At 68.7% G+C, this 110007-nt stretch carries 107 protein-coding genes, 2 tRNA genes and 1 pseudogene (1 of these 110 running past the window's edge); 62 read left to right on the forward strand and 48 right to left on the reverse strand.

Annotated features, from left to right (window positions below; genetic code table 11):
- Positions 1-567: the 5' portion of a class I SAM-dependent methyltransferase gene (locus tag AC1ROC_RS12490; protein ID WP_493000492.1), read on the reverse strand. The gene continues 264 nt to the left of window position 1, outside the view; 567 of the gene's 831 nt are visible here — the first part of the coding sequence; the start codon lies at positions 565-567; its stop codon lies off the left edge, out of view.
- 40 nt (positions 568-607) lie between these two features.
- Here AC1ROC_RS12490 and AC1ROC_RS12495 point away from each other — a divergent pair, with 40 nt between their 5' ends.
- The gene (locus AC1ROC_RS12495; RefSeq protein ID WP_085371105.1) at positions 608-1357 is read left to right on the forward strand and encodes a phosphoglyceromutase; all 750 of its coding nucleotides are present in this window, start codon (positions 608-610) and stop codon (positions 1355-1357) included.
- A 90-nt stretch (positions 1358-1447) separates the two neighbouring features.
- On the opposite strand, the gene phoU is transcribed toward AC1ROC_RS12495, so the two are convergent.
- Positions 1448-2104 carry a phosphate signaling complex protein PhoU gene (gene phoU / locus AC1ROC_RS12500; protein ID WP_085371104.1) on the reverse strand — a complete coding sequence of 219 codons (657 nt, stop codon included), beginning with the start codon at positions 2102-2104 and terminating at the stop codon, positions 1448-1450.
- 190 nt (positions 2105-2294) lie between these two features.
- On the opposite strand from phoU, the gene AC1ROC_RS12505 reads away from it, so the two are divergent.
- Complete coding sequence (locus tag AC1ROC_RS12505) at positions 2295-3446, forward strand: sensor histidine kinase (RefSeq protein WP_085371103.1); 1152 nt, start codon at positions 2295-2297, stop codon at positions 3444-3446.
- A complete protein-coding gene (locus AC1ROC_RS12510) occupies positions 3443-4126 on the forward strand; it encodes a response regulator (RefSeq protein WP_085371102.1) in 684 nt (227 codons plus the stop codon). Before AC1ROC_RS12505 ends, AC1ROC_RS12510 begins: the two co-directional genes overlap by 4 nt.
- An 81-nt stretch (positions 4127-4207) precedes the next feature.
- Here AC1ROC_RS12510 and AC1ROC_RS12515 read toward each other — a convergent pair whose 3' ends face one another.
- A complete protein-coding gene (locus AC1ROC_RS12515) occupies positions 4208-4714 on the reverse strand; it encodes a hypothetical protein (RefSeq protein ID WP_085371101.1) in 507 nt (168 codons plus the stop codon).
- A gap of 165 nt (positions 4715-4879) precedes the next feature.
- On the opposite strand from AC1ROC_RS12515, the gene AC1ROC_RS12520 reads away from it, so the two are divergent.
- From AC1ROC_RS12520 to rlmB, 4 genes are all read left to right on the forward strand, one after another.
- Entirely contained in the window at positions 4880-5362 is a 483-nt protein-coding gene (locus AC1ROC_RS12520; RefSeq protein ID WP_021763858.1) for a CarD family transcriptional regulator, read from the forward strand.
- On the forward strand, positions 5363-6535 hold the full coding sequence (ispD, locus tag AC1ROC_RS12525; RefSeq protein ID WP_493000497.1) for a 2-C-methyl-D-erythritol 4-phosphate cytidylyltransferase: 1173 nt from the start codon (positions 5363-5365) through the stop codon (positions 6533-6535).
- A gap of 65 nt (positions 6536-6600) precedes the next feature.
- The gene (cysS, locus tag AC1ROC_RS12530; protein ID WP_493000499.1) at positions 6601-8034 is read left to right on the forward strand and encodes a cysteine--tRNA ligase; all 1434 of its coding nucleotides are present in this window, start codon (positions 6601-6603) and stop codon (positions 8032-8034) included.
- Complete coding sequence (gene rlmB / locus AC1ROC_RS12535) at positions 8031-9086, forward strand: 23S rRNA (guanosine(2251)-2'-O)-methyltransferase RlmB (protein WP_085371098.1); 1056 nt, start codon at positions 8031-8033, stop codon at positions 9084-9086. The genes cysS and rlmB overlap by 4 nt, the downstream gene beginning before the upstream one ends.
- A gap of 96 nt (positions 9087-9182) precedes the next feature.
- Here rlmB and AC1ROC_RS12540 read toward each other — a convergent pair whose 3' ends face one another.
- Together AC1ROC_RS12540 and AC1ROC_RS12545 are read right to left on the reverse strand one after the other, a co-directional pair.
- The gene (locus AC1ROC_RS12540; RefSeq protein ID WP_168689949.1) at positions 9183-10490 is read right to left on the reverse strand and encodes a DUF4032 domain-containing protein; all 1308 of its coding nucleotides are present in this window, start codon (positions 10488-10490) and stop codon (positions 9183-9185) included.
- Positions 10491-10603: 113 nt separating this feature from the next.
- Positions 10604-11698, reverse strand: a complete 1095-nt coding sequence (locus AC1ROC_RS12545) for an ABC transporter ATP-binding protein (protein ID WP_085371096.1) — start codon at positions 11696-11698, stop codon at positions 10604-10606.
- 280 nt (positions 11699-11978) lie between these two features.
- Between AC1ROC_RS12545 and AC1ROC_RS12550 the strand changes: the two genes are divergently transcribed.
- Both AC1ROC_RS12550 and AC1ROC_RS12555 read left to right on the forward strand, forming a co-directional pair.
- Positions 11979-12884 (forward strand): DsbA family protein, encoded by a 906-nt coding sequence (locus tag AC1ROC_RS12550; RefSeq protein ID WP_168689948.1) that lies wholly within the window; start codon positions 11979-11981, stop codon positions 12882-12884.
- Between the two features lie 57 nt (positions 12885-12941).
- Positions 12942-13014, forward strand: a tRNA-Thr gene (locus AC1ROC_RS12555).
- Positions 13015-13017: 3 nt separating this feature from the next.
- Here AC1ROC_RS12555 and AC1ROC_RS12560 read toward each other — a convergent pair.
- Positions 13018-13326: a DUF5652 family protein gene (locus AC1ROC_RS12560; RefSeq protein ID WP_493000502.1), complete on the reverse strand. Its 309-nt coding sequence runs from the start codon at positions 13324-13326 to the stop codon at positions 13018-13020.
- A 102-nt stretch (positions 13327-13428) separates the two neighbouring features.
- On the opposite strand from AC1ROC_RS12560, the gene AC1ROC_RS12565 reads away from it, so the two are divergent.
- Both AC1ROC_RS12565 and AC1ROC_RS12570 read left to right on the forward strand, forming a co-directional pair.
- A complete protein-coding gene (locus AC1ROC_RS12565) occupies positions 13429-14364 on the forward strand; it encodes a universal stress protein (protein ID WP_493000505.1) in 936 nt (311 codons plus the stop codon).
- Complete coding sequence (locus AC1ROC_RS12570; RefSeq protein ID WP_168689946.1) at positions 14361-15218, forward strand: universal stress protein; 858 nt, start codon at positions 14361-14363, stop codon at positions 15216-15218. The genes AC1ROC_RS12565 and AC1ROC_RS12570 overlap by 4 nt, the downstream gene beginning before the upstream one ends.
- Positions 15219-15240: 22 nt before the next feature.
- Here the strand turns inward: AC1ROC_RS12570 and AC1ROC_RS12575 are convergent, their stop codons facing one another.
- Genes AC1ROC_RS12575 through AC1ROC_RS12590 form a run of 4 tightly spaced genes read right to left on the reverse strand, consistent with a single transcriptional unit; the run spans position 15241 to position 19516 of the window.
- Complete coding sequence (locus tag AC1ROC_RS12575) at positions 15241-15891, reverse strand: response regulator (RefSeq protein ID WP_168689945.1); 651 nt, start codon at positions 15889-15891, stop codon at positions 15241-15243.
- Positions 15888-17576: a sensor histidine kinase gene (locus AC1ROC_RS12580; RefSeq protein WP_493000509.1), complete on the reverse strand. Its 1689-nt coding sequence runs from the start codon at positions 17574-17576 to the stop codon at positions 15888-15890. The genes AC1ROC_RS12575 and AC1ROC_RS12580 overlap by 4 nt, the downstream gene beginning before the upstream one ends.
- A gap of 52 nt (positions 17577-17628) precedes the next feature.
- Positions 17629-18504: a universal stress protein gene (locus tag AC1ROC_RS12585; RefSeq protein WP_493000511.1), complete on the reverse strand. Its 876-nt coding sequence runs from the start codon at positions 18502-18504 to the stop codon at positions 17629-17631.
- The gene (locus AC1ROC_RS12590; protein ID WP_493000513.1) at positions 18497-19516 is read right to left on the reverse strand and encodes a zinc-dependent alcohol dehydrogenase family protein; all 1020 of its coding nucleotides are present in this window, start codon (positions 19514-19516) and stop codon (positions 18497-18499) included. Before AC1ROC_RS12590 ends, AC1ROC_RS12585 begins: the two co-directional genes overlap by 8 nt.
- Before the next feature lie 127 nt (positions 19517-19643).
- Here AC1ROC_RS12590 and AC1ROC_RS12595 point away from each other — a divergent pair, with 127 nt between their 5' ends.
- From AC1ROC_RS12595 to AC1ROC_RS12605, 3 genes are read left to right on the forward strand one after another with little or no spacing between them, the layout of a single operon-like run.
- Positions 19644-20555, forward strand: a complete 912-nt coding sequence (locus AC1ROC_RS12595; protein ID WP_168690911.1) for a universal stress protein — start codon at positions 19644-19646, stop codon at positions 20553-20555.
- Positions 20542-20961, forward strand: coding sequence for a pyridoxamine 5'-phosphate oxidase family protein (locus tag AC1ROC_RS12600; RefSeq protein ID WP_168689942.1), 420 nt, complete (start codon positions 20542-20544; stop codon positions 20959-20961). The genes AC1ROC_RS12595 and AC1ROC_RS12600 overlap by 14 nt, the downstream gene beginning before the upstream one ends.
- A 41-nt stretch (positions 20962-21002) precedes the next feature.
- Positions 21003-21494, forward strand: coding sequence for a universal stress protein (locus tag AC1ROC_RS12605; RefSeq protein WP_168689941.1), 492 nt, complete (start codon positions 21003-21005; stop codon positions 21492-21494).
- A gap of 15 nt (positions 21495-21509) precedes the next feature.
- On the opposite strand, the gene AC1ROC_RS12610 is transcribed toward AC1ROC_RS12605, so the two are convergent.
- Positions 21510-22070: a flavodoxin family protein gene (locus tag AC1ROC_RS12610; RefSeq protein ID WP_493000516.1), complete on the reverse strand. Its 561-nt coding sequence runs from the start codon at positions 22068-22070 to the stop codon at positions 21510-21512.
- A 130-nt stretch (positions 22071-22200) separates the two neighbouring features.
- Between AC1ROC_RS12610 and AC1ROC_RS12615 the strand changes: the two genes are divergently transcribed.
- The 3 genes from AC1ROC_RS12615 to mgtA are packed head-to-tail and all read left to right on the forward strand — an operon-like array spanning position 22201 to position 25963.
- Entirely contained in the window at positions 22201-23061 is an 861-nt protein-coding gene (locus AC1ROC_RS12615; RefSeq protein ID WP_493000518.1) for a universal stress protein, read from the forward strand.
- Positions 23058-23333 (forward strand): hypothetical protein, encoded by a 276-nt coding sequence (locus AC1ROC_RS12620; protein WP_493000521.1) that lies wholly within the window; start codon positions 23058-23060, stop codon positions 23331-23333. Before AC1ROC_RS12615 ends, AC1ROC_RS12620 begins: the two co-directional genes overlap by 4 nt.
- Positions 23330-25963: a magnesium-translocating P-type ATPase gene (gene mgtA, locus AC1ROC_RS12625; protein ID WP_493000523.1), complete on the forward strand. Its 2634-nt coding sequence runs from the start codon at positions 23330-23332 to the stop codon at positions 25961-25963. The genes AC1ROC_RS12620 and mgtA overlap by 4 nt, the downstream gene beginning before the upstream one ends.
- Here the strand turns inward: mgtA and AC1ROC_RS12630 are convergent.
- Complete coding sequence (locus tag AC1ROC_RS12630; RefSeq protein WP_493000525.1) at positions 25935-27311, reverse strand: MBL fold metallo-hydrolase RNA specificity domain-containing protein; 1377 nt, start codon at positions 27309-27311, stop codon at positions 25935-25937. The genes mgtA and AC1ROC_RS12630 overlap by 29 nt on opposite strands.
- Entirely contained in the window at positions 27308-27751 is a 444-nt protein-coding gene (locus tag AC1ROC_RS12635; protein WP_247597117.1) for a hypothetical protein, read from the reverse strand. The genes AC1ROC_RS12630 and AC1ROC_RS12635 overlap by 4 nt, the downstream gene beginning before the upstream one ends.
- A 138-nt stretch (positions 27752-27889) precedes the next feature.
- Between AC1ROC_RS12635 and AC1ROC_RS12640 the strand changes: the two genes are divergently transcribed.
- Both AC1ROC_RS12640 and AC1ROC_RS12645 read left to right on the forward strand, forming a co-directional pair.
- Entirely contained in the window at positions 27890-28960 is a 1071-nt protein-coding gene (locus AC1ROC_RS12640; protein WP_493000528.1) for a zinc-dependent alcohol dehydrogenase, read from the forward strand.
- A 67-nt stretch (positions 28961-29027) separates the two neighbouring features.
- Positions 29028-29192, forward strand: a complete 165-nt coding sequence (locus tag AC1ROC_RS12645; protein WP_168689935.1) for a hypothetical protein — start codon at positions 29028-29030, stop codon at positions 29190-29192.
- A gap of 47 nt (positions 29193-29239) precedes the next feature.
- On the opposite strand, the gene nhaA is transcribed toward AC1ROC_RS12645, so the two are convergent.
- Entirely contained in the window at positions 29240-31114 is a 1875-nt protein-coding gene (gene nhaA, locus AC1ROC_RS12650) for a Na+/H+ antiporter NhaA (protein ID WP_493000530.1), read from the reverse strand.
- A 155-nt stretch (positions 31115-31269) separates the two neighbouring features.
- Here nhaA and AC1ROC_RS12655 point away from each other — a divergent pair, with 155 nt between their 5' ends.
- A complete protein-coding gene (locus AC1ROC_RS12655) occupies positions 31270-32121 on the forward strand; it encodes a siderophore-interacting protein (protein ID WP_493000532.1) in 852 nt (283 codons plus the stop codon).
- Positions 32122-32211: 90 nt separating this feature from the next.
- Entirely contained in the window at positions 32212-33492 is a 1281-nt protein-coding gene (locus AC1ROC_RS12660; RefSeq protein ID WP_493000534.1) for an O-acetylhomoserine aminocarboxypropyltransferase/cysteine synthase family protein, read from the forward strand.
- Positions 33493-33499: 7 nt separating this feature from the next.
- Here AC1ROC_RS12660 and AC1ROC_RS12665 read toward each other — a convergent pair whose 3' ends face one another.
- The 3 genes from AC1ROC_RS12665 to AC1ROC_RS12675 form a co-directional block, all read right to left on the reverse strand.
- Positions 33500-34702, reverse strand: coding sequence for a MalY/PatB family protein (locus AC1ROC_RS12665; RefSeq protein ID WP_493000536.1), 1203 nt, complete (start codon positions 34700-34702; stop codon positions 33500-33502).
- An 87-nt stretch (positions 34703-34789) separates the two neighbouring features.
- A complete protein-coding gene (locus AC1ROC_RS12670) occupies positions 34790-35179 on the reverse strand; it encodes a PLD nuclease N-terminal domain-containing protein (protein ID WP_085371392.1) in 390 nt (129 codons plus the stop codon).
- An 86-nt stretch (positions 35180-35265) separates the two neighbouring features.
- A complete protein-coding gene (locus AC1ROC_RS12675) occupies positions 35266-36708 on the reverse strand; it encodes a CitMHS family transporter (RefSeq protein ID WP_493000840.1) in 1443 nt (480 codons plus the stop codon).
- Between the two features lie 201 nt (positions 36709-36909).
- Between AC1ROC_RS12675 and AC1ROC_RS12680 the strand changes: the two genes are divergently transcribed.
- A complete protein-coding gene (locus tag AC1ROC_RS12680; RefSeq protein ID WP_493000539.1) occupies positions 36910-38583 on the forward strand; it encodes a sensor histidine kinase in 1674 nt (557 codons plus the stop codon).
- Positions 38580-39233 carry a response regulator gene (locus AC1ROC_RS12685; RefSeq protein WP_085371391.1) on the forward strand — a complete coding sequence of 218 codons (654 nt, stop codon included), beginning with the start codon at positions 38580-38582 and terminating at the stop codon, positions 39231-39233. Before AC1ROC_RS12680 ends, AC1ROC_RS12685 begins: the two co-directional genes overlap by 4 nt.
- 24 nt (positions 39234-39257) lie before the next feature.
- Here the strand turns inward: AC1ROC_RS12685 and AC1ROC_RS12690 are convergent, their stop codons facing one another.
- A complete protein-coding gene (locus AC1ROC_RS12690) occupies positions 39258-39587 on the reverse strand; it encodes a YciI family protein (RefSeq protein WP_085371390.1) in 330 nt (109 codons plus the stop codon).
- Positions 39588-39688: 101 nt separating this feature from the next.
- Positions 39689-40726 (reverse strand): LacI family DNA-binding transcriptional regulator, encoded by a 1038-nt coding sequence (locus AC1ROC_RS12695; protein WP_493000542.1) that lies wholly within the window; start codon positions 40724-40726, stop codon positions 39689-39691.
- Between the two features lie 150 nt (positions 40727-40876).
- Here AC1ROC_RS12695 and AC1ROC_RS12700 point away from each other — a divergent pair, with 150 nt between their 5' ends.
- The 4 genes from AC1ROC_RS12700 to AC1ROC_RS12715 all read left to right on the forward strand — a co-directional run bounded on the left by AC1ROC_RS12700 (position 40877) and on the right by AC1ROC_RS12715 (position 46141).
- Entirely contained in the window at positions 40877-41794 is a 918-nt protein-coding gene (locus AC1ROC_RS12700) for a carbohydrate ABC transporter permease (protein ID WP_493000544.1), read from the forward strand.
- Positions 41794-42729, forward strand: coding sequence for a carbohydrate ABC transporter permease (locus AC1ROC_RS12705; protein ID WP_085371387.1), 936 nt, complete (start codon positions 41794-41796; stop codon positions 42727-42729). The genes AC1ROC_RS12700 and AC1ROC_RS12705 overlap by 1 nt, the downstream gene beginning before the upstream one ends.
- A gap of 98 nt (positions 42730-42827) precedes the next feature.
- Positions 42828-44174 (forward strand): ABC transporter substrate-binding protein, encoded by a 1347-nt coding sequence (locus tag AC1ROC_RS12710; RefSeq protein ID WP_493000546.1) that lies wholly within the window; start codon positions 42828-42830, stop codon positions 44172-44174.
- Positions 44175-44296: 122 nt separating this feature from the next.
- Positions 44297-46141 (forward strand): glycoside hydrolase family 35 protein, encoded by a 1845-nt coding sequence (locus AC1ROC_RS12715; RefSeq protein WP_493000548.1) that lies wholly within the window; start codon positions 44297-44299, stop codon positions 46139-46141.
- A gap of 91 nt (positions 46142-46232) precedes the next feature.
- Here the strand turns inward: AC1ROC_RS12715 and araA are convergent, their stop codons facing one another.
- From araA to AC1ROC_RS12735, 4 genes are all read right to left on the reverse strand, one after another.
- Positions 46233-47750 carry an L-arabinose isomerase gene (araA, locus tag AC1ROC_RS12720; RefSeq protein WP_493000550.1) on the reverse strand — a complete coding sequence of 506 codons (1518 nt, stop codon included), beginning with the start codon at positions 47748-47750 and terminating at the stop codon, positions 46233-46235.
- A complete protein-coding gene (locus AC1ROC_RS12725; RefSeq protein WP_493000552.1) occupies positions 47750-48463 on the reverse strand; it encodes an L-ribulose-5-phosphate 4-epimerase in 714 nt (237 codons plus the stop codon). Before AC1ROC_RS12725 ends, araA begins: the two co-directional genes overlap by 1 nt.
- Positions 48460-50136, reverse strand: a complete 1677-nt coding sequence (locus AC1ROC_RS12730; RefSeq protein ID WP_493000554.1) for a xylulokinase — start codon at positions 50134-50136, stop codon at positions 48460-48462. Before AC1ROC_RS12730 ends, AC1ROC_RS12725 begins: the two co-directional genes overlap by 4 nt.
- Positions 50137-50289: 153 nt before the next feature.
- Positions 50290-51318, reverse strand: a complete 1029-nt coding sequence (locus AC1ROC_RS12735) for a LacI family DNA-binding transcriptional regulator (protein ID WP_493000556.1) — start codon at positions 51316-51318, stop codon at positions 50290-50292.
- A gap of 105 nt (positions 51319-51423) precedes the next feature.
- Between AC1ROC_RS12735 and AC1ROC_RS12740 the strand changes: the two genes are divergently transcribed.
- Positions 51424-52365 carry a siderophore-interacting protein gene (locus AC1ROC_RS12740; protein ID WP_493000558.1) on the forward strand — a complete coding sequence of 314 codons (942 nt, stop codon included), beginning with the start codon at positions 51424-51426 and terminating at the stop codon, positions 52363-52365.
- Between the two features lie 22 nt (positions 52366-52387).
- Positions 52388-52780, forward strand: a complete 393-nt coding sequence (locus AC1ROC_RS12745; protein ID WP_085371442.1) for an immunity protein CdiI family protein — start codon at positions 52388-52390, stop codon at positions 52778-52780.
- Between the two features lie 16 nt (positions 52781-52796).
- Here AC1ROC_RS12745 and AC1ROC_RS12750 read toward each other — a convergent pair whose 3' ends face one another.
- A complete protein-coding gene (locus AC1ROC_RS12750) occupies positions 52797-53480 on the reverse strand; it encodes a hypothetical protein (protein WP_085371441.1) in 684 nt (227 codons plus the stop codon).
- Between the two features lie 104 nt (positions 53481-53584).
- Positions 53585-54319, reverse strand: a complete 735-nt coding sequence (gene lepB / locus AC1ROC_RS12755) for a signal peptidase I (RefSeq protein WP_085371440.1) — start codon at positions 54317-54319, stop codon at positions 53585-53587.
- Positions 54320-54536: 217 nt separating this feature from the next.
- On the opposite strand from lepB, the gene AC1ROC_RS12760 reads away from it, so the two are divergent.
- From AC1ROC_RS12760 to AC1ROC_RS12775, 4 genes are all read left to right on the forward strand, one after another.
- The gene (locus tag AC1ROC_RS12760; RefSeq protein ID WP_493000560.1) at positions 54537-55934 is read left to right on the forward strand and encodes a M23 family metallopeptidase; all 1398 of its coding nucleotides are present in this window, start codon (positions 54537-54539) and stop codon (positions 55932-55934) included.
- 66 nt (positions 55935-56000) lie between these two features.
- Positions 56001-57341, forward strand: coding sequence for a maltokinase N-terminal cap-like domain-containing protein (locus AC1ROC_RS12765; protein WP_493000562.1), 1341 nt, complete (start codon positions 56001-56003; stop codon positions 57339-57341).
- Positions 57342-57403: 62 nt separating this feature from the next.
- Entirely contained in the window at positions 57404-58063 is a 660-nt protein-coding gene (locus AC1ROC_RS12770) for a GntR family transcriptional regulator (RefSeq protein WP_493000564.1), read from the forward strand.
- A complete protein-coding gene (locus tag AC1ROC_RS12775) occupies positions 58060-59295 on the forward strand; it encodes an MFS transporter (RefSeq protein ID WP_493000566.1) in 1236 nt (411 codons plus the stop codon). The genes AC1ROC_RS12770 and AC1ROC_RS12775 overlap by 4 nt, the downstream gene beginning before the upstream one ends.
- Before the next feature lie 188 nt (positions 59296-59483).
- Here the strand turns inward: AC1ROC_RS12775 and AC1ROC_RS12780 are convergent, their stop codons facing one another.
- The 7 genes from AC1ROC_RS12780 to paaA form a co-directional block, all read right to left on the reverse strand.
- Positions 59484-60872 carry an LLM class flavin-dependent oxidoreductase gene (locus tag AC1ROC_RS12780; protein ID WP_085371270.1) on the reverse strand — a complete coding sequence of 463 codons (1389 nt, stop codon included), beginning with the start codon at positions 60870-60872 and terminating at the stop codon, positions 59484-59486.
- A 97-nt stretch (positions 60873-60969) separates the two neighbouring features.
- The gene (locus tag AC1ROC_RS12785) at positions 60970-61740 is read right to left on the reverse strand and encodes an enoyl-CoA hydratase/isomerase family protein (RefSeq protein ID WP_085371271.1); all 771 of its coding nucleotides are present in this window, start codon (positions 61738-61740) and stop codon (positions 60970-60972) included.
- A 21-nt stretch (positions 61741-61761) separates the two neighbouring features.
- Positions 61762-62850: a 1,2-phenylacetyl-CoA epoxidase subunit PaaE gene (gene paaE, locus AC1ROC_RS12790; protein WP_493000570.1), complete on the reverse strand. Its 1089-nt coding sequence runs from the start codon at positions 62848-62850 to the stop codon at positions 61762-61764.
- On the reverse strand, positions 62850-63347 hold the full coding sequence (paaD, locus tag AC1ROC_RS12795; RefSeq protein WP_434949186.1) for a 1,2-phenylacetyl-CoA epoxidase subunit PaaD: 498 nt from the start codon (positions 63345-63347) through the stop codon (positions 62850-62852). The genes paaE and paaD overlap by 1 nt, the downstream gene beginning before the upstream one ends.
- Complete coding sequence (gene paaC, locus AC1ROC_RS12800) at positions 63344-64192, reverse strand: 1,2-phenylacetyl-CoA epoxidase subunit PaaC (protein ID WP_493000572.1); 849 nt, start codon at positions 64190-64192, stop codon at positions 63344-63346. The genes paaD and paaC overlap by 4 nt, the downstream gene beginning before the upstream one ends.
- Entirely contained in the window at positions 64189-64506 is a 318-nt protein-coding gene (gene paaB, locus AC1ROC_RS12805) for a 1,2-phenylacetyl-CoA epoxidase subunit PaaB (protein WP_179150881.1), read from the reverse strand. The genes paaC and paaB overlap by 4 nt, the downstream gene beginning before the upstream one ends.
- Complete coding sequence (gene paaA / locus AC1ROC_RS12810) at positions 64503-65465, reverse strand: 1,2-phenylacetyl-CoA epoxidase subunit PaaA (RefSeq protein WP_085371274.1); 963 nt, start codon at positions 65463-65465, stop codon at positions 64503-64505. The genes paaB and paaA overlap by 4 nt, the downstream gene beginning before the upstream one ends.
- Positions 65466-65562: 97 nt before the next feature.
- Here paaA and paaI point away from each other — a divergent pair, with 97 nt between their 5' ends.
- From paaI to AC1ROC_RS12825, 3 genes are all read left to right on the forward strand, one after another.
- Complete coding sequence (gene paaI, locus AC1ROC_RS12815) at positions 65563-65982, forward strand: hydroxyphenylacetyl-CoA thioesterase PaaI (protein ID WP_085371275.1); 420 nt, start codon at positions 65563-65565, stop codon at positions 65980-65982.
- Between the two features lie 58 nt (positions 65983-66040).
- Positions 66041-67366 (forward strand): phenylacetate--CoA ligase PaaK, encoded by a 1326-nt coding sequence (gene paaK / locus AC1ROC_RS12820; protein WP_493000576.1) that lies wholly within the window; start codon positions 66041-66043, stop codon positions 67364-67366.
- Positions 67367-67431: 65 nt separating this feature from the next.
- The gene (locus AC1ROC_RS12825; RefSeq protein WP_085371277.1) at positions 67432-68028 is read left to right on the forward strand and encodes a TetR/AcrR family transcriptional regulator; all 597 of its coding nucleotides are present in this window, start codon (positions 67432-67434) and stop codon (positions 68026-68028) included.
- A gap of 9 nt (positions 68029-68037) precedes the next feature.
- Here AC1ROC_RS12825 and paaZ read toward each other — a convergent pair whose 3' ends face one another.
- The 4 genes from paaZ to AC1ROC_RS12845 are packed head-to-tail and all read right to left on the reverse strand — an operon-like array spanning position 68038 to position 73002.
- The gene (gene paaZ, locus AC1ROC_RS12830; protein ID WP_085371278.1) at positions 68038-70107 is read right to left on the reverse strand and encodes a phenylacetic acid degradation bifunctional protein PaaZ; all 2070 of its coding nucleotides are present in this window, start codon (positions 70105-70107) and stop codon (positions 68038-68040) included.
- On the reverse strand, positions 70104-71078 hold the full coding sequence (locus tag AC1ROC_RS12835) for a 3-hydroxyacyl-CoA dehydrogenase family protein (protein WP_085371279.1): 975 nt from the start codon (positions 71076-71078) through the stop codon (positions 70104-70106). The genes paaZ and AC1ROC_RS12835 overlap by 4 nt, the downstream gene beginning before the upstream one ends.
- Positions 71075-71821, reverse strand: a complete 747-nt coding sequence (locus AC1ROC_RS12840; protein ID WP_085371280.1) for an enoyl-CoA hydratase/isomerase family protein — start codon at positions 71819-71821, stop codon at positions 71075-71077. The genes AC1ROC_RS12835 and AC1ROC_RS12840 overlap by 4 nt, the downstream gene beginning before the upstream one ends.
- Complete coding sequence (locus AC1ROC_RS12845) at positions 71818-73002, reverse strand: thiolase family protein (RefSeq protein WP_085371281.1); 1185 nt, start codon at positions 73000-73002, stop codon at positions 71818-71820. The genes AC1ROC_RS12840 and AC1ROC_RS12845 overlap by 4 nt, the downstream gene beginning before the upstream one ends.
- Before the next feature lie 126 nt (positions 73003-73128).
- Between AC1ROC_RS12845 and AC1ROC_RS12850 the strand changes: the two genes are divergently transcribed.
- Positions 73129-73527 carry a PaaI family thioesterase gene (locus AC1ROC_RS12850; protein ID WP_085371282.1) on the forward strand — a complete coding sequence of 133 codons (399 nt, stop codon included), beginning with the start codon at positions 73129-73131 and terminating at the stop codon, positions 73525-73527.
- Between the two features lie 12 nt (positions 73528-73539).
- Here AC1ROC_RS12850 and AC1ROC_RS12855 read toward each other — a convergent pair whose 3' ends face one another.
- Complete coding sequence (locus tag AC1ROC_RS12855; protein ID WP_085371283.1) at positions 73540-73968, reverse strand: Lrp/AsnC family transcriptional regulator; 429 nt, start codon at positions 73966-73968, stop codon at positions 73540-73542.
- Positions 73969-74096: 128 nt separating this feature from the next.
- On the opposite strand from AC1ROC_RS12855, the gene pdhA reads away from it, so the two are divergent.
- From pdhA to AC1ROC_RS12880, 5 genes are all read left to right on the forward strand, one after another.
- Complete coding sequence (gene pdhA, locus AC1ROC_RS12860) at positions 74097-75209, forward strand: pyruvate dehydrogenase (acetyl-transferring) E1 component subunit alpha (RefSeq protein ID WP_085371284.1); 1113 nt, start codon at positions 74097-74099, stop codon at positions 75207-75209.
- A complete protein-coding gene (locus tag AC1ROC_RS12865; protein WP_493000581.1) occupies positions 75206-76234 on the forward strand; it encodes an alpha-ketoacid dehydrogenase subunit beta in 1029 nt (342 codons plus the stop codon). The genes pdhA and AC1ROC_RS12865 overlap by 4 nt, the downstream gene beginning before the upstream one ends.
- Complete coding sequence (locus AC1ROC_RS12870) at positions 76231-77571, forward strand: dihydrolipoamide acetyltransferase family protein (protein ID WP_493000583.1); 1341 nt, start codon at positions 76231-76233, stop codon at positions 77569-77571. The genes AC1ROC_RS12865 and AC1ROC_RS12870 overlap by 4 nt, the downstream gene beginning before the upstream one ends.
- Positions 77572-77654: 83 nt before the next feature.
- A complete protein-coding gene (locus tag AC1ROC_RS12875) occupies positions 77655-77780 on the forward strand; it encodes a hypothetical protein (protein ID WP_281727766.1) in 126 nt (41 codons plus the stop codon).
- Positions 77781-77840: 60 nt separating this feature from the next.
- Entirely contained in the window at positions 77841-78818 is a 978-nt protein-coding gene (locus AC1ROC_RS12880) for a DMT family transporter (protein ID WP_493000585.1), read from the forward strand.
- On the opposite strand, the gene AC1ROC_RS12885 is transcribed toward AC1ROC_RS12880, so the two are convergent.
- Both AC1ROC_RS12885 and msrB read right to left on the reverse strand, forming a co-directional pair.
- A complete protein-coding gene (locus AC1ROC_RS12885; RefSeq protein ID WP_493000587.1) occupies positions 78802-79353 on the reverse strand; it encodes a nitroreductase family protein in 552 nt (183 codons plus the stop codon). The genes AC1ROC_RS12880 and AC1ROC_RS12885 overlap by 17 nt on opposite strands.
- Complete coding sequence (gene msrB, locus AC1ROC_RS12890; RefSeq protein WP_168689901.1) at positions 79350-79757, reverse strand: peptide-methionine (R)-S-oxide reductase MsrB; 408 nt, start codon at positions 79755-79757, stop codon at positions 79350-79352. Before msrB ends, AC1ROC_RS12885 begins: the two co-directional genes overlap by 4 nt.
- Before the next feature lie 168 nt (positions 79758-79925).
- On the opposite strand from msrB, the gene AC1ROC_RS12895 reads away from it, so the two are divergent.
- The 4 genes from AC1ROC_RS12895 to groL all read left to right on the forward strand — a co-directional run bounded on the left by AC1ROC_RS12895 (position 79926) and on the right by groL (position 82982).
- Positions 79926-80222: a DUF3263 domain-containing protein gene (locus AC1ROC_RS12895; protein ID WP_143466008.1), complete on the forward strand. Its 297-nt coding sequence runs from the start codon at positions 79926-79928 to the stop codon at positions 80220-80222.
- 14 nt (positions 80223-80236) lie between these two features.
- A complete protein-coding gene (locus AC1ROC_RS12900; RefSeq protein ID WP_493000589.1) occupies positions 80237-80785 on the forward strand; it encodes a LytR C-terminal domain-containing protein in 549 nt (182 codons plus the stop codon).
- A 174-nt stretch (positions 80786-80959) separates the two neighbouring features.
- On the forward strand, positions 80960-81163 hold the full coding sequence (locus AC1ROC_RS12905; protein WP_055895205.1) for a cold-shock protein: 204 nt from the start codon (positions 80960-80962) through the stop codon (positions 81161-81163).
- Between the two features lie 199 nt (positions 81164-81362).
- Positions 81363-82982 carry a chaperonin GroEL gene (gene groL, locus AC1ROC_RS12910; RefSeq protein ID WP_168689899.1) on the forward strand — a complete coding sequence of 540 codons (1620 nt, stop codon included), beginning with the start codon at positions 81363-81365 and terminating at the stop codon, positions 82980-82982.
- Positions 82983-83148: 166 nt separating this feature from the next.
- On the opposite strand, the gene AC1ROC_RS12915 is transcribed toward groL, so the two are convergent.
- The gene (locus AC1ROC_RS12915; protein WP_493000592.1) at positions 83149-84837 is read right to left on the reverse strand and encodes a sensor histidine kinase; all 1689 of its coding nucleotides are present in this window, start codon (positions 84835-84837) and stop codon (positions 83149-83151) included.
- Between the two features lie 53 nt (positions 84838-84890).
- Positions 84891-85583 (reverse strand): response regulator transcription factor, encoded by a 693-nt coding sequence (locus tag AC1ROC_RS12920; RefSeq protein ID WP_055895214.1) that lies wholly within the window; start codon positions 85581-85583, stop codon positions 84891-84893.
- Between the two features lie 126 nt (positions 85584-85709).
- Between AC1ROC_RS12920 and AC1ROC_RS12925 the strand changes: the two genes are divergently transcribed.
- The 4 genes from AC1ROC_RS12925 to AC1ROC_RS12940 are packed head-to-tail and all read left to right on the forward strand — an operon-like array spanning position 85710 to position 89444.
- Positions 85710-86936, forward strand: coding sequence for an NAD(P)/FAD-dependent oxidoreductase (locus AC1ROC_RS12925; RefSeq protein WP_493000594.1), 1227 nt, complete (start codon positions 85710-85712; stop codon positions 86934-86936).
- 1 nt (position 86937) lies between these two features.
- On the forward strand, positions 86938-87834 hold the full coding sequence (folP, locus tag AC1ROC_RS12930; protein WP_493000596.1) for a dihydropteroate synthase: 897 nt from the start codon (positions 86938-86940) through the stop codon (positions 87832-87834).
- Complete coding sequence (locus AC1ROC_RS12935) at positions 87827-88582, forward strand: pyrimidine reductase family protein (RefSeq protein ID WP_085370739.1); 756 nt, start codon at positions 87827-87829, stop codon at positions 88580-88582. Before folP ends, AC1ROC_RS12935 begins: the two co-directional genes overlap by 8 nt.
- A complete protein-coding gene (locus AC1ROC_RS12940; protein ID WP_493000599.1) occupies positions 88569-89444 on the forward strand; it encodes an aminoglycoside phosphotransferase family protein in 876 nt (291 codons plus the stop codon). The genes AC1ROC_RS12935 and AC1ROC_RS12940 overlap by 14 nt, the downstream gene beginning before the upstream one ends.
- A 35-nt stretch (positions 89445-89479) precedes the next feature.
- On the opposite strand, the gene AC1ROC_RS12945 is transcribed toward AC1ROC_RS12940, so the two are convergent.
- From AC1ROC_RS12945 to AC1ROC_RS12955, 3 genes are read right to left on the reverse strand one after another with little or no spacing between them, the layout of a single operon-like run.
- Positions 89480-91120: a DNA repair helicase XPB gene (locus AC1ROC_RS12945; RefSeq protein ID WP_085370737.1), complete on the reverse strand. Its 1641-nt coding sequence runs from the start codon at positions 91118-91120 to the stop codon at positions 89480-89482.
- 46 nt (positions 91121-91166) lie between these two features.
- Positions 91167-93029, reverse strand: a complete 1863-nt coding sequence (locus AC1ROC_RS12950) for a helicase-associated domain-containing protein (RefSeq protein WP_493000601.1) — start codon at positions 93027-93029, stop codon at positions 91167-91169.
- A gap of 31 nt (positions 93030-93060) precedes the next feature.
- Positions 93061-93348: a hypothetical protein gene (locus AC1ROC_RS12955; RefSeq protein WP_085370735.1), complete on the reverse strand. Its 288-nt coding sequence runs from the start codon at positions 93346-93348 to the stop codon at positions 93061-93063.
- A 56-nt stretch (positions 93349-93404) separates the two neighbouring features.
- On the opposite strand from AC1ROC_RS12955, the gene AC1ROC_RS12960 reads away from it, so the two are divergent.
- Together AC1ROC_RS12960 and AC1ROC_RS12965 are read left to right on the forward strand one after the other, a co-directional pair.
- Positions 93405-93785, forward strand: coding sequence for a cold-shock protein (locus tag AC1ROC_RS12960; RefSeq protein ID WP_085370734.1), 381 nt, complete (start codon positions 93405-93407; stop codon positions 93783-93785).
- Positions 93778-94251: pseudogene (locus AC1ROC_RS12965) on the forward strand (DUF3027 domain-containing protein); the annotation flags it as partial. The gene AC1ROC_RS12960 and the pseudogene AC1ROC_RS12965, both read left to right, overlap by 8 nt.
- Positions 94252-94410: 159 nt before the next feature.
- On the opposite strand, the gene AC1ROC_RS12970 reads toward AC1ROC_RS12965, so the two are convergent.
- Both AC1ROC_RS12970 and serC read right to left on the reverse strand, forming a co-directional pair.
- Positions 94411-94644, reverse strand: coding sequence for a DUF2530 domain-containing protein (locus tag AC1ROC_RS12970; RefSeq protein ID WP_493000604.1), 234 nt, complete (start codon positions 94642-94644; stop codon positions 94411-94413).
- A 12-nt stretch (positions 94645-94656) separates the two neighbouring features.
- On the reverse strand, positions 94657-95772 hold the full coding sequence (gene serC / locus AC1ROC_RS12975; RefSeq protein ID WP_493000606.1) for a phosphoserine transaminase: 1116 nt from the start codon (positions 95770-95772) through the stop codon (positions 94657-94659).
- A gap of 120 nt (positions 95773-95892) precedes the next feature.
- Here serC and AC1ROC_RS12980 point away from each other — a divergent pair, with 120 nt between their 5' ends.
- From AC1ROC_RS12980 to AC1ROC_RS12995, 4 genes are all read left to right on the forward strand, one after another.
- Positions 95893-96582 carry an iron-dependent transcriptional repressor DtxR gene (locus AC1ROC_RS12980; protein WP_085370731.1) on the forward strand — a complete coding sequence of 230 codons (690 nt, stop codon included), beginning with the start codon at positions 95893-95895 and terminating at the stop codon, positions 96580-96582.
- A 310-nt stretch (positions 96583-96892) separates the two neighbouring features.
- Entirely contained in the window at positions 96893-97681 is a 789-nt protein-coding gene (locus AC1ROC_RS12985; protein WP_493000608.1) for a C40 family peptidase, read from the forward strand.
- Between the two features lie 448 nt (positions 97682-98129).
- Complete coding sequence (locus AC1ROC_RS12990; protein WP_085370730.1) at positions 98130-98627, forward strand: HNH endonuclease; 498 nt, start codon at positions 98130-98132, stop codon at positions 98625-98627.
- 56 nt (positions 98628-98683) lie between these two features.
- A tRNA-Arg gene (locus tag AC1ROC_RS12995) sits at positions 98684-98755 on the forward strand.
- Between the two features lie 142 nt (positions 98756-98897).
- Here AC1ROC_RS12995 and AC1ROC_RS13000 read toward each other — a convergent pair.
- Both AC1ROC_RS13000 and AC1ROC_RS13005 read right to left on the reverse strand, forming a co-directional pair.
- Entirely contained in the window at positions 98898-99371 is a 474-nt protein-coding gene (locus AC1ROC_RS13000; protein ID WP_493000610.1) for a DUF6650 family protein, read from the reverse strand.
- A 102-nt stretch (positions 99372-99473) separates the two neighbouring features.
- Positions 99474-99797, reverse strand: a complete 324-nt coding sequence (locus AC1ROC_RS13005) for a DUF4352 domain-containing protein (protein ID WP_493000842.1) — start codon at positions 99795-99797, stop codon at positions 99474-99476.
- A 359-nt stretch (positions 99798-100156) separates the two neighbouring features.
- Between AC1ROC_RS13005 and AC1ROC_RS13010 the strand changes: the two genes are divergently transcribed.
- The 6 genes from AC1ROC_RS13010 (at position 100157) to AC1ROC_RS13035 (ending at position 109971) form a co-directional block, all read left to right on the forward strand.
- Entirely contained in the window at positions 100157-101671 is a 1515-nt protein-coding gene (locus AC1ROC_RS13010; RefSeq protein WP_493000612.1) for a type I restriction-modification system subunit M, read from the forward strand.
- A gap of 25 nt (positions 101672-101696) precedes the next feature.
- Positions 101697-102863, forward strand: a complete 1167-nt coding sequence (locus AC1ROC_RS13015) for a restriction endonuclease subunit S (RefSeq protein ID WP_493000615.1) — start codon at positions 101697-101699, stop codon at positions 102861-102863.
- Between the two features lies 1 nt (position 102864).
- Positions 102865-105939, forward strand: coding sequence for a type I restriction endonuclease subunit R (locus tag AC1ROC_RS13020; RefSeq protein WP_493000617.1), 3075 nt, complete (start codon positions 102865-102867; stop codon positions 105937-105939).
- A gap of 373 nt (positions 105940-106312) precedes the next feature.
- Positions 106313-106999, forward strand: a complete 687-nt coding sequence (locus AC1ROC_RS13025; RefSeq protein ID WP_493000619.1) for a HamA C-terminal domain-containing protein — start codon at positions 106313-106315, stop codon at positions 106997-106999.
- 12 nt (positions 107000-107011) lie between these two features.
- Positions 107012-107311: a hypothetical protein gene (locus tag AC1ROC_RS13030; protein WP_493000622.1), complete on the forward strand. Its 300-nt coding sequence runs from the start codon at positions 107012-107014 to the stop codon at positions 107309-107311.
- Complete coding sequence (locus AC1ROC_RS13035) at positions 107308-109971, forward strand: DEAD/DEAH box helicase (RefSeq protein WP_493000625.1); 2664 nt, start codon at positions 107308-107310, stop codon at positions 109969-109971. Before AC1ROC_RS13030 ends, AC1ROC_RS13035 begins: the two co-directional genes overlap by 4 nt.
- Positions 109972-110007 lie beyond the last annotated feature (36 nt).

A 110007-nucleotide genomic window follows, 5' to 3' on the forward strand; every position in this document is an offset into this window, starting at 1 on the left:
GGGGGCGTCGAGCCCGGCGAGGCGCAGCGAGATGCTGAGATGCTGCGGGCCGTCCGCGGTGACGTCGACCCACGACGAGATACGGCCGATCTCGTCGCAGGTGCCGTCGATCAGCGCCCCGCCGCGCTGCAGTCGGGCGACCAGGCGCCGCCAGGCCGGCACCACCTCCGACTCGTCGTACTGCCGGAGCACGTTGGAGGCGCGGATCACCGCGGCCAGACGGCCGTCCGGCAGCGGCACCTCGAAGCCGCCGAGCGCGAAGCCGATCCGCGCATCCGGTGCGAAGCCGGTCGCGCCGGAGCGGACGACGGCCAACTGCTCCCGTGCGGTCGCGACCCGGCCGGGCTCGATCTCGAGTCCGAGCACCTCCACATCCGGCCGGACCTTGGCCAGCCGCTGGTGCAGTTCGAGGGCCGTGACGCCGCTCGCGCCGTAGCCCAGGTCGACCACGAGCGGGTCTGCGGTGCTGCGCAGGACGGGGAGCGTCGCGATCCAGCGGTCGACGCGACGCAACCTGTTCGTGTTGGTCGTGCCACGGGTGACCGTGCCGATCGCGCCGGATGCCATGCGTCCAGTCTGCCAAACCCGAGGCGATAGATTAGGAGGCATGTCCGCGCCTCACACTTTGATCCTCCTCCGCCACGGCAACAGCGAGTGGAACCAGAAGAACCTGTTCACCGGCTGGGTGGACGTCCGCCTCAGCGAGCAGGGCGTCGCAGAAGCCAAGCGTGCCGGAGAGCTGCTCTCCGAATCCGGGCTGCACCCCGACGTGCTCTACACCTCCGTGCTCACCCGCGCGATCCAGACCGCGAACCTCGCCCTCGAGGTCGCGGACAGGCTCTGGATCGACGTCAAGCGGTCGTGGCGCCTCAACGAGCGCCACTACGGCGCGCTGCAGGGCCTCGACAAGGCGGAGACGCTGGAGAAGTACGGCCCTGAGCAGTTCCAGCTGTGGCGCCGCTCCTTCGACGTCCCGCCGCCGCCGCTCGACGACGACAGCGAGTGGTCGCAGGCGCACGACCCGCGCTACGCCGGCCTCGGAGACGACCTGCCGCGCACCGAGTGCCTGAAGGACGTCATCGCCAGGATGCTCCCGTACTGGGAGTCCGACATCACGAATGACCTCGCCGAGGGAAAGACGGTCCTGGTCACGGCGCACGGCAACTCGCTGCGCGCCCTGGTCAAGCACCTCGACGGCATCTCGGACGACGACATCGCCGAGCTGAACATCCCGACCGGCATCCCGCTGGTCTACCAGCTCGACGAGGACTTCCGTCCGATCGCCCCCGCCGCATACCTCGACCCGGAGGCCGCCGCCGCCGGCGCTGCCGCCGTGGCCGCCCAGGGCAAGAAGTAGAAAGAATCGAGTCCGAACTTATTCACGCTTCGCTCGGCGCGTCGCGTGAATAAGTCCGGACTCGATCTTTTGGGTGGGTGAGTCTCGGGGCTAGGAGGCCAGCTCGGGGGCCCAGTCGCCGGTGGCCAGGTACTGGACCTTCTTGGCGATGGAGACCGCGTGGTCTGCGAAACGCTCGTGGTAGCGGGACGCAAGGGTCGCGTCGACGGTGTCGACCGCCTGGCCCTTCCAGGTCTCGCCGAGCACCTTGTCGAAGACGCTGACGTGCAGCTCGTCGATCTGGTCGTCCTCGTTGCGGATCTCGTCGGCCAGATCGAGGTCCTGCGTGCGGAGCAGCTGCGCGAGCTTCTGCGCGATCAGCACGTCGAGACGGCCCATCTCCGCGAAGGTCGAACGCAGGCTCTTCGGGACGACCTTGTCCGGGAAGCGGTAGCGCGCCAGCTGCGCGATGTGCTCGGACATGTCGCCCATCCGTTCCAGCGACGCGCTGATGCGCAGCGCGCTGACCACGATGCGCAGGTCGCGGGCGACCGGCTGCTGGCGGGCGAGGATCTGGATGGACAGCTCGTCGAGGAGCACGGTGAGCTCGTCGATCTTGTTGTCGTTGGCGATGACGTCCTCGGCGAGGCTGACATCGGAGTTGTTGAACGCCTGCGTCGCATTCTGGATGGAGAGGACGACGAGTTCCGCGATCTCGACGAGACGGTCCTGAACTTCGGCCAGCTCCTGCTGGAATACTTCGCGCATGGGGTGTGGTCCTTCCTGGCGTGCGCACGCACGCGGGATGCGGGGTCTTCTGACCCCGTGAGCATGTTCCCTTCGCCAGGTTAACGGTTGGTGCCGTGCGCCTGAACACTGTCTAAAGTACCCGCGAAAACACGCGCCAGGCTGCGGGATGCGTGCATTCGGCTGTTTACGCATCCCATACGCTTGCCTCATGGACTCCGCCTGGTTGGTGCTGCTGTCTCTGGCACTCGGCCTCGTGGTCGGCGCCGGATTCGTGTGGATCCTGCACATCGCCGCGAGACGGGGCGATCACGCCGTGCAGGTGGTCAGCCCGAGCGTTCCCGACGGCGTCGATCAGGTGCTGGATGCGCTCGAATCGGCCGGTGTCGTGCTCGACCCGTCGAACAACGTCATCAAGGCATCGCCCGGCGCCCACGCGATCGGTCTCGTCTGGAACGGCGCCCTCGTGCATCCGCACCTCGTCGACCTGGTGGACAGCGTCCGGCGCACCGGCGAGCCGGTGACGGAGGAGTGCGAACTCGCGCGCGGCCCGTTCGGCGATGCGAACATCCACTTGAGTGTGCGGGTCGCCAGGCTCGGCAGCCGCTACGTGCTGCTGCTCGCGGAGGACAGGACCGAGTCGTACCGGCTGGAGATCGTGCGGCGCGACTTCGTCGCCAACATCAGCCACGAGCTGAAGACGCCGATCGGGGCGGTCAGCCTGCTGGCCGAAGCACTGGACGGCGCGTCGGACGACCCGGACCAGGTGCGCCGGTTCGCGCACAGGCTCACACAGGAGGCGCACAGGCTCGCCCGCATCACGCAGGACATCATCGAGCTGAGCAGGCTGCAGGCGACGGATGCCATCGGCGGCGCCGAGCGTCTGCGGGCGAACGCCGTCGTCACCGCTGCCCTCGACCAGAACAGGGTCGCCGCGGAGACCAGGGGCATCGAGCTCGCGGTCCGCGGCGACAAGGCGGCGGAGATCCTCGGCAACGAGGCCCTGCTCGTCACCGCCGTGCACAACCTCATCTCCAACGCGATCCAGTACTCGCCGGACGACTCGCGCATCGGCGTCGGCGTCCGCGTGGTCGACGGCGTGGTCGAGATCGCGGTGACCGACCAGGGCGAGGGCATCCCGGAAGACGACCTCGACCGCGTCTTCGAACGCTTCTTCCGCGTCGACCAGGCCCGCTCCCGCAACACGGGAGGCACGGGACTGGGGCTCGCCATCGTGAAGCACGCCGTGCAGAACCACGGCGGCGAGGTGCGCGTCTGGTCGCAGCCCGGTCGCGGCTCGACCTTCACCATCCGGCTGCCAGAAGCATCCACTGTTCGTCCCCCGATAGGAGAACCAACGTGACATCCATCCTGCTCGTCGAGGATGAGGCCGCTCTGAGCGAGCCGCTCGCCTACCTGTTGAAGCGCGAAGGCTACGACGTGACGGTCGCGGAGGACGGGCCGACGGCGCTCGCCGAGTTCGACAAGGACGGCGCAGACCTCATCCTGCTCGACCTCATGCTGCCCGGCATCCCCGGCACGGAGGTGTGCAGGGAGATCCGCACCCGGTCGAGTGTTCCGATCATCATGCTGACCGCCAAGGACTCCGAGGTCGACATCGTGGTGGGCCTGGAGCTCGGCGCCGACGACTACGTGACCAAGCCGTACTCGTCCCGCGAACTGCTCGCGCGCATCCGGGCCGTGCTGCGGCGCCGGGTGGAGGCGGAGGAGGCCATCGACGACGCGATCCTCGAAGCCGGTTCGGTGCGGATGGATGTGGACAGGCACACGGTGCAGGTCAACGGCACCGAGATCTCCATGCCGCTGAAGGAATTCGAGCTGCTGGAGCTGCTGCTGCGCAACGCGGGGAGGGTGCTGACGCGCGGCCAGCTGATCGACCGGGTGTGGGGGAGCGACTACTTCGGCGACACCAAGACCCTGGATGTGCACATCAAGCGCATCCGGTCGCGGATCGAGGAGAGCCCGTCGGAGCCGGCGATGCTGGTCACCGTGCGCGGGCTCGGCTACCGCTTCAACGCCTAGAGGACTTCACGCGCCGACAACGCGAACGGCTCCGAACTTCACGAAGAAGTTCGGAGCCGTTTCGTTTGCGCGTGCGACCGACTACTTGGTGGCCGGCAGGATGGTGGGCGGCACGAGGTCGCGGTACTCGGGCAGGGCGCCGTCGAGGACAGGGACCTGCAGCTTCAGGCCGGTCTCGTCTCCGTACTGGAAGAAGACGGAGTAGAGGGCGCCCGGCTTGCCGTCGAAGTTGGCGAAGAAGACGTTGTTGCTGGAGCTGGACTGCGGGTCGCTGCCGAGCTGCTTGACCTGGCCGGGCTTGACGGTGACCTCTGCCGTGGAGGCGCTCTGGTCTCCGCCCTGGATGGAGACCTCGATGCTCTTCGAGTCGTTGTTGACGAGCGTCACGACGAGGTTGCCGACGGTGCCGTCTTTCGCGTCGGTGATGATGATGGCGTTGCGCACGTCGATCTGGCCGACGTTGCCGCTCACCCCGTCGCTCGCGTCGTAGTGCTTCGTGGTGGCCTGCGGGGCGATGAAGCCGCAACCGGCCGTTCCGAACGCGACCGCCAGAGCAAGGGCGATGGACGCTGCGACACGAGCTTTCACTGAATGACCCTCCAGATCGTTCCGCTCGGCCTGCGAATGCGCCGTGTGAGAAAGCGGAATGCTGTTTGAGTTTAGCGCATGCCCACGGACGCTCGGGCGCGCGAAGGCGAACCTTAGCATGTGCCTCATGTGGTATCCTAGTAGTTGCTGAAGGGACATCAATCTATGCTTTTCGAGGTTGGCGAAACCGTCGTTTACCCCCACCACGGTGCTGCGACTATCACCGAAGTCAAGAAGAGAATCATCAAGGGTGAAGAGAAGCTGTACCTCAAGCTCAACGTGACCCAGGGCGACCTCACCATCGAGGTTCCCGCTGAGAATGTCGACCTCGTCGGCGTCAGGGACGTTATCGGCAAAGAGGGTCTCGACCGCGTCTTCGAGGTTCTGCGCGCTCCGTTCACCGAGGAGCCCACCAACTGGTCCCGCCGCTACAAGGCGAACCTTGAGAAGCTCGCCTCCGGCGACGTCATCAAGGTCTCCGAGGTCGTTCGCGACCTGTGGCGCCGCGACCAGGACCGCGGCCTGTCCGCCGGTGAGAAGCGGATGCTCGCGAAGGCTCGTCAGATCCTGATCTCCGAGCTCGCGCTCGCCGAGAAGACCGACGACGAGAAGGCATCGAGCCTGCTCGACGAGGTCCTGGCCTCCTGAGTGTCGCCGCGCCTCGCGGTGGTGATCGTCGCCGCCGGTAGTGGCACGCGTCTGGGTGCAGAGCTCCCGAAAGCCTTCGTGGCTCTCGGGGGCTCTACTCTTCTCGAGCGTTCGGTGCATGCCGTCGCGGGAATGAGCGAAGAGGCGCAGGTCGTGGTCGTCGCCCCCGCTGAGCTCGTCGGGGACGCGACGGACCTCGCATCCCGAGCTTTCGGCGCGCCCGTCTCCGTCGTGGCTGGCGGGGTGACCAGGCAGCAGTCCGTTGCGGCAGGCATCGCCGTGCTCGCGGACTCCGTCGAGGTCGTGCTGGTGCATGACGCCGCTCGGGCGCTCACGCCGTCGTCGCTGTTCGACGACGTCGTCTCGGGCGTGGATGCGCGGGGTCACGGTGTCGTGCCCGGCCTGCCGGTGAGCGACACGATCAAGCGCGTCGGCGCCGACGGGGAGATCCACGAGACCGTCGACCGGTCCGTGCTGTCCGCCGTGCAGACGCCACAGGGCTTCCCGCTGGCCGACCTCGCCGCCGCGTACGCAGCAGCGGCGTCGGAGGAGACGGACGACGCCGGGCTGGTCGCCGCATCCGGTCGGGCGGTCTCGGTCATCCCGGGCGACGCGCGCGCGTTCAAGATCACCACGCCGTGGGACCTGCGCCGGGCGGAGGAACTGATCGCCGGGTCTGCCGCTGCCGCCCATGCTGCGCCGCGCGTCGGGTTCGGAACGGACACGCACGCGTTCGACCCGTCGGCGGAGCTGTGGCTCGCCGGACTGCACTGGCCGGGGGAGGCCGGGCTCGCCGGGCATAGCGACGGGGATGCCGTCGCGCACGCGATCACGGATGCGCTGCTCGCCGCCGCGGGCCTCGGCGACATCGGCGGCGTGTTCGGCACGAGCGATCCGCGATTCGTCGGTGCTCACGGATCCGTGTTCCTGACGGAGACCCGACGTTTGGTCGAGCAGGCGGGATTCCGGATCGGGAACGTGTCCGTGCAGCTGGTCGGCAACCGGCCGAAGTTCGCGCCGCGACGTGCGGAGGCCGAGGCGCTGCTCGGCGGCATCCTCGGCGCCCCGGTGTCGGTGTCCGCGACCACGACGGACGGCCTCGGGTTCACCGGCCGCGGCGAGGGCATCGCCGCGTTCGCCACCGCCCTCGTTATCCACAGCCGACAGGTCTGACGAGTTACTGACATGTTCGAACGCTCGCGCGGCACCCGCGCGGCCCGGCCCGTAGGCTGTATGCCGTGACTGTGAGACTCTACGACACGAAGGCCGGTGTCCTTCGCGACTTCATCCCGCTCCGCGACGGCGAGGTGGGCATCTACGTGTGCGGTCCGACCGTGCAGTCGTCTCCGCACATCGGCCACCTGCGCTCCGCGCTGGTCTACGACCAGCTGCGGCGCTGGCTGAGCTATCGCGGATACCGGGTCACCCTGGTGCGCAACGTCACAGACATCGACGACAAGATCCTGGTCAACGCCGAGGCTGCTCGCGAGTCCGGCAGCGCGGAGGAGTGGTGGGCGCTCGCCTACCGCTTCGAGCTCGAATTCACCGCGGGGTATACGGCGCTGGGTGTGCAGGCGCCCACCTACGAGCCGCGGGCCACGGCGAGCATCCCGCAGATGCAGGAGATCATCGCCCGGCTGATCGAGCGCGGGCACGCGTATGCCGCGGCGGACGGCTCCGGCGACGTGTACTTCGACGTGAAGAGCTGGCCGTCGTACGGCGAGCTGACCAGGCAGAGCATCGACAACATGGAGGCCGCGGCCGACGCAGACCCCCGTGACAAGCGAGACCCGCGCGACTTCGCGCTCTGGAAGGGGCGCAAGGCCGACGAGCCGGCGTCCGCATCCTTCCCCTCACCGTGGGGAGACGGGCGGCCGGGATGGCACATCGAGTGCTCCGCCATGTCGCGGCGGTACCTCGGGCCGCAGTTCGACATCCACGGCGGCGGTCTCGACCTGCGCTTCCCGCACCACGAGAACGAGATCGCCCAGTCGACGGCGGCGGGGGATGCGTTCGCCAATTACTGGGTCCACAACGGCCTGGTCAACGTCAACGGACAGAAGATGAGCAAGTCGCTCGGCAACTCGGTCTACGCGGCCGACCTGCTGGGCGCCGCGCGTCCTCTGGTGGTGCGGTACTACCTCGGGTCTGCGCACTACCGGTCGACCATCGACTTCCACGACGGGTCGCTGGAGGAGGCGGAGGCGGCACTCGAGCGCATCTCCGGGTTCTTCGAGCGCGTCGACCGCCGGCTGGCCGGAACGCGCTTCGCCGGAAGCGGCGTCGAGAGCGTTCCAGACGCCTTCGCGGAGGCGATGGACGACGACCTCGCCGTTCCGCAGGCCATCGCCGTGCTGCACGACACCGTGCGTTCAGGAAACGCGGCACTGGATGCGGAAGACTTGGAAGCCGCCGCCGCCGCACGCGGGCACGCGCTCGCGATGGCGGAGGTGCTGGGCATCAACCCGCTGTCCCCGCACTGGAACACCGCAGGATCGCCGGCGGCGGAGGCCGCCCTCGGCCAGCTGGTCGAGCGGCTGCTCGCCGACAGGCAGGCGGCACGGCAGGCGAAAGACTTTGCGGCAGCAGACCGCATCCGCGACGAACTGACGAGCGCGGGAATCACCATCGAAGACACCCAGACGGGGTCGCATTGGAGCATCGAATCATGAAGAACTCGGGTGGAAAGCCCCGCGCCGGGGCCGTGAGGAAGAGCCGCAAGGGTCCCCAGGTGGGCTCGGGCGGACAGGGCAGGCAGGCACTCGAAGGCAAGAAGCCGACGCCGAAGGCCGAGGACCGGCCGTACCACCCCGCCGGCAAGGCGAAGGCGGCGCGCGAGCGCTACGCCGCAGCGGGCGGGCGTGGCAAGCCGGGCGAGGGCCGTGGTCAGGGCTCCGGCCAGGGCCGCGGGAGGGGCGACACCGCCCCGCGTGGCGCATCCGGTGCTGCACGCCGCGCCAAGTCGGGCGACGAGAGCGAGATCGTCACCGGTCGCAACTCCGTGGTCGAGGCGCTGCGCGCACACATCCCGGCCAGCACGCTCTACATCGCCGCGCGCGTCGAGATGGACGAGCGGGTGAAGGAGATCCTGTCGATCGCCACCGGTCGCGGTCTCCCGATCCTCGAGGTGATGCGTCCGGAGCTCGACCGCCTGGCCGGCCGAGACGCCGTCCACCAGGGTGTCGCGCTGAAGGTGCCGCCGTACGAGTACGCGCACCCGGCCGACCTGCTCGACCTGACCATCCGCAAGGGGGAGACGCCGCTGTTCGTCGCCCTCGACGGCATCACAGACCCCCGCAACCTCGGCGCGATCATCCGCTCGACGGCCGCGTTCGGCGGGCAGGGCGTCATCGTCCCGCAGCGCCGCTCGGTCGGCATGACCGCCTCGGCGTGGAAGACCTCGGCGGGAGCCGCAGCGCGCACACCCGTCGCGATGGCGGCCAATCTCACCCAGACGCTCAAGGCGTTCAAGGAGGCCGGCGTCTTCGTGCTCGGGCTCGACGGCGGGGGCGACGTGTCGCTTCCCGGACTGTCCTTCGCCGATCGGCCGGTCGTGATCGTGGTCGGCAGCGAGGGCAAGGGACTGTCGCGTCTGGTCACCGAGACCTGCGACGCGATCGTGTCCATCCCGATCACCGCCACCACCGAGTCGCTCAACGCGGGAATCGCCACGAGCGTCACGCTCTACGAGATCGCCAAGCTGCGCGCGGAGGCCAAGAAGTAGCCAGGCGGTCGCCGCCCGGCTCGTGAGATGCCAGTAACTGCGCCGGATTCCACGGAAATCGGCGCAGTTACTGGCATCTCGCGGTTGTAGGTGGGGTCAGACCTTGCTGCGCCAGTCGTCGGCGTCGTCGTCCTCGTCGCCTGTTCCCGTCTCCGACGCCAGGATCGGGATGCTGATGGTCTCGGTGGGCGGGGCGATCACGGTCGCCTCGTCGCGGCGGTGGCGGAGGATGTCGTTGATGTACGAGGTCAGGGCCTCGGCGAGCGGAACATCCCGACCCTCGGCCTGCGACATGAACCAGCGGTGCTCCAGCAGCTGGTGGAAGACCTCCGCGGGCTCCAGCTTGCCCTTGAGGTCAGCGGGGATCGCGCGCACGACAGGCTCGAAGACGCGCATCAGCCACTCGTGCGCCATCGCCTCCTCGTCCAGGCCCTGCTTGCCGAGCGTCGCGGCGTAGGAGTCCAGGTCGTTGAGCAGTCGCCTGGCCTGGTTCTCTCCGGTGTCGAGGCCGGTGAGGCGCAGCAGCCTGCGCTGGTGGTGGCCGGCATCCACCACCTTCGGCTGGATGCGCACCGTCGTGCCCTCGTCGGAGGTCTTGATCGCGAGCTCCTCGATGTCGAAGCCGAGATCGTTGAGGCGGTCGACCCGCTGGTTGATGCGCCAGCGCTCCGACGACTTGAACGACTCGCTGCCGGTCAGCTCCTTCCAGAGCGACCGGTATGCGGCCACGATGCCGTTGGAGACCTTGATCGGGTCGAGCTCCTCGTCCACTCGGCCGCCGGCCTCGAGATCCATCAGCTCGCCCGCGATGTTGACCCTGGCGATCTCCAGGTCGTTCTCACGCTGGCCGTTGGAGAGGCCGCCGTCGTAGAGCTGGCCGGTCTCCGCATCCACGAGGTACGCGGCGAACGCGCCTGCGTCGCGACGGAACAGGGTGTTGGAGAGGGACACGTCGCCCCAGAAGAACCCGACGATGTGCAGGCGCACGAGCAGCACGGCCAGCGCATCCACCAGTCGGGTTGCGGTGTCGGGCCGCAGGGTCTGCGAGAACAACGCCCGGTATGGCAGCGAGAACTTGAGGTGGCGCGTGACCAGGACGGCTTTCAGCGGGTCGCCCTCGTCGTCCGTGCGGTTCTTGATGACCGCGACGGGGTCGACGCACGGCACGTCCACCCGCTGCAGGGTGCGCAGCATCTCGTACTCGCGCGTGGCCATCTCCGCGGTCGTCTCCTTGATGGCGATGACGTAGCCGGACAGGTTCGCGAAGCGCACCAGGTGGCGGGAGATCCCCTTGGGCAGAACGGCGATGTGCTCGCTCGACCACTCGTCGAGCGGAAGGTTCCACGGGAGGTCGAGGAGTGCGGGATCGACCGTCGCCGCGGTGATGTTGAGGGAGCCAGCCATGATGAAAACCTATCGGATGCGGGTGGGAGCGCTGAGGGCGGGGGAGCGGATGGGGAAAACGACAGTGCCGCAGTCCGGGAAGGACTGCGGCACTGTCAGGATGCGTTGCGACCTCAGTCGACGACGGCACCGCCGAGGCGCTCGCCGCTCTCCGCGTGGAACGCGTGGACGTGGCCCGGCTTCGGGGTGATGTAGACGGTGTCGCCCGCGTTCGGGTGCATGCGTCCGTCGACACGACCGACGATGTCGGTGCGCTTGCCGTCGATCTCCGAGTGGCCGTAGAGGTAGCCGTCTGCGCCGAGCTCCTCGACCAGGTCGACCGTGACCTTGAGGCCGGTGTTCTCGGTGGTGGAGACGACGACGTCCTCCGGGCGGACACCGATGGTGACGGCCGAACCGGCGTTCGCGAGGACCTCGCGCTCGATCGGGACGACCGAGGTGCCGAACTTGACACCGCCGTCGGTGACGTCGGCCGAGAACAGGTTCATGGCCGGGCTGCCGATGAAGCCGGCGACGAACACGTTGTTCGGCTGCGCGTACAGGTCGCGCGGGGTGCCGACCTGCTGCAGGACGCCGTCCTTGAGGACCGCGATGCGGTCGCCCATGGTCAGAGCCTCGGTCTGGTCGTGCGTGACGTAGACCGTGGTGACGCCGAGGCGGCGGGTGAGCGACGCGATCTGCGTACGGGTCTGGACGCGGAGCTTGGCGTCGAGGTTCGACAGCGGCTCGTCCATGAGGAACACCTGGGGGCTGCGGACGATCGCGCGGCCCATCGCGACGCGCTGACGCTGACCACCGGAGAGCGCCTTCGGCTTGCGGCCGAGGTAGGGCTCCAGGTCGAGCAGCTTGGCGGCCTCGAGGACGCGGGAGGCGCGCTCGTCCTTGTTGACGCCGGCGATCTTGAGCGCGAAGCCCATGTTCTCTGCGACGGTCATGTGCGGGTAGAGAGCGTAGTTCTGGAAGACCATCGCGATGTCGCGGTCCTTCGGCGGAACGTCGGTGACGTTGCGCTCGCCGATGAAGATGTTGCCGTCATTGACCTCTTCGAGGCCGGCGAGCATACGAAGCGAGGTGGACTTACCACAACCGGACGGACCGACCAGGACGAGGAACTCGCCATCGGCGATCTCGAGGTCGAGTGCATCCACTGCAGGGCGGTTGGAACCCGGGTACAGACGGGTTGCCTTGTCATAGGTGACTGACGCCATTGTTTTCTTACTCCTTCACCGGCAGGTACGTGCCGGACGATCCGTTGTGAATGGGTAGGTGGAACTGTCGTCCTGGGGCGACGGTGCCACGACCCCATAGTATGACATCGGCGACGGCGTCGTGACCACACGGGCACCCAGGGGTCCACGGCGCATTCAGCCGGCGTCTGGACGATTCCCAGACTGCCGAATTACGATCGACCGGTTGCGTGCTGAGCGCGCGATCCGAACCACACTGCCCCGAAGCAGTGCCCCAGCGATTCCCCCGAAAGTGATATTCATGACCGACGGCCCCGACGACAGCCGCCCTGCCAACGAACGGCGTGAGGCAGCCAGGGAGAAGGCCCGCCAGCTGCGCACGTCCCAGCAGCGGAAAGATCGAAGGAACAAGGCGCTGCTGACCGGCGGCATCGTGATCGGAGTGCTCGCCGTCGTCACGGTCGTGGCCCTGATCATCGTCAGCGCGATCCGCCCGACCGTCCCCGGTCCGAAGAACATGGCGAGCGACGGTGTGCTGATCGGCTCCGGCCTCACCGTCAAGCCGACGCCCGCCCTCGCGGCGGACGCCAAGCCCATCCCCTCGACGCCGGACCCCAGCGGCAGCGTCGTCGACATCCGGGTGTACGCGGACTACCTCTGCGCGCTCTGCGGCGACTTCCAGCGCACCAACCTCAAGCAGCTCGAACCGCTCGTCAAGGACGGCGCTGTGACGATGGAAGTGCATCCGGTCGCCATCTACACGAGCCACTCGGCGGGGACGAAGTACTCGCTGCGTGCGGCCAACGCCGCGGCGTGCGTCGCGAACTACTCGCCGAACGCGTTCTGGAAGTTCAACGCGACGATGTTCACCAAGCAGCCCAAGGAGGGCGGCCCCGGCCTCACCGACGCGCAGATCAAGTCGCGTGTCAGCGACGCGGGAGCGACCAAGACGAGCGAGATCTCCTCCTGCATCGACGACGGCCGGTTCAAGACCTGGGTGACGACCGCGAGCGACAGGGCGCTGAGCGGCCCCATCCCGAACTCGACGGTCAAGAAGATGACGAACGCGCTGCTGGTGCTGGTCAACGGCAAGCAGTACACCGGCTCCCTGACCAGCGCGGCCGACTTCAAAGCGTTCGTGCTGCAGGCGCAGGGCGACCAGTATTCGTCGACCGCGACACCGTCCCCGAGCCCCAGCGCAGGCTGACCGAACCGCAGGACCCCATCCCGTAGGATGGGTGCCGACGACGGGCGACCGTCGACTGCCGGCCTGGCGCAATTGGTAGCGCACCGCTCTTGTAAAGCGGGGGTTACGGGTTCGAGTCCCGTGGCCGGCTCTGTTAGGTCTCCTGCCGATGGGCACCCTGCTCGGGCTCTCCCGTCGCGGCCAGCACCGCCAGCTCCTCACGGTGCTCTGAGCGGTGGCGGCGGTCGACGCCGAACAGGTAGACGGCGTCCAGTACACCCAGGGTGTTGGAGACGAGCAGGGTCGCGAACCAGGGTTTGCTGCCATTTCGTGCCGCCCGCCACAGGGAGACACCTTTCCACGCGAGGGTCCAGGCGATTGCTCCGCCGAGGAGCACCCTGACTCCCGGTTGCACGTCGCGGAACTGCAGCGAAGAACCGTGGCTGCTGTTGTGCTTTCTCATGGCATCACTCAACCGGCAGACGTCGCGTGCAGCAAGGCCGAAAGTCCTAACGGAGGGGCGGCGCGGTGCGGGATGCTGACCGGTGACGATGGGAGGAGCCCGATGGAGGCTCAGGACGGTGGTGGACGGGAGCGCGTGCCAAGCGGCGGCAGGATCGTCGTGGGATTCGACGGTACGAGCTCCGCGTGGCGGGCCCTTGACTGGGCTGCCGCGCGAGCGGTCGAGCGCGGGGCGGCCTTGGATGTCGTCCACGCCGTCGACACACGATTGGGGGCGGCCGTGTTCGGACCGCGCTTCGACATCATCACCACCGCCGAGGAGGAGCTGGCCGAAGCTCGAGGGCACGTCCACGCCCTCGCCCCGACCGTCCCCGCGGCGTTCCGCTCTCTGGAGGGTCCGCCGTCCGCGGCGCTTCTCGCAGCATCCACGGGGGCCAGGCTCCTGGTCGCCGGGACGGACAAACGGGCAGGGGACGACGGCTCCCGCATCGGCTCGCTGCCGGGAAGACTGGCGTCGAGAGCGGAGTGCACGGTCGCTGTGATCCCCGACCGGGCACCGGTGGAGCGGAACGTGGTCGTGGTCGGGCTGGACGGCTCCGTCGAGTCGCTGTCCGCCGTGGCGTTCGCCGTCGAAGAGGCCGGCTGGCTGCACGCGCGAATCGACGCCGTCCACGCCTGGGACGTGCCCGAAGTGTTTCAGCGGGCGCTCGACGCCGGACGGCCGGTCGATCCTGAGTATCTGGCCCGCGTCGAGCGAGTGATCCCCGACGCGTTGGCGCAGGTCACCGGTGCGCGCGGAGCCGCCATCACACCGGTCGTGGTCCGTGACAACCCGGCGAAGGCACTGATCGAACGCGCGACGGGAGCGGCTGCGCTCGTCGTAGGAACCAGGGGACGAGGACGACTCCTCGCCGGAATGCTCGGGTCGGTCAGCCACGATGTGCAGCAGAAGCTGCCATGCCCCGTCTTCGTCTGCCCGCAGCCGTACGACATCGGCCGGTCCCCGACGACTGATGACGAGAGAGAGGGCGAAGGATGAACGACAGGACGATCGTCGGATGGGATGGCAGCCTGGAGGCGGATCTCGCCCTCGAATGGGCGGCAGAAAGAGCCGTGTACGAGGGCGACGGGATCATCCTGGTCGATGTCGAGGACACGGACGCGCTCACCCCTGGCCAGGTCGTGACGGAGCAGATGGTCGCCCGGCGTCATCTCGCTGCCGACGCTATGGCCCAGCGTGTCGCAGACGAGTATCCCGGCCTCCGGGTCAACACGCACATCATGGCGGGCGCACGATTGGAGGAGCTGCGTCGGCGGACGCGGCCGGACACGCTCGTCGTCGTCGGCACGGGTGAGCGGAAAGGACCGCGCGGTCGCTACCACTGGTCGCTCGGCGCGCGCCTGGCGGCCTCGGCGCACGGCGCGGTCGCCGTCATCCCGGGGCTGCCGGAGGCGTCCCGTTCCGTAGTCGCGGTGGGGGTGGACGGTTCGGAGGTCTCGTTCAAAGCCGCTCGGTTCGCCGCGCGCGAGGCGCGACGGCTGCACCAGGAGCTCGTGGTGGTGCACGCGTGGCTGGACCCCGTGGTCAGCGTTCCGGACATCCGGCTGGACGGTCCCTTCCTCGGCGAGCTCGAAGAGGAGCACCAGCTCGTACTCGACGCGGTCGTTCAGAGCCTCCGCAGCAGCAATAGGGATCTGACGATCACGCCGGTGCTGACGAGGAGTGAGGCCCACGTCGCGCTGAAGCAGGTCGCGGAGTCTGCGTCCATGCTCGTCGTCGGCACCGAGAGGCTGCACGGTGTCGACCGTGTGCTGCTCGGCTCGGTGAGCCACGCCATGATCCTCGATATCGCTGCACCGACGGTGGTCGTCGGTCCCGACAGTACGGTCTGACCGCTCCGTCGACGGCGGGTGGCTACCCGGATGTGCCTGCGCGGTGCTCGAGCTGAAAGACCGCGGCTTGGGTGCGCCGCTCCAACCCGAGCTTGGCCAGCAGCGAACTGACGTAGTTCTTCACGGTCTTCTCGGCGAGGCCGAGCCTGTCGCCGATCTGGCGGTTGGTGAAGCCGTCCGCGATCAGCGCGAGCACTTGACGCTCCCGCAGCACGAGCGAGCCGAACCGCGGGTCGTCCTCCGGCTGCTTCAGCTGCGTGGCAATCCGCGACGCGATACCGGGGTCGATCAAGCGTTTCCCTGCCGCCACCGCGCGGATGTCGGCGAGCAGCGAGCTACCCTGGATGTCTTTGATGACGTAACCGTCCGCGCCGGCGATGATCGCAGCACGGAGCGCGTCGTCGTCGTCGTACGCCGTGAGCATCAAGCAGCGGATCTCGGGAGCCTCCTGCTTGACCTTCCTGCACACGTCGATGCCGCTGCCGTCGGGAAGTCGCACGTCCACGATGGCCACGTCCGGCTGAACGGCGAGGATGCGCCCTCGCGCCTGGGCAGCGGTCGCTGCCTCACCGACGACCTCCATGTCCGGTTGCGCGTCGATGATGGCGGCGATGCCGCGCCGGACGATCTCGTGGTCGTCGGTGAGAAAGACCCGGATCGTTCCGACGGTCATCGTGTCGCCTCCGGTATCGGCAGTCGGAGACACAGGCGCGTGCCGTCCGCTCCCGTGTCGATGGTCAGCACGCCGCCGAGACGCCGTGCCCGTGCGTCGAGGTTCGCGATCCCGCTCCGCCGCGTCGCGTCGCCGATGCCGTGCCCGTCGTCGGTGACCGTCACGGAGATGTCGGCGGCCGTGGCCGTCGTGGTCACGGATGCGGTGCGCGCTCCCGCGTGACGGACGACGTTGGTCAGGCCTTCACGCACGAATGCCGCGATGTCGTCGGTGAGCTCCTGGCCCGCCACGATATCGACCGGGCCGGTGAAGGACAGCGTCGCCGGTTCGGGGAGTGCCGACCCGACGTCGTGCACGATGTCGAGGAGCCGGTGCCGAAGGCCAGCGCCGGACTCGTGGTGGTGGGAGAGCGCGAAAATGATGGTCCTGATCTGCGCGATCGCCTCGTCGAGCGACTTCACCGTCCCCTCGATGCGTTCGGCGACCATCCCGGGTCCGGTCATGGCTTCGATGCTCTGCAGCGCCATCCCGGCGCCGAAGAGCTGCTGGATGACGTGATCGTGCAGGTCGCGCGCGATCCGTGCTCGCTCCTCGAGGAGCTGGACGCGCTGCCGATCGGCGCGGGTGGCGGCGAGCTCGATCGCGATGGCCGCCTGGCTGCTGAGCGAAGCGGTTCGTTCGAGCTCGAACGCGGTGAAGGGCAGGGCGCCCGATGACCGGTGGGCGAGGAGAACCGGAGTCAGACGTTGCGCTGCACCGTCGAACGGGACGATCAGCGCGGGACCGGTCTCCCATCCGCTCAGCGGGGGAAGGAGGCCGATGTCCTCCGCGCGCGTGGTCTGGGCGGATTCGGCAGCCGATCGCAACTGGCCGTTCGTCAGCGGGAATGAGCCGACCGGCGCCTCCCCGGTGCTCAGCGCACGCACGCTGAGGGTGTGCTCGTCGGGATCGATCAGCACCACGCAGACGTCGTCGGCGTGGACGAGCGGGGCGACACGTGTGCAGAGCTCGTCGAAGGCGGAGTTCTGCTCGGCACCGAGGATCGCGGCCGTCATCTCGGCCGCTGACGCGCTCCATGACTGCCGGGCCGCGGTCTCGGCGAAGAGGCGGGCATTGTCGATGGCGAAGCCGGCATTGTCGGCGAGTGCCCGCACCAGCTGCTCGTCGTCGTCCGAGAAGCTACCGGAGTCCGGCTCGGTCAGATAGAGGTTCCCGTAGACGGAGTCGCGCACGACGATCGGGACCCCGAGGAACGCAGACATGGGCGGATGCCCGTCGGGGAAGCCGGCGGAGCGGGGGTCCGCGGCGATGGCGTCCAGCCGGATCGGCCGGGGATCGTCGATGAGTGCGCCGAGGAGCCCGTGGCCCTCCGGGAGATGGCCGATGCGTTCGACATCCGACTCGTCCATCCCGACGTGGATGAACTGCTCGAGACCGCCGCCTTCGGCGATGACTCCCAGGGCCCCGTACTTCGCCCCGACCAGGGAGACCGCGGCGTCGACGATACTGCGCAGCACCGTGGGGAGTTCGAGATGCGAGACGACCGCCCTGTTCGCCCTGACCAGCGCACGGAGCCGCCCCTGGGTCTCCATGACCTTTGCCGCCTGCTCGACCAACTGGCCCAGCGTGCGGTCGAGTTCCCCTCGCGGCGCATCCGGGAACGTGATCGGCTCATCACCCTGCATGTCACATCCCTCGAAGGACTGTCATCGTCAATGTCGAGTGTAGTTCCACCGGTTACGGGCGTGCAGCAGTCTCCGGACCGACGATGACAGTCGGGGCAGGGATTCCGAGCGCCAGCCCGTGCGACACGGACCCGAGCCAGGCGCGCTTCCAGCCGGTGAGCCGGCGACTGCCGACCACCACCATGAATGCACCAGCGGATGCTCCGGTCAGACCCGCGATCGGGTCGCGGCGGAGCAGGGACGAGGCGATGGCCAGCCTCGGGTGGCGCTCGCGCGTGAACCGGACGTGTTCGTCGAGAAGTTCGCGGTGCGCCGTCTCCTGCGATCCGACGAATTCGTCGTCGGGGACCACCAGCGGTTCGCCGGCGAGCGGCGCCTGCCAGCAGTGCACGATAGTCAGCGGCACCTCGAGCGAGGCTGCCTCGTCGGCGGCGAAGGCGAGAGCGAGTCTGCTGATCTCGGACCCGTCGACGCCGGCCACCACGCCCGTCCCAGCATCGCGGTTCTCGGCGGCGGTGTCGGCCGGCACTATCGCGACCGGGCCCGAGGCCGAGGTCGCCAAGCGGGCACCGATCGACCAGCCGTAGCGGATCAACGGTCCGGTGCGCCTCCTCGTTCCGACGACGACGAGCGTGTCGGGCACCGTCTGCAGGCTGAGCATCTCCAGCGGGTCTCCGACGATGAGCTCGTGGCGGGCGAGAGCTGCCGGATGCGTCTGCTCGAGAAGCTCCACACGCGCCATGAGTCTGTCCTGCTCTTCTTCGATCGCGCGCTCCAGCGCCACGTGGTCGCCGACGAAGAGCGTGGCGTCGACCACGTCGACGAGTTCCAGCCGCGATCCGGCATCCCGCGAGCGCCGCAGTGCCCAGCCGAGCGCAGCCTCGGCCGCATCCGTCCCGTTCCAGCAGACGAGCGTTCGGTCAGTCATGGTGTTCGCCATCCCTTCTGACCCGCAGGACGAGCGACCCACTCGCCCGCCCGTCGCGCAGGTCGTCGATCGCGTCCGCCAGACCGGCGAACGGTATCTCTGTCACTCGCGGTCGCAGACCGAGGTTCGCGGCCAGAGCCAGGAAGCGCATCCCGTCGGCGCGGGTGTTGGCCGTGACCGTGCGCAGGTCGCGCTCGCGGAAGAGCGTGTCCCCGTACGACATCGACGGCAGATCGGACATCTCGATTCCCGCGAGGACGACGGTTCCCCCGCTGGTGACGGCGCGGAGGGCGACCGGAACGAGCGGGCCGGCCGGCGCGAACACGATCGCTGCGTCGAGCGGTTCCGGCGGCTCGTCCGCCTCGTCGCCGACGAACCGTGCGCCCAGGTGCCTGGCCAGCTCTCTGTTCTGCTCGCCGCGGGTCATCGCGAAGACCGTCGCGCCCGCCGCGAGCGCGAGCTGGGCGGTGACGTGTGCGCTGGAGCCGAAACCGTAGATGCCCAACGTGCCGCCCTGGGGCAGGTTCGCGCGCATCAGCGCCCGGAAGCCGATGATGCCGGCGCAGAGAAGAGGGGCCGTCCGAAGGGGGTCGGCGTCGGCGGGGAGCCGGTACACGTAGGCCGCTGGTGCGACCAGATACTCGGCGAAGCCCCCGTCGGCATCCCAGCCGGTGTACTGCGACCGGGGACACAGATTCTCCGCGCCTTCCCGGCAGAATGCGCACTCGCCGCAGGTGCGCCGCAGCCACGCGACGCCGACCAGGTCGCCCGGCCGGAGATGAACGACCGCGGTCCCGACGGCCTCCACGGTGCCGACGGCCTGATGGCCGGGCGTCACGGTCGGGGAGTGGACCGCGATCTCGTGATCGACGACATGGAGGTCGGTTCGGCAGATGCCGCACGTCTCGACTCTGACCAGCACCTCGTCGTCGCCTGGTTCAGGCACAGGTAGCGTCCTCATCTCCAGCCCGCCCGGCTGTCCCGTGGTCCGCCACGCGATCATGTCGCCCATGAGCCGTCTCCTCTCCGCTCAGAGTCAACCTCGGCACCGGGTGACGGGGGAGGCCGTTGGTCCCGCGGGACCAACGGCCTACGGCGCGAGAGCCGATCCGCTGAGACTGTCGTCGGAGGTGCCCAGAATGAGGATCCGCAGGTACGTGGTCGGCGTCGACGGTTCAGTGCCGGCACGAGCGGCTGTCCGCTGGACCATCGCGATGGCCCGACGGCTCCCGGCGCCTGTGACGCTGGTGCACATCGCCGACGACGAGTGGGGTGCGGTCGGCTCGCAGCTGATCGATGAGGTCGATGAGAACGCGAAGCAGCTGCTGGCGGACGACTTCGAATACGCGCGCACACTCGGTGACGGCGTCACTCTCCGCGCCGAGTTGCGCCGGGGCAGTCCGATGGCCGAACTCGCCGGGTGCAGCGACGAGGAGACTTTGCTCGTGGTCGGAACGCACAAGACCGGGTTCCACTACGGACGCGCCTATGGATCGCGCAGCCTGCAGCTCGCAAATCTCGCCCTCGGTCCCGTGGCGATCATTCCGGAGGTCGCGTCCAGAATGCGAAGAGGCGTGATCGTGGGCGTCGACGACACACCCGCTGGCCGTTCAGCCGTGGATTTCGCCGCCGACCTGGCCGGGCTCCGGAAGTGCGAGCTGATGCTGGTCCGGTCGTCGGAGTCCCGTGTGCGGTTCACCGTCGACACGGACGACGACATGAGCGATTGGCTGCTGCGCCGAGACGACGATGCACGGGCTGCGCTCGTGACGGCTGTGACCAGGGCGCGGGAACGGCAGCCGGACATCACCATCAGAAGCCGGGTGGTGCGACGTCCGGCCGGCTCAGCACTGACCGAACTGGCTCGAAGCGCCGAGTTGCTGGTGATCGGCGATTCACGGAGGGCCGAGGCGGAACTCGGAAGTCTGGGAGCGGTCGCGTACGACGTGCTCCTGAACTTATCGTCGCCGACCGTCGTGGTGCACGCGCCGATTCCGGTCGCGCACGGCGGACACACGGACGTGAAAGGAGAGAGCGATGTCATCGGATGAACCGGTCCGCGAATTGGACCGAGACGAATGCAGAGAACTGCTCAAGCAAGGAACACTGGGTCGCCTGGCCACCGCTGCGGGAGGAGAGGTCGACATCTTCCCCGTGAACTACTTCTCGGACGGTGCCAGCATCCTGATCAGGACGGCACCGGGCACGAAGCTGCTCGAACTCACCGTGCACGCGGCCGTCGCGTTCGAGACGGACGGCTACACAGAGGACGAGGCGTGGAGCGTCGTCGCCCACGGCCGGGCACGACAGCTGGAGAGCCAGACCGAGATCGACGAGGCGGAACGCGCCCCGTTGCAGCCGTGGATCCCCACCCTCAAGTACCGCTACGTCCACATCGATATCGAGCGGATCACCGGGCGGCGATTCGAGCGGTCCCCCGAGCCCGAGCGCTGGTGAGCGCGAACGGAAGACGAAGATGAAGCGAAGGAGAAGGTCAGATGAGCGACACCCCAGTGACTGATTACCCTGCTGTCGAGAGCGAGGACCGCATCCACCCCGGTGGGCGGATCGTGGTCGGCGTCGACGGATCGGCGGCATCGTTCTCCGCGCTGCGGCGCGGTGCGCGGATCGCCGAGAGCTTGGGCTGTTCCCTGGTGGGCCTGACTGTCTGGGAGTATCCGCAGGCATGGCCGGGCTACATGATCGACGGCTGGTCGCCCGAGGCGGATGCCGAGGCCATCGCAGAGAACGCCGCCGAGGAAGTTTTCGGCTCTGCCGTGCCGTCGTGGTACTCGACCGTCGTCAGGAGCGGGTCCCCGGCGCGACAGTTGATCGCCGAGTCGGAGGGTGCGGAGATGCTGATTGTCGGCAGCAGGGGGCTCGGTGGGTTCACCGGGCTCCTTCTGGGCTCCGTCTCCCGTTCGTGCGCCGAGCACGCGGACTGCCCCGTGCTGGTCATCCACGGAAAAGAAGCCGTGCTGAAGCACTGAAAGTGTCGACCGCGCTCACTGCTGGACGGACGGGACCTTCGACTCGACCCCCAGCGTCCTCCCCCAGGAGCGGGCGCGGTCGACTTCGCCGTCTTCGAGCACGGACTGCTTGTCGACGAGGAAGCTGTTTTTCGCCGCGAACCGCCGGGACCCGAGCTTCCTCAGCCGCTTCTCGATGGCGTTCGCGGCCGAGCCGCTGAAGATCTCCGTCATGTCCGCACGGGTGTCGAACGCGGCGAACCGGTCAGGGAGGTCTCCACAGGTGTCCAGCCACTCGCGGACACCGACTCCCTCCGCATCCGGCTCGAGGGTGAGGTGACGCTCCTGTTCGTCGCCCCAGCGCCCGGCTTCTGCGCGCGTGGACGGTCTACTCAACCCGTGGACGTGGGTGGGCGCCCCGACGAGGAGGAGATCGACCGCTCCGAACGTCTCCGGAGCGTCCTTGACGCGGACGACGGTCACGGCGACGCCGGTTTCTCGGAGCCCATCCGCGATGGCCTCTGCCACCCGGCGGGTGTTCCCGAACATGGATTCGTAGACGATCGCCACAGCGACGTCCGTGTGTGGTGTGTGCATGACGCCACCGTGACAGGTCGGCCGCGACGGCGCTGGGTCGAAAGTCATGTGGTGAACGCGGGACTTTCGGCACTCCGTCGGGTGCGCTGGAATGCGATTCTCGAAGCACCCCAGCTCACCGGAGGACACGATGACCCACACGATCACGGTCGGCGTCGATGGAGAAGCCGCACACCGAGGCGCCGTCGACTGGTCGGCAGCACGCGTAGCCGAGTCCGGTGCGCAGTTGGTCCTCGTCACCGTGATCGAGCGGCCGTGGGGAGACGGCGAACATCCTGCGCGCCAACTCGTCTCGGCCGCCGAAGCGCTGCTCGCGGCCGAGCGAGTCAACGCGGAACGCACGACCGACACCGTCACGACCAGAATCGCGCACGGCGGGGTGGCACAAGAACTCGTCCGCGCATCCGGTGACGCCGAGCTGCTGGTCGTCGGCTCGCGCACGGGAGTCGAGAGAGGCCGCGCCTTCGCCGGATCGCTCGGCGTTCGCGTCGCTGCTGCTGCGCCGTGTCCCGTCGCCGTCATCCCGCATGATTGGCGCCCCGCGGGCTCCGGTGTCGTGGTCGGGGTGGACGGGGAGCTGCCCTCCGAGGTCGCCGTCGCCTTCGCCGCCGACGAAGCGGCGAGGCTGCGCGAGCGGCTGCACATCGTGTGCGTCGGATACACCGCCAATCCCTTGCTGGCGGGATTCGTCCCCGAACGGTCGCTCGGCGACCATCGGCAGCGGATCGTCGATGCCGCAGCGCGAAGGGCGCGCGATCAGCATTCCGACGTCGACGTGACGACGGAGGTCATCGAGGCCGCCCCTGCGCGCGGGCTGGTGGATGCCGCGCGCGGAGCCAGGATGCTCGTGCTCGGAACCCACGGCCGTCACGGGGTGCGACGGCTCATGCTCGGTTCGGTGAGCCACGACGTCCTGCTGAACCTGCAGACCCCGATCGTGATCGCCAAGCGCCGGCCGGAGGGCCGCGAGAGTGAGGAGCGGTCGCGATGATCGCCACGGATACACAGCGCAAGGAGCCGATCACTCTCGTCTTGGAGGAGGCGGTCCCGGTGCGGATCGATTGGGGCGGAGAGCGCTTCTACGTGGATGCCCCTCCCGAGCCGCGTGGGATGCTCGTTCCCCCGGCTCTCACGGGCGCGCCCGATCCCCGCATGGTGACCGGTTGGCGGATCGCCGCATCATCGGCGGACGGCCGCCGTCACGTGTTCGATGTCACGAGCTGCGGCGGCGCGCGCTGGTGGCTGACCGGCCTGGACACGTGACCGGCGGACGCAGCGCCGTCGTCTCGCCCGACACGAGTCCCGTCCGCACGGCAGCAGGGGAGACCGTCGACGTCGTCCTCTCCGTCGTCGGCGGGTCACGGGACGGGCTGACCTTTGCCGACGCCTCATCGCGTCTCGCGACGACGGGTCCGAACGCCGTCCGCGAGCATCGCGCCCGCCCGGGCCGCGTGTTGCTGCGCCAGGTGCGCAGCCCCCTGCTGTTGCTGCTGTTCGCCACCGCTGTCGTGTCCGCCTTCCTGGGGCAGGGGGTGGAATCGATCATCATCGCCGTCATCCTGCTGATCAGCGTCGGACTGGGCTTCGCCGGCGAGTTCCGCGCCGAACGCGCAGCCGACCTCCTCCACGACCGGCTGAGACACACGGCCGTGGTGCTCAGGGACGGTACGCGGCACGCGGTCGATGTGACAGACCTGGTGGTCGGAGATGTCGTGGTGCTGACCGTCGGCACGGTGGTGCCCGCCGACCTGCGCCTGATCGGCTGCACCGCACTGGAGTGCGACGAGAGCATCGTGACGGGGGAGGCGACCGCTGTGCCGAAGACGACAGAGCCGGTGCCGGTCGGCGCGGGCGTCGGCGACCTCTCCTGTTGCGCGTTGATGGGCACCATCGTGCACGCGGGAAGCGGGATCGGTGTCGTCGTCGCGACGGGCGCGCGCGCGGAATTCGGGCGGATCGCGGTCGGTCTCGGCGTTCAGGAGCCGCAGACCGAGTTTCAGCGGGGCCTCGGCCGGTTCTCGGTCTTCCTGCTCGGCGTTGCACTGGTGCTCACCTCCGTGATCCTCATTGCGGCGCTTCTTCTCGGCCGTCCCCTGATCGAGAGCCTGCTGTTCGCTCTCGCCATCGCCGTCGGCATCACGCCGCAGCTTCTGCCCGCCGTCGTCAGCACCAGCCTTGCAACAGGATCGCGGGCGCTCGCCAGACGCAAAGTTCTCGTCAAACGGATGGTCTGCATCGAAGATCTCGGCGATCTCGACCTTCTCGTCACGGACAAAACGGGAACGCTCACCACCGGTGCCATCGTGTTCGACCGTCCCGTCGCCCTGGATGGTGTCTCGGATGGCGAGCTGATGCTGCTCGGTCTTCTGGCCACCGACGCGGATCCTGGAGCGCGGGAGGCGGTCGGCCTCAATCCGCTGGATGCCGCGCTCCAGGAGGCGCCGGCGGCGAGCGCGTCACCCGTCGCCGCATACCGCCGGCTCGATGTCCGGCCGTTCGATCACGAGCGCCGGATGACGAGCGCGCTGGTCGTCGCGGCCGGATCGGAGCCGATCGTGGTGGTGAAGGGAGCACCCGAGTCTGTGCTTCCGCGCTGCACCGAACCGGATGCGGACGCGGCAGCGGTGCTCACGAGTCTCTATCAGGCGGGGGCCCGCGTCGTCGCCGTGGCGACGAAACCGGCACCGGGCGGGCAGCGGCTCGCCGGGGCCGACGAGAACGGCATGACTCTGCGCGGCTATCTGGCTTTCGTGGACGGGGTGAAGCCTGGCGCGCAACGCTCGCTGCAGAGGCTCTCCGCGCTGGGCGTCGATGTGAAGATCTCCACCGGCGACAGCGCCGTGGTTGCTGAGCGGGTCTGCGAGCAGCTCGGTATGTCGTCGCTCGGCACGCTCACCGGCGACGACGTGGACGCTCTGAGCGACGTCGAGCTGGAGGAGCGCGCTCGATCCTCGACGATCTTCGCCCGGGTATCGCCTGAGCAGAAGGCGCGGATCGTGCGGGCGCTGAGGCAGAGGGGACGCGCCGTCGGATTCCTCGGCGACGGCGCGAACGACGCGCTCGCCCTGCACGCCGCCGACATCGGCATCTCCGTCGATTCAGCGATCGACGTCGCCAAGGATGCGGCGGACGTGATCCTGCTCGACAAAGACCTCGACGTGCTCGCCGATGGTGTCACGGAGGGCCGACGTATTTTCGCGAACACGATCAAGTACGTGCTGATGGGCACATCGAGCAACTTCGGCAACATGTTCAGCGCATCCATCGCCTCCGTCGTGCTGCCGTTCCTGCCGATGCTGCCCGGGCAGATCCTGCTGAACAACCTGCTCTACGACGCCGGTCAGCTGGCGATCCCGACCGACAATGTCGACGAAGAGCAGCTGAGGGCGCCATCGCATTGGGACATCGCCGCGATCCGCCGGTTCATGCTCCTGTTCGGCCCGATCAGTTCGGTCTTCGACTTCGCCACATTCGGGCTCATGTTGTTCGTGTTCAGTGCGGCGGCTCCGGAGTTCCGTTCCGGCTGGTTCATCGAGTCGATCGCAACGCAGACGCTCATCGTGTTCGCCGTGCGCACGCACCGGGTGCCGTTCCTTCGCAGCCGTGCGTCCGTCCCGTTGACGCTCTCCGTTCTCGCCGTCGTGGCGGTGGGGGCCTGGTTGCCATATTCGCCACTCGCCGGGTTGCTCGGTTTCGCGCCGCTTCCCGCCCCGTTCTTCCTCGCCCTGGTCGCCATGACCGTCGCCTACCTGCTCCTCGTCGAGGGGGCCAAAGTCTGGTACTACGCCTCCCTCAGCCGCGCGGCGGCGCCGACCGTGCGCCGCCGCCGCTACCCTCACCGGGTGGCCAGGCGAGCGGCACGGTTCACGACGCTGTCCCCGCGGTCACGCTGACGGTCTCGCCGAACTCGGGCACTCTGGCCTCCCAGCCCAGCGCCTGACGCACCCGCTTGCGCAGGGCGTCGGATGCGTCCGGCTCACCGTGGGTGAGGTAGACCGAGCGCGGTGCGCGCGGCGCCGTGCTCATCCATTCCACGATCTGCCGGGCATCGGCGTGAGCCGAGAGCATGTCCAGCGTGTGCACCTGGGCCGCGATGTGGATGTCCCTGCCGAAGATCCTGAGCACCCGTTCGCCGCGTTGCAGGGCTGCGCCGCGGGTTCCGCCGGCCTGGAAGCCGGTGAGCACGATGGCGTTGCGGGGATCGGTGCCGTAGGCGACGAGATGGTGCAGCACCCGGCCTCCTTCGAGCATCCCGCTCGCCGAGATGATCACGGCCGGACCGCCGCGGAGGTTGAGGAGTTTGGAGTCGTCGACCGTCCTGACCAGCGTCGCGAGGCGATACATGGCGGTGAACTCCGCCGGCGGGATGCGGTGCTCCTCCGGGTAGCGCGCGTAGATCTCGGAGGCATCGACGGCCATCGGACTGTTCAGGAAGATCGGGACCTCCGGGATGCGACCGCTCGCCATCAGGCGGCTGAGGTGGAGCAGCAACGTCTCCGCTCGCCCGACCGCGAAAGCCGGGAGGACCACCACGCCGCCGCGCCTGCATACGTCGGTGACGATGGCGCCGAGCTGTGCCTCCGCATCCGAGCCGGGGTGTATCCGGTCACCGTACGTGGATTCGCAGACGAGGGTGTCCGTCTCTTCCAGCGCGCGCGGCGGGCGCATGAGAGGGTCGTCCACCCGGCCGAGATCTCCCGTGAAGTGGATGCGGGCGCCGTCGGCGTCCACCAGCACCTGTGCCGCGCCGAGGATGTGACCGGCCGGGACGAACCGCACCGGCACGCCTGCCACGGTGAACGGTTCGTCGAACGGGTGCGGCTCGGAGCGTTCCAGCGCGATCGCGGCGTCCTGCTCGGTGTAGAGCGGCTGTGGCGGAGAGTGCTTCGAGGTGTGGTGTCGCGCGGCGAACGATGCCTGCTCCTCCTGCAGGCGTCCGCTGTCTCTCAGAACGAGACGGCTGAGCTCCGACGTTCCTCTGGTGGCGTGGATGCGTCCTCGGAAGCCGTCGCGCACGAGAGCGGGAAGGTATCCGGTGTGGTCGAGGTGAGCGTGGCTGACGACCACGGCGTCGATGCTGGCCGGTTCGAGAGGAAACGGTTTCCAGTTCCGTTCGCGGAGGACCTTGTATCCCTGGAACAGGCCGCAGTCGACCAGGATGCGTCGCCCATCGGTCTCGACAAGGTAGCGGGACCCGGTGACCGTGTCGGTCGCTCCGAGGAACGTCAGCGCCGCGTTCATCGGACGGCGATTCTGCGATTCCGGACGAGCCCGAGGCCCAGAAGCAGGAACCCGAGTTCGGCGAGCCCCAGCGCGAAGTACACCGCCTGCAGCGGGCTGAACGGGATGTACATCATCTGAACGAAGATCCAGATCAGCAGAGCGAAAGAGGCGGCAGCCACAGTGAACGGCCCGGCTCCCGCGCCGGACCCGATGAGGAACGATGCGAGGAGATGGATTCCTCCGACCACCACGGCGAGCAGGATGCCGGGAACCAGGTACGACGCGAATGGACTGTCGCCGAGGAAGGACTGATCCGGCAGGATGCCGCCGGAGGTCGAGGATGCGACCGCCCCGAAGATCAGGGCGCCGCCTCCCGCGATGGCCGTCAGGCCGATCGCGGCGGACACGACAGCGAGCACGACTCTGTTCCAGCGCTTCATGATGCCTCCGATGCTCATCCATCCCAGCTTTCCCGTCTTTCCGGGTTCCCCACCGGGCCGAAAGACCCGTGCCACGTGTCACGGCGGGAGGACTTTCGGCCTGCCGTCGTTGTCGCCACCCCGGGAGACTGACCGCAGACCGGAAGGAGAGCCGCCATGCAGGCAGCAACCGTCACCCAGTACAGCGAACCGCTCATCGTCGAGGAGCGGCCCATCCCGTCGCCGGGACCCGGGGAGGTGCTGGTCCGTCTTGAAGCGTGCGGTCTGTGCCACACCGACATCCACGCCATCAACGGCGACTGGCCGGTGAAGCCGTCCCTGCCGTTCGTCCCCGGTCACGAGGGCGTCGGCATCGTCGAGAGACTCGGCGACGGGGTCACCACCAGGACGATCGGCCAGCGGGTGGCCATGCCGTGGCTCGGCCATGCGTGTGGAGAGTGCCGCTACTGTGTCGACGGGCGCGAGAATCTGTGCGAACGGCAGTACAACACCGGCTATTCCCGTGACGGCGGCTACGCCGAGTACGCGCTCGCGGACGCGCGTTTCGCCGTCCCTGTCCCCGACGACATCTCGCCCATCGATGCGGCCCCGCTCACCTGCGCCGGTGTCACCACCTACGCCGCGGTGAAAGCCGCTCGCGTCGTGCCCGGGGAGCGGGTGGTGGTCTTCGGGATCGGCGGCCTCGGCCATCTGGCCGTGCAGTACGCACGGCTCGTCGGCGCGCAGGTGATCGCCGTCGACGTCACGGAGGAGAAGCTGGAGCTCGCCGTGCAACTCGGGGCGGATCACGCCGTGAGCGCGTCCGAGGTCGATCCGGTGCTGGCGATCCAGCATCTCGGCGGGGCGGACGTGGCGATCGTCCTGGCCGTCGCGCCCAGCGTCTTCGACCAGGCGTTCCGATCCCTCAACAGGGGAGGCCGGCTCGTGCTCGTGTCGCTCCCCGCGCAGGGGACGCTGACCGTTCCGGTCTTCGACACCGTGCTGAAGGGCATCTCGATCATCGGCTCGATCGTCGGCACGCGGCAGGACCTGGCCGAGGTGTTCGCCCTGCACGCGGCAGGGCGAACGAAAGTGATCGCCGCACCACGCGATCTGCGGGACGTGAACGCGTCCGTCCAGGAGGTGCTCGCCGGTCAGGTGCCCGCCAGGCTCGTCTTCGTCTACGATTCGGCGTTGCCCATCGAGGACGTGACAACGACCGCCGAATCGTCGGGAAGCGACAGCTGACGAACGCGGCGGGCCTGTCGCCGGCGTGCGGGTGCGGGTATGCTCGCGGCCAACGAAAGGGTCATCGATGAGCCGCGACAACGACAAGAACGACGAACTGCGCGAGGAGCACCAGGAGCAGGAGGAGCATCGCCAGGAGCTGCGTGACGACGTCCTCGACGAATCCGGAGGCGGCGTGGATGACTTCGGCTCGCAGGACGAGCGGCGCAAAGAGGGGCGCGGACGACTGTAGGACTACGGCGCGCAGCATGATCCCGTCCCCGCGGGCCGGGTTCGCCGCTAGCGGGCGCGCGCATCCGGTGCTGTCGCCTCCAGGGCGCGGATCAGGGACTGGGCGTCGAACGGGCCCACGTGGCGGCGGCCGTTGACGAAGAAGGTCGGGACGGCCGTGATGTCCATCGCCTCGGCGTCGAGCATGTCGTCGCGGACGCGGGCGGCGACCTCGGCGGAGTTGAGGTCGGCCTCGAAGCGTTCGACGTCGAGACCGAGCTCCTGAGCCCGTCGCACGATGTCGGAGGGCAGCTGGTGCTCCTGGTCGGCGAACAGGCTGCGCTCGAAGTCGAAGAAGCGGCCCTGGAGCGCCGCAGCCTCCGACGCCTCCGCCGCGGCCTGGGCGTTGGGGTGGTAGTGGCTGAGCGGGGCGTGGCGCCAGACGTAGCGCAGGTCGTCGCCGATCTCACGCCGGACCTCCTCGACCGAGCCGGTGGCCTTCAGGCAGAAGCCGCACTGGAAGTCGCCGTACTCGACCAACGTGTACCGGGCGTCCTCCCTGCCGTAGATGTGGTCGCGGCGCGGGTCGACGGGGCGCGCGAGAAAGCGGCCGCTCTCCTTGCCGGGGTGGCGCGCATCCGAGATCCGGAAGATCAGGGCGGCCAGCAGGAACGCGACGACGGAGGCGGTCAGTACGGCGACGCGCGCCTCGTTCTGCACGGCGGGGTCGTCGATCGCGAGGTCGATGATGAACAGCGAGATGGTGAACCCGATGCCGCACAGGGCAGCGCCGCCCGCGACGCGGTCCAGCGACAGCCCTGCGCCGAAATCGCCGATCCGGAAGACGCGCATCAGAGCACTCGACCCGAACACGCCGAGGAACTTCCCGGCGACCAGGCCGACCAGGATGCCCCAACTCACCGGGGATGTGACGGCGGCGGCCAGGATGTCCGGGCTCAGCTGCACCCCGGCGTTCGCGAGGGTGAAGAGGGGGAGGATCACGTAGGCGACATAGGGCGCATACGCCGACTGGAGACGCTCGTTGATCGAGATCGACTCCCGCAGGCTGTTCGCGGCCGCCCGCGCGTACTCGGTGTTCGGCGACTGGCGGAACGTGCGCGCGAGGTCGAGGGCGTGCTCGACGTCCCGCCGGTTCGGCCGGTAGACGGGCACGAGCAGCGCGATGGCGACGCCGGCGAGGGTGGGATGCACGCCGGAGGCGAGGAACGAGAACCAGACGATGATCGCGAGGGTCGCATACACCGGCCCCCGGCCGCCCCGCAGGTAGCGCGTGAAGAAGACCCCGACGAGGCAGACGGCCGCGACGATCAGCGGCACGGGGTTGAAGTTCTCGGTGTAGACGAGCGCGATGATACTGAGCGCTCCGATGTCGTCGACGACCGCCAGGGCCAGCAGGAACACCCGGAGACGCCCCGGCGCGCGCGGCCCGATCAGCGCGAGCGCGCCGACCAGGAATGCGGTGTCGGTGGAGATCACGACGCCCCAGGCGTGCTCCTGCCCCGAGCCGGAACTGATCAGGACGAACAACAGTGCAGGCACCACCAGGCCGGCGACGGCGGCCACGACCGGGATCACGGCGCGCGACCAGCTGGTCAGCTCTCCGATGGCGAACTCGCGGCGTACCTCCAGCCCGACCGTGAAGAAGAAGATCGCCATCAGGGCGTCGTTGACGAGGGCGTGCAGCGTGAAATCGAGGTGCACATCCTGGACGCCGACGGTGAAGTGGGTCTCCCAGAACGCCTCGTACGACGAGGCGGCGACGTTCGCCCACACGATCGCGGCGACGGTCGCGATGAGCAGCAGGAGCGCGCCGATCCTGTTCTGCCCCAGGTTCCGGATGCGCTCGGCGATGGAGGGCCGGCGGGCGCCGGACTGCGGCAGGTCGGGGTCGGGCGACCGCTCGATGACGGTCAGTCGGGTCATCCCAATATTCTGGCGCGCCGGAGACGGTTTGTGGGATTTTCGGCGGAATCGGGGGTGCTCGCCGCTGCCCGGGGTGGCCTGCCGTGCGACCCGGATCGGCTACGTTAGGTTGGCCTCATCAACAGTTCGCCCCCCGTCGACTGGAGTTCCCGGAAATGCCTTTCGCTCGTCAGCGCCTGCGGCACGAATTCGCCGTGCGTCACGTCACCGTCCGCCGTGTGAGCAGGATCGTGCCGACGATGGTGCGCGTCACCTTCAGTGGCAAAGACCTGGATGGGTTCACGAGCGCAGGGCCGGCCGACCACGTGAAGGTGTTCTTCCCCGACCAGCAGTCCGGGATGCTCGTGGTGCCGACCGTGACGCCGGAGGGCATCGAGCCGCCGGAGCACGGGACGCCGATCGCGCGCGACTACACGCCGCTCGCATTCCGGGCGGCGGCCGACGGGAACGCGGCCGAACTGGACATCGACTTCGTGCTGCACGGCGACGAAGGGCCGGCGTCGGCGTGGGCGGCGCGTGCGACGCCCGGAGACGTGGTCGCCATCGGCGGCCCGCGCGGATCGCAGCTCGCGCCGGAGGGCGTCGGGCGGCTGATCCTGGTCGCCGACGAGACGGCACTGCCCGCGGCGAGCCGGTGGCTGGCCGCTGTCGACCCGGCCGTCCCCGTGACGGCGCTGTTCTTCGTGGCGGACGAGAGCGTGTCCGGGTATCTGCCCGCGGAGGTGGCGGAGCGCGTGGATGCGCGGTGGCTGAGTGGCAGTGGCGCCGGCGCTGGTGGCGCCGGTGGCGCATCCACTGTCGAGGCGGCGCTGCGGGAGCTGGGGCCGATCGGCGGTGACACGTACGTGTTCCTGGCGGGGGAGGCCGGGGCGCTCATCCCGTTGCGGCGCTACCTGCGCAGGGAGCTGGGGCTGCCGGCCGAGCAAGTCTCAGCGAGCGGGTACTGGAAGCGCGGCGTCGCCGCGCTCGACCACCACGCGCCGGTGGACCCGAGCGACCCGGACTGAGCGGGCGGCACTGAGCGAGCGCACCTCGGCGTACGACCGAATGTTGCGCGAGGGTGCGCGCATCCACGCCGGGATTCGTACAGTTGCTGCATGGCTGACGTCGAGACCAGGCAGATCCACGCCGGTGCCGTCATGGACGCGCAGACCAGCGCGCGGGTGACCCCGATCTACCAGACCGCCGGGTACGTGTTCTCCGACTTCGACGACGGAGAGGAGCGGTTCGCCGGGCGCAGCACGATGCGGGCGTATTCGCGCAACGAGAACCCGACCAATCAGGTGGCGGGGCGGCGTCTGGCCGACCTGGAGGGCGGGGTCGACGGGATCGTCGTGGCCAGCGGGCAGGCGGCCATCGCGGCGGCGCTGTTCTCGCTCGCTCGTGCCGGAGACCACATTCTGGCCACGTCGTCGCTGTACGAGGGGACGCGGGAGATGTTCCGCGGCGCTCTGCAGCGCCAGGGGCTGGACGTCGAGTACGTCGCCGACGACGCCGACGAGGCGGAGTGGGCGTCGCGGATCACCGACCGCACGAGGGCGGTGTACACCGAGACCATCCCGAACCCGCTGAATCAGGTGGTCGACCTGGAGCGGCTGGCCGGGATCGCCCACCGGGCCGGCGTCCCGCTCGTGGTGGACAGCACGGTGGCGACGCCGTATCTCTGTCGCCCGATCGAGTGGGGCGCCGACATCGTGATCCACTCCACCTCCAAGTGGCTGGCGGGGCACGGGGCGGTGATCGGCGGGGCCGTGATCGACGGGGGGACGTTCGACTGGGCGGCCAACGCCGACCGGTTCCCGCACCTGGTGGATGCGCCGCGGCCGGGCGTCCCGTCGTACGTCGAGCGCTTCGGGGCCGGCGCATACCTCGGCTACCTGCGCACGGTGACGGTGCTCGAGTACGGGCCGACGGTGCCGCCGACCAGCACGTTCCTGCTGCTGCACGGGATCGAGACGCTGTCGCTGCGGATGGACAAGCACATCCGGAACGCGCAGGAGATCGCGGAGTGGCTGGCCGGGCGTCCCGAGCTGGCGGCGGTGCACTATCCGGGGCTGGCGGGCGACCCGTTCTACGAGCGGGCGCAGAAGTATCTTCCCCTCGGGCCCGGGTCGATCGTCAGCATCGACCTGGCGGGTGGCAGGGAGGCGGCGCGGCGGTTCATCGACGCGCTCGAACTGGTCACGCCGATGACGCACATCGGCGACGTCCGCACGCTCGCGATCCACCTGGGCAGCACGATCCACGCCAAGCTGACCGAGCAGGAGCGACGGGATGCGGGGATCACGCCGGGCCTGGTGCGACTGTCGATCGGGCTGGAGAGTGCCAGGGATGTGATCGCCGACCTGGAGCGCGGACTGGTGGCCGCGGGGGCGTAGCGGGCGGTCAGGCCGGGACGGGCGGGGATCCGGCGTCGGCGTGGGGGCGGGAGGCGGCCCGGGCGCGGACGGTGGCCGCGATGCGGCGGACCGCCTCGGAGATGGTGGCGGGGTCGCAGGCGATGTTCATCCGGGCGAAGCCGTGGCCGCCCGTGCCGAAGGTCGGGCCCGAGTTGAGGGCGACGCGGGCGTCGGCGAGGAGGGTGGCGGCGGGGTCGTCGCCGAGGCCGAGGGCGCGGAGGTCGAGCCAGACCAGGTAGCCGGCGTCCGGTTCGACCACCCGGACCTCCGGCAGGTGGATGCTCAGCTCGCCCACCAGGAGCCGGTAGTTGTCCGTGATCCGGTCGACGGTCTGGTGCAGCCAGGTCTGCGCCTCGTATGCGGCGATGTTGGCGTGGAGGCCGATGATGCTGGTGCGGGCGGCGAGCTCTTCGGGGAACCGGGTGAGCATCGCGGCGGAGTCTGCGTCGTTCGCGACGGCGACGGCGCACTTGAGGGCTGCGAGGTTCCAGCCTTTGCTGGCGGAGGTCACCGTGACGGAACGGACCCCCGCCCCGGTACACGCGACGGCGAACGGCGTGAACGGAGAACCGGGATGCGCGAGCGGAGCGTGCACCTCGTCGCTCACCACGAGCACGTCGTACTCGGCGGCGAGGCGCGCGAGCTCGCGCAGGCTCTCCCTGCTGTGCGAACGGCCGGTGGGGTTGTGCGGGTTGCAGAGGAGGAACGCATCCACCCCGGTGGCGAACGCGCGCTCGATGGCCGGAAGGTCGAGCGACCATCCCGCGTCTTCGCGCAGCGGCACGTCGACGGCCTCCGCGCGGGCCTCTCCGACCATCTCGGAGAAGGGCGCGTAGACGGGAGGGGTGAGCACGACGCGGCCGCCGACGCTCGGCACCGCCAGGCGGAGCGTCTCGAGCACCCCGACGGTCACGTCCGTGGCCAGGTGCACGCGGGACTCGTCGACCTGCCAGCCCCACGCGGCGGAGGCGAACCCGGCGAAGGCCGCGGCCAGCGGACCGGGGGAGTCGAGGTAGCCGGTGTCGGAGCGCAGCAGGTGGTCGATCGCGGTCTGAGCGACGGAGGGCGCGATCTCGAAATCCATCTCGGCCACCGACATCGGAAGCACATCGGCGGGGAACCGGTGCCACTTGATGCTGGTCCTGCGTTCGCGCAGGTCGGCGAGGGGTCGCGCGTGAATGCCACTCATGGGACAACTGTCCTCGGCTGCGGCTCCGAGCGCCAACGGGCTGTCGAAAACTGAAACAATCCGGGCGAGCGCCGCCCGGAATCCACGTCAGACGGCGGCGTCCCCCGACGTGTCGCGGCGCGCCCTGACCTCCTGCTCCAGCTGCCGGATGCGCTCCTGCCGCTGGTGGTACGCGATCTCCTCCTCGACGGCGGCGAGCTGCTCCTCCGTGCTGAGCGGGCGCGTGCGGTGGCTGCTCTGCTGCTGCGGCGCCTGCTGCTCCTCGCGCACGATGACCGTGCGCCGCGGACGGGGCGCACTCTGCGCGTACTCGCGCCCCAGCGCGAACCACAGGATGCTGCCGATCAGCGGAAGCAGGATCACGATGAACACCCAGGCCAGCTTCGGCAGGTGCCGCACCTGGTCGGACGGACGCAGGATGATGTCCACCAGGGCGAAGACGAACAGCGTGAGCGCGAGCAGCGGAACGAGCAGCATGGCCCGATCCTATGGGAACGCTGTGTCCCCTGGCCATGCTGCCCGCGCTCGCCGCCCGCGCTCGCCGCCCGCGCTCGCCGCGCCGGTCAGCCGAACGGGATGGCGCCGAGCACGACGCCGAACGTGAGCATCACCAGCGACACCACGAGTGCACGCCAGAGGACCTTCTTGTGGTGGTCGCCGAGGTTGACGTTCGCCAGGGACACCAGCAGCAGGATCGCGGGCACCAGTGGGCTCTGCAGGTGAACGGGCTGGCCGATGATCGACGCCCTGGCCATCTCCACCGGGCTGATGCCGTATGTCGCCGCCGTCTCGGACAGGATCGGCAGGATGCCGAAGTAGAACGCGTCGTTCGACATGAAGAACGTCATCGGGATCGAGAGCAGGCCGGTGATCACGGCGAGGAACGGCCCCATCGACGCGGGAACCACATCCACCACCCAGTTGGCCATCGCGGTCACCATGCCCGTGCCGTTCAGCACTCCGACGAGCACCCCGGCGGCGAGGACCATCGACACGACGCCGACGATGCTCGGTGCGTGCGCGACGATCTCGTCCGCCTGGCTGCGCAGCTTCGGGAAGTTGATCACCAAGGCGAGCGCGGTGCCGACCATGAAGATGTACGCCAGCGGCAGCACGTCGAGCACGAGCAGCACCATCACGATGAGCGTGAGGGCGAGGTTCACCCAGATGAGGCGTGGACGGAGGGTGGCGCGGTTCGGGTCGAGCATGGTGTCGGTCATCGCGGTGTCCCCGCGGTCGGGCTTCGCGCCGGATACCGTGACGATGCCGGTGGTGTCGACCGAGCCGCGCGCGCCGGGAGCAGCCTGCGTTCCACGGACCAGCCGCCCGCCCTGGAACAGCGAGAACCGGCCGGTGGATGCGCTGCCCGCGCCGACCGTCTCCGCCTCCTGCAGCATCGGAGTCGCGAGGGCCAGCGTGCCGAGCCGGCGGCGCTCGCCGAGGCCGAGCATCCAGATCAGCGTGAACGCCACGACCAGGCCGACGCCGAGCGAAGGGAGCATGGGCACGAAGATGTCCGTCGGGGAGACGCCCAGCGCCGACGCCGCCCGGGCGGTCGGGCCGCCCCACGGGACGATGTTCAGGGTGCCGTTGACCAGGCCGGCGACACAGGTGAGCACGACAGGGCTCATCCCGAGCCTGAGGTAGATCGGCAGCATCGCAGACGTGGTGATGATGAACGTGGTCGACCCGTCGCCGTCGAGGGACACGGCTCCGGCGAGGACGGCCGTGCCGATGACCACCTTGGCCGGGTCGTTTCCGAGGAACCGGACGATGAACCGGATGAGCGGATCGAACAGCCCGACGTCGATCATGATGCCGAAGAACATGATCGCGAACATCAGCAGCGCGGCGGTCGGCGCGAGGTCGCCGATGGCCTTGAGGATCATGTCGCCGAGCCCGAGGCCCGCCCCGGCGAACAGCCCGAAGATGGTCGGAACGAGGATGAGGGCGACCATCGGCGTCAGCCGTTTGGTCATGATGAGCGCCATAAAGGTCAGGATCATGGCGAATCCGAGGATGACGAGCACGCCGACTCCTTTGTCGTAGCGGATGGGACGGTGACACGCTACGAGGGGATACGGCGCCCGGCCGGGTATCGCGCGTTCCGGAACGATCTGCGCATTCTCCGGGTTCTGCGCATTCTGCTCATTCGGCGGCGGGCGGTACCGACGCCTACCCTGGGTGGGACACGAAGGAGTCTCGGGATGCGGTTCGCCAGCCATGTGCTGCTCCTCCAGCTGGCCACGGTGTCCGCCGTCGTCGCGGTGAGCGCCGGGGTGTTCACCGTGCTCGGCGTGCAGCAGCTGCAGCGGGAGGCCGAGTCGTCGGCGCTCGCCATCGCGCGGACCGTCGCGGAAGACGTGGAGGTGCGCGCGTCGGTGGCCGAGTTCAGCGAGGACCCGGGAACGCCGACGCACGCTGCGGTGGCGGCCGGTCCGTTGCAGCCGCTCGCCGAGGCTGTGCGGACGCGCACCGGAGCGCTGTTCGTCGTGATCACCGACGACCACGGCATCCGGCTCGCGCATCCGGATGAGAGCAGGCTGGGCGAGCGGGTGAGCACGAGCTTCGAGGACGCGGTCGCCGGGCGGGAGACGGTCTCCTGGGAGACCGGGACGCTGGGCGAGTCGGCGCGGGCGAAGGTGCCGGTGTACGCGTCGGGCGGCGGGGGCAGCGGTGCCCCGGTGGGCGAGGTCAGCGTCGGGTTCGCGCGGGCGAGCGTGTTCACCGAGCTGCCTGGGCTCCTCGGCGGGATCGCGGTGACGGCGGTTGTCGCGCTCGCGATCGGCGTCGTCGCCTCCGTGCTCATCCGCAGGAGGCTGACCAGGCTGACCATCGGATTGCAGCCGGAGGAGCTGGCCGTCCTCGTGCAGGACCAGGCCGCCGTGCTCGACGGCGTCGGTGAGGGCGTGCTCGCGCTGACGCCCGGCGGCGAGGTGAGCGTCTGCAACGAGCGCGCCGCCCGGATGCTCGGGCTGACGCATCCCGTCGGGTCGCCCGCGCGGGAGCTCGGTCTGCCCGCCCCGCTCGCGCGGCTGCTCGCGGACGCGGGAGGAGCGACGGGGGAGGCCGCGCAGGATGTCTTCGTGGCGGACGGACGCGTCGTCTACGTGGATGTGCGCCGCGTCGAGCGCGACGGCCACGACCTCGGAACCGTGGCCGTGCTGCGCGACCGCACGGACCTCGACGCGCTCGCCAGGCGGCTCGACGCCGTCGCGACGATGACCAACGCGCTGCGCGCGCAGCGGCACGAGTTCGCGAACCGGCTGCACGTGGTCGCCGGGCTGATCGACGCCGACCGGGTGCCGGATGCGCGCAGCTACCTCGCCGACGTGGTGGCACGGGGTCCGCTGAAGTTCCCTGTCGAGCACGCCGACCGCATCCAGGAGCCGTACCTGCAGGCGCTGCTCGGGGCGAAGGGCATCGAGGCGGCGGAGCGCGGCGTGCTGCTGACGCTGGGCGCCGAGACTCTCGTGACCGGCGCCGTCGCGGAGCCGGAGGACGTGGCGACCGTGCTCGGCAACCTGATCGACAACGCCATCAGCGCCGCCGTCGACGGCGAGGAGCCGCGCTGGGTGGAGGTGGAGCTGCTCGATGACGGGGCAGACCTGTTCCTGACGGTCGCGGACTCCGGTGCGGGGGTTGCCGACCCCTCCGCCCTGTTCGAGCGCGGGGACGACCGGGAGCGCGCGGGAGCGGACGCGGTGCACGGCCACGGGTTCGGCCTGCCGCTCTGCCGCGACATCGCGCGGCGCCGCGGAGGCGACGTGTGGCTGGTCGACGCGGGCGGTGATGCCGGCGGCGCCGTGCTCTGCGCGCGGCTGCCGGGCACGATGCATCCGGAGCCGGTCGGCACCGCAACAGAAGGGAGTCGCCCGTGAGCGACGACATCCGGGTCCTCGTCGTCGACGACGACTTCCACGTGGCGGGGCTGCACAGCGACGTCGTCGCCTCGCGCCCCGGTTTCGCGGCCCTGGATCCCGTCCACACCGCCAGGGAGGCGCGCGCCGTCGTGCGCGACAACGCGCCGGACCTCGTGCTGCTCGACGTCTACCTGCCGGACGGCGACGGCCTGGCGCTGCTCGCCGAACTCGACGTGGATGCGTTCGTCATCAGCGCGGCGACGGACGGCGCGACCATCCGGCGCGCCCTGCGCTCCGGCGCGTTGACCTACCTGATCAAGCCGTTCGACGCCCGCCTGCTCTCCGACCGGCTGGATGCGTACCTGCGCTACCGCAACGTGCTGCGCGACGACAGGGGAGCCGACCAGGAGGCGGTCGAGCGGGCGCTGCGCATCCTGCACTCCGGCGACACCGGAGCGGCGTCGTCGTCGCGGTCGGCCACGGAGCAGCTGGTGCTGGCGCAGCTCGACGGCGGAGAGGTGACGGCCGCGGACGTCGCGGCGGCGACCGGGGTGTCGCGGGCGACGGCGCAGCGCTATCTCGCCGCGCTCGCCGCCCGCGGACTGGTCGAGGTTGCACTGCGCTACGGCACCACCGGTCGTCCGGAGCACCGCTACCGCCGCGCGTGACCCCCTGCGGCTACCTCCTGCCCGCTACTCCCAGGTCATGAACGGCCGGATCTCCAGCTGGCCGTTGCGCGCCATCGGATGCTTCGCGGCGATCTCGATGGCCTCGTCGAGGCTCTCGCACTCGAGGATGTCGAAACCGCAGATCCACTCCTTGGTCTCCGCGAACGGCCCGTCTGTGACGTGACGCTTCCCGTCGCGCACCCGCACGACCGTGGACTTCGCCGGAGGCTCGAGCACCTCGCCGATCACGCGCTTCCCGCTGGCGTCGAGCTCGTCGACCCAGAGGTTCACATCCGATTCGTCCGACTCGGTGTCTGGGCTGGAGTCGGTGACCACGAACATCATGTACTTCATCGTTCATCCTTTCGCTTCGCGAACGCTTCACCCCCACGTCGAACGAGGACACCCGCTGATCGACATTCTGCAGCGAAAAAAGTTCGCGGGCCCGATTTGGCTCAGCGCTGCGGTGCCGGACCGGTGGATGCGCGCACCACGAGGCGCGTCGGAAGGACGGTGGCCGCCGCGGGCTCCGGGCGGGATTCGATCTCGGCGATGAGCAGCTCGACGGCACGGTGGCCCGTCGCCTCGAACTCCTGGTGCACCGTGGTCAGCGGCGGCCAGAACGAGTCGGACTCCGCCATGTCGTCGAAGCCGACCACGCTCACGTCCTCCGGGACGCGGCGGCCGTTCTCGTGCAGGGCGCGCAGCACGCCGAGCGCCATCTGGTCGTTGGCGGCGAAGACGGCCGTGATCTCCGGATGCGCGGCGATGGTCTTGCCGTGCTCGTATCCGGCGGTCGTCGACCAGTCTCCCGGCATCGGTTCCGGCACCGGACGGCCGGCGGCCTCGAGCACGGAGCGCCAGGACTGCTCACGGCGGGTGGCGGAGTACGAGTCTGCCGGGCCGGAGACGTGCCAGACCGTCTCGTGACCGAGCGAGAGCAGGTGCTCGGTGGCGAGCCTGGCGCCCTGCGCCTGATCGGTGTCGACCTGCGGGTAGTCCGCGCGGGCCGTCGAGTCGATGACCACCACGGAGAGGCCGGGTGGCAGTTCCACGTCCGCGCGGTCGACGATGTGCGCCTCGATGACGATGATGATGCCGTCGACCGCCTGTTCGAGCAGCCGGGAGAAGGCGACGGACACATCCTGCTGGGTGGGGTGCTCGACCGGCACGAGGTTGATCGAGTATCCGGCGCGGGCGGCCGAGACGGCGATGGCGTCGAGAGTGCGCATGTTGCCGTACGACGACAGCGTGAACATCACAACGCCGATGCTGCGGAAGTGACCGGAGCGCAGCGCCCTGGCCGCGCGGTTCGGGCGGTAGCCGAGCGCCTGCATCGAGGTGAGGACGCGGTCGCGGGTGGCGGGCTCGACGTTCGTGAGCCCGTTGGCGACGCGGGAGACGGTCTGCGTGGACACTCCGGCGTGACCGGCGACGTCGGCGAGCGATGGCCCCCGTCTGGCGCGGGTGCGTGCGCTGTTCGGCTCGGTCATCGCGCCGCCCTTTCCGTGAAGGTGTGTGTCGTCTGCTGAGCCAACTCTGGCAGATCCGGAACTCGGACTTGCGCCATGTTGACGTCAACATGCTAGTGTAGCCCCGCTGATGTTGACGTAAACATCGGCGTGACGACAAGGAAGACCACATTGACAACGACGTCCGCACCCCGTAGCGCAGCCCTCAGCGCGCCGCGCCGACGCCACCGTCGCGACTGGCGCGGCTGGGCGTTCGTAGCCCCGTTCCTGATCGTGTTCGCGGCCATGATCGTCGCGCCCGTGATCTACGCGATCTATCTCAGCCTGTTCCGGCAGCAGCTCATCGGAGGCAACGCCTTCGTCGGCCTGGAGAACTACATCGCCGTCTTCACCGACGCGAAGTTCTGGGAGTCGCTCGGTCGCGTCACCGTGTTCCTGGTGGTGCAGGTGCCGATCATGCTGGTGCTCTCCCTCACGGCGGCACTCGCCCTGGACAGCGCCCGCCTCCACGGCGCCGGCTTCTTCCGGATCGCGATCTTCCTGCCGTACGCGGTGCCCGGTGTCGTCGCCGCCCTCATCTGGGGCTTCATCTACGGTGACCAGTTCGGCCTCACTGCAAGCCTCAACGACCTGCTCGGCACCAGCTTCGCCCCGCTGAGCGGCTCCTGGATCCTCGGCTCCATCGGCAACATCGTCACCTGGGAGTTCATGGGCTACAACATGCTCATCTTCTACGCGGCGCTCAAGGTCATCCCGGGCGAGCTGTACGAGGCGGCCGAGATCGACGGCGCCGGCGCGATCCGCACAGTGTTCAGCATCAAGATCCCGGCCGTTCGCGGCGCCATCGTGATCGCCACGATCTTCTCGATCATCGGCAGCTTCCAGCTCTTCAACGAGCCGAACCTGCTGAAGCCGCTGGCACCGAACGCCATCTCCAGCTACTTCACCCCGAACATGTACGCATACAACCTCTCGTTCGCCGGTCAGCAATTCAACTACGCGGCCACCGTCGCGATCGTCATGGGCGTGCTCACCGCAGTCATCGCCTACGTCGTGCAGTTGCGCGGCTCGAGGAAGGAGAACGCCTGATGGTCGCCATCGCCCCCGAACGCGAGGGCCGCACCCCGGCGCGGCGCGCATCCCGTGCATCCGGATCGTCGGGCGCCGCCCGCCGCAACCCGCGGCAGCGCCGGTCGATCGTGCTCACCATCGTCATGGTGATCTTCACGATCTACTCGATCGTCCCGCTGGTCTGGCTGATCGTGAACGCCACCAAGACCCAGCCGGAGCTGTTCTCCTCGTTCGGCCTCTGGTTCGGCAACGGGTTCTCGCTGTTCCAGAATATCGCGGACACCCTCACCTACCGCAACGGGATCTTCCTGCAGTGGTTCGGCAACACCCTGCTCTACGTGGTGGTGGGCGCCGGCGGCGCGACCCTGCTGGCGACCGTCGCGGGATACGGGCTCGCGAAGTACAACTTCCCCGGCAAGCGCGCGGTGTTCGCCATCGTCCTCGGTGCCATCGCGGTGCCGGGAACCGCCCTCGCCGTCCCGACCTTCCTGATGTTCAGCCAGGTGGGCCTGACGAACACGCCGTGGGCGGTCATCCTGCCGTCGCTGGTCAGCCCGTTCGGCCTCTACCTGGTCTGGACGTACGCGTCGGAGGCCATCCCGACCGAACTGCTCGAAGCGGCCAGGATGGACGGCGCGGGCGAGTTCCGCACCTTCTTCACCATCTCGCTGCGGCTGCTCGCCCCCGGCATCGTCACGGTGCTGCTGTTCGCGATCGTCGCCACCTGGAACAACTACTTCCTGCCGCTGATCATGCTGAGCGACCCGCAGTGGTACCCGCTCACCGTCGGCCTCGGCCAGTGGAGCGCGCAGGCCATCGGCGTCGGCGCGCAGCCGATCTACAACCTCGTCATCACGGGCTCGCTGCTCACCATCGTGCCCATCGTCATCGCCTTCCTCTTCCTGCAGCGGTTCTGGCAGTCGGGGTTGAGCGCCGGAAGCGTCAAGCAGTGACGGGAGACCGCTGCTTGCACCCGCACCACCCCTCCCACGGGCGTCCTGCCCAGCACACACCCTCATCCCGATGAAGTGAATGAAGTGAAAGGAACACCATGAAGCGCATCTCGCGTTCGTCGGTGCTTCGACGCGTCGCGACGGCCATCGCCGTCAGCGCCGTGATCGGCGCGTCGCTCGCCGCCTGCTCCGGCGGCACCGCAGCATCCGGAGGCAGCTCCTCCGACATCGAGGCGGCACTGAAGGAGGGCGGCACGATCACGTACTGGTCGTGGACCCCGTCGGCAGAGGCCCAGGTCGCCGCGTTCGAGAAGCAGTACCCGAAGGTGAAGGTCAAGCTGGTCAACGCCGGCACGAACACCACCGAGTACACCAAGCTGCAGAACGCCATCAAGGCGGGCTCCGGCGCCCCGGATGTCGCCCAGGTCGAGTACTACGCCATCCCGCAGTTCGCGCTCGGCAAGGCTCTCGTCGACCTCAAGCAGTACGGCTTCGACAAGCTGAAGAGCGACTACACGCCCGGCCCGTGGGGCTCCGTGAACGTCGGCGGCGAGCTCGTCGGCCTCCCGCAGGACTCCGGCCCCATGGCCATGTTCTACAACAAGACGGTCTTCGACAAGTACGGCATCGCCGTGCCGAAGACCTGGGACGAGTACGTGGATGCCGCCACCAAGCTGCACGCGGCAGACCCGACCAAGTACATCACCAGCGACTCGGGTGACTCCGGCTTCACCACCAGCATGATCTGGCAGGCCGGCGGCCGTCCGTTCCAGGTCGACGGCACCAAGGTGTCGATCAACCTCCAGGACGACGGCACCAAGAAGTGGACGGGCACCTGGAACAAGCTCGTCGAGAACAAGCTGCTCTCCTCCGTCCCCGGCTGGAGCGACGACTGGTTCAAGGCGCTCGGCAACGGCTCCATCGCCACCCTCGTCACCGGCGCCTGGATGCCCGGCGTGCTCGAGTCGTCGGTGAAGGACGGCTCCGGCCAGTGGCGCGTCGCTCCGGTCCCGACCTACGACGGCACCCCGGCCAACGCCGAGAACGGCGGCGGCGGCCAGGTCGTGCTCAAGCAGAGCAAGAACCCGGCGCTCGCCGCCGGCTTCCTCAAGTGGCTGAACAACAGCCCGGAGTCGATCAAGGTCTTCCTGCAGTCCGGCGGCTTCCCGTCGACCACGAAGGACCTCGAAGCGAGCGACTTCCTCGCCTCTGCGCCCGACTACTTCGGCGGCCAGAAGATCAACGAGGTGCTCGTCGACGGTGCGAAGAACGTCTCGACCGGCTGGCAGTACCTGCCGTTCCAGGTCTACGCGAACAGCATCTACGGCGACACGGTCGGCCAGGCGTACTCGAACAACAGCGATCTGAACACAGGCCTGCAGGCCTGGCAGAAGTCGCTGGTCGACTACGGCAACCAGCAGGGCTTCACCGTCACCGGCAAGTAAGCAGCACACAGCACGACAGTGGATGCGGCCGGTCGCCCGACGCGGCCGGCCGCAGCCACGGAACAAGCACGAACACCGGCGCCCCGGCGGGCGCGGACGACACGATGGAGACGACGGCACCGATGGCTACGGGCACAGCAGACACCGACACCCGGGACACGGGCACCCGGGAGACCGGGACCGCCACGGCGGAGCGGCCTGCCCGGTTCGAGATCGGCGAGCGCGACTTCCTGCTCGACGGCGAACCGTTCCAGGTGATCTCCGGCGCGCTGCACTACTTCCGCGTGCACCCGGGGTTGTGGGCCGACCGCATCCACAAGGCCAGGCTGATGGGGCTGAACACCATCGAGACCTACGTGCCGTGGAACCTGCACGAGTCGGTCGAAGGCACCTGGACCGCCGAGGACGGCCTCGACCTCGGCGCGTTCCTCGACGCCGTCGCCGCGGAGGGGATGCGCGCCATCGTGCGCCCGGGCCCGTACATCTGCGCCGAGTGGGTCAACGGCGGCCTGCCGGCCTGGTTGACCGCCGAGCCCGGCGTCGGCATCCGCCGCAGCGAGCCGCGCTACCTCGCGGCGGTCACCCGCTACCTGCGCGAGGTCTACGCGATCGTCGCCCCTCGGCAGATCGACGAGGGCGGCCCCGTCGTGCTCGTGCAGATCGAGAACGAGTACGGCGCGTACGGCGACGACAAGGACTACCTGCGGGCGCTCGTCGACGTGACCCGCGCATCCGGGATCGTCGTGCCGCTGACCACGGTCGACCAGCCGCAGCCCGCGATGCTCGAGAACGGCTCCCTCCCGGAACTGCACCGCACGGCGTCGTTCGGCTCGCGTGCCGTCGAGCGCCTGGCCACCCTGCGCGAGCACCAGCCGACCGGACCGCTGATGTGCTCCGAGTTCTGGAACGGCTGGTTCGACCAGTGGGGCGAATACCACCACATCACCGCGCCGGAGGACTCGGCGGCCGAACTGGATGCGCTGCTCGCGGCCGGCGCGTCGGTGAACCTCTACGTCGTGCACGGCGGAACGAACTTCGGCTTCACCAACGGAGCCAACCACAAGGGCCACTACACGCCGATCGTCACGAGTTACGACTACGACGCCCCGCTCGACGAGGCGGGCAACCCCACGGCGAAGTACTGGGCGTTCCGGGAGACGATCGCCCGTCACGCGCCCGTTCCGGACGAGGTGCCCGTCGCCTCCGGCGCTGCGCCCGTCGTGACGAGCGCGTTCGACGCGGCGCTGCCGCTCGACGAGGTCCGCGCCGTCTTCTCCGGCTCCGTGGACGCCGAGCAGCCTCCGACGATGGATGCGCTCGGCCAGTACGGTCCGTTCGCCTCATACCGCGCATCCATCGACGCCGACGCCGGCTCGGTGCTCACGGTCGGCGAGGTGCGCGACCGCGCCTGGCTGACGCTCGACGGCGTCCCCGTCGGACGACTCGCGCGGGAGAACAAGGAGCGCGCGCTGGTGCTCCCGGGCGGCGGAGAGCTGCACATCTTGATCGAGAACCAGGGGCGCGTCGACTACGGCACCCGCATCGGGGAAGCGAAGGGGCTGATCGGTCCGGTCGCCGTCGACGGGCGCGAGGTGACGGGATGGACCGTCGACCCGATCGACGTCTCCTCTTCTGCGGCGGTCGCTGGCATCGAGAGCGCGCTCGCCGCAGTGCGCCGCGAGGTCGTCGACGTGCTGTCCGGGCCGGTTTTCGCGTCGGGGACGTTCGAGCTGGACGAGCCCGCCGACCTCTACCTCGACACGAGCGGCTGGGGGAAGGGCGCCGTGTGGATCAACGGGTTCTGCCTGGGCCGGTACTGGTCGCGCGGCCCGCAGTACACGCTCTACGTCCCGGCGCCGATCCTCCGCGCAGGCACGAACAGCATCGTCGCGCTCGAACTCGAGATCGCAACGGACCCCGCGGTCCGCTTCGTCGCGCACCCGTCGCTCGGCCCGCTCGACCTCTAGCCGACGGCCCGCCGGGCCCGATGGCCCCGTGCAGAGGTGGACCTGGCCGCCGTCGCCGATGACAGGCCGGCGGCCAGGGGTCGGTGGGCGGCTAGATGCCGCGGGCGAGGCGGTAGTACGCCGCGTTCCAGCGCAGCGACTCGGTGAAGCCGCGGAGCGTGGTCTGCTCGTCGATGATCAGCAGCTCGGTCTCCGCCATCCTGGCGAAGTCCTCGAACGCCTGCAGGCCGACGGCGGTCGACATCACCGTGTGGTGCGCTGCCCCCGCCTCCAGCCAGGCCGTGGCGGAGGTCGTGAAGTCGGGGGCCGGCTTCCAGACCGCCCTGCCCACCGGCAGGTGGGGGAGCGGAGCGGTCGGCTCGACTACCTCGACCACGTTCGCCACCAGGCGGAACCGGTCGCGCATGTCCGAGAGCGCCACGACGACGGCGGGGCCGGGGTCGGCGGTGAACACGAGGCGCACAGGGTCGTCCTTGCCGCCGATGCCGAGGGGATGCACCTCGAGCGTCGCCTTCGTCGAGCTGAGCGCCGGGCTCACCTCGAGCATGTGCGCTCCGAGGATGCGCTCGTCGCCGGGGGTGAGGTCGTAGGTGTAGTCCTCCATCAGGGAGGCGCCGCCGGGGAGGCCGGCTCCCATCACGCTCGCCGCGCGCACGAGGATCGCGGTCTTCCAGTCGCCCTCCGCGCCGAAGCCGTACCCCTCGGCCATCAGCCGCTGCACGGCGAGCCCGGGCAGCTGCTTCAGCGCGCCGAGGTCTTCGAAACTCGTGGTGAACGCGCCGAAGCCGCCCTCTTCGAGGAACGACCGCAGGCCGATCTCGATCGCGGCGCCGTCCCGGAGCGAGGAGTGGCGCTCTCCGCCGCGGCGCAGCTCGGGCGCGACGTCGTAGAGGTCCTCGTACTCGGCGACCAGCGCGTCGATGTCCGACTCGGCGGCCGCCGCGACGGCGTCGGCCAGCTCGTTGACGCCCCAGGTGTTCACCTGCACGCCGAACCGCAGCTCCGCCTCCGTCTTGTCGCCTTCGGTGACGGCGACGAACCGCATGTTGTCGCCGAAGCGCGCCAGCTTGAGCGAGCGGGTGGCCGCCCAGCCCGCTGCGGCGCGCATCCACGTGCCGATCCGGGATGCGACGTCCGGGTTCGAGACGTGGCCGACGACCGTGGTGCGCGGAACGCCGAGCCGCGACTGGATGTAGCCGAACTCGCGGTCGCCGTGCGCCGCCTGGTTGAGGTTCATGAAGTCGAAGTCGATCTCGCCCCACGGAAGCTCGACGTTCGCCTGCGTGTGGAAGTGCAGCAGCGGCTTGCGGAGTGCGTCGAGACCGGCGATCCACATCTTCGCGGGGCTGAACGTGTGCATCCACGCGATGAGGCCGATGACGGCGTCGTCGGCGTTGGCCTCCAGGGCGATGCGGCGGATGGCGTCCGCGTCGGTGAGCACCGGCTTCCAGACGATGCGCACGGGGACGTCGCTGGAGGCGGCGAGCTGGTCGGCGATCGCGCGGGACTGCTCGGCGACCTGCGCGAGCGTCTCCGGGCCGTAGAGGTGCTGGCTTCCGGTGAGGAACCAGACCTCGTAGTGGTCGAGCGTGGTCGAGAGCTTCGGCATCAGCTGAGGGATCCTTCCGGGTTCTGTCCGTAGACGTTCTGGTAGCGGTGGTACAGGGCGTCGATGGCGTCCTGGGCGATGGGCACGAGCTCGCCGCCCTGCTTGGCGATGTGCACGGTGCGGGCGACGTCCTCCGTCATGACGGCGGCCTTGACCGCATCCCGGGCATCCCTGCCGATGGTGAAGACGCCGTGGTTCTGCATGAGCACGGCGCGCGAGCGGTGCCCGGTGAGCGTCGCGACGATGCCGCGGCCGATCGAGTCGTCGCCGATGATCGCGAACGGGCCGACGGGGATGTCGCCGCCGAACTCGTCCGCCATCGCCGTGATGACGCATGGGATGGGCTCGGCGCGCGCCGCCCACGCCGTCGCGTACGTGGAGTGGGTGTGGACGACGCCGCCCACCTCGGGCATGTTGCGGTAGACGTACGCGTGCGCTGCGGTGTCGCTGGAGGGGGAGCGGTCGGATCCTGCTGAGCCGGGGACGACGTCGCCGTCGAGCGTGCAGAGGATCATGTTCTCCGGCGCCAGGTCGTCGTAGTCGACGCCGCTCGGTTTGATGACGAACAGATCGCTGCCGGGGACGCGGCCCGAGATGTTCCCACCTGTCCAGACCACGAGGCCGTTGCGGGTGAGCTCCGCGTGCAGGGCGGAGACCTGCTCGCGCACGGCGCGGACGGCGGGCGTTTCGGTGTACTCGGTGGATCCGGTCATGCTGCAGGTCCTTCCAGGGGCATCGCGTCGACGGCCGCCTGCTCGATGGCGAGGCCGGAGCGGTAGCGGTCGAGATAGGAGGCGAAGCCGGCGACGTCGTCGGGGTCGGGGGTGGTGGTCTCGAACGCGAAGGTGCCGAAGACGGCGGTGCGCAGGTAGGTGTCCAGGTCGACGGGGGAGTCGGACGCGGAACCGGTGAACGCGGCGAGCACCGCGATGCCCCACGCGCCGCCCTCGGACGCCGTCTCGGAGACGGAGACCGGCGCATCCAGTGCCCCGGCGAGGAAGCGCTGCGCAACGCCAGCCGTGCGGAACATGCCGCCGTGGGCGAACATCCTGTCGAGCGCGACGCCCTCGTCGGCCAGCACGCGCATCCCGAGTGCGAGGACGCCGAAGACGCCGTACAGCTGGGCGCGGACCACGTTGCCGAGGGTGAACCGGCTCTCGGGGGTGCGGACGACGAGCGGCCGGCCCTCGGTGAGACCGGCGATGGGCTCGCCGGCGAGCGTGTTGTACGCGAGGATCCCCCCGGCGTCGCTGTCGCCGTCGAGCGCCTCGCGGAACAGCGTGTCGTAGACGGCGTCGGTGTCGAGGGCTGCCCCGGATGCGGCGGAGAACCGCGCGAACAGGCCGGCCCACGCCGCGAGCTCGCTCGCCCCGTTGTTGCAGTGCACCATCGCCACCTGATCGCCCGCGGGCGTCGTGACTAGGTCGAGTTCGTGGTGCAGGCCGCCGAGCGGGCGTTCGAGCACGACCATGGCGAAGATGCTGGTGCCGGCGCTGACGTTGCCGGTGCGCGGCGCGACGGAGTCCGTGGCGACCATCCCGGTGCCCGCGTCGCCCTCCGGCGGGCAGAACACGGCGCCGGGGCGCAGCTCGCTGGACGGGTCGAGGTAGGCGGCGCCCTCCGCGGTCAGCTCGCCCGCGTGCTCACCGGCGACGAGCACCTCGGGCAGCAGGTCGGCGACGCTTCCGGTCGGGAGGCGGTCGGCGGCGAGGGCGTCGTAGCGCGCGATCAGCTCGGCGTCGTAGCCCTTCGTGGACGAGTCGATCGGGAACATCCCGGATGCGTCGCCGACGCCGAGCACCGAGCGCCCGGTGAGCAGCCGGTGCACGTACCCGGCGAGCGTGGTCAGCGAGCGCAGCCGCGGAAGGTGCTGCTCGGCGTCGAGCACGGCCTGGTGCAGGTGGGCGATGGACCAGCGGAGCGGGATGTTCACGCCGAACAGCTCGGTGAGCTCGGCGGCGGCCGCTCCCGTGGTGGTGTTGCGCCAGGTGCGGAACGGGGCGATGGCCTCGCCGTGCTCGTCGAGCGGGAGGTAGCCGTGCATCATGGCGGAGACGCCGATGGTGCCGAAGCTCTGCGGGCGGATGCCGTGGCGGCGCTCCGCGTCGGCGACGAGGTCGGCGTATGCGGCCTGCAGGCCGGTGCGCACGGCGTCGAGGGAGTACGTCCAGATGCGGTCGACGAACTCGTTCTCCCACTCGTGCGAGCCCACGGCGAGCACGGTGGACGGGTCGTCCGCGTCGACCAGGCACGCCTTGATGCGCGTCGAGCCGAGCTCGATGCCGAGGGCCGTGCGGGCGGCGGCGATGGCGTCGTGGCCGGTGGCTGGGCCGGTCGCTGGGCCGGTCGCGGCTCCGGGCGCGTGGCTGTTCTCGTGGTCCGTCATCCGTCTCCCTCACACCAGTGTGACCGGTCACATTGCTGCATCAGTATCGCCCGCGCGCTCGCGCTCTGTCAATCCGGGGTCGCCCGCGAAGCCATCGAGTCCGGACTTATGCACGCTCCCCGCGGCGTGTCGCGTGCATAACTGCGGACTCGATTATCGGGGGGCGCCGGTGGAGGCCCGGAGGACGAGCGTGGGGGCGATGGGGGCGGCGAGCGGGGGCGCGGCGGATGCCGCGATCTCGGCGAGGAGGCGGGCGACGCAGCGGCGGCCCAGCTCACGGAAGTCCTGCCGCACCGTGGTGAGCGGCGGCGCGAAGTACGCGGCCTCCGGGATGTCGTCGAAGCCGATCACGCTCACGTCCTCCGGCACGCGGCGTCCGCTCTCGCGCAGGACGTGCAGCAGCCCGAGTGCCATCTGGTCGTTCGACGAGAACACCGCCGTCACGCCGTCTCCGCCCGACCCGTCGAACAGCGTGGCGCCGATGCGTGCTCCGGATGCGGAGGTCCAGTCGCCCGGCTCCGTCACGATCCCCTCCAGACCGTCCACCGCCAGCTCCGCGGTGAAGCCGCGCTGGCGGGCGGCCGCTTCCTCCCACTCGGCCGGTCCGGCGAGGTGGGCGATGCGCCGGTGCCCGAGGTCGAGCAGGTGCCGCACCGCCAGTCGCGCGCCGGCGAACTGGTCGACCACGACGCCGTCCTCTCCGGGCTCCTGCGAGCCGTGCAGCGTGACGAACGGGACGCCGGGCGCCGCCGAGCGGAGCGCATCCACCACCGGGCGTTCGGGGGCGACGACCACGATCCCGTCCACCGCCTGCGCCGCCAGGTGTTCGAGGGCGGCGTCCACCTCCTCCGCGGTGGTGTCGGCGACGTGGGCGACCGTCACGAAGTATCCGGCGTCGCGGGCGGCCTTCTCGACGGCGTCGATGCTGCTCGCCGGTCCGAACAGGGTGGAGGCGGACGACGCGAGCACGCCGATGGTCATCGAGCGCGCCGTGGTGAGCATCCTGGCGGCGCGGTTGGGGCGGAACCGCAGCTCCTCCATCGCGGCGAGCACGCGCATCCTGGTCTCGTCCCGGATGCTGGGGTGCTCGTTCATCACGCGCGAGACGGTCTGGCGCGACACCCCGGCGACCCGGGCGACGTCGCGCACGCCGGGCGCTCTGCTCTGGCCGTTGCTCTCCACGGTGAACACTGTATGGCCTGCAGCGGCGACCCCGGACCTGGAAGCTCGGAAGGTGGTTAGTGTAGCCTTACCTAAGTCTCGACCACCCGATCAGGAAGGCGCCCTGTGCCGTTGCTCGCACTCGAGAAGACCGACCGACCTGGCTACCGCCCATACCGCGCGACCGTCGTCGGTGTGCGGCAGCTCAGCCCGAGCTTCGTCCGCGTCACCTTCGCGTCCGACGCCTTCGACACGTTCGGCACGGACTGCCTCGACCAGCGCATCAAGATCGTCTTCCCCCTGCCGGACGGCAGCTTCTCCGACCTCGGCGCCGACAGCGAGGATGCGATGCTCGCCGGCGACTGGTACGACCGCTGGCGCTCCCTCCCCGACCACCTTCGCAACCCGTTCCGCACGTACACGGTCCGCGCGATCGACCAGGATGCGCGCCTCCTCGACGTCGACTTCGTCTCCCACGGCGACGGCGGCCCGGCCGCCCGCTGGCTCGCAGAAGCGGCACCGGGCGCCGAGGTGATCGTGGTCGGGCCGGACGCCCGCAGCATCCACTGCGGCACGGGCATCGACTGGCGGCCCGGCGACGCGAGCGACCTGCTCCTGGTCGGAGACGAGACCGCCGCCCCCGCGATCTCCGCGATCCTCGAAACCCTCCCGGCCGGCCGCCGCGCCCACGCGTACATCGAGGTGCCGGATGCGCGCGACAGCCTCGCGCTCAGCCACCCGGCCGGATGCACGGTCACCTGGCTCGACCGCGCGGGCGGGGACAACGGCTGCCGCCTCATCCCAGCGGTGCAGGACTGGCTCGCCGCGCATCCGGAGACGGTCGCGGGCGCATCCGCCACTCGCGAGCAGCGACTCGACGACGTCGACATCGACGTCGAGACCTTGTGGGAGAGCCCGGAGCAGGCGCCGAGCGGCTTCTACGCGTGGATCGCGGGGGAGTCGTCCACCGTGAAGACCCTGCGCAGGATGCTGGTGACCGGCAGCGGCATCGACCGAAGCCGCGTGGCGTTCATGGGGTACTGGCGGCTGGGGAAAGCGGAGTCGTAGGCGCGTGCGCCATGATCGACGTATGAGCGAAATGGGCGCCTGGGTCGTGGATCCTGTCACGCAGGAGGAGATCCTGGTGCCGCCGTCGCGCACCGCAGACGAGGCGATCACGCGCGCGGCCAAACTCCGGGACGGCGAGCTGACGGTGGTCCGAATCCTCCCGGAGCATACGGTTCGCTGGCCGCTCTGGATCGCAGAGGAGGGGCCAGTCGAGCCGGGGACGCTGGGAGTCAGTGCCGGGCTCGCGGAACGTCTGGCTGAGTGGAGCGCGCGCTGGGAGTGTCGGGCGATGAGTGGCTGGCTGAGCGCCGACGAGGCGGCCGGGTGGTTCGCCGACGGCCAGATGCTCGCCGACCTGCTGCAGGATGAGCTGTGGGAGTTCGCCGAGGTTCGCCGGGAATTCTGGGGCGAGTAGGTGCCGCGAAGGTCTTTCAGCACCGAAGTGTGCTTTGCGGAAATGCGGTGATAACCCGGTCGTTATTGTTTGCCCACCCCACTCGGGCATAGAAGGAGTAGACGATCTCGCCCGTACGCGTATTGACGAACATCAGTTCTGAGATCGCGCACGTAGTCTGGGCCGCGGCATTGCCCTGCTTGACGTCCGGCCACCATGTGACCTCGCCGATGGCACCCGCCATGAGATCATCCCAGGACTCAACCCCCTGGGAGGCAGAATTCCAGCCGCGTTGACGCGCGGCATCGAGTTTGCTCTGCCAGTCGCCCTCGTGCTTCGCGCGAATGTGCTTGTACCCCCATCCGGAGTACGCGTCGCCTTCGCCGCACTTAAGGCGGATGTCGTGCCCGACGCCGTCCCAATAGTGCGTGTAGGTCGAAAAGACATCGTCGCGATGGTTCAAGGAAAAGCAGCCAAACCACTGATCCCACCCGATGAGCCGCGATGACGCGGGACTGTCCACCGCGGGTTCTGTGAGGTCGAACGTGTACGCCGACATCGTGGATGCGTCGATTCTGGTGGGTTTGCCATCGTGACGTACGAAGAGTTGAACGTCTCCGCTCGAGGCGTTGACCTCATGGGCATTTGCGGCAACACTGCCGGATGCAATCAAGCTCATCGCTAGTGTCGTCGACGCGAGAATGCGCCATCTCATCTGCATGTCAATCGGCTCCGTTCGTGGGAATGAAGCCACTGTGACACAGCAGGGATGGAAAATTTCAATAAAGTATTTGCATACTAAAACAGAGTAGGCGCCGCCCGCCCTCAGCCCCCGCTGCTCTGCTTGTCGGTGCCCGCGAACGTTTCGGGGTAGTTGCTGAGCCACGACCAGTGGCTCACCGGCCAGCTGACCACGAAGGCGCGGCCGACCACGTCGTCGAGGGGGACGAAGCCCTTGCCGGGGTCGTCCATGTGGTAGCGGGAGTCTGCGGAGGCGTAGCGGTTGTCGCCCATCACCCAGAGCTTCCCGGCGGGGACCGTCACGTCGAAGGCCTTGGCGGAGACCGCCTGGACGCCGACCGGGAGGAGCACGTACGGCTCTTTCAGCGGGACGCCGTTGACGCTCAGCTGACCGAGGGCGTTGCAGCAGGTGATGTGGTCGCCCGGCAGGCCGATGACGCGCTTGACCAGGTGCTGGTCGCTGTCGGAGGCGCCGAGGCCGACGAAGTCGAGGACGGCGCCGACTCCCTTCTGCAGGGGGTTGGCGGTGCTGGGGGCCGGGGCAGGCAGCCAGCCGCCCGGATCCTTGAACACCACGACGTCGCCGCGCTGCAGGCCGAACAGTTTCGGCTGGAACTCGTTGACGATGATCCTGTCGTTGATCTGCAGCGTGTTCTCCATCGAACCCGACGGGATGTAGAACGAGCGGACCACGAACGTCTTGACCAGGAACGACACCAGCACGGCCACGAGGAAGATGACCACGACATCGCGCAGGAGCGATTTCCAGGTCGACTTCTTAGCGCCTCGGCGCGGGGTGGCTGTGGTGCTTTCGGTCACAATCTTTCACCGTAGCGTGCCGACCCTGTGAGCTGCATCCGACTCCCCGGTACCCCGCTTTGGGACCCTTGTGCTGGGTGTCCGCCGGTGAGAGCATTCAGTCACGGGCGCGCCGGTCCCACCGGCCGCCCGCGTGACGATGCGAAGAGCTCCGAAACACGCTGAGCAGTGGTCACGACGCGAACGTCCGCGCCGCGGCGATCGCGGCCGCGGCCAGGTGGGCGCGGGCAGGATCGGCGCCGTCGCCGTCGTCGCACTCTCTCTGATCTTCGGCACCCAGCAGACGGCCTTCGCCGCGGGATGCGACGCCGACGACACCGGATGCTCGACCTCCACGCCGGCACCGACCCCATCGCCCACCCCCTCCACCGGCCACGGTGACCCGGACGACTCGACGACGAGCCCCACGCCGACGCCCACCCCCACCCCGAAGCCGACCGAGACACCAACACCAACACCCACGCCGACCCCGACTCCCACGCCCACCCAGACACCCACCCCCACGCCAACACCGACACCAACCCCCACGCCCACCAAGACACCGACTCCCACCCCGACCCCCACCCCGCCTCCGACCACTCCCGCCCCCACCGACCAGGTCCCGCTCGAACCGTCCCCCGTCTTCGACAACGGCGTCACCCTCGACGATTCTCAGGTTCAGCAGGCCGCCCAGCTGGCCAGCGATCTGGCTTCCGCCCAGCAGACCCTCTCCGACGCCACGGAGGCGTCGCGCGGCGTGCAGCGCGAGAAGGACCAGGCCGTGGCCGCCGCCGACGCGCTCGCCGCGCAGGCGAAGGCGGCGAAGCAGCAGGCCGAACAGTCCGCCGGGTTCGCGACCGCCCTCATCCGGTCGCAGGGGTCGCGGTCGCTGACGATGGACCCGCTGACCGCAGCGCTCGCCAGCCCGGGCAACCTGCTCGACAAGCTGGGCGCCGTCGACCGGTTCCGGTCGGTCACCGCCGACCGTGAGGCCGCGATGACCGCCGCGAAGCGCGACGCCGAGCGCGCCGCCGCCCTGCGCGACAGGGCCGACGAGGCGCAGCACACGGCGGACGGCGTCGACCTCGACGGCAGCGAGCAGGCGGTCGCCGACGCGCAGGCGGCGGTCGACACCGCGGAGTCCGCACTCGCATCCATGCCCACGCTGCAGGCGGCGGGGGTCGGCTGGCAGGCCCTGGTGAACGTCCCCGTCGGCGTCACCGGCTGGGTGCTCCCCGTGCACGGCCCGCTCACCGACGGCTTCGGCCCACGCCCGTCCCGCCCGGCGGGGACCGCGCTGTTCCACCCGGGAGACGACATCGGCGCCGGATGCGGTTCCACTATCGTCGCCGCGTCGGCGGGCACCGTCGTGGCGGCCGGGCCGAACGGCTCGTACGGGAACTTCGTGATGATCGACCACGGCGGCGGCGTCGACACCGCGTACGGTCACATCGTCGACGGCGGGATCGGCGTCACCGTGGGCGAGACCGTGCAGGCCGGGCAGCCGATCGCGCTCGTCGGCAGCACGGGAGCATCCACTGGATGCCACCTGCATTTCGAGGTGCGGGTGAACGGTCTGCAGATCGACCCGATGCCGTTCATGGCCGCCAGAGGCGTGGTGCTCGGCACCCGCTGAAACGCGTTCCTCCGTGTTGCCAGGGTGGTCTCGCGGTTTTCCGTCCCGCGGGCGTACGGTGCAAATATGACCGAACTCACCGAGCTCGTCGGGTCATGGATGCGGCGCCAGCGCTGGTACTCGACCAAGAGCGTCGAACCGCGCCTGCGGCTGCTGGCGTCCTTCGAGACCGGACACGCGGACGATGACGTGCGCATCGTCACGCACTTCTTCGCCGACGACGCGCCGCGCACGCCGCGCGTCTACCAGGTGCCCGTCGTCGCCAGGCCGCGGGCGGACGGCGACCCCACCGCGCTCATCGGCGAGGCGGGCGGCCGCTATCTCTACGACGGCCCGGACGACGAAGCGTACGTCGCCGCCCTCGTCGCGCTGATGGATGGGGCGCTCGGCGTCGACGGCAGAGAAGCAACCGCGCTCGGCCACACGCTCGGAGCGCCCATCGTGGTCCGATCGTCGCGCAAGCTCACCGGCGAGCAGTCCAACACGTCGATCGTGGGGGAGCTGGAGGGCGGCAGGCTCGCGCTCATCAAGGTCTTCCGGGTCGTGCAGGACGGCGAGAACCCGGATGTGTCGACCCTGGCCGCGCTGACGGCCGGCGGTTCGCTGCGCACCCCGGCGCTGCTCGGCTGGCTGACCGGAAGCTGGCCGTCACCCACCGGCGCCGGCCGCGCATCCGGTGAGCTGGCGCTCGTGCAGGACTTCCTCACCGGAGCGGAGGACGGCTGGGAGCTCGCGGTGAGCGCGGCGGAGCGGGGAGAGGACTTCGCCGAGCGGGCGTGGGCGCTCGGAGCGGGGACGGCCGAGCTGCACCTCTCGCTCGCGCAGGCACTCCCGACGAAGACCGCGACCCGGGACGACGTGGCGCTCGCCCTCGACGGGATGTTCCAGCGCCTCACCATCACGTCCAGCGAAGTGCCGGACGTGGCTGAGCTGCGGGCGGGGATCGCGGCGGTGTACGAGGTGGCCGCCGAGGAGCCGCATCCACTGTTGCAGCGCATCCACGGCGACCTGCACCTCGGGCAGGTGCTGTACTCGCCGGAGCGAGGCTGGCAGTTCATCGACTTCGAGGGGGAGCCGCTGCGGCCGCTGTCCGAGCGAGCGATCCCGGATGCGACGATGCGGGATGTGGCGGGAATGCTGCGCTCGTTCGACTACGTCGCCGGGTCGCTGGCCAGGCGGGAGCCGCCGATCGACGCGAGCGCATGGGCGGCCAGGGCACGGCAGGCGTACCTCGACGGGTACGCCTCGGTCGCCGGCCCGGCCTTGGCGGAACACCAGCAGCTGCTCGACGCGTTCGAGCTGGACAAGGCGGTGTACGAGGTGACGTACGAGGCACGGCACCGGCCGTCGTGGGTGCCGATCCCGCTCGCCGCGGTGCGCAGGCTGCTCTCGGCGCGTGTGAGCTGAACAGCATTCGTGCAAGCTGGGGCTTGTACGCAAGCTTGCATGCAAGCGCGTAGGCTGGGGGCATGATCCCCGCGGCAGAGCTTGCGTACGCCACCACCAAACGACTCATCCTCAGCGGGACGGCGCCGGGAGGCGCGCTCCTCAGCGAGGCCCAGGTCGGCGCGGAGCTCGGCGTCAGCCGCACGCCGGTGCACGAGGCGTTCCTGCGTCTCGCCGCCGAGGGGCTGCTCACCCTGGAGACCCGGCGCGGCGCCGTCGTGACGCCGATGCCGCCGAGGGAGGCGCAGAACGTGCTCGACCTGCGCGAGGTCATCGAGGTGGGAGCCGCACGCCGCATCCTGGATGCGGGCGGTCCCGACGAGACGCTGCTGACGGCCCTCGACGACGCGCTCACCGAGCAGCGCGCCGCCATCGCCGCGGACGACGTCGAGCGGTTCGTGGAGGCCGACCAGTGGTTCCACGCCGCGATCGTGGAAGCGTCGGGCAACGACCTGGCCGTGCACTTCTTCGGGATGCTCAGGGACAGGCAGCAGCGCATCCGGCACCAGCTGTTCCGGGTGCGGCCCGGCACGCTCGCCGACTCGCTCGCCGACCACGAGGCGTTGCTCGCCGCGCTGCGCGACGGCAACGACGGCGGCAACGACGGCGACGGCAACAGCGGCACCGCCGCGTTCGACGAGCAGCTGCGCGCCCACATCGCGAGGAACCAGGGGGCGCTGTGAGCCGCACGAAACAGACGCCGCCGTGGCGCATCGTGTTCGCGCTGATGTTCTTCTGCTCCTGGTGCGGCAACCAGTTCAGCCCGCTGCTGCTGATGTACAAGGACGTCCAGCACTACTCCGAGCTGACCGTCAACATGTTCCTCGGCGTGTACGTGCTCGGTCTCGCGCCCGCCCTGCTCATCGCGGGGCCGCTCTCCGACCGGCACGGCAGACGGCCGCTCATGCTCGTGGGCGTGCTCACCGCCGTGCTGGCGAGCGCGAGCCTCGCGCTCGGCACGTTCGGACCCGTGCCGATCTACATCGGCCGTTTGCTCTCCGGCATCACCGTCGGCATCGCGATGGCGGTGGGCACCAGCTGGATGAAGGAGGTGTCCTCTCCGCGCTTCGAGCCGGGGGTGGATGCGGCGGCAGGCGCACGACGCTCCTCCCTCGCCTTCACCCTCGGCTCGGCCACCGGCGCGCTCGTCGCCGGAGGGATCGCCCAGTTCACCGCGCTCGGCGAGGAGCTGCCGTTCGCCGTGCACATCCTGTTGACGTTGCCGTTCGCGTGGCTGGTGCTGCGCGCGCCGGAGACCGCGACCAACGGCGGTGAGCGCGGTCCGCTCGTGGCGCAGCTGCGCATCCCGGGCGCGGGGCACAAGCGGTTCCGGCGTGTGGTGATCGTCGCGGCGCCGTGGATCTTCGCGGCCGCCGCCCTGGCATACGGCTACCTCCCCGTGCTGCTGGCGAAGCAGACCGGTGAGTGGGGCCTCGGATACGCGACGGTGCTGACGGTGGTGGCGCTCGGCGTCGCGTCGCTGGTGCAGCCGATCGCGAAGCGGCTGCACTCCGTCTCCAGCGCGCGCGGCCTGGTGGCGGCGCTCGTCATCATCGCGGCGGGACTGGTGGTGCTCACCGGCGCCGTCGCGTGGGGATCGCTGTGGCTGGGCGCCGCGGCGAGCGTGGTGCTCGGCGCCGGCATGGGCGTCGCCCTGGTGTCCGGGCTGCTGGAGGTGCAGCGCATCGCGACGCCCCGCGACCTCGCCGGGCTGACCGGGATGTTCTACGCCGTCGCGTACGCCGGCTTCCTGGTGCCGACGATCATGGCGGCGCTCACCCCGCCGCTCAACACGATCGGCTTGTTCATCGCCCTCGTCGTGCTGGCCGCGCTGTCCGCCCTGCTGCTGCTCGCCTCGTACACGAAGCACCTGCCGCACCCGCCGACGGCGCCCACCCCGGCCATCGGCTCCTGACAAGCACGACGGCTGGTGCAGCCCGCGCGGCCGCCGGCGCGCATCCGCCCGGCCCCGCCGCACACGCCGCGGCGCCGGAGCGTTACCCGCGCGTCCGGCGCCACGTGGGGTCGGCGCATTGAAGCCCTGTGCCGCCTTGCGGTGATTGTCCGTCCGTCTGCCGTCGAGCGGTAGACAGACAGGGGATTCTACTGCTGCGCGGCCGCCGTGGCCCCGATGCGGTAGCGGGCGCCGCGGTGGTTCTCCGGCAGCCGGTCGCCCGCGCCGTGCAGCTTGTGACGCAGGCTGCCCTCCACGTACTCCTCCGGGTATGCACCGCGCTTCCGCAGTTCCGGGATGACGAACTCGACGATGTCCTCGAACGTGCCGGGTGTGATCGCGTACGCGAGGTTGAACCCGTCCACGTCCGTCTCGTCGACCCACTCCTGCAGCTGGTCGGCGATGCTCACGGCCCCGCCGACGATGAACGGGCCGAGCCCGCCGATGACACCGTTGCGGCCGATGTCGCGCACCGTCCACTCCCCGCCGTCGGCGTTCGGCCGCTGGAAGTTGGCGACGGCGGACTGGATGGCGTTGCTCTTGACGTTGCCGATGGGCTCGTCCAGGTCGTACTGCGACAGGTCGACGCCCATCCAGCCGGACATGAACACCAGCGCGCCCTCGTCGCTCGTGTACTGCAGGTAGTCCTCGAACTTCGCCTGCGCCTTCTCGTCGGTCTCGTCGGTGATGATCGTCAGGAGGGTGTAGATGCGTGCGGCGTACCGGTCCCTGCCGGCGGCTTCGAGCGCATCCCGCAGCTTGGCGACCGTCTCCTTCAGCCCCTCCTTGGTGGAGGCTGCCACGAAGATCGCCTCGGCGTTCTCCGCCGCGAACGAGATGCCGCGCTTGGAGGCGCCTGCCTGGTAGATCACCGGCGTGCGCTGGGTGCTCGGCTCGGACAGGTGGATGCCCGGCACCGTGAAGTGCTTGCCCTGGTGGCCGATCTCGTGCACCTTCGACGGGTCGGTGAACACCCCGGATTCGCGGTCGCGGATCACGGCGTCGTCCTCCCACGAGCCTTCCCACAGCTTGTAGAGCACTTCGAGGTACTCGTCGGCCTGGTCGTAGCGGTCGTCGTGCTGCAGCTGGTCGTCGTGGCCCATGTTGCGCGCGGCGGAGGGCAGGTAGCCGGTGACGACGTTCCAGCCGACGCGTCCGTTGGTCAGATGGTCGAGCGTCGACATGCGGCGGGCGAACGGGTACGGGTGTTCGTACGCCGTTCCGGCCGTGATCCCGAATCCGAGGTGCTCGGTGACGAGCGCCATCGCCGACACCAGCAGGATGGGGTCGTTCACGGGCACCTGTGCGCCGTGCCGGATGGCCGCCTCGTTGGAGCCGCCGTAGACGTCGTAGGTGCCGAGCACGTCCGCGATGAAGATGCCGTCGAACGCGCCGCGCTCCAGCAGCTTGGCCAGCTCGGTCCAATACGTGAGGTCCTTGTACCGCCAGGCCTGGTCGTCCGGGTGTCGCCACATGCCGGAGGACTGGTGGGCGACGCAGTTCATGTCGAAGGCGTTGAATCGGATCTGACGGGTCATGAAGCCAGAATGCGCGACGACGGCCCGGGATGCACGTGCGCCGCAACGTGACGTAACGAACGACTCGCGACGGGATGCGTCAGAGTCACCCCGCGCGTCACTCCCCGCGGAACTGCGGCCGGCGCTTCTGCTGGAACGCCGCGAACCCCTCGCGGTAGTCGGCCGTGTCGCGCAGTTCGGCCTGCGCACGGTTTTCCGCGGCGACCGCATCCCACAGCGCCAGCTCACCGTCCCGGATGGCCGCCACGATCCGCTTGCTGGCCAGCAGCGCCGCCGTCGCTCCGGATGCCGCCGTCTCGGCAGCAGCGGACACGGCGGTCTGCAGCTCGTCGGCGGGGAGTGCCCTGCTGAACAGGCCGGACGCCACCGCCTCCGTCCCGCTCATCAGCCGCCCGGTGTAGATGAGGTCGAGGGCCTTGTGCGGCCCCAGCCGCGTCACGAAGAGCGAGTGCCCTCCCGAGTCGAGCAGCGCGCCGAGCGCGGCGAACGGCGAGCCGATCTTGGCGTCCTCCGCCACGTAGACCACGTCGGTCGCCAGCAGCAGGCCGAGCCCGACGCCGAGGGATGCGCCCTGCGCAGCGGCGAAGGTCGGCGCGGGGAAGGCGCTCATCCGGCGCAGCAGCGGGGTGACCAGGCCGTCGAGGTATCCGCTCACGTCGTCGGTCGCCGCATCCACGCCGGCGATGTCGCGCCCCGCGCAGAACGCGCGCCCCGCGCCGGTGAGCACGAGGGCGCGCACGCCGGCCGCCTCGGCCTCGCCGTAGGCGGCGGAGAGCTCGCGCAGGCCCGTCTCGTCGAGCGCGTTCAGCTTCTCCGGGGCGTTCAGCGTGATCCTGGCGATGCTGTCCGTGATGGTGAGGTCGATCATCGGCGCTCCCTCCGCGCGGTGCTATCCGTCATAGTCGACCACCACGCGGTCGGTGAGTGGATGCGACTGGCAGGTGAGCACGTATCCGCGCTCCAGCTCCTCCGGCTCCAGCGCGTAGTTCTCCGTCATCCGCACGTCCCCGCTGACCAGCCGGGCCCGGCAGGTGCCGCACACCCCGCCTGCGCACGCGAACGGCACATCCGGTCGCACCCGCAGTGCGGCGTTGAGCACGGACTCGTTCGCGTCCACCGGGGTGTCCACCGTGGAGGTCTGGCCGTCGAGCGTGAACTCGATCTGCACCGTCTTGTCGCCGTCGCGCGCGATCACCGGATGCCCGGCGTCTCCGGTGACCTGCGTCGGCTCGCCGGTGGTGAACAGCTCGAACCGGATGTGCGAGCGGTCGACGCCGACCGATTCGAGCACATCCCGGCACAGCTGCACCAGCTCGAACGGACCGCACAGGAACCACTCGTCGACGGTCGCGGGCGGGATGAGCACGTCGAGCATCCTGCGGAACCGGTCGTCGTCGATGCGGCCGGAGAGAAGAGGAGCGGAGCGCTGCTCGCGGGAGAGCACGTGGTGCAGCGCGAGCCGGGACGGGAACCGGTCTTTCAGATCGGCCAGCTCTTCGAGGAACATGACGTCGATCGCCGTCCTGTTCGTGTAGACGAGCGTGAACTGCGAGGTCTCCGACGCCGACAGGATGCTGTGCGCGAGCGCCATCAGCGGCGTGATGCCCGAACCGGCAGCAATCCCGACGATGTGCTTCCCGTCCAGCGCGGCCAGGTCGGTGGTGAAGGTGCCCTGCGGGCTCATCACGTCGATCCGGTCTCCCGCCTTCAGCTCGCTGGTCGCCCAGGTGGAAAACGCCCCGCCTAGGTCGCGCTTGATGGCGACGCTGATGCTCCCGGCAGTCGGAGGGCGGCAGATCGAATAGCTGCGGCGCAGTTCGCGGCCGGAGACGGTGGCGCGCAGGGCGACGTGCTGCCCCGGCTGGTAGTCGTATTCGCCGCGGAGCTCGTCCGGCACCGCGAACGTCACCTCGACGCTGGCCGCGGTGAGGGGCCGCACGTCCGCGACGGCGAGCGTGTGGAAACGGGCGCGCGCCATCACAGCACCTTGAAGTAGTCGAACGGCTCCCCGCAGGCGGAGCACTCGTACAGCGCCTTGCACGATGTCGAGCCGAAGTGCGAGACCTCTCGGGTGTCGAGCGACTGGCAGTTCGGGCACTTCACGGCCATCCGGATGCGCACCGGACCGTCCACCGCCGGTGCGGCCCCGGTCGGCGGCGCGATACCGAACGCGGCCAGCGCCGCCTTGCCCTTGTCGCTGATCCAGTCGGTGGTCCAGGCGGGGGAGAGGGCGAGGCGCACGGTGACGGGGCCGAAGCCCGCCGCACTGAGCGCCCGGACGACGTCCGCACGGATCGTCTCCATCGCCGGGCAGCCGCTGTACGTCGGGGTGACGACCACGTTCACGCCGTCGTCCGTGACGGTGACCTCGCGCAGCACCCCCAGGTCGTCGATCGTGAGCACGGGAACCTCGGGATCGACGACGGAGGCGGCGACGGCCCAGGCCTGGTGCGCGTCGGCGAAGTGGCCGCTCACCAGGTGGCCCCGGGGAACTGCCTGGCGAGCACCTGCATCTCGGCGAGCAGCGGTCCCAGGTATTCGGAGTGCCGTCCGTGTCTGCCGCCGCCCGAGGCGGAGAACACGGCCGGCGGCTCGAGGCCGGTCTCGTCGAGGACCGGCCGGATGCTCGCGTCGAACGCCGGCCGCAGCGACGACGGTCGCGGCGCCACGTCCTCCAGCCGGTCGAACAACTCGTCGTCGGTGAAGAGCTCGTCGACGTTCGGCCACAGGTCGGACAGGGCGGTGACGGTGCGGCGGCGCGACTCGTCGGTGCCGAGCGCGAGGCGGAGCATCCACTGGTCGGCGTGGTCGCGGTGGTAGTCCACCTCTTTCACGGCCTTCGCCGCGATGGCGGCGAGCACGGGGTCGGACGATGCCCGCAGCCGCGCGTACAGCTCGAACAGATAGTGCGCCACGGCGAACTGCCGCACGATGGTGTGCGCGAAGTCGCCGTTCGGCTGCTCCATCAGGTGCGCGGAGCGGAACTCGTGCTCGTCGCGCCAGTATGCGAGGTCGTCCTCCGACCGACCGGATGCCGTGCCCGCGTAGCGCAGGAGCGACCGGGCGTGCCCGAGCAGGTCGAGGGCGATGTTGCCGAGGGCGACGTCCTCCTCCAGCTCGGGGGCGCGGGAGATCCAGCCGCCGAGCCGCTGGGCGAGCACGAGGGAGTCGTCGCCGAGCCGCAGGGCGTACTCGGCGATGTCGGGGGTCGCGACCTCGTCGCCCGCGATGAACTCGCTGTCGAGGGTGACGGCGGAGAGCTCGACGTGGCCGTGTTCCAGCTCGGTGTCCTGTCCGGATGCGGTGCCGGGTTCGCTCACAGGTGCTTCACCCCCTCGCTCTCGGTGTAGTAGGTGGCGTGCCGGTAGTTCTTCCCGGCGGGCGATTCGAAGAACGCGCCCTTCGCATCCGGGTCGCTGGCGGTGATCGCGTCGGACGGCACTACCCAGATCGAGACCCCTTCGCTGCGGCGCGTGTACAGGTCGCGGGCGTTGCGCACGGCCATCGTCTCGTCCGGGGCGTGCAGCGACCCGACGTGCACGTGGCTGAGGCCGCGGCTCGACCGTACGAACACCTCCCAGAGCGGCCACACCTCGGCGTGCCCGGCGTCCGGGGTTCCCTGGGTGTGCATCATGCCGCCTGTCCGGACTGCTTGGCGGCGTACGCGGCAGCAGCCTCGCGCACCCAGCGTCCGTCCTCGTGCGCCTCGCGCCTGCGCTGCATCCGCTGGGCGTTGCACGGGCCGCGCCCGGCGAGCACCTCCTGGAACTCTGTCCAGTCGATCTCGCCCAGGTCGTATGCCTGGCGCTCCTCGTTCCAGCGCAGGTCGGGGTCGGGCAGCGTGACGCCGAGCACCTCGGCCTGGGGCACGAGCATCCCGACGAACCGCTGGCGCAGCTCGTCGTTGGAGAACCGCTTGATCTTCCACGCCATCGACCTGGCCGAGTTGGGCGAATCGTCGTCCGGCGGACCGAACATCATCAGCGACGGCCAGTACCAGCGGTTCACCGCATCCTGGGCCATCTGCCGCTGCGCCTCCGTTCCGCGCATCAGCGTGAGCAGGATCTCGAAGCCCTGCCGCTGGTGGAACGACTCCTCTTTGCAGATGCGGACCATCGCCCGGCCGTACGGGGCGTACGACGCCCGGCACAGCGGTACCTGGTTGCAGATCGCTGCGCCGTCGACGAGCCAGCCGATCGCGCCCATGTCCGCCCAGCTGAGCGTGGGGTAGTTGAAGATCGACGAGTATCGGGCCTTGCCGGCGATGAGCTGCTCCGTCATCTCGTCGCGGGTGATGCCGAGCGTCTGGGTGGCGGAGTAGAGGTAGAGACCGTGACCGGCCTCGTCCTGCACCTTGGCCATCAGGATGGCCTTGCGCTTGAGGCTCGGGGCGCGGCTGATCCAGTTGGCTTCCGGCTGCATCCCGATGATCTCGGAGTGCGCGTGCTGCGACATTTGCCGGATGAGGGTCTTGCGGTATGCCTCCGGCATCCAGTCGCGCGGCTCGACCCGCGAGTCGGTGTCGAGGAGCTCGGCGAAGCGGGCCTCTTCCGGTGTGCTCTCCTGGGGGAGCGGCTCTGCCGTGATGGTCATCGTCGACCCTTCCGAATTACTAACTGATCGTTCGGTTAGTATATAGTCTGGTTCACGGTCCGGCAAACGCCGCAGGACCGGCGACGAGGAGGTCGGAATGACGCAGGCGCCCGCGCAAGGTTCGTCCGCGGCCGAGGCGATGATGGCGCGCGACCGCGCATCCCGGGCCCTCGGCATGGTCGTCGAGGAGTCGCAGCCCGGCAGCGCCAGAGTCAGGATGCTCGTCCGCGACGACATGCTGAACGGCTTCGACGTCACCCACGGCGGCTTCGTCTTCGCCCTCGCGGACACGGCGTTCGCCATCGCCTGCAACGAGGACGAGCGGATCACGCTCGCCGCGGGAGCAGACATCGTCTTCCTCGCACCGACCACATCCGGGCAGACCCTCACCGCGACGGCGCGGGTGCGGGCACGCAGCGGACGCACCGGCGTCTACGACGTGACCGTGACCGACGACGACGACCGACCCGTCGCGGAGTTCCGCGGCCGCAGCCACACGACCACGCGCACGGCCTGACGCCGGGCGCAGCACCACCACGCACCACCCATCCACCTGAAGCACCACGGAGGTCCCGATGTCGACGACGACACCGACCACGCCGGCCTTCCGCCCACCGGCGGCCGACGAACTCGACCAGGAGGAACGCCTCGACCGCGACGCCCTCCGCGCCCTGCAGCTCGAACGGCTGCAGTGGACGGTGCGCCACGCTTACGAGAACGTGCCGCTCTACACCGCCAAACTGGATGCGGCCGGCGTCCGCCCCGCCGACATCCGCAGCCTCGACGACGTGGCGCTGCTCCCGTTCACCACCAAGGAGGACCTGCGGCAGACGTACCCGTTCGGGATGTTCGCCGTGCCCACGGAGCGGATCGCGCGCATCCACTGCTCCTCCGGCACGACAGGGCGCCCGACCGTCGTCGGCTACACCGCCGGCGACCTCGACCGCTGGGCGTCGCTCGTCGCGCGCTCGCTGCGGGCCGCGGGCGTCCGGCCAGGGATGCGCGTGCACAACGCCTACGGGTACGGCCTGTTCACCGGCGGCCTCGGCGCGCACGCGGGCATCGAGAAGCTGGGCGCGACGGTCATCCCGATGTCGGGAGGCCAGACCGCCAAGCAGGTGCAGCTCATCCAGGACTTCGAGCCGGACGTGATCCTCTGCACCCCCAGCTACCTGCTCACGATTGCAGATGCGATGGTGGAGGCCGGGATCGACCCGCGCTCCACCAGCCTGCGCGCCGCCGTGCTCGGTGCGGAGCCGTGGACCAATGCCATGCGCCTCGAACTGGAGGAACGGCTCGGCATCGACGCCCTCGACATCTACGGCCTCAGCGAGGTGATGGGTCCGGGCGTCGGCAGCGAGTGCCTGGAGACGAAGGACGGCCCGCACATCTGGGAGGACCATTTCCTGCCCGAGGTCGTCGACCAGGAGTCCGGCGCGGTGCTGCAGGACGGCAGCCCGGGCGAGCTGGTCTTCACCAGCCTCACCAAGGAGGCCTTCCCCGTGCTGCGCTACCGCACCCGCGACCTCACCCGGCTGCTCCCCGGCACCGCGAGGCCCGGGATGCGCCGGATGGAGAAGGTGACGGGCCGCGACGACGACATGATCATCCTGCGCGGGGTTAACCTGTTCCCGACCCAGATCGAGGAGCTGGTGCTCGGCATCGACGACCTCTCCCCGCACTTCGTCCTCGAACTCACCCGGCCGGCCTCCCTGGATGTGCTGACGGTGCGCATCGAGTCCCGTCCTGGCGCGAGTCTGGATGCGGCGGACCGGGCCTGCGCGCTGCTCGTGCAGCGGGTGAAGGAGAGGGTGGGCGTGACCGTGAACGTCGCACGCGAGGAACCGGGCACGCTGGAGCCGAGCGCCGGCAAGCAGAAGCGGCTGTACGACCTGCGGTAGGCGTCGCGGCGCGAGCGTCGCGTGCCAGCATCCGGCATGGGCGTCGCGTGCCAGACTGGGGAGTCATGACTGAGACCGAGATCCGACGGGGCCGCCCCGGCTACGACCAGCGCGGCATCCTCGAGGTCTCCGTCGCGGCGTTCAACGAGCACGGCTACGACGCCACCTCCATCGGGATGCTCGCCGAACGTCTCGGCCTGTCCAAGTCGGCCATCTACCACCACGTCTCGTCCAAGGACGAACTGCTGGAGCTGGCCCTCGGCGAGGCCCTCGACAGCCTGGAGGGCGTGCTCGCGGAGAGCGGCGCGACCACCGGCCCCGCCGCCGACCGCCTCGCCCACGTGCTGCGCGGCGCTGTGCGCGTGCTCGTCGACAAGCTGCCGTACGTGACGCTGCTGCTGCGCGTGCGCGGCAACACCGAGGTGGAGCGGGCGGCACTGTCCCGCCGCCGCGCCTTCGACAGGGCGGTCGCCGCCCTCGTGGTCGAGGCCCGCGACGAGGGCTCCCTGCGCGCCGACCTCGACCCCGGCATCGTCTCCCGCCTGCTCTTCGGCATGATCAACTCGATTGCCGAGTGGTACCGCCCCGGCGGCCCGGAAGACGCCGAGCAGCTCGCCGCCGACGTGCTGACCGTCGCCCTCGACGGCCTCCGCGTGCCGTAGTCGCGGCGGCTACTCCTTCGCCACCAGCGTCAGCACGTCGTACGTCGCCACCGTCTCGTCGTGCTGGTTGTGGATGACAGCGTCCCAGCGCACCTCGCCGTATTCGTCGGTCTCGCGCGGGGTGATCTGCTTGGCCGTCAGGGTCACCCGGATGCTGTCGCCCGGCACCACCGGCGTGAGGAAGCGCAGGTTCTCCAGTCCGTAGTTCGCGAGCACCGGGCCGGGCGCCGGGTCGACGAACAGACCGGCCGCCCAGGACACGAGCAGGTAGCCGTGGGCCACCCTGCCGGGGAAGAACGGGTTGGCGGCCGCCGCCTCCTCGTCCATGTGCGCGTAGAACGTGTCGCCCGTGAACGTCGCGAACGTCTCGATGTCGTCGAGCGTCACCCGGCGGCTCTTCGACTCCACCTGGTCGCCGATGGTCAGGGTCGACAACGCCTTGCGGAACGGGTGCACCCCCTCTGCGCTCGCCGTCGCCCCCTGGTGCCACACACCGGTCACCGCGGTCAGCAGCTCGGGGGTGCCCTGGATCGCGGTGCGCTGCATGTGGTGCAGCACCGCCCGGATGCCGCCCAGCTCCTCGCCGCCTCCTGCCCGGCCCGGTCCGCCGTGCACGAGGTGCGGCATTGGGGAGCCGTGGCCGGTGGAGGTGCGCGCATCGTCGCGGTCGAGCAACAGCACGCGGCCGTTGGAGGCGGCGATCCCGCCCACCAGCTCGCGCGCGATGGCCGGATCGTGGGTCGCGACGCTGGTGACGAGCGAGCCTCCGCCGCGCGCGACCAGGCGCACGGCCTCCTCGGTGCTGTCGTAGCTCAGGATGCTCGCGACAGGGCCGAACGCCTCGACCGTGTGCACCGCATCCACGTCGGGGTCGGCGAAACGGAGCAGGAGAGGCGCGACGAACGCGCCGTCGTCCGCCGGTCCTGTCGTGCCGTCCGCACGCAGCACGTCGGGGGTCGCGAGGTCGCCGACGACGATCTCGCCGCCCGCGTCGACCAGCGTGCGCACCTGGCGCAGCACCTCGTCCCGCTGCGCGAGGGAGGCGAGCGGCCCCATCGTCACGCCGTCCGCGCGCGGGTCGCCGAGCACCACCCGCTGCCGGATGCGGTCCCGCACAGCGTCCACCAGGTCGCTGACCACCGCGGCCGGCACGATGGCGCGGCGGATCGCGGTGCACTTCTGGCCTGACTTCGCCGTCAGCTCGGTCACCAGCTGCTTCACGTACGCGTCGAACTCCGGCGTGCCCGCCCCGGCGTCCGCACCGAGCACCGACGCGTTGATCGAGTCCGTCTCGCTCGTGAACCGCACCCCACCGGTCTGCACGGAGTCGTGCGCCCGCAGCTTCTCCGCGGTCGACGCGGATCCCGTGAACGCGACGATGTCGCCGAGTCGCAGGTGCTCGAATAGGTCGGGGACGCCGCCCGACACCAGCTGCAGCGAACCGGCGGGCAGCAGCCCGGTCTCGTCCAGGATGCGCACCATCGCCTCAGCGACGTAGCCGGTCGGCGTCGCGGGCTTCACGACGGTCGGCACCCCGGCGAGGAACGCGGGCGCGAACTTCTCCAGCGCACCCCAGACCGGGAAGTTGAACGCGTTGATCTGCACGGCGACGCCCGGCAGCCGGGTGTAGATGTGCCTGGCGAGGAACGACCCGTCCGCCGAGAGCGACTCGACGGGACCGTCCAGGTAGACCTGACCGTTCGGCAGCTCGCGGCGTCCCTTCGACGAGAAGGTGAACAGCACGCCGATGCCGCCGTCGATGTCGATCCAGGAGTCTGCCTTCGTCGCGCCCGCCCTGCTCGACAGTGCGTACAGCTCGTCCTTCCGCACGGTCAACGCCTGGGCGAACTGCTTGAGCAGCACCGCCCGCTGATGGAAGGTGAGTTCGCCGAGCGATGCCTGCCCGACGGTGCGGGCGTAGTCGAGCACTCCGGCCAGGTCGAGCCCGGCGGTGCTCACCCGGGCGACGAGCTTGCCAGTGGATGCGTCGCGCACCTCCGCGGCGTCGGCGGCGTCCGCCTCGGCCGGCGTCCACCACCCGCCCATCACGTAGCTGGGCAGGATGTCGTGCTGGCTCATCGGTGAACCTCCGGTGTGGCTGTGGTGGGAGTGGTGGTTGTGGCTGTGGTGGTGGTGGTGGCGGTGGTGGCCGGCGTGGCGCTGGTGGGCGCGCCCTGCGCATCCGGCCAGTCGTAGAAGCCGCGCCCGGACTTCCGCCCGAGCCGCCCTTCCGCGACCATCGTGCGCAGCAGGTGCGGCGGCTCGAAGCGCGGGCCGAGGTGTTCGTGCAGGTACTCGGCGATGCCGAGCCGCACATCCAGACCGACCAGGTCGGTCAGCCGCAGCGGCCCGACCGGGTGCTTGTAGCCGAGGACCATCGCCGCGTCGATGTCGTCGGCGCTCGCGACGCCGTCTTCGAGCATCCGGATCGCCTCCAGCCCGAGCGCGACGCCGAGGCGCGACGAGGCGAAGCCAGGGGCGTCCGCGACGGTGATCGGCGTCTTGCCGATCGCGGAGACCCAGCCGTGGGCCGCCTCGACCACCTCGGGCAGCGTCGCGGAGCCGGTGACGACCTCGACGAGCGCAGACGCGGGAACGGGGTTGAAGAAGTGCATCCCGAGGAAGCGGCCGGGGGAGCGGAGGTCGGCGGCCAGCTCGTCGATGGAGATGGACGACGTGTTGCTGGCGAGCACGGCGCCGTCGGCGATGGCGCTCTCCGCCCGGAGCAGCGCGTCCGCTTTGAGTGACCGGTCCTCCGGCACCGCCTCGATCACCAGGCCGCAGTCGGCGAACCCGCCCACGTCGGTCGCGGTCACGAGCCGCGCCTCCAGGTCGTCGGCGCCGAGCGTGGTCGTGCCTCGCTGCACCGAGGCGTCGACGGCACTCCGGATGCGCGCCCGCGCGGCGTCGGCCGCCTCGCCGTCGCGCTCGACCACCGTCACGGTCGCACCCGCCAGCAGGAACGCGTGCGCGATTCCCGCGCCCATCCGTCCTCCGCCGAGCACGCCGACCCGCTCACGAACCCTCACCTGCTCGGGCACCCCGCTCATGCTCGCCGCCTCCGCTCCAGGAACGCCGTCATCCTGCGATGCTTCTCCGGTGACTCGAACAGCACCGCCTGTGCGTCCGCCTCCGCAGCCGGATGCTCGGAGCGCGGCGCGTGAAACACCGCCTTGGTGTAGCGCGTCGCCAGCCGGTCGTTGGCGGCGATGCGGTCGGCGAGCGCGTGCGCGGCAGGGAGCAGCGCATCCGGGTCGTGCAGTTCGGTGACGAGCCGTGCGGCCAGCGCCTCTTCGCCGTTCAGGATGCGTCCCGCCAGCACGATCTCCTTTGCCAGCGGTTCGCCGACCAGCTCGGCCAGCCGCCAGAGCGCACCGGCCGCGGCGATGATGCCGAGTCCGGTCTCCGGGTTGCCGATGCGCAGCCGGGGCGTTCCGATGCGGAAGTCGGCCGCGTACGCCAGCTCCGCCCCTCCGCCGAGCGCATAGCCGTCGAGCGCCGCGATCACCGGCAGCGGCAGCGCGGCGATTCTGCCGAACACCGTGGCGTTGATGAGGAGGCGCGCGTCGGCGGCCGTGCGCTCGCGCAGCTCGGCGATGTCTGCACCGGACGCGAACACGCCGTCTCCGCCGGTCACGATCAGGATGCGCGGCTCCGCCTCCAGGGCGGCGCACACCTCGTGCAGGTCGTCGACCATCCGCTGGTCGATCGCGTTCCTGGTCTCCGGCCGGTTCAGACGTACGACGACGCGGTCGTCCGCCTCCTCGAACAGGAGGGTGCGCATCCCGTTCATGCTGCCTCCACGATCATCGCCGCACCCTGCCCGACGCCCACGCACATCGTGGCGAGCCCGTACTGCGAGCCGTCCCGTTCCATCCGGCCGAGCAGCGTCACCAGCAGCCGCGAGCCGCTCGAACCGAGCGCGTGGCCGAGCGCGATGGCTCCGCCGTCGGCGTTGACGCGGTCCTCGTCGAGGCCCAGCCGCCGGATGCACGCGAGCGCCTGGCTCGCGAACGCCTCGTTCAGCTCGATGCTGCCCAGCTGCCCGAGCTCCAGGCCGGAGCGTTCGAGCGCCTTGTTCACCGCGGGCACCGGCCCGAGCCCCATGATCTCCGGAGCGACGCCGACGCTCGTGCCGACGATCACGCGCGCCCGCGGCGTGAGCCCGTAGCGGGCGACGGCGTCGGCGCTCGCCACGACGATCGCGGACGCCCCGTCGTTGAGCGGCGACGCGTTGCCGGCGGTGACCACCCTGCCGCCGGCCACCACCGGACGGAGCCCGGCCAGCGCATCCAGGGTCGTGTCGCGCCGGATGCTCTCGTCGGCCGTGACGGAGCCACGCGGCGTCTCCACCGGAACGATCTCGTCGGCGAACCGTCCGGCGTCCGTCGCCGCCGCCGCGCGCTGGTGGCTGCGCAGCGCGAACGCGTCGGCGTCCTCCCTGCTGATGCCGTCGATGCGCGCGACCTCCTCCGCCGTCTCCGGCATCGAGTACGTCGCCTTGTCGCGTTCGAGGAAGCGCGGGTTGGTGAACCGCCAGCCGATCGAGGTATCGAACTGCGGGCCCGGCTTGGCGAACGCGCGTTCCGGCTTGCCCTGCACCCACGGCGCCCTCGTCATCGACTCGACACCGCCCGCGACGACGATGTCCGCGTCGCCCGCCCGCACCGCCTGCGCCGCCATCGTGACCGCCGAGAGCCCGGATGCGCAGAGCCGGTTCACCGTGACGCCCGGCACCGCATCCGGCAGCCCGCCGAGCAGCGCGGCCATGCGGGCGACGTTGCGGTTGTCCTCTCCCGCCTGGTTGGCCGCCCCGAGGATCACCTCGTCGATGGTCTGCGGGTCGACGCCCGCGCGGCGCACCGCCTCGGCGACGACGAGGGCGGCCAGGTCGTCCGGGCGCACGCCGCTGAGGGCTCCGCCGTACCGTCCGACCGCCGTGCGGACTCCGCCGACCAGGTAGGCCTCGGTCATCGTGCTGCCCCGTCTTCCTGTCGTTCGCCATCGAGCGACGTCGGCCAGAATTACCGACCGAACGTTCAGGAAGTAATCTTTTCAGACACGGCCGCTCACCACAACTCCGCCGGTATGCTGTGGCGCATGAGCGACGGCGACTGGACCATCCACCTCGGCGAACTGGACGAGAAGATGGGCGTCCGCATCCTGGAGCAGTCGGCGGAGCGCGTGGTCGCCACGATGCCGGTGGAGGGCAACCGCCAGTCGTTCGGGCTGCTGCACGGCGGGGCCTCCGTCGCCTTCGCCGAGGCGCTCGGCTCCTGGGCGGCCGTCATCCACGCGGGTCCAGGACGCACCGCCGTCGGGGTCGACATCAACGCCACCCACCACCGTTCCGCCCGCAGCGGCCTGGTCACCGGCGTCGCCACGGCCATCCGGCTCGGCCGCACGGTCGCCTCGCACGAGATCGTCGTCACCGACGAGGACGGCAACCGCCTCTGCACCGCGAGGATCACCAACCTGATCCTGGACAAGCCGCAGTAACAATCAGCGCACTCAGCGCAGGTCGTGGTCCTCGAACACCAGCGACGTCTTCGTGTCCCGCACCGACGGGATCGCCGGCAGCTCCTCCAGCACCACCCTGCGCAGGTCTTCGTTGTCGCGCGCCCGCACGAGCAGGATCACGTCGAAGTCGCCGCCGACCAGGGCGAAGTGCTCCACCTCCGGGATGGCGCGCAGGGTGTCCCGCAGTTCGTGCCACGACGCCTGCTCCACCCGCATCGTCACGTACGCCGACGACGCGCGCCCGGAGAGCCGGGGGTCGACCTTCGCCGTGAACCCGGTGATCACGCCGTCTTCGATCAGCCGCGAGAGCCGGGTGTACGCGTTCGCGCGGGAGACGTGCGCCGCCTCGGCGACCGCGGTGATGGAGGCGCGGCCGTCGGCGCGGAGTGCGTCGAGGATCCGGGTGTCGATGTCGTCCATGTCTGTCAGACAGTTTGACACGCACATCGCCCATCTGCACCCGTTCGTCTCGAAAACGGCGGACATCTGGCGCAGCGAATCCAGCCGAGTCATTCTGAGAGACAGCGACGTCTTTCAAAGGAGAACGGATGCACGCCGACGACCTGCTGCCGCGCGCCACCCCGGTGCGGCTGATCGATCAGGATGGCTCGTCCCACGAGGACGACCAGTACCCCACCCCGTCCACCGAGCGGATGCTCGACGGCTACCGCAAGCTGGTCATCGGACGCCGGATCAACGACCAGGCCAACGCTCTGGTGCGCCAGGGCCGCCTGGCCGTCTATCCGTCGTCGCACGGCCAGGAGGCCTGCGAGGTCGCGGCGGCGATGGTGCTCGGCGACCAGGACTGGCTGTTCCCCACCTACCGTGACACCGTTGCGGTCATCACGCGCGGCGTCGACCCGTTCGACGCGTTCCTGCTGCTGCGCGGAGACTGGCACTCCGGCTACGACCCCCGCGAGCACAATGTCGCCCCGCAGGCCACCCCGCTCGCCACCCAGCTCCTGCACGCCGTCGGCTTCGCGCACGCGGCCAGGATGCGCGGGGAGGACACCGTCGTCCTCGCCATCTGCGGGGACGGCGCGACCAGCGAGGGCGACTTCCACGAGGCTCTGAACTTCGCCGCCGTCTTCCACCTGCCCGTCGTCTTCCTCGTGCAGAACAACGGCTACGCCATCTCCGTGCCGCTCAGCAGGCAGACCGCTGCACCGAGCATCGCGCACAAGGGCGTCGGCTACGGGATGCGCGGCCGCCAGGTCGACGGCAACGACCTCGCCGCCCTGCTCGCCGTCCTCGGCGAAGCCGTGGACGAGGCCCGCGACGGCGGGGGCCCGACGCTCGTGGAGGCGCTGACCTACCGCATCCAGTCGCACACCAACGCCGACGACGCCACCCGCTACCGCAGCGACGACGAGGTCACCCCGTGGCTCGCCCGCGATCCGCTGGTGCGGGTGCGCACCTGGCTGCGGGCGATGGATGCGCTGAGCGACGGAGACGAGGTCGAGCTGCAGGCCCACGCGGAGCGGGTCGCCAGCGACCTGCGCCAGGCGATCAACGCGGAGGCCGAACCGCACCCGGAGGACCTGTTCGCCCACGTCTACGCCCTGCAGACCCCGCAACTGAAGGAACAGGCAGCGCAGCTGGCCGACGAGCTCGCTCGCCAGCAGCAGGCAGGAAACGCAGACCAGGAGGCAGCCCGATGACGCTCATGCACGACGCCCCGGCCGACCACGGCACGGCTCCGGCCACGACCACGATGTCGATGGCCCAGGCCATCAACCGCGCGCTCGCCGACGCCCTGGACGCCGACCCGGCCGTCCTCGTCTTCGGCGAGGACGTCGGCGTGCTCGGCGGCGTCTTCCGCATCACCGACGGCCTCGCCGCCCGCTTCGGCGAGACCCGCTGCTTCGACACCCCGCTCGCGGAGGCCGGCATCGTCGGCACCGCCGTCGGCATGGCCATGAACGGGATGCGGCCGGTGGTCGAGATGCAGTTCGACGCGTTCGCGTACCCGGCGTTCGAGCAGATCGTCGACCACGTCGCCAAGATGGGCAACCGCACCAAGGGGGCCGTGCGGCTGCCGATGGTGATCCGCATCCCGTACGCGGGCGGCATCGGCGGCGTCGAGCACCACTCGGACTCGTCCGAGTCGTACTACGCCCACACGCCGGGGCTCACGGTGGTGTCGCCGGCCAACCCGCACGATGCGTACGGCCTGCTCCGCGCATCCATCGCCTCGCCGGACCCGGTGGTGTTCCTCGAACCGAAGAAGCTGTACTGGTCGACGGGCGAGGTCGACGTCACCGCGCCGCTTCCGCAGCTGGGCTCCGCGCGCATCGCCAGGGAGGGCACGGACGCCACGCTCATCGCATACGGCCCCAGCGTGCCGGTCGCGCTCGCCGCAGCCGAGGCGGCGGAGGAGGAGGGCCGCAGTCTGCAGGTGGTCGACCTGCGCAGCCTGGTGCCGTTCGACGACGAGACGGTGTGCGCCGCCGTACGGTCCACGGGTCGCGCCGTGGTGATCGCGGAGGCGCCCGGCTTCGCCAGTATGGCCAGCGAGATCGCCGCCCGCGTCTCGGAGCGCTGCTTCCATGTGCTCGAAGCCCCCGTGCGCCGGGTGACCGGTTTCGACACCCCGTTCGCCCCGCCGAAGCTCGAGAAGTTCTACCTGCCGGGCGTCGACCGCATCCTCGACGCGGTCGACGACCTGCAGTGGGAGGACGCATGAGCGCCCAGGTCTTCCGGCTGCCCGACCTCGGCGAAGGACTCACGGAGGCCGAGCTGGTCCGCTGGCTCGTCGCCGTCGGAGACGCGGTCGCCGTCGACCAGCCGATCGCCGAGGTGGAGACGGCCAAGTCGGTCGTGGAGGTGCCGTCGCCGTTCGGGGGTGTCGTCGCCGCGCTGCACGGGGAGGAGGGGGAGGCGCTCGCCGTCGGAGCCCCGCTGATCGAGGTCACGCAGCAGCAACCGGATGCGGTTCCCGCGCCCGACCCGGAGGCCACGGGAGGATCCACGGGAGGGTCCACCGGAGGATCCGGCAACGTCCTCGTCGGCTACGGCACCACCGAGCTGCGCCACTCCGGCCATCGCAGGGTGCGCCGCACGATCATGCCGTCGTCCACGCTGACACCCGCCAGGTCCGGGCCGGTGGCGGTCATCTCGCCGGTCGTTCGCACGCTCGCGCGCACGCACGGGATCGACCTGTCCACGGTGCGCCCGACGGGCGAGGGCGGCGTGATCACCCGCCGCGACGTGGAGGCGGCGTTCGCAGCGACCTCTCCCGCGGACACCCAACCGGCCACCGCAGCGCCTGCCACCGTCGCACCCGCCACCGCGGCACCCACCGTCGACCAGCGCACGGGCCTCGCGCTCCGCGCATCCACCCCGTTCTCGCTGTTCCGCCGCACCGTCGCCGCGAACATGACCCGCAGCAGGTCCGAGATCCCCGAGGCGACCGTGTGGGTCGACGTGGACGCCACCGAGCTCTGGGACGCGCGGCGCCGGCTGCGCTTCGGCGACCGCACCCCGTCCCTCCTGTCGTTCGTCGCCCGGTTCACGCTCGCGGCGCTCGCCCGGCGTCCCGAGCTGGCCGGGCGCGTCACCGCCGACGGCGCAGGGATCGACACCTTCGACGGCGTGAACCTCGGCTTCGCCGTCGACTCGCCGCGCGGGCTGGTGGTCCCGGTGGTCCGTCGCGCGGACAGAATGACCATCCGCGAGCTCGACGGCGCGTTCGACAGGCTCACCCGCGACGCCCGTGCAGGCTCCCTCGCCCCCGCTGAGCTGACAGGCTCGACCTTCACCATCAACAACTACGGCAGCCTCGGTGTCGACGGCAGCGCGGCGATCATCAACCACCCGGAGGTCGCGATCCTCGGCATCGGCCGGATGATCGAGCGTCCCTGGGTGGTCGACGGCGCCGTCGTGCCCCGCCGCATCGCCCAGCTCTCGCTGGTCTTCGACCACCGGGTGACCGACGGGGGAGTGGCGGCGGGGCTGCTGCGCGACATCGCGGACGCGATGGAGTCGCCGCTCGCCCTGCTCGCCGACGCCCCGCCCGCCTGAGACGGCGCCCGCCTGAGCACCCGCCCGCCCGAGCCACCGCCGCACCCCTTCGGCCCCCGGCCGACCGGGCGTACGCTGTCGCCATGACCGACAAGAAGCCGGAAGACGACGACTACGACCTCTCCATCGAGAAGGAGGTGGCGCCGGAGGAGAACATCCCCTGGCTGCCGCACCCGACCCCCGCGGACGGCGACGCGCCCGCCCCCTGACCCCGGTTCCCGGGAGGTGGAGGCGCGCACCGACGAGCCCGCTGCCTCTAGGCTTGATCGGTGAACGCTGACAGGAGACGGGCCTTCCCCGTGTGGCTGGCCATTGTCTTCGCCGTCGTCTGCGGAGCGGGTGTCGCCCTCCAGTCGCGCGTCAACGGCGAGCTGGGCGCGCGCATCGGCGACGGCTTCACCGCCGCCGTCATCTCGTTCGGCTCCGGCCTGCTCATCCTGCTCGTCGCGCTCGCCGTGGCTCCTGCCGGTCGACGGGGCCTCGGCAGGGTGCTGCGCGCCCTGCGCGGCCGGGAGCTGCGCTGGTGGTACGTCTGCGGAGGCGCGGCCGGCGCCTTCCTCGTGCTGTCGCAGGGGCTCACCGCCGCCGTACTCGGCGTCGCCCTGTTCACCGTCTCCATCGTCGCCGGGCAGACGGTGAGCGGGCTCGTCCTCGACAGGATCGGGATCGGCGCAGGCGGCAAGCGTGCACTCACGCCCGCGCGAGTCGTCGGGGCCGCGCTCGCCCTCGTCGCCGTCACCTGGGCCGTCTCGTCCCAGTTCGGCAGCGGCGTCCCGGTCTGGATGATGGCGCTCCCGCTGATCGCCGGACTCGGCATCGGCTGGCAGCAGGCCGTGAATGGGCAGGTCCGCGTGGTCGCGGAGAGCGCCTTGACGGCCACGTTCATCAACTTCGTCGTCGGCACGACGGTCCTGCTCGTGCTGATGGTCGTCCACTCGTCCATCGTCGGCTGGCCGACAGCGCTGCCGACGGAGCCCTGGCTCTACGTCGGCGGCGCGATCGGCTGCATCTTCATCGCGGGGGCCGCGCTGCTCGTCCGGGTGCTCGGCGTGCTGGTGCTCGGTCTCGCCACCGTTGCCGGCCAGCTGCTGACCGCGCTCCTGCTCGACCTGCTGGCGCCGAGCGCCGCGCATCCCGTGGCGCTGTCGACGGTGGCCGGCACCGTGCTGGCGCTCGTCGCGGTTGCCGTGGCGAGCATCCGGTGGGGGACCCCGGCCGGGCGCGGGGACGCTACGAAAGCGTCGTGAGGTAGCGCTCGGGGTCGACCGCCTTGCGGTGGCTCTCCTTGGAACCGTCCGGGATTCCGCCGACGTAGAGCCAGCCGAGCAGCCGCTCGTTCTTCTTCAGGCCGTGCATCGCGTGGACGGCCTTCGACCTGGTGTGGTGACCGGTGCGCCAGATCACGCCCCAGCCCGCATCGTGCAGCAGCAGGCTCAGGATGTGCGCGACGCCGGATGCCACGGCGTCCTGTTCCCAGCCCGGCACCTTGCCACTTGTGCTGCGCACGGCGACGATCGCAAGCAACAGCGAGGCGCGGTGCGTCTTCGCGACGAGCTTCTCCGCGTCTTTGCCCGAGACGCGTGCGTCCTTCGCGAACGCGGCGCCGAGGCGGTCGCGGGCCTCCCCGCGCAGCTCGATCACGCGCCACGGGTGCAGGGCGCTGTGGTCGGCGACCCGGCCGGCAGCCGCCACCAGGGGCAGCAGCTCCTCGTGGGTCGGCGCCGCCTCGGTCACCCGCGAGTACGAGCGACGGGAGGCGACGGCGTCGACCAGGTCTGTCACGCCTGCTCGCCCTCGGTGAAGTTGAGGGACAGCGAGTTCATGCAGTACCGGTCGCCGGTCGGGGTGCCGAAGCCGTCGTCGAAGACGTGTCCGAGGTGCGAGCCGCAGGTGGCGCAGCGGACCTCGGTGCGCACCATCCCGAGGCTGTTGTCCTCGAGCAGCTGCACGGCGTCCGGGCGAACGGACTCGTAGAAGCTGGGCCAGCCGCATCCGGAGTCGAACTTGGTGCCCGACTTGAACAGCTCGGCTCCGCAGGCGGCACAGGTGTAGAGACCGGCGCGGCTCTCGTCGAGCAGTTCGCCTGTCCACGGCCGCTCTGTTCCCGCCTCACGCAGCACGGCGTACTGCTCCGGGCTGAGCTCCTTGCGCCACTCGTCTTCGCTCTTGGCGACGTCGTACTCCATGCGTGTTCCTTTCGTCGTTTCTCCACACTAAACGGAGGAGAGGGCGCGGCTGTTCCCTGTTTCGTCCCGAGAACCGCCGCGCGCCGAAAGGCCAACACACAGAAACCCGCAAATAGGATGAACCGCGAACGCAGGAGCGGCGGCACGACCGACAGGCATGAAGGGATCATGGTGGCGAACGCGGCAGACGACCGGGCATCCATTCAGCGCCCAGACGGCCTGAGCGAGCGGGACGTCGCGATCCTCGCGTTCGAGCGGCAGTGGTGGCGGCATGCCGGCGCCAAGGAGCAGGCCATCCGTGAGGAGTTCGGCCTGTCGGCGGCGCGGTACTATCAGCTGCTCGGTGCGCTGATCGACCAGCCAGCCGCTCTGCAGCACGACCCCATGCTCGTCAAGCGCCTGCTCAGACTGCGCGAGGCGAGAATGGCCGCCAGAAGCTCCCGGACGCTCGCGTCCGACGACTGAGGACCACCGACACGATGGCAGAGAAGTACCCCAAAGACCGTTTCGACGCGATTCCGGACGACCTGAACCGCGTCGGCGCGCACCGCGCGCCCCGCGCAAAAGGGCGCGGCTGGATCGGCTTCGGCTGGGCGGCGCTCGCCACCATCGTGCTGATCGGCGCTGGAGTCTTTGGGCTCTCGCTCATCAACGGCAGCATCTCCTTCCACGGCACGCCGGGCACCAGCTCGGCCTCCAAGACGCCGACGCCGTCTCCGACGCCGACCATCGTGCCGACGATCGATCCTGCACTCACGGTGAACGTGCTCAACGGCACCACGACTCCGGACCTCGCTGCCGCAGCCCGGACCAAGCTCACCGCGGCCGGCATCAAGGTGGGCGCGCTCGCCAACGCGGACAAGACCGACCTGACGCAGACCGTCGTCTACTACTCCGACCCGAAGAACGCGGGGGCGGCGCTCGGTGTCGCCCAGGCGCTGCCGGGAGCCACCACCGCCGAGACCCAGGACTACGCGGACACTGGCGCCGATATCACAGTCGTGCTGGGAAGCAACTTCACCGGCTGACGATTTCGGTCCGTCCCGTATTGTTTCGGGCGTGTTTAACTTCTGACGGTTTCCGGTCATTTCCCGTCTTTTTGCCGAAATAGCTGGTGTTTACGTGCATTGAAAGCATTAGTATCTGGATTCAACGCGCCGGTGATGGGCCGTCGCTACGAAACACAGCAATAGGAGTTATGCATGGCGAACGGAACCGTGAAGTGGTTCAACGCTGAAAAGGGCTACGGATTCATCACCGTCGACGACGGGGGACAGGACGTGTTCGTCCACTACTCCGCCATTGACATGAACGGCTACAAGGTCCTCGAAGAGGGTCAGCAGGTCGTGTTCGAAGTCGGCAGCGGACAGAAGGGCCCGCAGGCTGAGTCGGTGCGTCCGGCGTAGCACGCAGCAACCAACCTGGCGGAGCGTCGTCCCTGAAGGGGCGGCGCTCTCCTGTTTAACTCCTCTCTCCGTGTCTGCTGTCGGCGGACTCACCTTGCACTCGGCTGCCCCGAGTGCCAGAATCGCTTTAGCACTCCATCTGATCGAGTGCTAACCGTTCGCATCTTTCGCAGACGTCCGGGAGGGACGAGAAACAACCATGGCAAAGATCATTGCTTTCGACGAGGACGCCCGCCGCGGCCTTGAGCGCGGCCTCAACATCCTGGCCGACACCGTCAAGGTGACGCTGGGCCCGCGTGGCCGCAACGTCGTTCTCGAGAAGAAGTGGGGCGCCCCCACGATCACCAACGACGGCGTTTCCATCGCGAAGGAGATCGAGCTCGACGACCCGTTCGAGAAGATCGGCGCGGAGCTCGTCAAGGAGGTCGCCAAGAAGACCGACGACGTCGCCGGTGACGGAACCACCACCGCGACCGTTCTCGCTCAGGCGCTCGTCAAGGAAGGCCTCCGCAACGTGGCCGCCGGCGCAGACCCCATCACCCTGAAGCGTGGCATCGAGAAGGCCGTCAAGGCCGTCACCGAGGAGCTCATCGCGAGCGCCAAGGAGGTCGAGACCAAGGAGGAGATCGCTGCAACCGCATCCATCTCCGCCGGAGACACCACCATCGGCGACATCATCGCCGAGGCGATCGACAAGGTCGGCAAGGAGGGCGTCGTCACCGTCGAGGAGTCGAACACCTTCGGCACCGAGCTCGAGCTGACCGAGGGCATGCGCTTCGACAAGGGCTACCTGTCGCAGTACTTCGTCACCGACCAGGACCGCCAGGAGGCGGTGTTCGAAGACCCGTACATCCTCATCGCCAACCAGAAGATCTCCAACATCAAGGATCTGCTGCCGATCGTCGACAAGGTGATCCAGGCCAACAAGCAGCTCCTGATCATCGCGGAGGACGTCGACGGCGAGGCCCTGGCCACGCTGATCGTCAACAAGATCCGCGGCATCTTCAAGTCGGTCGCCGTCAAGGCTCCCGGCTTCGGCGACCGCCGCAAGGCGCAGCTGCAGGACATCGCCATCCTCACCGGTGGCCAGGTCATCTCCGAGGAGGTCGGCCTCAAGCTCGAGAACGTCACCCTCGACCTGCTCGGTCAGGCACGCAAGGTCGTCATCACCAAGGATGAGACCACCATCGTCGAGGGCGCGGGCGACCCCGAGGCCATCGCGGGACGCGTCGCTCAGATCCGCAACGAGATCGACAACACCGACAGCGACTACGACCGTGAGAAGCTGCAGGAGCGCCTGGCGAAGCTCGCCGGCGGTGTCGCGGTCATCAAGGCCGGAGCCGCGACCGAGGTCGAGCTCAAGGAGCGCAAGCACCGCATCGAGGACGCCGTCCGCAACGCGAAGGCAGCCGTCGAAGAGGGCATCGTCGCCGGTGGTGGCGTCGCCCTCATCCAGGCGGGCAAGACCGCTTTCGAGAAGCTCGAGCTCACGGGTGACGAGGCCACCGGCGCGAACATCGTCAAGGTCGCCATCGAGGCTCCGCTCAAGCAGATCGCCATCAACGCAGGCCTCGAGGCCGGCGTCGTGGTCGAGAAGGTCCGCAACCTCCCGGTCGGACACGGCCTCAACGCCGCGACCGGCGAGTACGTCGACATGCTGGCCACCGGCATCAACGACCCGGTGAAGGTCACCCGCTCGGCCCTGCAGAACGCAGCGTCGATCGCCGGCCTGTTCCTCACCACCGAGGCCGTCGTCGCCGACAAGCCGGAGAAGAACCCGGCCCCGGCCGGCGACCCCACCGGCGGCATGGACTTCTAAGTCCTACCCAGCACCACGAAGAGGGCGTCTCCCGCACGGGAGGCGCCCTCTTTCGTCGTATCCGTCGTGTCCGTCATATCCGTCGTGCCCGGCGCATCCATCGGCGAGATACCACGAACTGTCGCGAAACGCCCGGGATGCGGTGCAGTTACTGGTATATCGCGGATCAGGCCGCGGTCTCCGCGAGCGGGAGGGAGACGCGGAAGGTGGCGCCGCCGCCGTCCGTCTCGACGACCTCGACGGTGCCGCGGTGGGCGGCGACGATCGAGGAGACGATGGCGAGGCCGAGGCCGCTGCCGCCGGTCTCGCGGGCGCGGGACGTGTCTGCGCGCCAGAAGCGCTGGAAGATCTTCTCGCGGATCTGCGGCGGGATGCCGTCGCCGTGGTCGCGCACCTCCAGGATCGCGCGACCGGTGAGGTGGTTCACCTGCACCATGATCTCGATCGGGGTGCCCTCCGCGGTGTATCGCAGCGCGTTGCCCATCAAGTTGGTGACCACCTGGCGCAGCTTGTTCTCCTCCGCCAGCACGATGGCGGGCTCAGCCGGAACGGGCTGGTGCAGCACCACCTTCTCCGCGGTGGTGACGGGCATCGGCTCTGTGCTGCCCGGCCGGCGGGAGCGGCCGCGGCGCAGCCGCGCGAGCGTCGCGCCCGCGAACGCGATCGGTCCCGTGGCGTTGCTGACGCGCGCCGCCTGGTCCTGGATGGGCATCGGGACCGTGTCGACGCCCGGTTCTTCCGGACCGAACTCGGGGGCGGCGATCGGGTCGGGGGTGATGACGGTGACGACACGGCCGGGGGCGCCGGCCATCGCATCCATTGCCGCGTCCTGGGCGATGCGCACCAGGTCGACGGGATGCAGGTCGAGCGGCTTGGTCTCGTCGAGTCGGGCGAGTTCGAGCAGGTCCTCCACCAGGCCGCCCATCCGGATGGCCTCCTTCTCGATCCTGTCCATCGCCTGCGCGACGTCCTCGGGGGTCTGCAGGGCGCCCATCCGGTACAGCTCTGCGTAGCCGCGCACGGAGACGAGCGGGGTGCGCAGCTCGTGGCTGGCGTCCCCGACGAAGCGGCGCATCTGCTCGATGGTTCTCGCGCGGTCGTTGAACGCGCGGTCGATGCGGTTCAGCATCGTGTTGAGGGACCGGTTGAGGCGGCCGACCTCGGTGTTCGGGGTGGCGCCGCCGAGGCGCTGGCTGAAGTCGCCGTCCGCGATGGCCGCCGCCGTCTGCTCCACCTCCCGCAGCGGGGAGAACGTCGTGGTCACGAGCATCCTGGTGAGGCCGGCGCCGACGATGATGACGATCACGCCGAAGCCGAGGAAGATCGCGAGGAAGCTCGCCATCACGGTGTCGATCTGCGAGGTGGTCGTCGCGACGATGGCCGTGCCGAGCGCGCCGGGCGGGTTGGTCAGCGTGACCGTCGTGGCCAGCGCGCGGTATGCGGTGTGGCCGTCATTGCTGAGCAGCGGATAGCCGCCGGAGGGGAGGAGCTTGCTCTCCGGCACCGTCAGCGACTTGGGGACGGCGGGCCGGTGGGCCTCCGGGATGTTGGACCAGTTGGTCCTCACCAGGTTGCCGTCCGCGTCGTAGAGCGCGGCGAAGTAGTCGGACGGGCTGGCGTCCGTCGCGATCTTCTCGCTGTCGGCCGAGGTGCCGTAGAGGTAGGTGTTGAGGTAGCTGCCGCCGGACGCGGCGGACAGCTGAGCATCCAGCTGGTCGAGCAGCACGGGCTTCAGCATCGACATGGTGCCGATGCCCGTCACGAGCAGGCCGAGGGTCAGCATCAGCACGGTCACGCCGGTGATCTTGGTGCGCAGGGAGATCGCGTTCCATCGATCGAGTAAGCGTGTGTGCATGAGGCCGCCAGTTTACGCAGCCGAAGCTGTGCCAGGCATGTGGAGGAGCCTGGTCAGACCTTCGCGGCCTTCAGCATGTAGCCGAACCCGCGCTTGGTCTGGATGAGCGGCTCGCTGGAGTGCGCATCCACCTTGCGGCGCAGGTAGGAGATGTAGGACTCGACGATGCCGGCGTCGCCGTTGAAGTCGTACTCCCAGACGTGGTCGAGGATCTGCGCCTTCGACAGCACGCGGTTGGGGTTGAGCATGAGGTAGCGCAGCAGCTTGAACTCGGTGGGGCTGAGCTCGATGGCGGTGTCGCCGACGAAGACCTCGTGGGTGTCTTGGTCCATCGTCAGCTCGCCGGCGCGGATGACCGCGTCTTCATCCGCCTGCATCGTGCGGCGCAGGATGGCCTTGATGCGGGCGACGATCTCGTCGAGGCTGAACGGCTTGGTGACGTAGTCGTCGCCGCCGACGGTGAGGCCGGTGATCTTGTCTTCCGTGTCGTCCTTGGCCGTCAGGAACAGGATGGGCGCGGTGTACCCGGCGCCGCGGAGGCGCTTGGTGACGCCGAAGCCGTTCATGTCGGGGAGCATCACGTCGAGGATGATGAGGTCTGGTTCCTCTTCGAGGACCGCGGAGATGGCCTGCGCGCCGTTGCCGACCGCGCGCACGGCGAACCCTGCGAAGCGGAGGCTGGTGGTGAGCAGGTCGCGGATGTTGGGCTCGTCGTCGACGATCAGGATGCGAGGTCCGGCGTTCATGGCTCCTAGTATCTGCGCGTTGGCTGAATCCTGCCTGTGAGCGCTCGGTGTGGGATTGGTGTGAGGGTCTGGCGGGTGCCGAGGGAACAGTGGATGCTGGGAACAGCCGTCGCGAGGAGGATCCCCATGTCGAAGCCCACCGTCGTCATCGCCGGAGCAGGACTGGCCGGAGCCACCGTCGCCACCGAGTTGCGCGAGCGCGGATTCGACGGCCGCATCCTGCTGTTCGGCGCGGAGGCGCACCACCCGTACATCCGGCCGCCGCTGTCGAAGGAGTACCTGAAGGGCGACGCGGAACGCTCGGAGGGGGACGTGCATCCGGAGGGGTGGTACGCGGAGAACGACGTCGAGTTCCTGCCGGAGACCACCGCGAACTCGTTCGATGCGGCTGCGCACGAGCTGTTCCTCGACGGAGGGGCGAGGATCACGTTCGACAGCCTGGTGATCGCGACCGGCGCGAGCCCGCGGAGACTGAGCGTGCCCGGTGCAGGGCACGGGGCGGTGTTCACGCTGCGGACGGTCGAGGACAGCGAGTGGCTGCGCTCCGCGCTCGAGGTGGGAGGCCGCCGCGTGGTCATCGTCGGCTCCGGCTGGATCGGCCTCGAGGTCGCCGCGGCGGCGCGCGGGTACGGGAACGACGTGACCGTGGTCGGCAGCTCCGCCGTGCCGCTCAGTTCCGCGATCGGCCCCGAGCTCGGCCGCGTGTTCGAGCGGCTGCACACCGACAACGGCGTCTCGTTCCGCAATGCGGCATCGGTGGTCGCGATCGACGGAGCGGACGACGGACCCCGCGAGGTGGTCACCGGCACCGGGGAGCGCATCCCGGCCGACCTGGTGGTCGTCGGTGTCGGCGCGGTGCCCAACACCGCCATCGCCGAGCGGTCCGGCCTCACCGTCGACAACGGCATCCCGGTCGACCAGGGGATGCGCACGGCGGCGGAGGACGTCTTCGCGGCCGGTGACGTGGCCAACCCGTTCCTCCCCGTCATCGGCCGGCACCTCCGGAACGAGCACTGGGCGAACGCCATCGCCGGCGGCACCGTCGCGGCGCGCAGCGTGCTCGGCGAGGCGGCGAGCTACGACGACATCCCGTACTTCTACTCCGACCAATACGATCTGGGGATGGAGTATTCGGGATACGGCCCACTGGCCGCCGACGCCAGGGTCGTCTACCGCGGAGACGTCGACCGGCGCGAGTTCGTCGCGTTCTGGCTGCGCAACGAACGTGTGGTGGCCGGGATGAACGTCAACGTCTGGGATGTGAACGACCAGGTGCAGCGTCTGATCCGCTCCGGCGAGCGCGTCGACGCCGCACGCCTCACCGACGAGAGCGTGGACCTTGCCACGCTCTGAGATGTATCTGCCCCCGCTCCGCATCCCCGTCCGCACCATCGGCGCCCGCACCTTCGATTTCTCCCGCCGCGTCGCGGTGATGGCCGTCGTCAACCGCACACCGGACTCGTTCTTCGACCGGGGGAGGACCTTCGCCCTCGACAAGGCCGTGCAGGCCAGCTTCCGCGCTGTCGAGCTGGGCGCGGACTGGGTGGACATCGGCGGCGTCCCGTTCGCCCCGGGCGACCCCATCCCGGTGGAGGCGGAGGCCGACAGGGTGGTGCCGGTGGTGGCCGAGCTGCGGGCGGGGTCGGACGTGGTCATCTCCGTGGACACCTTCCACGCCGAGGTGGCCCGCCGCGCCATCGCAGCGGGCGCGACCGTCGTGAACGACACGACCGGCCTCAGCGACCCGCGCCTGGTGTCCGTGGTCGCCGACAGCGACGCCACGCTGGTCATCACCCACAGTCTCGCCGCACCGCGCACGTTCTACCCCCGGCCGCACTACGACGACATCGCCGCCGAGGTCGCCGCCTTCCTGCTCGGCAGGGTGGAGGTCGCGCTCGCCGCGGGCATCCCGGAGGATCGGATCATCGTCGACCCGGGGCACGACCTCAACAAGAACACGCTGCACTCGCTGGAGCTCACCAGGAGGCTCAGCGAGATCGCCGATCTCGGATATCCGACCCTCGCCGCCGTCTCCAACAAGGACTTCATCGGGGAGACCCTGGATGCGCCGCGCGATGCCCGCCTGGAGGGCTCCCTCGCCGCTGCGGTCGTCTCCATCGTCAACGGGGCCAGGATCATCCGGATGCACGACGTGGGCGCCTCCGTCGCCGCTGCGCGCATGACGGAGGCCATCCTCGGGCTGCGCGAGCCCGCATACCTGACGCACAACATGGGAGACGTGAATGAGTGACGCAGCCATCGCCAAGGTCTATCCGCTGCCCGCGGCGGAAGGACTCGGAGACGACGATCTCGCCGCCCTCTACAGCGATGGTGTCGGCGACGAGCCGTGGCTGCGCGTCAACTTCGTCAGCAGCGTGGACGGCGCCGCGACGCACCAGGGCCTGTCCGGCGGGCTCTCCGACGAGGCGGACAAGCGCGTGTTCGGCATCCTGCGCCGCCTCTGCGACGTGGTGGTCGTCGGAGCGGGCACCGTGCGCGCGGAGGGATACGCGGCGATGCGGGTGGGCGCGGTCTCCGAGCGCTGGCGGGTGGCGCACGGGCTGAGCGCGCATCCGGTCTTCGCCATCGTCTCGGCGAGCCTCGACCTCGACCCGGCGAGCCCGATCTTCCAGGATGCGCCGGTGCGCCCGATCGTGCTCACCACCGAGATCGCCAGACACGACACCCGCGAAGCGCTGTCGGAGGTGGCGGACGTGGTGGTCTGCGGCCGCCAGCGCGTCGAGGTGGATGCGCTGGTGCGGGTGCTCGCGGAGCGCGGCCTCGGCCGCATCCACTGCGAGGGCGGTCCGCACCTATTCGGCGACCTGATCGCATCCGGGGAGCTGGACGAGTTGTGCCTCACGATCAGCCCACGGCTGGAGGCGGGGGTGGCGACCCGCATCGCCTCCGGGGCGTCGCCGATCGTGCCGGTCGGCCTGAAGCTCGCCCACACGCTCGTCTCCGGCGACACGCTCCTGCTGCGCTATGTCAGGCGCTGAGCCGCCCGCCGTGGACGCCGCCCTCGCGCGGCGGCTGATCGACAGCCAGTTCCCCGCGTGGGCCGCCCTGCCCATCCGGCCGGTGGAGCTGGACGGCTGGGACAACCGCACCTTCCGGCTGGGGGACGCGCTGAGCATCCGGATGCCGAGCGGCCCGTGGTACGCGGAGCAGGTGGCCAAGGAGCAGCAGTGGCTCCCGCGCCTCGCGCCGCTGCTGCCGCTGCCCATCCCGGTGCCGGTCGCTGCGGGCGAGCCGGAGTTCGGCTACCCGTACCGGTGGTCGGTCTACCGCTGGCTCGACGGACGCCCGGCGGCGCTCGACGGCATCGGCGACCCGGTGGCGTTCGCGGAGGCGGTCGGATCGTTCCTGGTGGCGCTGCGGTCGTGCCCGTCCGACGGGGCACCGCGCCCGGGCCGCCACAACTTCTTCCGCGGAGACCCGCCAGCGGTCTACGGCGACGAGACCCGCGCCGCCATCGCCGCGCTCGCCGCCGCCGGCGACCCGATCGACGCTGCGGCGGCCGCCCGCGTCTGGGCGGAGGCCGAAGACGCCACCTGGCACGGCGACCCGGTGTGGTTCCATGGCGACATCGCGGTCGGCAACCTGCTGATGCGCGACGGCGCCCTGGCGGCGGTGATCGACTTCGGCACTTCGGGCGTCGGCGACCCGGCGTGCGACCTGGCGCTGGCCTGGACGACGCTGGATGGCGAGGCGAGGGATGCGTACCGGCGGGTGCTGGGCGTCGACGACGCGATGTGGGCGCGCGGGAAAGGCTGGGCGCTGTGGAAGGCGCTGATCACGCTGCGCGACGACCCTCGGGATGCGGGGGCGCGGGGGACCGTGGGGCGGGTGCTGGCGTGAGCCGCCCTACCGCCCCTGCACCCGGCTACCCCCGCCTACGCCGCCAGCGCGTGCGCATCCAGGATCGTGTACGAGTACCCCTGCTCCGCCAGGAACCGCTGCCGGTTCTGTGCGAAGTCCTGGTCGACCGTGTCGCGCGACACCAGCGTGTAGAAGTTGGCGGACAGGCCGGACTCCTTCGGCCGCAGCAGCCGTCCGAGGCGCTGCGCCTCCTCCTGGCGGGAGCCGTAGGAGCCTGACACCTGGATGGCGACCGTCGCCTCGGGCAGGTCGACCGAGAAGTTGGCGACCTTGCTCACCACCAGCACCTCCGTCGTGCCCTCGCGAAACTCCTGGTAGAGCCGTTCGCGCTCGTCCACCGGGGTCGCGCCCGTGAGCGACGGCGCATCCAGGGCCTCCGCCAGCTCGTCGATCTGGTCGAGGTACTGGCCGATGACCAGGATGCGCTCTCCCTTGTGGCGCTCGACCAGCTGGCGCACCACATCCAGTTTGGCGGGGGCCGTGGCCGCGAGGCGGTAGCGCTCGTCGTCGGCGGCAGCGGCGTAGCTGAGGCGGTCGGAGGCGGGCAGGTCGATGCGCACCTCGTAGCAGGCGGCGGGGGAGATGAAGCCCTGGGCCTCGATCTCCTTCCACGGGGCGTCGAAGCGCTTGGGGCCGATGAGGCTGAACACGTCGCCCTCCCTGCCGTCCTCGCGCACCAGCGTGGCGGTGAGGCCGAGGCGGCGGCGGGCCTGCAGTTCGGCGGTCAGCTTGAACACCGGGGCGGGCAGCAGGTGCACCTCGTCGTAGACCACGAGGCCCCAGTCCATCGCGTCGAGCAGCGCGAGGTGCGCGTACTCGCCTTTCCGCTTGGCGGTGAGGATCTGGTAGGTGGCGATGGTGACCGGCTTGACCTCCTTCACCTGGCCCGAGTATTCGCCGATCTCCTCGGCGGTCAGCGTGGTGCGCTTGAGCAGTTCGTCGCGCCACTGACGGGCCGAGACGGTGTTGGTGACCAGGATGAGCGTCGTGGTCTTCGCGGTCGCCATCGCGCCGGCGCCGACCAGGGTCTTGCCCGCGCCACACGGCAGCACGACCACGCCGGAGCCGCCGTCGAAGAAGTTGTCGACCGCCTTGTGCTGGTAGTCGCGCAGCTTCCAGCCGTCCTCCAGCAGGTCGATCGGATGCGGGGTGCCCGGCGTGTATCCCGCGAGGTCCTCTGCCGGCCAGCCGAGCTTCACCAGCTCCTGCTTGAGCTGGCCGCGCGCCCACGCCTCGACCACGAAGGTGTCTGCATCCCGTCGTTCGAGCAGCAGCGGCGCGATCCGCTTCGCCCCGGCCACCTCGGTGAGCACCGGCAGGTCGGTGGAGCGCAGCAGCAGCACGCCGTCGTCGTCGCGCTCGATCACGAGCCTGCCGTAGCGCGCGACGGTCTCCGCCATGTCGACGGACACGGTCTGCGGGATGGGGAACTTCGAGTACCGCTCCAGCGTGCCGAGCATGTCCTCCGCGGTGTGCCCGGCCGCGCGGGCGTTCCACAGCCCGAGGCGGGTGATCCGGTACGTGTGGATGTGCTCGGGTGCGCGTTCCAGCTCAGCGAACACGGCGAGGTCGTGCCGTGCGTCTTCGGCCGATGGATGCGCGACCTCCAGCAGGACGGTGCGGTCGCTCTGGACGATCAGGGGGCCATCTGACATAACCGCTGAGTCTACGCCCGCTTTCCTTGCGCCCTTCCCAGCCGGGTCAGTCGGCGGGGCGGAGGCCGGTGACGCTGGAGAGCGGGAGGGTGCGCTCGATGTCCGCGGCGCGGTCGCGGCCGCGGAGGCGCCCGCCGCCGACGCCGGTCGGCTCCAGCAGGTAGTCGACCACGCGGCCGTCGGGCATCGTCACCTCGACCACCACCAGTTGCCTGCCCCGGATGGCCAGGTCGAGCTGCCGGGTCAGCCACTGCTCTCCCGTGCTCTCGTCGGCGGTGTCGTCCGCCTCGCGCAGGCGGGCGACGAGCGCCGCCTCCTGGTCGGCGCGCTGGACGGCCCGGGGATGCGCGACCCTCTGCCGGCGCAGCGCCTCCACGTTCCCGTCCGCGTCCTCCGCGGCCACCGGATACCGGGCGTCGCTGATCGCCCAGAACACCACATCCCGGGCAAACCGGCTCTCCAGCCTGTCCTCCGCCGCGCGGACGAGCCCGAGCGCGCTGAGCGACTGGTCGACCTGGATGGTGGTCAGCAGCGTCGCGTCGGACGAGACCACCGCCGACCGCATCCGCCCGTCGTCGCCGAGGGAGCGCACGCGCACGCGGCCGTACCGTTCGGCCGCATCCCGCACCAGGTAGTCGAGCGGCTGGGGCACCCCGGTCAGCGAGATCTCCGCGAGGAACGCGTGGATGCTCTCCGCCGTCTCACCCGCGGTGATCGCACGGTCTATGGTGGCGGCCGACACCCGGAACGTGGATGCGAGCGCCCTGCTCTCGACGTCGGCCATGCCGCGCAGTCGTCCGTCGATGGCCGGTTCGAGCGGGCCGGGGGCGACGATGGTGAGGTCGTGCTGCAGGTAGACCTTGTCCACCTCGGCGGGGAACAGCTCGCGCACGGTGTCGGCCGCGGCGTCCGGACCGTCCTCGACCAGGGCGCAACCGGCGCTGCTCGGCGCCTGGTGCGCCGTCACGCCGAGCCACTCCGCGTCGCGCGTGTACGCCGCGACCCGCTCCTCGGCCAGCTCGCGGCCGGCGGGGTACAGCCAGGCGACGTACTCGCGCAGGCTCTCGCCCCAGGCCGCCCTACTGCGTCCGGAGAGGATGCGGCGCAGGTCGTCCGGGAGGGCGTCCTGCCAGGCGGCGGCGAGGGCGCGCCAGCGGTCGGCGGTGGGGGAGTGCTGCCAGTCGGTCGCGGCCTCCGTCGGCAGCCAGACGGCGTCCTCCAGCGCGACGAGGCCGGCACGGGATGCGACGGAGAACACGGTGGGGACCACGGACACGTCCACGGCCAGGGCCCCGGCGATGCGCTTGCTCGCCGGCAGGGCGAGGCCGCCCTTCTGCAGCTCGCGCGCGCCCTCGCGGAAGAGTTCGGCGATCAGCTCGGAGACGGCGGTGACGGCGTCGAAGGCGCGCTCGGCGGCCAGCCGGTCCGTGAACCGGCGCTCGGTGTCCGGGACGGCGGCCAGCGCGGGCGGCGCCGGCTCGGCGAGGAGCGCATCCGGAGACGGCAGGCCGAGGCCTGGCCAGGCGGCCAGCTGCGCCGTGACGGCCTCGTACGCCGAGAACGCGCCGGAGTCCGGATGGGCGAGGATGAGGCCGGAGACGGCGTCCAGCGCCTCCTGAGCGGCAGCGGCGTCGATGCCGGGGGTGGCGGCGGCGCCGGAGAGCGCTGCAGCGACCTGGGACGCATCCAACGGGGTGGATGCGCGACCGAGCGTCACCAGGACGGCCAGCCTCGTGCGGTCGAGCCCGGACAGCGCGCGCTGCACGGAGTCCCGGTCGAGGAGGGCGTCTGCGAGGTCGAAGAAGTCGGAGACGCCCGCGCGGCGGATGGTCCGCTCGCGCAGGACGTGGACGATGGACTCGTCCGGCATCGCCCGCAGGCGTGCTGCCAGGGCGAGCGTGTTCGTCATGGGCGCTGGACCAGCCCTGCCGTCCGCCGGCCTACCGCTTGTCCGTGCGGGTCGCAGCCTTCGCCGCTTTGCTGCGCTGACGCCCGGTGATGACGATGAGCACGATCACCAGGACGAAGGAAACGGACAGGCCGATCATCGGCAGGACGAACACCACGGGCCAGATGCCCTGGCCGGAACCCTGCTCCGGCATTCCGCCGAGAGCGGAGCCGATCAGGACGGCTGCGATGCAGACCAAAGAGATGATCACGAGTGCCGCAATGATGTACGACAGGATGCGCTGGAGGCGGCTTGCCGCCTGTGGGGTCTGCTGGGTCACGAAATCAAGGATAATTGAGGTTGGTCATACGATCCCCCATGTGAAATGAGGTTCCCATGCCAACCGGCAAGGTCAAGTTCTACGACGACGAGAAAGGCTTCGGCTTCATCAGCTCCGATGACGGCCAAGAAGTCTTCCTGCACGCCTCCGCCCTGCCGGCAGGTGCCGTCGTGAAAGCGGGAACCCGCCTCGAGTTCGGCATCGCCGACGGCAAGCGCGGCGCCCAGGCACTGTCGGTGCGCGTCCTCGACGCCCCGCCCAGCCTCGTGAAGATGAGCCGCAAGTCCGCGGACGACATGGCGATCATCGTCGAAGACCTCGTGAAGCTGCTCGACGGCATCGGCGCGAACCTCAAGCGGGGCAAGTACCCGGACAAGGCGCACGGCGCGAAGATCGCCGCCGTGCTGCGCCGGGTTGCGGACGACCTGGATGCCTGACACCGAGAACGAGACGGACGTCGACGCGACCACCGAGTCTTCGGAGGCCGCGTCGGCGCCGGTCGAGGACGCTCCCGTCTGGACCGTCCCGGACGACGTGCTCCTCGCATCCGTCGCCCAGGCGCTGGATGCGCTGAAGGAGATCACGCCGGCGGCCACCATCGGCGCGCCCGCCGGCCACATCGTGGAGGGGGAGCACGTGCTCTCCCTGCTGTTCGAGTGCACCATGTCCGGGTATCCGGGCTGGCACTGGACGGTCACGCTGTCGCGCATCGACGACGAGTCCGCACCGAGCGTGCTCGAGGCGGAGCTGATGCCGGGCGAGCGCGCCCTGCTCGCCCCGGATTGGGTGCCGTGGTCGGAGCGGCTCGCGGAGTACCAGGCCTCCCAGGAGGCCATCGCGGCGGCGGAGGCCGACGCGGGCGACGACGATGACGAGGCGGACGACGAGCTCGACGTCGACGACGACGACGAGACGGACGACGACTTCGAGGACGAGGACGAGGACGGCGAGCACGACGTGCACGACCTGCACCCGGACGACCTCGACGGCGTCGACATCGAGAGCGCGGACGAGTCGTACGACGACGCGGACGACTCCGACGACTCAGACATCGACGACGACTCAGCGGCGTTTGACGGTGAGGTATCCGAGGCCGACGAGGCCGAGTCCGAGACCGACGATGACGGTCCAGAGCCACCAGCCGTCTCCGGAGGCGCTCAGCTGACGGAAGAAGACCAGCGTCACGACGAGGGCGACCAGCCACAGGCCTAGCCCGACGAGCACGGCCTTCCTGTCGTCCGTCTTCACGGGGACAGGATCAGGCCGTCGCTCGTCGTCGCGGAGCCAGAGGCGCACGGTGTCTGCCGCTCAGCCCAGCTGGCCGACGACGTACTCGATGCAGCCGATCAGGGCGCGGACATCGTCCGGCTCGATGGCCGTGAACGTCGCGACGCGCAGCTGGTTGCGGCCGAGCTTGCGGTACGGCTCCGTGTCGACCACGCCGTTGGCGCGCAGGATCTTGGCGACGGCAGATGCGTCGACCGCGTCGTCGAAGTCGATCGTGACGACGACCTGCGAGCGGTGCGAAGGATCGGCGACGAACGGCGTCGCGTACTCCACGCCCTCCGCCCAGCTGTAGAGCGCATTCGAGGACTCCGCCGTGCGGGCGTCTGCCCAGGCGAGACCGCCGTTGTCGTTCATCCACTGGATCTGGTTCTCGAGCAGCACCAGCGTGGAGACGGCCGGGGTGTTCAGCGTCTGGTTGAGGCGCGAGTTGTCGATCGCGTTCTTGATGCTGAGGAACTCCGGGATGTACCTGTCGCTCGCCGCGATCCGCTCGACCCGCTCGATGGCGGCGGGGGAGAAGAGGGCGAGCCAGAGGCCGCCGTCCGACGCGAAGTTCTTCTGCGGGGCGAAGTAGTAGATGTCCGACTCCGCTGCGTCGATGTCGACGCCGCCCGCCGCGCTGGTCGCGTCGATCACCGTGAGGGCGCCGTCGTCGCCGTGCACGCGCTTCACGGGCGCCATGACGCCGGTGGAGGTCTCGTTGTGCGGCCAGGCGTACACGTCGATGCCCGCAGCCGCCTGCGCCTCGCTGCGCGAACCCGCAGGGGCGTCGATGATCTGGGGCGCATCCAGCCACGGGGTCTTCGCGGCGGCGGCGAACTTGCCGCCGAACTCGCCGAAGACGAGGTTCTGGCTGCGCTTCTCGATCAGGGAGAACGCCGCGGCGTCCCAAAACGCGGTCGAGCCGCCGTTGCCGAGGACGACTTCGTAGCCGTCCGGGATGTGGAACAGCTCGCCGAGCCCGTCGCGCACGCGGCCGACGAGGTTCTTGATCGGAGCCTGGCGGTGCGAGGTGCCGAGAAGCTGCGCTCCGGCACCGGCGAGGTAGGACACCTGCTCCTGGCGGACCTTGGATGGGCCGCATCCGAATCGTCCGTCGGCGGGCAGCAGATCAGTGGGAATCGTCACATCCGGCATATCCAGAGTCTATTGGCTGTTGGAACCCCTGTCGGTCGACTCCTGCCGTGGCTACAGCCCGCTGTCACCGGCACCAAGTAGGCTCTACTGGACATACGCGTGACAACAGCTGGAGGGTTGATGACCGACCTGATCGATACGACCGAGATGTACCTTCGCACCATCCTGGAATTGGAAGAGGACAACATCGTCCCGCTGCGTGCGCGCATCTCGGAGCGTCTCGGCCACTCAGGCCCGACCGTCTCCCAGACTGTCGGCCGCATGGAACGGGACGGCCTCGTCGTCGTCTCCGGCGACCGCCACCTCGAACTCACCGACGACGGGCGCCGCAAGGCCGTCCACGTGATGCGCAAGCACCGCCTGGCCGAGCGCCTGCTCAGCGATGTGATCGAGCTCGAGTGGGAGTACGTGCACGAAGAGGCCTGCCGCTGGGAGCACGTGATGAGCGAGCAGGTCGAGCGCAAGCTGCTCACCATGCTCGGGCACCCGACCGAGTCGCCGTACGGCAACCCCATCCCTGGCCTGGACGAGCTGGGCGACATCGAGTCGCCCACCACCGAGGGCCTCACCAACCTCGTGGATGTCGTCGTGGGCAACAGTTCGGGGGTTTCTGCCAGGATCAAGCGCCTCGGCGAGCCCGCCCAGGTCGACCCCGAGCTGCTGCTGCAGCTCAAGCAGGCCGGCGTTTTTCCGGGCTCGACCGGGACATTCACTCCGGCAGGCTCGTACGTCGCCGTGCAGATCGACGGCTACGAGAACGGGCTGGAACTCCCCAACGAACTCGCAGCGCACATCTTCGTCGAGGCCTGATTTCCGTTACCGACTTGTTAAAATATCGGCAAAAGGATGTGACAAAGCGGGGGTCGTCCCGTAGTCTCTAACGAGTCCGACGGGCCAGAAGCCGGCCACAGGACCCGAACCGGGACGCTCCACCCCCCACTCCTGTCTCCTGGTTCGCGAAGCCAAGCTATAAGCATCCGGGACGGGGCAGCTACCTAGTGCTGTTGGAGCGCAGGAGGTTCAAACCTTGGCACTATTAGGTACACCCGGCTCTGAAGAGCGCCCCGCAAACCCGAATAGCTCGACCCCTGCACCCTCCGACCTCGCGTCCCGCCGCTCCGTGCGCCGCGCGCCGGTGCGCCAGACGGCCGTCGAGCCCACCTCCGGAACCGCGTTCCGGAAGCCCGCGGACAAGAAGACGAGCAAGAAGGTCAAGGGCGGCGTGATCAACGTCGCCGTCATGACCCTCGCCGCCGGTCTCATCGCCACGATGGCGATCCCCGCCTATGCGTTCAACCCGCAGGGTGCAGACACCGCGCAGTTCAAGAGCAGCGCCGTGGACAGCATGAAGAAGGCTCAGCCGCAGAGTGTCGAGGTCCCGCAGGCCGTCGCAGCGGCAGCCGTCGCCCGCGACGCGGCCACCGCCACCAGCGAGCAGGAGCTGTCGGCAGCCAAGGCGGCCAAGGCCGCAGAGCTGGCCCGCCAGCAGGCCGCCGTCTCGTTCGCGAGCTACGCCAGCTATTCCGGCCCGTCGGTCACCGACTTCCTGGCCAACCCTCCGTACCCCAGCTTCAGCCTCCCGCAGGTGTTCTCGGTCGCGCAGCAGTACATCGGCACCCCGTACGTCTTCGGCGGCTCGACGCCCGCCGGCTTCGACTGCTCGGGCTACGTCATGTACGTCTACGCCCAGTTCGGGATCTCCCTGCCGCACTCGGTCTCCGGCCAGGCGGCGATGGGCAAGCGCATCTCGATCGCGGACGCCCAGCCGGGCGACCTGGTCATCATGCCCGGCCACGACGGCTTCTACGCCGGAAACGGCAACATCATGGACGCGCCGGACACCGGCCGCAGCATCTCCATCCGCCCCATCTGGACGAGCGACTACTACATCGTCCGTCTGGGCATCTGACACCTCGTTTCGACCGGTTCCTGAGGCTTCCAGGACCCGAACGGAACGTGAACTCCGCGTAACGCGGACCGCGAGCGGCGCGCCACGAATATGTGGTGCGCCGTTTCTGCGTTACTCTGATCCCCTGAAACCGTGAATGTCCACGCGTTGGATGTTCGCACCGCGAGAGATCCGGGAGTGCGATGGCCGAGCCGCGCAGGGTGACTTCCTGGCTAGAGCGCGGCCGTTTCGCGGGAGCGGGCGCCGCATCTCCTGTCGCCGCATCCGCTGTGGCCGCATCCACTCTCGCCGTCGACGAGCTGATAGCCCGCCACCACGACTTCCTCGCCTGTCGTCACCACACCGTGGCCTGCCGCCGCCCCTTCGTGGCCTGCCGCCACCATGCCGCCGTTTCACTGGGCGCTGTCCGCACGGACAGTGCCCTTTTTGTTTTCCAGGAAGGTCCACGATGAAGACACTGGTCCTCAATGCCGGCTACGAACCCCTGGCGGTCGTCTCCTTCAAACGCGCCATCGTGCTCGTGATGAACCAGAAAGCGACGGTCTTGTCGATCGACCAGGCCCACCCGGTCTGGGGCATCTCCGCCAGCTACGAGCGCCCGTCGGTCATCCTCCTCACCCGCTACGTCCGCATCCCGCGCGGCCGCGCCGTCCCCGTGAGCCGCCGCGGCGTCCTCCGCCGGGATGCGCACCGCTGCGCATACTGCGGAAAGTCGGCCACCACGATCGACCACGTCCTCCCACGCTCCCGCGGCGGTGCCGACAGCTGGGAAAACCTCGTCGCCTGCTGCCTCCGCTGCAACAACGTCAAAGGCAACCACACCCCCGCCGAGATGAACTGGACCCTCGCGTTCACGCCGCGCGTGCCCCACGACGCCTCCTGGGTGGTGCGCGGCACCGAGGTGGCCCAGCCCGACTGGAGCGACTACCTCGCCCCAGCAGCCTGACGCGCCGCCCGCCCGTTTCGCGCTGGATCGCGGCCCCCGGTAGAGTGGTCCGGTCAGCCTCTGTAGCTCAATGGAAGAGCTGCTCCGTCCTAAGGAGAAGGTTGGGGGTTCGAGTCCCTCCAGGGGCACTTTCTGGGTGCGGAGAAAATGCTGGTCAGAGGCGCAATTCCGGAACTAGATAACGATCGCTATTCAGGATTTGCCCACAATTTGCCCACACACACGCCAAAAAACTCTAAGAAGCTCTAAGGGCATTGCAGGACTCGCCGCTCATAGGGAACCTGCACCCGGCTCGAGTTCGGCCACGCGGCGGTTGTTCTTCGCTAGCTCGGAGACTTGGCCTTTGATATCGGCACGCAAGTCCATCAGGAAGAACCAGTAGCGGCTGGGGTGTCGGCTGGCTAGCTCGAGGTAGCGATTGCACGCGCTGGTCATGCCCGAAAGCGGCAGCTGGACGCTCGCAATCTGGCGCGAGAGGCCTCGAGCATCTCTGACCGAGTCCCTCATACTCAGAACGCTGGCATTCACTCGCGCAAAGTCATCGCTCTGTTCGGCGTTGTGCACTTCCATGAGGGTGTCGATCTGAATGAGCGCGCGTCGATGGTGCAGTTCCTGCACAAGAAGGTTCAGCGCTTGCGTTTCTCGATATCGCCTACTCACAACGAACGTCAAGGCAGCGATGGTGACAGTCAGCGATGCGCCGATTACCGTGACGATCAGGTCGGGTACGAACGTGTCCCACACGTGGGCCAGTCTTTCAGATCACCGTCGGTGTTCACGGCACCACCCCGATGCGGCCCGGGACGAAGGTGGCGGGCCGTTCGGGTTCCGCCCGCCGCCGGTCTGTCAAACCAGCGTGATCGTCTGTCCCTTGGAGAACGCGTTGTCGCTGACCTGGATGCTCGCCGCCTTCGGGCCGGCGGGGACGTCGAAGAGGATGGGGCCTTGGATGGCGTTGCCCCGGTTGATCCCAGCGACCCACGCATTCTGGTCCGGACTGACGTACAGGGTCACGGTCGGGTCGGCGTCGTAGGTCTTGCCGGTGGCGACGAGCTTCACGTAGATCACGATGAAGGTCGCGGCACTGTTTCCCGTGTTCGCGATCTTCAGGTCCACTTCAACGAACGTGCCCTGCGCGGTGCGCGACAGCGGGGAGTGTTCCGTCTGTATTCCTCACTTCTCTATTCCGCTCCCGTTCCCCTCGCTTTCTCGTCGCTCCTTCCTCCCTTTCCGTTAGGCCATTTCGCTCTTCTCGAGCCGCCTGTCTTGTTTCTAGGACCTGACACGACTACGCCAATGCCTGCCCGCAGTCTGGCGCGTGGTCTAAAGAATGCCGGCTCATCACGCGACGCGGTGAGCGAACTCACTATCGCTGTCCACCGAACGGGGGAGACGAGCGACCCGATCTTCACCGCCAGTCGCACATGTAACGAGTCCTGCAGTCGATAGCGTTGTGACGAGCAAAAATGCTGTGCCGCCCGGCAGCCGACTCGGCGCGCGTTTTTGTCGAACCCGCCCCAAGGAGCACCATGAGCCTGATCGCCCAGTCCACCCTCGAGTCCAAACTTGATAAAGCGGCGAATGCACTGCGAGGCCCAGTCGATCCCGCAGACTTTAAGAACTACGTGTTCCCGATGCTGTTTTGGAAGTGGATCAGCGACACCTGGGTGTTCGAGCACGACGAGGCCGTCGAGGAGTATGGCGACGACCTCGACGATGAGATCGAGGCGGACTTCCATCGGTTCGAGATGCCGTCGGGCACCCTGTGGAGTGAAGTCACCGTCGCGGTGACGAACCTTGGTGCCGAAATCGGGAAGACATTCCGCCGGATTGAAAAGGCCAACCCCCGCTCGCTCGCGCGTGTGTTTGGCGACGCCCCGTGGGCCGACAAGGACCGCATTCCGGAGGCTGCGTTGCTGAGTCTGATCAGCGCCTTCAACGAAGTCGACCTGAACCCGGTGACGGTGTCGCATGACCTGCTCGGCGCGGGGTACGAGTATCTACTGAAGAACTTCGCCGACGAATCCGGTAAGAAGGCCGGTGAGTTCTTCACTCCGCGCGAGGTCGTGAATTTGCTGGTCGGAATCCTAGAGCCAGAGCCCGGTGAGAGCGTCTACGACCCGACTTGCGGCTCGGGTGGCATGCTCGTGGCGACCATCAATCAGCTGCGCGAGCAAGGCAAGGATCATCGAACTCTCAGGGCGTATGGCCAGGAAATCAACCTGACGACGGCCTCGATCGCCCGAATGAACCTCTTCCTTCACGAGATCGAGGACTTCGACATCAAACGGGGCGACACGCTCCGGGCTCCGGCTTTTAAGGACACCGCTGGCGCGGTGCGGACGTTCGACGCGGTCATCGCCAATCCGCCGTTCTCGCTCAAGAACTGGGGAGCCGACCGCTGGGCCTCGGATCCACGTGCGATCTGCGGAGTGCCGCCAGCACAAAGCGGCGATTACGCCTTCGTTCAGCACATGATCTCGTCGATGGATCCGCGTAAGGGTCGAGTGGGTGTCGTCATGCCGAACGGCGTGCTTTTCCGCGGCAACGCGGAGGGGCAGATCCGCCGGTGCCTAGTTGAGAAGGATCTGCTTGAGGCGGTCATCACGCTGCCGCCGAACTTGTTCTACTCAACCCCCATTCCGGCATGCATTCTTGTTTTCCGCGCCGTGAAGTCACCCAACCGCGAGAAGCACGTGCTATTCATCGACGGCTCCGCGCGAGTTCAGCCGAGTAAAAATCGGAACGTCATGAGCGCCGACGATGTCGATGCAATTGTTCACGCGTACCGCACCGCGGAGGACCCCGATGGCGAGGGCACCGTACGACTCGTCGGTCTTGACGAGATCCGTGAAAACGGGTTCGACCTCAACATGGGTCGGTATGTCAAGGGTGCGGCTCAGGCAGTCGTCGAATTCGAAACCGCCCTCGCCGACTACGCTGCGGCACGTGAACGCCGCAGGTCGGCAGAGCAGCTCCTCATTGGCAAGCTTGCAGCTACCGGCATCGATGTGAGTGGATTTGGGCTGAGCGCTGATGAGTGAATGGAGTGAAGGAACTCTCGCCGACGTGCTCGTCGAAGCTGGCGCGCGAAATGCCTGCGGCGACATCGATCTCGTGCTTTCAGTCTCAGAAGGTCGGGGAGTTGTGCCGCAGACTGAGATCTTCAAGAAGCGGATCGCCACCGAGGATACGACGAAGTACAAGGTCGTTCAGCCTCAAGACATCGTATGGAACCCATACCTGCTGTGGAACGGGGCAATCGGCCAGTGGCAAGGCGAGACGCCTGGGGTCACCTCACCCGTGTACCCGGTGTTTCGTGCACGCGCGGAGCAGGATGCTCGTTACTGGGGGCTGGTATTGACTAGCGGTCTGCTTCTCCCCTACTTCAACAGGACCGCCGTGGGATCGATCGAGCGCCGCCGCCGAACAACGTTGCCAGTGTTTCAAGCTGCGCGTGTCCTGATTCCGTCTCTCCCTGAGCAGGAGCGTCTCAGCGACATTGTGACGGCGTTGGACGAGCAGATCAAGGCCATGGAAGCGGAAGTGAAAAGCGCTCGCGCCGCTCAAGGGCCCCTCATTAGCCGACTGCTTGGACAGGGCGGGTCGAACTGGCCGGTGAAGCGGCTGGATGAGGTTGGCAAGTTCATTCGCGGTCGACGGTTCACCAAGGCTGATTACGTGGAATCAGGGTTGAGCGCGGTCCATTACGGGCAGATCCATACCGACCTGGGTCTAATCACGACCGAAGCGCTGACCTATCTACCTGAGAACTTTCGCGATCGGATGCGTCTTGCAAGCCCCGGTGACGTAGTCATCGCTGCAACAAGCGAGAACGTCGAGGACCTAGGGAACGCCACGGTCTGGCTGGGGGAGGACGACGCGGCGGTGCACGACGATGCAAACATCTTCAAGCATGGCCTCGATCCGGTATTTGCGGGGTGTCTGTTCTTCTCGCCGGAGTTCCACCAACAGAAAGTCCAGTACGCAGCGGGCACTAAGGTCACACGGATTTCGAGTGCCAACCTCGGCAAAATCGAAGTCTCGGTGCCAATTGAAAGGAAGGATCAGGAGCTGATCGGTAGTGCGGTGAAGGCGTTCTCCGAAGAGATCGACGCCACCGTGTCTGAGCTCGCGGACCTGCGCGCCTTCCGCAATGCCTTCCTCCTGAGCCTTTTAAATCAGAACATCGAGATCCCAGATTCATACGACGGATTCCTTGGAGGGGCCGCCTAAAATGGTCTTCACCGAAGCGAGCACGATCCAAAAGTCGATGATCGATTGGGCTGAGGACGCCGGCTGGGAGCACGTGCCCGGTGTTGAACTCCCCCGAGACGAGCACGATGTCGCAATCGAGCTATGGGTGCGCGAGGCGCTGCTGGTTCTTAACCCGGAACTCGGGGACGATCACGAGAGTTTCGATCTCGTGCTGCACGAAATCGACCACGCAATCCTTTCGGCGCGTGACGGCTTGGTTGCCGCCAACGAGGCGCTCACCGTCATGCTCCGTGGTGACCACGCCTTCACCACGGTCGACGGCCAAAAGGTGCCCCGCCGCCTGATTGACTTTGAGAACCTCGAAGCTAACAAGTACGTGGTGGCAGAGGAGGTGACGATCAAAGGAAGCGGGCATGCTCGTCGCTTTGATCTGGTTTACTATGTCAACGGTTTCCCCCTGGTGGTTGCCGAAACGAAGACGCCGGTCAACCAGCAGGTGTCGTGGGTCAACGCCGCCAAAGACATCCACGACGTCTATGAGGAGGAGTATCCAAACTTCTTCACACCGAACCTCTTTAGTATTGCCACGGACGGCCTCGAGTTCCGCATGGCTCCCGTGCGCGCAGTGCCTGACCCGGATTCGGAGATCTGGGCTCCGTGGGGCTCGACCGAGGACAACCCGAAGATCGTCACCGGCCCCGCTCGTGTTGAGCGCGCGGCACGGCTGCTGCTACGCCCGGAGACCGTGTTGCCGATGCTCAAGGACATGGCGATGTATAGGCATGCACGCGACGCGGGCGAAGTCGACTTCAAGCTGCTGCCTCGTTATCCCCAGTTTGAGGCGTCGGTGGCGATTCATGACAAGGTGCTCGCCGGCCGACCTGGCGGCCTCATCTGGCACCACCAGGGTTCCGGCAAGACGGAGCTCATGGCGTTCACGGCGGCCGTGCTACTGCGTGACCCGAAAGTCGTCGAAAAGTTCGGCGGGGCGCCCACCGTGGTTGTGGTTGTGGACCGCACGGACCTCGAGCGTCAGACGGCCGACACGTTCGACACCGTCGGCATGCCGAGGCTCACGGTGCCGGCGACGAAGCGGGACCTCTGGAGCGCGCTGCGTCGGAAAGAGCCCGGCGTGCTCATCACCACAGTCCACAAGTTCAAAGACGCCGGCCTGCTCTCGGACCGATCGAACGTCGTGGTGCTCGTCGACGAGGCTCACCGCACGCAGGAGGGCGACCTCGGCAAACACATGCGCCGAGCCTTGCCCTACTCGAAGTTCTTCGGCGCGACAGGCACAGCGGTGCAGGACAAAGATCGGTCGACGTTCAAGCTTTTCGGCGACCCCGGCGATCCGGGCTTCATCATGAGCCGTTACACGCCCGAGCAGTCGATCGCCGACGGGTTCACCAAGCCCGTCATCGTCGAAGGGCGATCAGTCGGGTTTGACCTCTCAAAGGAGGCCTTGGATGCCGCGTTCGACGACCTCGCGGAGCAGGAGGGCCTGGGCGGGGAAGAGAAGGCGTTTCTCTCTGGCAAGGCCTCGCATATCGAGACCATCTTGTCGAACCCCGAGCGGGTAGCGACAGTCTGTGCGAACATCGTGGACCACTTCCTCACCTATGTAGCACCCCTCGGCCAGAAGGCGCAGGTGGTCGCGTTGAACCAGCGCCTGGTGGTGATGTACGCCGATGCAATCCGGGCCGAGCTAGCGGCGCGCAGTGCCACGATGCCGGACGGGCAGCCGCGCGAGGTTGGTGTTGTCATGCACGTGCTGGACGCAAAGGACACCCCGAAGGAGCTGCGCAGGCACTTGCTGAAGCCTGAGCAGGAGGAAGCTCTTAAGCGTCGGTTCAAGAGAGTGGATGATCCGATGTCTTTCATCGTGGTCACCGCGAAGTGGATGACCGGTTTCAACGCTCCGATCGAGGGTGTGCTCTACCTTGATAAACCGGCGAAGGGCGCGAATCTCTTCCAGGCAATTACGCGGCCTAACCGGCCATGGAAGAACCCGGTCACTGGGCAACTTAAGGATTACGGGCGCGTCGTCGATTACATTGGCCTGGCCGGCGCTATCGCAAGGGCCATCGTAAGCCCTGAGGGGAACGACGAAGGAGACGCGGAACTCAATGTCACCGACGCCTCGCAGCTCGCGGCGAAGTTCGCTAGCGACCTCACTCGGCTTCTGTCGCTATTCGCCGGCATAGACATGACTGACCCATCCTTCGAGTCCCTCGCGCTCGCTCACGAGCGAATTCCGGAAGGGGCCGCCGAGCGCACGAGCTTTGTCGAAACCTTTATAGCGCTACAAACTGTGTGGGAGTTTCTGGACCCGCATCCGGTGCTCGAAGGCTTCAAGCGCCAGTACTTGTGGCTTGCCAAGGTATACGAATCGGTGCGACCAAAGGACGCATCGAAGGCCTTCCTGTGGCAGCGACTCGGTGCCAAGACCACATCGCTCGTCCACGCGCACATGAGCGATGTGCACGTGCGCGCCCTACCATCGAGAAACGTCACCCTCGATGCGGCCGGTCTCGAGCTTCTTAAGCAGATTGCTGAGAAGCTGCGATTGCCTGACAAACCGACGGCTGACACGACGCCGAGCGACGTATACCAGAGTGTTCTCGATTCCATAAAGGCGCGCCTCGACCGCAGGTTAGCTGAGGCAGACGAGCGCGTCTACAGGTCGCTGGCGGAGCGCATCGAGAAGTTGCGCGCGCGCGTCATTGAGAGTGTCGCCGACTCGTTGGCCTTCCTCGAGCAAGCGCTGCAGATTGCGCAGGATGTCGTCGCGGCCGATAGGGCAGCAGAAGTCGGCAACCAGGCTCAGCTCGACCGTATCGTCGACCCAAAGATCGGCGCCCTCACCCAAATCGTCGAGCAGAATACGCCGGAAGGCTTGCACAAAATCATTCCCGACATAGTTAGCCGCATCGACGCGATCGTCGCGGACGTTGCATACTCGGGATGGACCGAAAGTGATAAGGGCGACAAGGACGTTCGGCGCGAGCTGCGCGGTGTGCTGAAGAGCTTCAGCCTCCCAATCAAGGGCGCGCTCTTCGACAAGATCTATATATACGTGCGAGAAAATTACTGACCGTGTCGTTGCGGATTCTGACGGGCCGGAGCCGAACTTCGCGATGGTTACCATGACTCACCTCGGTTGTTCACGGTGGGTCTTCCATTTAGAGGTCCTCTGACATCAACAGTCGCTCCGTGGCCCAGTGAGCCATCAATGACTGGCGAAGGGCGCGCTCGCCGTGCTGCGCTTGCTACTGCTGACCCTTGTTTGGGGTTGCGGTAGGTGCCAGCGTTCCCTGCCAAACTGGTGGCGTGGCGATGAACTCCAGGTTGGACATTGAACATGTGCGCGAAGGACGAGCTCTCGCACTCCTCGACCTGACAAATTGCGACGCCCACGCTGTCCGCGCAGCTGGCGTCGCGGAGCGCCCGGGACAGATGACGGCAAGATGACGGACACTGTGCTGCCTCTATCGCTCATGAATCGCGATCGATTCCTGGCGCTTTTCTACGACCCGGAGCGATTCGACATCCACGCGAAAACCGTCATGCACCTTCATGTGCTTCGTGTGGACGGCGGGGATTTCGCGACGATGCCCCTATTCAAGGAGCTAGTTAACAACAGCATCAGCTACGTGCTCTCGCGGCAGAATCTCGAAAAGTTGCTCGGCGATCCTAGCCGCATGGGCGAGTTCTTCCGAAAGACTCAGGCACAGTTCAAGGCGCCCGACCCCAATGCCGGCGAGGGCGGTGAGCTTCTCCTCTATTCATTCCTCGAGAGCCACCTTGGAGCACCAAAGATCCTCTCGAAGATGGAGCTCAAGACGTCCTCGGAACACTATGTGCATGGCACCGATGGCGTACATCTTCTGGAAGTCTCGGAGGGCGATTATCAGCTAATTTTCGGCGAGTCCAAAATGTACGGTGATGCGACCGGCAGGGTTGGGTCGAGCGCCCGACGCGGGGTCAAGGCGGCGTTCGCGTCCATGGGCAAAGTTCAAGAGGACGACTTCGACTTCGACACTTGGCTCGTGGAATCAGAGTTACTGAAGGAGAGCCTCGACGAAGACAAGGTCGAGCTATTAGCGTCGATCCTTCTACCGCCCGCTTCCGGTGGCCGAACGATCACAAAATGAAACGCATTCGGCGTGTTTATCGGCTTCGAGCTTGACGTGACGAGCTATCCATTCACGGACCGGACGGCTCGCCAGATCGAGAGTGAGTTGCGAGAACTCGCACTTTCGGCGATTACTTCGGAGGTGGACACCATCAAGGCGGAGATCCAGAACCGCGGTCTCGGCGGCTACCAGTTTCACATCTACGCTGTCCCGTTCCTCAAACGGAACGTTAACGGCAACGTGCGCGGGATCGAGGACATCCGTATTGATCTCGCTTCTGAGCTGAGCGGCAAGGACCTTCGCTTGCGAGAGGAGAACCCCAAGAAGTGACATCCCGCACTGCAGCTGACCTGCTTAGCGAAATCATCGTTGGTCGCGCCGACTTCCGGTCTGCCTACGGCAACCTTGAGCGCGCGGTGGCGGAATCGTTCCTATCTAGTCGGGTTGGCCAAGCGATAGATCCGGCGACGACAAAGCACTTATTGCGCTACGCGGATGTGTTGTCTCACTCGAGTGATCCGCGCCACCGCGAGCTGGCCTACACGACGATCGCTTTGCTTCGGGAGTATGACGAGGCCGCCCCGCTGGATAAGGAACTGAGCGATCGGGTGTTGGCTGTCGCTGAGGCGGTTCTGGTGCAGCTGGGAAACTTTCCGGGCATACGCACCCTGCAGAAGGGCGTTGGTAGCCGCTTCGCTATGCCGCTGTCGCGCGGCACGCTACGCATCGCGAAGGAAGTTCTCCAGAGGACCAGCCAGGGGGACGCCACTTTGACAGACACGCAGTATTCCATCGTCGAGAGGATGCGGGGAGAGGATTACTTTAGCTTCTCCGGCCCTACCTCACTCGGAAAGTCTTTCATCATCAAGGACGCCTTGTACGACATCGTTCGCCGTGACGAGCTCAATGACCATTGCGTCGTGATCCTCGTCCCGACCAAGGCCTTGATCGGACAGACTGCGGCGGATTTGCGAAATCTCCTCGCTGGGGTGCCGGAGGTGAATGTCGCCACTTATCCGTCTCTGCCTAAGCTTCTCCGCCAGAAATATCGACGCACCATATTTGTCCTGACGCCGGAGCGATTACTTCGGTACCTCGGCAATCCCGTGCGCGAGATCGACTACCTCGTAGTAGATGAAGCCCAGAAAGTCATTGCTAAGAATGATGCGCGGAGCTCGCTCTATTACCACGCGATCGTCGAAGCCACTCGTCGATTTGCGACGAAGCTGGTTTTTGCCTCTCCAAGCATCGAAAACCCAGAGCTGTTCCTCGAGCTATTTGGGAAAGCGACCAATGGAGCGTTTGCCGTTCGAGAGCGGACCGTTGCACAGCAGCGTTACTTCGTCGACCTCGTTGCCAAGAAGCAGTACTACTTCTCTGCGTTGGAGGCGGAGCCTCAAGAACTGGAAACGGAGCCTGGCGACGCCAGCGCGGTCGATCTAATCCTTTCCCGAAGCGGGGACCGCAAAGCGATCATTTACGTTAATGGATCGCTCAAGTCCTCCGAGTTCGCGCTTCGGCTCGCGGAGCGTCGCGACGTCCTCTCGGACGAAAAGGTGGACGAACTCATCAAGCACGTTCGTGAGTACGTCCACAAGGACTACTTCCTCGGAAGCACGTTGAGTAGGGGAGTCGCCTTTCACCATGGCAAGATGCCGCAGGAAGTCCGGGAGCGAGTCGAGCAAGCCTTCGCGGATCCAGAGTCAGCTATCCAGTTCGTCGTGTGCACGTCGACTCTTCTCGAAGGGGTTAATCTTCCCGCCAAGAACATCTTTATCCTGAGCGACAAACATGGGAACAGCTCATTCACGAAAATCGATTTCGAAAACCTCGCGGGTCGTGCCGGCCGTCTTACGTACGATTTCTCGGGCAATGTGATCTGCGTGCGCGAGGAAACTAATCGCTGGGCAGATGCGACACAAGCGCTAATTCCTCGGGGGGAGCCCGCGCGAGCGGAGAGCTTTCTGGTCAATCCGGCGAACAATCGGAAGAAGGAGTACACCGACATCGCCCGCATCTTGCGAGGTGAGGCTCTCCCAGGAACACCGTCGGCGGACCAGCAGAGAAGCGTCGAGCAGTACGCCTCGATCTTAACTGTGCATCAACTCGACAAACAGCAGACGCCGCTGCGCAGCTATTTTCTCGACAAGGTAGCCGATGGCCGCGACCTGCTGAGGAAGGCGGCTGCATCTGTTGTTGTTCCGACCGACGTGCTACGACGCTCACCGAATATCCGACCACAGTATCAAGACCGCGTTTGGGAAGACCTCAAAGACGGATCAGCCGAGCCACTTGTGGCCGACGGCGCCGATCTCACCGATGTCCAAACGTACCTGAACGCGCTGAGGCGGCTCAGCAGTCTGTATGGATGGCGCTCCACGGAGGTCTCAGGTACGGACCCTCTTATGCCAAGAAACGCCGACGCCGACGGATGGGAGAGGCGCCTTTACTACTGGGCGCTCCTAATGCGTGGCTGGGTTCGGGGTGACCCAATCAGTCGGGTGATTTCAAGTTCAATTGCGTATTACAGTCAGCGGGGTTGGATCAGCTACCGCGACTACTCCCGCGAGGAAAGCTTGGTGACCGAGCCCTTCGATCGAAAATCCGCGAGACATATCAACCTCATCATCGAGTGGACACTTCGGGATATCGAGGGCGGATTGAGGTTCCGCATCATCAGTTACCTACAGAACTTTTTCGACATCAGCGTCATCGCTCTGGGGCACCAGGCATCCGGAATCAATGTGGCAACACTCGTCGAGTACGGCACCACTGACCACCGGGCGATCCAGCTTCAGGAAGTCGGTTTTGGACGAGCTGTGGCGAACGAACTCTTGAGTGATCACATTGATGCACTGCGATTCTCGACGAATGGCGAACTGGTGGACTTTGACTATGAAAAGGTGCTGAAGAGCACCCAGTTGTCGGACGAGGCGCGCGCCGAGGTAGAGAGCATCATGATAAAGGTGGACCGCCGGGCTGAGGTTTGAAACGTGGCTCAGGTCCCGGTGACAGACATTGATCGC

The sequence above is a fragment of the Leifsonia sp. GW821-FHT13C05 genome, from assembly GCF_058806515.1.

What these genes read in the sequence shown, in the direction of transcription:
- AC1ROC_RS12495 (WP_085371105.1), top strand. Translation starts at nt 608, where the DNA reads ATGTCCGCGCCTCACACTTTGATCCTCCTCCGCCACGGCAACAGCGAG.
- phoU (WP_085371104.1), bottom strand. Translation starts at nt 2,104, where the DNA reads ATGCGCGAAGTATTCCAGCAGGAGCTGGCCGAAGTTCAGGACCGTCTC.
- AC1ROC_RS12505 (WP_085371103.1), top strand. Translation starts at nt 2,295, where the DNA reads ATGGACTCCGCCTGGTTGGTGCTGCTGTCTCTGGCACTCGGCCTCGTG.
- AC1ROC_RS12520 (WP_021763858.1), top strand. Translation starts at nt 4,880, where the DNA reads ATGCTTTTCGAGGTTGGCGAAACCGTCGTTTACCCCCACCACGGTGCT.
- rlmB (WP_085371098.1), top strand. Translation starts at nt 8,031, where the DNA reads ATGAAGAACTCGGGTGGAAAGCCCCGCGCCGGGGCCGTGAGGAAGAGC.
- AC1ROC_RS12540 (WP_168689949.1), bottom strand. Translation starts at nt 10,490, where the DNA reads ATGGCTGGCTCCCTCAACATCACCGCGGCGACGGTCGATCCCGCACTC.
- AC1ROC_RS12545 (WP_085371096.1), bottom strand. Translation starts at nt 11,698, where the DNA reads ATGGCGTCAGTCACCTATGACAAGGCAACCCGTCTGTACCCGGGTTCC.
- AC1ROC_RS12550 (WP_168689948.1), top strand. Translation starts at nt 11,979, where the DNA reads ATGACCGACGGCCCCGACGACAGCCGCCCTGCCAACGAACGGCGTGAG.
- AC1ROC_RS12560 (WP_493000502.1), bottom strand. Translation starts at nt 13,326, where the DNA reads ATGAGAAAGCACAACAGCAGCCACGGTTCTTCGCTGCAGTTCCGCGAC.
- AC1ROC_RS12565 (WP_493000505.1), top strand. Translation starts at nt 13,429, where the DNA reads ATGGAGGCTCAGGACGGTGGTGGACGGGAGCGCGTGCCAAGCGGCGGC.
- AC1ROC_RS12570 (WP_168689946.1), top strand. Translation starts at nt 14,361, where the DNA reads ATGAACGACAGGACGATCGTCGGATGGGATGGCAGCCTGGAGGCGGAT.
- AC1ROC_RS12575 (WP_168689945.1), bottom strand. Translation starts at nt 15,891, where the DNA reads ATGACCGTCGGAACGATCCGGGTCTTTCTCACCGACGACCACGAGATC.
- AC1ROC_RS12580 (WP_493000509.1), bottom strand. Translation starts at nt 17,576, where the DNA reads ATGCAGGGTGATGAGCCGATCACGTTCCCGGATGCGCCGCGAGGGGAA.
- AC1ROC_RS12585 (WP_493000511.1), bottom strand. Translation starts at nt 18,504, where the DNA reads ATGACTGACCGAACGCTCGTCTGCTGGAACGGGACGGATGCGGCCGAG.
- AC1ROC_RS12590 (WP_493000513.1), bottom strand. Translation starts at nt 19,516, where the DNA reads ATGGGCGACATGATCGCGTGGCGGACCACGGGACAGCCGGGCGGGCTG.
- AC1ROC_RS12595 (WP_168690911.1), top strand. Translation starts at nt 19,644, where the DNA reads ATGAGGATCCGCAGGTACGTGGTCGGCGTCGACGGTTCAGTGCCGGCA.
- AC1ROC_RS12600 (WP_168689942.1), top strand. Translation starts at nt 20,542, where the DNA reads ATGTCATCGGATGAACCGGTCCGCGAATTGGACCGAGACGAATGCAGA.
- AC1ROC_RS12605 (WP_168689941.1), top strand. Translation starts at nt 21,003, where the DNA reads ATGAGCGACACCCCAGTGACTGATTACCCTGCTGTCGAGAGCGAGGAC.
- AC1ROC_RS12610 (WP_493000516.1), bottom strand. Translation starts at nt 22,070, where the DNA reads ATGCACACACCACACACGGACGTCGCTGTGGCGATCGTCTACGAATCC.
- AC1ROC_RS12615 (WP_493000518.1), top strand. Translation starts at nt 22,201, where the DNA reads ATGACCCACACGATCACGGTCGGCGTCGATGGAGAAGCCGCACACCGA.
- AC1ROC_RS12620 (WP_493000521.1), top strand. Translation starts at nt 23,058, where the DNA reads ATGATCGCCACGGATACACAGCGCAAGGAGCCGATCACTCTCGTCTTG.
- AC1ROC_RS12630 (WP_493000525.1), bottom strand. Translation starts at nt 27,311, where the DNA reads ATGAACGCGGCGCTGACGTTCCTCGGAGCGACCGACACGGTCACCGGG.
- AC1ROC_RS12635 (WP_247597117.1), bottom strand. Translation starts at nt 27,751, where the DNA reads ATGAGCATCGGAGGCATCATGAAGCGCTGGAACAGAGTCGTGCTCGCT.
- AC1ROC_RS12640 (WP_493000528.1), top strand. Translation starts at nt 27,890, where the DNA reads ATGCAGGCAGCAACCGTCACCCAGTACAGCGAACCGCTCATCGTCGAG.
- AC1ROC_RS12645 (WP_168689935.1), top strand. Translation starts at nt 29,028, where the DNA reads ATGAGCCGCGACAACGACAAGAACGACGAACTGCGCGAGGAGCACCAG.
- nhaA (WP_493000530.1), bottom strand. Translation starts at nt 31,114, where the DNA reads ATGACCCGACTGACCGTCATCGAGCGGTCGCCCGACCCCGACCTGCCG.
- AC1ROC_RS12655 (WP_493000532.1), top strand. Translation starts at nt 31,270, where the DNA reads ATGCCTTTCGCTCGTCAGCGCCTGCGGCACGAATTCGCCGTGCGTCAC.
- AC1ROC_RS12660 (WP_493000534.1), top strand. Translation starts at nt 32,212, where the DNA reads ATGGCTGACGTCGAGACCAGGCAGATCCACGCCGGTGCCGTCATGGAC.
- AC1ROC_RS12665 (WP_493000536.1), bottom strand. Translation starts at nt 34,702, where the DNA reads ATGAGTGGCATTCACGCGCGACCCCTCGCCGACCTGCGCGAACGCAGG.
- AC1ROC_RS12670 (WP_085371392.1), bottom strand. Translation starts at nt 35,179, where the DNA reads ATGCTGCTCGTTCCGCTGCTCGCGCTCACGCTGTTCGTCTTCGCCCTG.
- AC1ROC_RS12675 (WP_493000840.1), bottom strand. Translation starts at nt 36,708, where the DNA reads ATGATCCTGACCTTTATGGCGCTCATCATGACCAAACGGCTGACGCCG.
- AC1ROC_RS12680 (WP_493000539.1), top strand. Translation starts at nt 36,910, where the DNA reads ATGCGGTTCGCCAGCCATGTGCTGCTCCTCCAGCTGGCCACGGTGTCC.
- AC1ROC_RS12690 (WP_085371390.1), bottom strand. Translation starts at nt 39,587, where the DNA reads ATGAAGTACATGATGTTCGTGGTCACCGACTCCAGCCCAGACACCGAG.
- AC1ROC_RS12695 (WP_493000542.1), bottom strand. Translation starts at nt 40,726, where the DNA reads ATGACCGAGCCGAACAGCGCACGCACCCGCGCCAGACGGGGGCCATCG.
- AC1ROC_RS12705 (WP_085371387.1), top strand. Translation starts at nt 41,794, where the DNA reads ATGGTCGCCATCGCCCCCGAACGCGAGGGCCGCACCCCGGCGCGGCGC.
- AC1ROC_RS12710 (WP_493000546.1), top strand. Translation starts at nt 42,828, where the DNA reads ATGAAGCGCATCTCGCGTTCGTCGGTGCTTCGACGCGTCGCGACGGCC.
- AC1ROC_RS12715 (WP_493000548.1), top strand. Translation starts at nt 44,297, where the DNA reads ATGGCTACGGGCACAGCAGACACCGACACCCGGGACACGGGCACCCGG.
- araA (WP_493000550.1), bottom strand. Translation starts at nt 47,750, where the DNA reads ATGCCGAAGCTCTCGACCACGCTCGACCACTACGAGGTCTGGTTCCTC.
- AC1ROC_RS12725 (WP_493000552.1), bottom strand. Translation starts at nt 48,463, where the DNA reads ATGACCGGATCCACCGAGTACACCGAAACGCCCGCCGTCCGCGCCGTG.
- AC1ROC_RS12730 (WP_493000554.1), bottom strand. Translation starts at nt 50,136, where the DNA reads ATGACGGACCACGAGAACAGCCACGCGCCCGGAGCCGCGACCGGCCCA.
- AC1ROC_RS12745 (WP_085371442.1), top strand. Translation starts at nt 52,388, where the DNA reads ATGAGCGAAATGGGCGCCTGGGTCGTGGATCCTGTCACGCAGGAGGAG.
- AC1ROC_RS12750 (WP_085371441.1), bottom strand. Translation starts at nt 53,480, where the DNA reads ATGCAGATGAGATGGCGCATTCTCGCGTCGACGACACTAGCGATGAGC.
- AC1ROC_RS12765 (WP_493000562.1), top strand. Translation starts at nt 56,001, where the DNA reads ATGACCGAACTCACCGAGCTCGTCGGGTCATGGATGCGGCGCCAGCGC.
- AC1ROC_RS12770 (WP_493000564.1), top strand. Translation starts at nt 57,404, where the DNA reads ATGATCCCCGCGGCAGAGCTTGCGTACGCCACCACCAAACGACTCATC.
- AC1ROC_RS12780 (WP_085371270.1), bottom strand. Translation starts at nt 60,872, where the DNA reads ATGACCCGTCAGATCCGATTCAACGCCTTCGACATGAACTGCGTCGCC.
- AC1ROC_RS12785 (WP_085371271.1), bottom strand. Translation starts at nt 61,740, where the DNA reads ATGATCGACCTCACCATCACGGACAGCATCGCCAGGATCACGCTGAAC.
- paaE (WP_493000570.1), bottom strand. Translation starts at nt 62,850, where the DNA reads ATGGCGCGCGCCCGTTTCCACACGCTCGCCGTCGCGGACGTGCGGCCC.
- paaB (WP_179150881.1), bottom strand. Translation starts at nt 64,506, where the DNA reads ATGATGCACACCCAGGGAACCCCGGACGCCGGGCACGCCGAGGTGTGG.
- paaA (WP_085371274.1), bottom strand. Translation starts at nt 65,465, where the DNA reads ATGACCATCACGGCAGAGCCGCTCCCCCAGGAGAGCACACCGGAAGAG.
- paaI (WP_085371275.1), top strand. Translation starts at nt 65,563, where the DNA reads ATGACGCAGGCGCCCGCGCAAGGTTCGTCCGCGGCCGAGGCGATGATG.
- paaK (WP_493000576.1), top strand. Translation starts at nt 66,041, where the DNA reads ATGTCGACGACGACACCGACCACGCCGGCCTTCCGCCCACCGGCGGCC.
- AC1ROC_RS12825 (WP_085371277.1), top strand. Translation starts at nt 67,432, where the DNA reads ATGACTGAGACCGAGATCCGACGGGGCCGCCCCGGCTACGACCAGCGC.
- paaZ (WP_085371278.1), bottom strand. Translation starts at nt 70,107, where the DNA reads ATGAGCCAGCACGACATCCTGCCCAGCTACGTGATGGGCGGGTGGTGG.
- AC1ROC_RS12835 (WP_085371279.1), bottom strand. Translation starts at nt 71,078, where the DNA reads ATGAGCGGGGTGCCCGAGCAGGTGAGGGTTCGTGAGCGGGTCGGCGTG.
- AC1ROC_RS12840 (WP_085371280.1), bottom strand. Translation starts at nt 71,821, where the DNA reads ATGAACGGGATGCGCACCCTCCTGTTCGAGGAGGCGGACGACCGCGTC.
- AC1ROC_RS12845 (WP_085371281.1), bottom strand. Translation starts at nt 73,002, where the DNA reads ATGACCGAGGCCTACCTGGTCGGCGGAGTCCGCACGGCGGTCGGACGG.
- AC1ROC_RS12850 (WP_085371282.1), top strand. Translation starts at nt 73,129, where the DNA reads ATGAGCGACGGCGACTGGACCATCCACCTCGGCGAACTGGACGAGAAG.
- AC1ROC_RS12855 (WP_085371283.1), bottom strand. Translation starts at nt 73,968, where the DNA reads ATGGACGACATCGACACCCGGATCCTCGACGCACTCCGCGCCGACGGC.
- pdhA (WP_085371284.1), top strand. Translation starts at nt 74,097, where the DNA reads ATGCACGCCGACGACCTGCTGCCGCGCGCCACCCCGGTGCGGCTGATC.
- AC1ROC_RS12865 (WP_493000581.1), top strand. Translation starts at nt 75,206, where the DNA reads ATGACGCTCATGCACGACGCCCCGGCCGACCACGGCACGGCTCCGGCC.
- AC1ROC_RS12870 (WP_493000583.1), top strand. Translation starts at nt 76,231, where the DNA reads ATGAGCGCCCAGGTCTTCCGGCTGCCCGACCTCGGCGAAGGACTCACG.
- AC1ROC_RS12875 (WP_281727766.1), top strand. Translation starts at nt 77,655, where the DNA reads ATGACCGACAAGAAGCCGGAAGACGACGACTACGACCTCTCCATCGAG.
- msrB (WP_168689901.1), bottom strand. Translation starts at nt 79,757, where the DNA reads ATGGAGTACGACGTCGCCAAGAGCGAAGACGAGTGGCGCAAGGAGCTC.
- AC1ROC_RS12895 (WP_143466008.1), top strand. Translation starts at nt 79,926, where the DNA reads ATGGTGGCGAACGCGGCAGACGACCGGGCATCCATTCAGCGCCCAGAC.
- AC1ROC_RS12900 (WP_493000589.1), top strand. Translation starts at nt 80,237, where the DNA reads ATGGCAGAGAAGTACCCCAAAGACCGTTTCGACGCGATTCCGGACGAC.
- AC1ROC_RS12905 (WP_055895205.1), top strand. Translation starts at nt 80,960, where the DNA reads ATGGCGAACGGAACCGTGAAGTGGTTCAACGCTGAAAAGGGCTACGGA.
- groL (WP_168689899.1), top strand. Translation starts at nt 81,363, where the DNA reads ATGGCAAAGATCATTGCTTTCGACGAGGACGCCCGCCGCGGCCTTGAG.
- AC1ROC_RS12915 (WP_493000592.1), bottom strand. Translation starts at nt 84,837, where the DNA reads ATGCACACACGCTTACTCGATCGATGGAACGCGATCTCCCTGCGCACC.
- AC1ROC_RS12920 (WP_055895214.1), bottom strand. Translation starts at nt 85,583, where the DNA reads ATGAACGCCGGACCTCGCATCCTGATCGTCGACGACGAGCCCAACATC.
- AC1ROC_RS12925 (WP_493000594.1), top strand. Translation starts at nt 85,710, where the DNA reads ATGTCGAAGCCCACCGTCGTCATCGCCGGAGCAGGACTGGCCGGAGCC.
- folP (WP_493000596.1), top strand. Translation starts at nt 86,938, where the DNA reads ATGTATCTGCCCCCGCTCCGCATCCCCGTCCGCACCATCGGCGCCCGC.
- AC1ROC_RS12935 (WP_085370739.1), top strand. Translation starts at nt 87,827, where the DNA reads ATGAGTGACGCAGCCATCGCCAAGGTCTATCCGCTGCCCGCGGCGGAA.
- AC1ROC_RS12940 (WP_493000599.1), top strand. Translation starts at nt 88,569, where the DNA reads ATGTCAGGCGCTGAGCCGCCCGCCGTGGACGCCGCCCTCGCGCGGCGG.
- AC1ROC_RS12945 (WP_085370737.1), bottom strand. Translation starts at nt 91,120, where the DNA reads ATGTCAGATGGCCCCCTGATCGTCCAGAGCGACCGCACCGTCCTGCTG.
- AC1ROC_RS12950 (WP_493000601.1), bottom strand. Translation starts at nt 93,029, where the DNA reads ATGACGAACACGCTCGCCCTGGCAGCACGCCTGCGGGCGATGCCGGAC.
- AC1ROC_RS12960 (WP_085370734.1), top strand. Translation starts at nt 93,405, where the DNA reads ATGCCAACCGGCAAGGTCAAGTTCTACGACGACGAGAAAGGCTTCGGC.
- serC (WP_493000606.1), bottom strand. Translation starts at nt 95,772, where the DNA reads ATGCCGGATGTGACGATTCCCACTGATCTGCTGCCCGCCGACGGACGA.
- AC1ROC_RS12980 (WP_085370731.1), top strand. Translation starts at nt 95,893, where the DNA reads ATGACCGACCTGATCGATACGACCGAGATGTACCTTCGCACCATCCTG.
- AC1ROC_RS12990 (WP_085370730.1), top strand. Translation starts at nt 98,130, where the DNA reads ATGAAGACACTGGTCCTCAATGCCGGCTACGAACCCCTGGCGGTCGTC.
- AC1ROC_RS13010 (WP_493000612.1), top strand. Translation starts at nt 100,157, where the DNA reads ATGAGCCTGATCGCCCAGTCCACCCTCGAGTCCAAACTTGATAAAGCG.
- AC1ROC_RS13020 (WP_493000617.1), top strand. Translation starts at nt 102,865, where the DNA reads ATGGTCTTCACCGAAGCGAGCACGATCCAAAAGTCGATGATCGATTGG.
- AC1ROC_RS13025 (WP_493000619.1), top strand. Translation starts at nt 106,313, where the DNA reads ATGACGGACACTGTGCTGCCTCTATCGCTCATGAATCGCGATCGATTC.